Raw genomic sequence first — 115,343 nt, forward strand, 5'->3', positions numbered from 1 at the left:
TTTAAAGCGCACTTCTCGTTGAAACGATAGGCGAATAAAATATTGGAAATTAAAAACACCCGTTCTAGAATAGAGCGGGTGTTTTTTTATGATAGAAAAGTATTTGTGTTTTTAGCCCCGATAGGAGCTGGCTACCGTGTAGCGCGGATAGCGGGAGCAGAAGAGAAAGAAAGCACAATTGATCTGCTCCTAAATCAAGACTTAGTGATGTTTAATTTTTCTTCAATGGCTTTTAATCGGTTTTCAAGGGCTTCTTTTTGTTGTTTTAAAGTATCGTTTTCAGTTTTTAATTCTTGGATGGCTTTGACCATTGGAGCGAGTAAATCGTTGTATCGGATAGATAACATTCCGTCATCGTCTTTGGTGATGATACCGTTGTTAGTAGCGCCAACTTCGGTTAAGGTTTTGTCTAGTTCTTGGGCGATGAAGCCGTATTCAGTTTTTTTGGTTTCGTCGTTTTTTCGAGTGTAGTAAACAGGGTTTAACTTGTTGATGAAGTCTAATCCTAAATTTGAGGTTTTGATATTGTCTTTCCATCGGCTATCGGATGTTACTGACCATGCTACTTGAACTCCGGCATACCCAATATTTACATTTCCCATTCGGATTTGGTTGTTGTTAGCTGCTACTGGTACTGTTGCACCAGTTCCGATACCGATATTGTTTCCGCCTGTGGTGACGTTGGATAAAGCATTCCAACCGACTGCTACGTTTTGATCGGCAGCAGTTAAAGCAGCTAGTGCATTGACACCAATAGCAACGTTATAAACTCCAACTGAAGGTTGTAAAGCCCCAATTCCGAAGGCAAGATTGTATTCACCTAGATAACCGATATTTGTACCGCTTCTTCTAAAACTGACATCAACATTATTGGTCGAACCAATAAAATGAGTTCCGGCGGTGATGCTGTTTCCTGTTAGTGACCACGCTGAGTTGCCTATTATTGTTGCTGGGTTTTGCCAAGATAGATTTCCTGCGCCATCGGTTTGCATGATTTGACCGTTGGTTCCACGTGATGGTGGGAAAGTGTAGGTGTTGGTTGTTGCTGTACCAATTCCCACATTGCCAAGAAAGTAACCAGCAAAATTATTTGCTCCAGGTTTTAATACGGTTGAGTGGATACCATAGTGTGTTCCGTCAGCTGCAGCTTCTATTGTTGTTAATGTACCGTATTTGTTGGCATTGCTTAATCCACGTAAATAGTTACTTGTACCAACCATTATATTGTTAGGATCTGTAACATCTATGCCATTATCGATGTAATTAACAACACCGTATAAAGATCTACTCGTGTTTCCATATAAATTATTAATAGTGCCTGAACCGCCTGAATCTGCAAAAACAAATAAATCATTTAAAGATCCCCACAAATCTGAAACTACGCCTGGACTTGAAATAATTCTAGAATTAACACCAATTAAAATTCCAGGTACGTCAGTTGTAATTTCATTTCGAACACCAATTTTATTTCCTGTTTTTCTTCCTCCAATGAAATTTTGCATTCCAAAAGTTCCTCCTGAACCACCATCGGGTGAGTTTATTTCAGTATAAACCCCTGTTGCTTCAAGAGTACTGTTGTTGGTTATTCTATTTTCAATACCGTGTGTTGTTCCTGTTGAACCTAGCGGATTTGTAATTTGATTGTAGACGCCTAAAGTTAAATCGCTTCCTGTATGCGCCAGAGTGTTGCTTAAACCATATAAAAAACTATTGCCAGATGCTTGAAAGTTGTTTTCAAAACCAATTTTAGAACCTAAAATTCCAAAAGCAGCAATATTTCTAACACCAATTTTAAGTCCGTTTCCAGTTCCTAAAAATGAGTTTCGAATACCATAAGCTAGGTTGTTATTATTTATAGTCATGTTATTATCAAGGTTGGAACTAATTCCAAAACCAGAGTTTTTAATCAAATTATTAGTTATTCCTCTGTTTTCGTCGATGGTTTGAACATTGAGTTTACTAATTGGTGTTTCGGTTCCTATGCCAACATTTCCAGTGGTATGTTTTACACGAAATCGTTCAATATTATCGGTTCCAATTACTACATCATTATTGTCAGTTGTTCCTAAAAAGTTTTCGGTTGCTCCAATAGTTGATGTTCCATAAATTGCAGGAGTTGCAGGCGAAGTTGTAGCTGTATTTCCGTTTAATGTCCAGCCAGCTCTAGCATTAAGTGTTACCCATTGTGAACCATTCCAATAGTAAAAACCAGCCACAACATTGTTCGGAGCGGTTCCTGACGCGGCAATGTTGTATACCAAGGTAGAAGTTTCTAAAGGACCAAGATTGGGATTTACAACGGTTGTAGCATCTAAAATAGAAGTAAGTTGAACACGAGGAATTAACATTCCGTTATTGGTAGATTCTACATCTAAAGCTGCTTTTGGTGCAGTTGTATTTATTCCTACTTGGGCTATGGATGCGAAAGGAAGTAACAATAGTAGTGCTAGATTTTTTTTCATGGCTATTTCTTTTTAAAAGTAGTTTTAACGATTAGTTTATTTTTGTTGATGACTCTCAATTCATAGTCGCCTTTTTCAAGATGGTTTACATTGATGTATATTTTCTTGTCAAGTAACTGATTGATATTTGCTTCGTATTTTATGTTTTCTTTCTTTGACATATAGTCCTCTTTTTTTTGTTAATGTAAAACTAGGACAAGCACAAAAAAATCCCTGTGACTATTGTAACAGGGATTATGATTTATGTAACATGGTTTTACAGGTCAATAAAATAGAGGGTTAAGTGAGAAGATTTAGCTTTTTTCGATGTATTCTGTTGGCGTGCAATGGTACATTTCTTTGAAACATTTTGAAAAATATGATACGTCGTTGAACCCAACTGAGTAAGCAATTTCTGAAATGTTTCCGTTGCCTTTTTTGAGTAACTCGGTGCTGACTTTTAATCGTTCGTTTCTTAAAAATTCGGTTGAAGAAACTCCTAATAGCGACTTTAGTTTTCGATGCAATTGCATTCTGCTCATCCCAACTTCGGCTGCGAAATCTTCGGCAGTAAAGTCGGAGTTGGACAGTTGTTTTTCTAGAATAACTTGAAGCTTTTCGATGAATTTTTCTTCTACTGAATTGATAACAATATCCACCGGACGTAAAACCAATTCTTGGCTGTAGCGTGTATGGAGTTTTTTGCGTTCTTCAATGAGTTGTAGCACTGTTGCTTTTACTATTTCGTTGTTGAAAGGTTTGGTTAAGAAGGCATCGGCTGTACTTTTTAAACCTTCAAGATGTGCTTCGTCTGAGGTTTTGGCAGTTAATAGAATAACCGGAATAAAAGATGTCAACTCATTATTTTTGATTTGTTTTGTAAATTCAAATCCGTCTATTTTTGGCATCATTACATCGGAAATAATACAATCCGGAATTTCTTTTTTGGCTAATTTTAAGGCTGCTTCACCATCTTGCGCTTCAATAATTTGGTAGTTAATTTTGAAAATATCTTTCAATACATTTCTAATTTCAGCATTGTCATCAACGATTAATAAAATAGGCAGTTCTGTTTCAGCAATGCTCGAATTGATGACATTTGCAGTCTGAACTTTCGAAGGAATAACGATGGCGTTATCGTTTGTTTGCAATAAAGGTATATTGACTGCAAAAGACAATTCACCATTGCTGACAGTTGCTTCAATAGTTCCTTTACACAAATCAACTAATTCTTTGACTAGTGCTAGACCAATTCCGACGCCTTGATTGTCTTCATTTTTTTGATAAAATCGTTCAAAAAGTTTGGGTAAATCTTCCTTTTTAATATCGCTTCCGGAATTAGAAACTACCAATTTTAAAGTGGAATTTGTAACCGATGAACCAAAGGCTATCGCTTCATTTGGAGCTTTATATTTAAAAGCATTCGTTACCAAATTGGTTACAATTTTTTCGATTACATCTTTATCGAATAAGCTGTTTTCAGTTGTTTTTTCAATCGAAGAGGAGAAATTGATATGGTTTTCTTTTGCCTGAAAATTGAACGGTTCCATGATTGAAAGCAGAAACGAACTGATATTGCCTTCTTTTAAGATGAGTTTTAAATTGCCACCATCAATTTTTGAAAGTTCAAGTAGTTGATCAACTAATTCTAGCATTCGGGTTGAATTGGTGTCGATTAAATGCAATTTGCTTTTCTGATTTTCATCTGAAATTTCGCTTTGCAAACTTTGCACCGGACTTTTAATCAGTGTTAAAGGCGTTCGAAACTCGTGTGAAATATTGGCAAAAAAACGTGATTTCAATTCGTTTAACTCTTTGAGTTTTTGTGCCGTTTTGATTTTATTTCGGTAACTGTAGAACAAACTTCCTCCAATTAAGGCTAATAAGCCGAGTAAACCAATGTAAATGTATTTTTCTTTTTGGGCTAATTCATTTTGAGTAGAAAGGAGCTTGATTTGTTTTTGCTTATTTTCGGTTTGATACTTGGTTTCTAATTCAAAAATTTCTTGATTTTCATTCAAATGAGAAATGCTATCTTTTATTTCTTCGTTTAAAACATAAAATTTATTTGCTTCGTCATAGTTTTTTGTTTTGCCATAGGTTTTTGCTAGCTTTAAGTATAAGTTGCTTTTAAGGCTATTTAAGTTGTTTTTATTTACCAATTCAAGTGCTCGTAAATAATGGTTCTTTGATTTATCAAATTCCTCTACTATAAAATAAACATCTCCAATATGAATATTACTTCTTGCTTGTCCGTGATAATAATTTCCTTCTTGTTGTATTTCTAAAGATTTGTTAAAGTATTCAAGTGATTTTTTATATTTTTTTTCTTCCATATAAACCCGACCAATTGACAAATTTGCTTCCGAAAAATTTCCAATAAAGCTATTGTTTTCATAAAAATTATAAACCTTTTTGTAATTAGAAAGTGCATTTTTGTAATTTTTTTCTAAAAAATAAACATCACCTAGTTTAAAAACTGCATGCATTTGACCTATTTTATTTTGAGTCTCATCGAACAGAACTTTAGCCGCTTTAAAGTTTTTCTCAGCTTGGTTGAATAATTTTAATTCTTGATGAAGTTGACCTAAATGCATTAAATTTTCACCCAATGTATTTTTGTCTAATTTGTGATTTACTTGTATAGAATCTGTTTTTAAATAACTATTCAATGCTAAAACATAGGCTTTTCTACTCTGATAAAATTCTCCTAAAACCATGTAAGCTCTAGATAATTCTAACAAAGCATTTCTTTTTGTCGTGATTTTTATGGCTTCTTTTAGATGAAATTGAGCATTATCAAAATCATTTAGAGCAATATATACGTTAGCTAATTTTATTGATGATTCACAGATTAGAGAAACATCATCTAATTTTTTAGCATATTGATTGGCTTTTGTTAAGTTTGGTATTGCTCCATTTTTTTTTGAATAAATACTCGAAGTTACTCCGGATAAATAATATGCCTTATAGAATGCAAGTGAGTTGTTGTGTTTTTTTCCTATTTCAAAAAGTTGCTGTTTATGAAAATTGGCGATTTTGATGTTATCCAAAAAGTTTCGGTTAAAGAGTAAATCATGAAGTTTAATTTTCTCTTCAATAGTTTTTGCCTTTTTTAGTTCAAATTCTAAAGAGTCAATTTCGTTTTTGAATTGACCAAACGAGAAATTTGCGACAAACAAGAGAAGGAAAAACACTTTTTGCATAAAAAAAGTTTTGTTAGGTAAATCTATACAATTTTACTTAAAAACATTTAGTATGAGTAGGAGAGATGTAACATTTTTGAGTTACAATAAAAACTATAACTTGTTTTTTTGTACTGTTTTAGACTAATTATATGATAGAAATCGGAAAGTGTTTTTTAGCCCCGATAGGAGTGGAAATCCTTTTTATTGTTTTTTGGGAAAGTCCTTCAACAAGTTAAGGGTGACAAAACAATAAAAAGATTGTAACGATAGCGGGAAGACAAGTGAAGAGAAGCAAAGAAGGTCTGCTCCTAACCCGAGCGAAGCGAACTGACGTAGTAAAATAAAAAACGCCTCAATCAATTGAAGCGTTTTTTTTGTGGAGTCGGGGAGAGTGGCTTAGCCCAACTCTGTTATTCCAAAATTGCAAATGCAATTTTCGGTCTTTTCAAGACCGCCGTATTAAAAATGGAAAAATCAGATCAAGCGAACTTGTCTGATTTTTCCATTTTAATACGCTAAACCGCGCTTGGTGTGGAGTCGGGGAGTGTTGAACCCTATTCTCTATACCTTTATTTTATTGCTGTCTGAGAGGCTTCCTTTTGCTGGGTAACCGATTTTACCACCTCTAAGAACTATTCAAATTTAATCAAATCGTATGATGTAAATTTAATGAATTTGATAATATTAAGCAAACTTTAGCAACTTTAAATCATACTATTTATTGAACTAGTTTCGATAGATTTTGGAGATTTAGCAGTCTTTTTAACTGTTCAATTATTATCCAACTATGCAACGCACTACATGCTCAATTTTAAGTCCTGTATACTCGCAGAATTCCTCAATAGAGATTAACTGATGGGGTTCTTTATTTAGATGCTTTTTTATCTTCAATAAATATAATCTTGCTTGAGCATATTCTTTTCCCATGATGCGCTGCACGTCTTTTGGATATATACATACCCTTGTGCTGCCTGGTATCACTCTTTTACTTGTTTAATACTTTATCTATGTTTTTGACTAGGCTTTGAATAGCCTAGTTCCTATAGCAAAGCTATGCAAATTTTCAAAATTGTAGTATGCGAAAATAGTCGATTATGTATGCTTTTAATTGCTTTAGTAAGTCGGGTGTTTGAAATGTCTTTTTAATGTCTGAATCTTTGATCAAATCATTGAGATTTAGTTGCAACGATTATCGAAATGAAAGTGAATTGTGAAAATGAGTATTAATCAAAAATTGTAAAAAATTATGGCTAGACAGAAAGGCATAATTAAACTAAAAGGTACTATCGGCGGTATTACCTTTTACAAAACCTCGCAAGACGGGCATCTTGCTCGCGAGAAAGGAGGTATCGAAAAAAGTAGGATTGAAAACGATCCTGCGTTTCAAAGGACTCGAGAAAACGGTTCTGAATTTGGAAGGGCTGGGAAGTCCGGAAAATTGCTTAGAACTGCGTTGAGAGCTTTGCTATTGAATTCTGCTGATGGCAGAATGGTAAGTCGACTTACCAAAGAAATGATTAAGGTTATTCAAGCTGACTTGGTTAGTGAAAGAGGACTGCGAAATGTGATTGACGGTGAAGCCGAATTACTGTTGGGCTTTGAGTTCAATATCAGAGGTAAGCTTGGAACTAGTCTTTATGCTCCATACACCAGTGCTATAGACCGCGTTAGTGGTGAAATTACAGTGGATATTCCACCGTTTGTTCCTGTTAACATGATTGCGGCACCAAGTGGGACTACACATTACAAGATCATTTCTGCCGGTGCGGAAATTGACTTTGAGGCAGAAACCTTTATTGAGCAACATTCAGAGACGGCTATTTTACCATGGGATGCTGTTGCAACAGTAGCGATTGCACAAACCAATCAGGTTACCGCTGCGAGTACTAAACCGTTATTCCTTGCTTTAGGAATTGAATTTTACCAAGAAGTTAATGGGCAAATGTATCCACTTAAAAATGGAGCTTTCAACCCATTATCTCTTGTTAAAGTTGACAGCGGTGTGTAATGGACTTCGACAAGCTCAGTCTGACAAAAACGGTAAAAAATGGTTTTAGTCCTTACCAGAACTTATTTCCCTGAAGGAACTAATGGCAAACTCGAATGCGAGGGCAAATTCATCTGCAATACTATTGAATTGCCTTGGAAGAATAACGAAACGAAGGTTTCCTGCATTCCTGAAGGGAAATATTTTATTAGAAAGCGCTACAGTAGAAAGTTTAAATGGCATTTGGAAGTCATTGAAGTAAAAAGCAGAAGTTTTATTCTGTTTCACCCAGCCAATAAAGCCATGAAAGAACTTAATGGATGTATCGCACCGGTCACAAAGATTTCGGGAGCCGGTTTAGGTTTAATGTCCCGAAAAGCTTTTACCAAGCTGAGAACAATTGTTTATAAAGCTTTGGATGAAAAGCAAAGAGTTTTAATCATTATCAAATCTTAAATTTTTATTATCATGAAAACAAATTTTTTAAATATACTGAAACAAGGATTGTTTCTTTTAATTGCCGTTCTAGGAACATTTATTAGCTATGCGCAACCAACTCAGACGACGACAATTGGTGGAAGTAAAACACCAGATGTTGGAGCCTTACAGGATATCGGTGGTAAACAAAGACCTGAACCAATGCCTGTAACAAATTTGAATGTTGAAACCCAATGTATGTTTGCCTATTTTGATGAAATTGGCGGACCAGGAGGAAAAGGCACATCAAACGATATTGGACAGACAGGTTTTCCCGACGATTTGGACAATTCAGATATTGGCGGCAGAAGTACTTCAGGCGATCCTGGACATATAGTGAATTCCGATTTATATGATGGAGATACAGGACTACTATTTGATATTGGCGGTAGAAGTACTGGTGGTGAACCATTCGCATTTGATATTGGAGGTAGAAACTCTGCAGGCGGCGGTTGCATATTTGACGGCTGCTGCTTGATTTATATTCCTGAATAAAACATCGATCATGAAACTTGTTAAAAGAGCGCAAGCTCCCACTCCGAAATTTTTTAAGGTGCTTCGAAATGTTGGTTTGGTTTTGGCGGCTATTGGTGGAACTATATTGGCAGCGCCGATTGCTTTGCCGGTTTTGGTAACTTCCGTTGGTGGCTATTTGGTTATTGCTGGTGGTGTTGCATCGGCAGTGAGTCAATTAACAACAATAGAAAGCAATGCAAACAAATAGCCATACTTTAGTGGGTACAGCCGGAGGAACATTTTTGAGTATTATTCCAAATATTCAATCGGCAGATATTTTGAAAACTATTGTATTAGCTTCTTTAGGAGCGGTTGTTAGTTTCACAATATCACTCGTACTCAAAAGTATTATTAAGAAGCACAAAAAATAGTTTAACCTTGTTGTGGTGACCCTTGGGTTAAACAAAATGAAAGCCAAGTCGTAAGACCTGGCTTTTTTTGTTAACAAGCTGTTTTCATCCTTGCCCTTATTTGGGGAAGATTTTTGCTGACTAGCTTAATAATCTCTTTGTTATACCTAGTTGCCTTATTACCTCTGCCCCGCGATTGAAGAATCTCAAGATTTTCAAGAGAAATTTGAATTGTTTCTGCGTGAACACCATTTACTTTTGCTGAAAGGATTAGTGAATTTTGCTTTTTGTAGTATTCATTTGTGAACACGCAATGATTATGAATACAGCCCTCTTCCAAAAATTCCTTTATGGTTTCAATTACATTTATTGAAATGTTTTTTTCAGTAAACACTAATCCGAAGAATTGCTTTTTAGCTTTGAAGTAATGTCTTTGGTTTTTGCCAATTTGCTTTTTGTTTTCCTCAACAGTATTTTTCCAAATTTCTTTTACCTTTTTAGCCATCAATTTATCGTGTGCCTTTTTTAAATCTAAGGGACAAACATATTTTGGGCTTCTGATGTCTTTCATAAAATGCTGAAGCAAATCGATGTAGTCTATCCAAAATTTTGCATCACTAATATTGTAGCTGTTTCTGATGCAGATTTTTATTGCATTCCAATAGATTCCTGTTGGCTTTAAGCTAGTATTTCTGATATGATAATATAGCATATTGTGTTGTTTGGTTTTTAATAGGGTTTCAGCAATGCTGTCGGATAGAATTGCTTTAAACAGAATTTGAGGTGCTATACCATAGAATTTACCATTAAAGCCATTTCGTTTTACCACTGGCAATACTTTTTTGTTTGGTTGAACGAAACTTGGTCTTAAATAAAATCGGCTATTGTTGTCATTTATTTTAAGAGATAGTTCACTGCTGATAATCCATTGGTCAAAGTATTGGGACAAACCCATTACATTTTTAGACATCGTTCGGGTTTTTCCGGATTCATCTATAAATATCTGCATCACTTCATGAGCAAAATGAAAACATTGACAATTCTTTCTCATTGTTTTGGTGATGCAAATCATTCTAACAATCTGAAATTTATCAGCCGTTGTAATTATCTGGTAGTAATCTGTTTCTTTTAAACCGTTGTTATATTTATCAGTTACTAGCAATCTTTTAGAGCATTTTTCGCAAGTAATTTTTTTTAGTTTCTTGGTGTCAGCAACTTTCCAATTGTGACCACATTCAAGACAAAAGAGGTTTTTTCTTGACTGAACTGCGTAGTTATCAAAGCATTTTGCAAATGCTAGTTCATTTTGTTGCTGAGTAACTTGAGGAAGGTTTTTGCTCAACTCAACAATTTTAATTTCGAGCGCAGTTTTTGGTTTCATAGTGTTAGAGTTTGAATAATGAAGTTTGATTTGCATCACCTTTTTTAGTTGTTGATTTTGGAGTGTCATTAGCTCGAGTTGTTGAAGCAATAGAGCGATTGACTACTACTTTGGCTGATAATGGTTTGCCTATTTCAACGGTTTCTTCATCGTAATAGTGAATTGCCATATTGAAAATTTCTTCATCTGCGAAGCCGTTTCTTTGGCTTTTCTTTACTTCGTTGAGAATGTATGTGGTGCAGTCATCAATATTTTTGTAGGGCTTACTAAATGTTTTGGCAAACAATGCATCGTTGCTTGCTAATTCTTGCAAATGGTTTAAAATTGCTTCTTTGAATGGTTCTGTAGTTTCTTCCATGGCTTATACTATTTGGTTAATGTTCTGAACATTGGTTTAGGGTAACTTCTTCAATTACTACTTTTGAATTGTGTGCATATAGATTGTGGTATTTTGCACAATCCAAAGCTTTTTTTCTGCAATCGAAAACACCAAAAAAGACTCTTGATGATTTCATTTTCCAATTGTCGGTTTGGTAGAGGATAAATAGTGTCATATGGCTTATTTTAAGGGTTGATTATTTGCAATAGCGATGTAGAATAACTCTTCGCAAGTCATTGATAAGGTTGATGTTCTGATGGAATTGTTTTTCCTGCAATTCTAATAGTCGGAGTGCATACACATCTTTTTTGTGCTGCTCGAAATCGTGTAGCATTTCATCTGCTTTTGCCGAGAACTCTTTTATGAAATCTGATATTCTCAAAAATGGGATTACAGAACCGACTAGGTTTCGGTGCCAAAATTTGGATTGCCAAAGACTATAGGTTATCCAAAAGATATTTTCGCAGTCATCGTCATTTTCGAAAATGAGCACATAGCTATTGGTAAACTGCTCTTTTGAGGGCTTTCCGCTGTTGAGTCCTTTGCTCAGAATAAACAGATGTGGTTTGTCATACAATGTGTCTTTTTTGTGGGTCTTAATAAAATAGTTCTTCATGGCTTCGGATTTAAGGTTTAGTGCTCCGCTATGCTTCACACACAAAATTTTTCAAAAGAAAAAAAGAGAAAAAAGAAAGCCGGTCGTTAAAGTGGAGGGTTTCAAAAAAGACAGTTTTTTGAAAAAAATACTACCCGAGTCGTTCTATAGAAACGGTGATTTTATGTTGTAAATTGAAGTTATTGTGAAAAGGCATGGGTGGAGATTTTTTTCAAAACCCGAAGGGCTTGAACTTGCTTTTTTGAATACCCGGAACTTACCTTTGCTCTCTTTTTTTTATTTTTTTATTTTGAATTCCAAGTCTATTTATTGTTAGAATGTCATACCTCAATCGAAAAGCGGTCGTGTCGGAAAGGGTATAAAATACCGGCACGGATTTTATACTCTTTCATAGGTTTGGTTTTATGGGTGCCGGAGATAGTGTTCAGTCCTCAGGTGGCAGTGTTCATTAAGTGTGTTGTAAAGTAATCGGGAAGGCACTTATAAAAGCAATGCAAATACTTCCTATTTTCTGTTAGCGGGAGTTCTGGCAAGGGTATCATTTTTTATTTGCTAAACGGGTGCTTTGTGATTGCTTTTATGGATAGTTGATGCCATGAGAAGAGTGGTCAGTGTTCAGTGTTTAGAAAAATAGTTATTTGAAAACGTGAAGGCATCTGCTATCGTGAAAGTAATTTATTCAGAGGTTATGAGTAAATAAAACAATGATACGCTTGCATGGTTTTGGTTTTATGGGTGCCGAGAGTAGTGTTCAGTATTCAGTGGATAGTGTTCAGTAGTTCAGATGTAAAGAAGATATACGGCACTTATAAAAGCAATGAAAACACTACCGATTTAAACGGTTAGCTGATAAAGACAGTTAACGTAAAAGTTTATAGATATACAAATAACCGCATAACTTCTATTGAAAAGGCTAACGTTGTTTATGGCGGCGGTGAAGTGGTGGTTTTTTTAATAGCTGTCCTTCGACTGCGCTCAGGATGACAAACCCTTCTGGGCTATTAAAAAAGTTGCCGTTGAACCGCCGACGAGCGCGTTGGGTGCGCGGCTTTTTTACATAATGTTGTTATAGCTCATGACCTGACTTGATTAGATGCAGGGTGTTTCTTTATGAACTATAACGCCACATTATGTAAAGAAGCTTGGGAGAAAAAATTACCGGCGCAAGTCACGGAGTGTACGTGTTATTGTATCAATAACTGTGACGGTAATTTTTTTAGGAGCGGGGGGCTCGAAGGGAAGGGTATTTTATTTTGCAGTTAGTTACCCAGATGCTAACTTTCATGATATCGTTACTGGTTGTCGAAATATTTATTTATAATTCTGACTATTGGTAAGCCAACTAAAAGCATGTGCCAACTAATACCCATAGCGGCTACCAACGGTTCAAAGGGCATTGGAGGGACATTCGATAACGGAAGTATTACTATATTCATTATGATCCAAATTAGTAATCCGAATAAAAGCCCTATTATGGTTGAATTTTTTCTTAGTTGGGGTAAGTAAGATGCTGCAAAAAAGTAGGCGATTGTAACTGCATAGGCTATAGTGTAATGAAGTATATTACCAACTAGTGCCATTGCCAGGCCACCATTAAAAGCTTGTTTGCCAAACACACCACTTGCTATCCACTGCAGGACTTGTATGATGTTCATTCTGCCTAGAATGAGCCAATATACTGTTATACCTGCTAAAGCATCTAGCGTACCGCCTAAGAAACCTGCCCATAGTATGGTTTCTACCTTGGTTCGTTTATGATTACTATTATTTGTTTTGTATTTATTATTCATAGTTACACTTTAAAATTTTTTGATTAGAAAAACGCCTGCAACCAATAAAATTATTCCGGCTATTCTTTGCCAATTAATCGTATGTTGCACTACACCAACTAAGCCGTAATGTTCGAAAACTGTTGAAGAGATTAGTTGTGATGCTACGAATAGTACTATCATATTGCCGACTCCAATTTTAGCCGGGGAAACGGTGAAGGTTACAATGTTTAATACTACTATTAGTCCTCCAATCCAATACCACCATTTTGTGCTGCCAATTTGGGCTACTGTTGGTATTGGGGCTTTACCAGCCAGTATTACGATTGTAATACCGGCCAGTGCCACCAAGAAGACACCGAACGTTGCGGTAAAAGGGCTACCGAACGATTTTCCCAAATTACCATTGGTTATTGCCAGCATGGGGAGACAGGTTCCAACCAATATAGGTAACAGGGTGTAAATGATGTCATTCATTTTCATTGTGCTTATTTAAGTTTTGTGATAAACGTATCGATAAGCTTTGCTGCTTCGGTGTGATGCTCCTCTAAAAGGAAATGTCCACCATTTAGTAAATGCACTTCTGCGTTTGGTAAATCTTTTTTGTAGGCTTCGGCCCCTGCTGCAACAAACAACTTGTCATTTTTACCCCAAATAACAAGTGTTGGCGGCTGAAGTTTTTTGAAGTAGGAATGCCAATGGTCGTACAGCGGTAAGTTAGTGCCATAGTCTCTGAATAAAGCCAATTGAATAGCATCATTACCTTTACGGTCAAGGTAAGCTTGGTCGATGGTATAGCTGTCAGGGCTTACTTTTGTAATATCTTCTACACCATCTGTATATTGCCATTTTGTTGCATCAATTGATAAGAAACCTCTGGCTGCTTTTTCAGTTTCCATATTTGGGTTTTGAATGTAAGCTACTAAAGGGCCTAAAGCTTCACCAAGCCCTTCATTATAAGCATTAGCGTTTTGAATGATAAGTGATTGAATCCATTCCGGTTTTCTTGTTGCTATTCTTAATCCTACCGGCCCACCATAGTCCTGCATGTATAAATTAAATTTTTTCAAACCAATGGTTTCGATGAAATGTTCTACTGTTACAGAAAGATTATCGAATGTGTAGGTGTACTGGGTAATTGCCGGAGCACTACTTTGACCAAAACCAGGAAGGTCGGGTGCAATTACGTGGTACTTACCAGACAAGTCATTGATTAAATCACGGTACATGTGCGAGGAGGACGGGAAGCCATGTAATAATACTAATACAGGTTTGTTTTTGTCTCCTGCTTCGCGATAGAAAATATCTAATCCATCGACTTTTACTGTTTTAAAATTCACTGTGTTTGTCATTTTTGTTTTAATTTTTGGGTTTAACGAATTTGATGTTTTGCCTTGGCTAAATCCGGTTACGGCATTTACCATTAAGGCGATTAATACGATTTTTTTCATTCTTTTTTATTTATAATTAATACTCACTCTTGTTGTTTTACTTTTTATATCTCCCCAATTAGATTGGTTAGAAATTTGTCTATTAATTGGGCAGCATACTCATGGTATTCTTCCAAGATAAAATGACCACTATTGATAAAATATATTTTTGCCTCCGGTAGGTGCTTGCGATAAGCTTTTGCTCCTTGCGGGATAAACAATTCGTCATTTTTCCCCCAAAGAATTAAAGTTGGTGGTTGTTTCTTTTGAAAGTACTCTTGCCACTCTTCATATTTTTCAAGGTTAGAACCATAGTCTCTGAAGAGTGCTAATTGAATTTCATCGTTGCCGGGACGAGTTAAATAGTACTGATCGATAACTATGCTGTCGGGACTTACTTTAGTTGTGTCTTTGACGCCGTGGTAGTATTGCCATTTTGTTGCATCATACTCTAAAAATCCTCTTGCACCCTTTTCCGTATCCGGTGTTTGATTTTTAACATAAGCAACTAAGGGACTTAGTGCTTCTCCGATGCCCTCGAGATAGGCATTGGCATTTTGAATTATCAAGGACTGAATTAACTCAGGTCTTTTTTTTGCAATTCTAAGCCCAATAGGCCCTCCGTAAGCGTGCATATACAGACTTAACTTTTTTAGGCCAAGTGCATCTATAAATTGTTCTATATAATTTGAAAGGTTTTCAAAGGTGTAATTGAATTCGTTTGGTGATACTGCAGTACTTTGGCCATAACCTGGATAGTCAGGCGCAATTACTCTGTATTTTTCTGAAAGATCATTTATTAAGTCCCGAAACATAAATGATGTTGATGGAAAACCATGGAGTAAGAGTATTACCGGTTTATCCAAATCTCCCGATTCTCTGTAGAAGATTTCTACGTGATTAATCTTAATTGTTTTAAAATTTACTGTCATTTTTAATTTGTTTAATTCTGATTTCTATTTAGGCAATACTATACTGATTAGTCAAAAATTAAAGAAAAAAACTAGTTCTTTATTCTTTTTGAAAGGAAACTATCAATCAATAGCGCCACTTCTTGATGGTGTTCTTCCAGTAGAAAGTGACCTCCGTTGAGTAAGTGCACTTCGACATCTTTTATATCCTTTTTATAAGCTTCTGCGCCCGGTGCAATAAATATTTGATCATTTTTGCCCCATACCACTAAAACCGGTGGTTGGTATTTTCTGAAATACGTATGCCAACTATCGTATAATGCCACATTGCTACCATAACTTCTGAAAAAGGCTAATTGCACCTCGTCATTTCCTTTTCGGTCTAAAAAGTATTGGTCACTTATATAACTGTCAGGGCTAACTTTTGACAGGTCTTCTGCACCATCCGTATATTGCCATTTTGTTGTAGTTAAGATGTTTCTTGCTTCCTTTTCAGTTTCGGTATTTTGATGTTCAAAATACGATACCAATGGTTGTACCGCCGCCCCTAAACCTTCTTTGTAGGCATTGGCATTTTGGATAATTAAAGATTGGATTAATTGAGGTCTTCTTGCCGCAATTCTAAATCCTACCGGTCCTCCATAGTCTTGTAAATACAGGCTAATTTTTTTTAATTGCAAGGCATCAATAAAGTGGTCAATTGTGTGGGACAGTTTATCGAAAGTGTATTCGTAATCAGCTAGTGATGGAGCACTTGAATATCCGAAGCCCGGATAATCAGGAGCCAGTACGTGGTAGTTTGCTGCTAAGTCATTCATAATGTCTCGATACATGTGTGAGGAAGAAGGAAAGCCATGTAAAAATACGATTGTTGGTTTTTTAGTATCACCAGCTTCTCTATAGAATACCTCTAAACCATCTATTTTTATGGTTTTGTAAAATACTGTCATTGTTTTTTTGTTATTTAGTTCTACTTTCATTTGTGTGGCCTTTTTTGATTGGCCGTGCATTGTTGTTAAGCTTGCCAATGCTACCATTGTTATAATTATTCTTCTCATTTATTATTTATTTAATTCTATACTGATTGGTCAAATATTGGATAAAAAAAGGTTGTTATCCTTTTAAAAAATTCATAAGATCATTAAAGTTAGTTCCGGTACCATCAGGAGTAACGTCTAACTCTTCTAAGGGAACTTGTTGCCTGTTGACCCAGTAGGTGGGATATCCGAATGATTTTGCTCCGGTTGCATCCCATGCACCGAAAGCGGCGAACAAAATTTCTTCTTTTTTTAAATGGAAAGCGTTAATTCCCATTTGATATGCTAAAGGACTTGGTTTAAAGGCGGTTACTGAATCCGTTGAGAGTTGAAATTCAAAATACTCCTGCAACTTATTATTTTGGATGTTAACCTGCATCATCTCTTTAGTAAAATTAGAAAGGAACGCTAACCTATATCCTTGTTGTTTTAATTCTTTGAGCCCTTGAATTGCTTCAGGCCATACATTTAGCTCCAAAAACTTTTGCATTAGTTGTTGCTTATTGTCGGTAGATAGCGAAACGCCTGTTTTTTTTATGGTGTATGTCAAGGCATCTTCAGTAACTTCCCAAAAGTTTTTGTATTTTCCGGAAACTGTACGAAGCCAGGTATACTCGAACTGCTTACTTCTCCAAATTGTTCCAAATTCTGCACCTTTTTCGGCTAACAATTCGGTTAACAGCGTCTGGACCGGTCTTGGGTCGAATATTACAAAACCATCGAAAGCAATGGCTTTAAATTTAGTTTGTTTGTATTGTGCATTCATAAAAAGAGGTGACATTGCTGTTGCGGTCATCGCCAACAAAGAAGTTGAAATAAAGTGCCTTCTTGTGACCTGATTATCGGCTATTATTTTTTTTAGTTCTTTCAACCTTCCTGAAATTAATATAGTACTGCTAACTGCAATTTGATTAATGGTTCCAGTTCGTTTTTATCTTTGTAGATACGTCTTGTTATGTTGATACCGTTCCAGAGATTTAACAGGTATCGCGCCAAAACTTTTGAGTCCTCTTTGGTTGTTAATTGCTTGTTATTTTTAGCCACTTCGATATATTTTAGAAAGACATTTTCCAGTTTTTTTAAATTTCCGGAGGCTTTTGACGTTAGTTCCTGATCTATATTATTAAGTTCAGCAATGGTATTACACATAAAGCAACCCTTATTATGTTCTTCCATACTAGATGAAGCCAAAGACATAAAGAATTTTTTAATGCCTTCTACCGGGTTAACACTGTCGTGAATTAATTGTTCAATAGCTTTAGTGGAATTATTGGCAAAAAGGTCAATTGACTTAGCAAACAATTCCTTTTTGCTTCCAAATGTATGGTATAAGCTTCCTCTGTTAAGTTCCATCCCTGTTACCAGTGATTCTGTACTTGTTGCTTCATATCCGTTATTCCAAAAGATATTAATAGCTTTACCCAGCACTTCTTCTTCATTAAATATTTTAGGTCTACCTGCCATATTAAGTTTCTTTAGTGGGGCAAATATATTAATACTATACTGTTCGGTCAAAAATTAAATTATAAAAAAAAGTTAAATTAAATAATTGGTTAAGAATCTCCTCTTTCTCTGAGCTAGTCAAGGACCATCATTACTGAGTTTACAACATTTTCAAAAGACTTTTTATTTCGTATGTATTTTGAATCAACGTAGATGCCGTTTAACGTATTACACAACAAACTGCTAATTTGCTTTGCATTTTTTTCATTTGTTATTTGGCCATTATTTATACCTGCTGATATGGCCTGTTCAAAAATGGTTTCCACTTTTGCACGATGTTCAGATACTATACGGGCAATTTTTTCGTCGTGAGGTGCTAATTCAATACTGCTATTAACGATAAAGCAGCCCTTTTGACTTTTATCAGCCAATGCCTCTGTGTATACTCCGGTTAGTACTTTTTTAATTTGAGATTTAACGGAATTGGTGTGTGTGAGCTGGTTGGTTAATTGGTTAAGAATTTTATGCTGGTACCTGTTAAGGCAAGCAACAAATAATTCCATTTTATCACCAAAGGCACCGTACATGCTAGACTTGCTTATGTTTAATTCATCAATGATTTCCTGGGTGGATACCCCATTAAATCCTTTGTCCCAGAAAAGAACCATTACTTTGTCTAAAGCTTCGTCGGTGTTAAATTCTCTAATTCTTGCCATATTTTAATAATTACCGCAGTGTTAAGGCACTGCGGTAAAAATACTAAATTGTGGAACAATCAGTCCTGTTAGACCCTATTTAATTTGGAAAAGAAAAATATACTTTACCAATAGTCTTTCTTGATGCCAGTGCAACAAAGGCCTCTTTTGCTTCCTCAAGTTGAAAATTGTGATCGGCAAAGATTTTAATTTTGCCTGTGCTTACTAATTCAAGAAATTCGGGTAAGCTTTCCGTAATTTTTTCAATTGGCAGGGCAGGGTAGGCAAAACCGGCCAAGGTTTGATTTGACCATATTAATTGGCGGACTTGTTCTGTTGTTATAGTGTCGTTATAATTTTTTGAACCAAATAGCACAATTTTGCCATTAGGTGCCACTAGTTTAAAACTTTCTTCACCAATACTGCCCAAGAGCATTTGCAACACTACATCAACCCCTTTTCCGGAGGTTGCTTCTTTGACTTTTTCGACCCAATCTGAAGCGGAATAATTTATTACCACATGGGCACCTAATGATTTTATAAGCTCTAATTTATCGTCGGAGCTGGCGAGGGCAATAATGTTTTTTATGCCGAAGTGTTTTGCCAACTGGACCAAATAAAGCCCGACGCCACCAGCAGCGGCTTGTATAAGAATGCTTTCGGGAGCATTAGGAACTACTAAATACTTTAGCATAGTATAGGCTGTCATGCCTTGTATCGGAATTGTGGTGGCCTGACCAAAGGTTAATCCATTCGGTATTGGAATAAGTGTGTCAGCTTTGGCCGTACTGTATTCGGCAAAGCCTCCGCTTATTGAAAAACCAGTTACTTTGTCTCCAACGGCTAAATGAGTCACTTCTGAACCGATTTCGGCTACTTCACCAGCTACTTCGAAACCCATTACAAATGGTATTTCTTTGCCAAAGGTTAAATAATTGCCATGAATTTGCTCTACTTCGGCATAGTTAATTCCTGCTGCTTGCACTTTAATCAGTACTTCGTCAGTTAATGGTTTTGGCGTTGGGAGGTCTATTTGTAGTAAACTTTCCACTCCGTTGAATCCTGTTAATTGAATTGCTTTCATAAATATATTTGTTTAAATGTTACTTTATTAATAATGGACTAAACAGTCCAAAATAATATCTAAAAAAAAAGACTCCGCTGTAGAATCTTTTTGAGTTATGTTATTTTACGTCTAAAGAATAATGAACTAATCAGTCCACAAATGTATGATATATTTTTATATATGGACTGATTGGTTCAAAATAAATTTACTTTTCATTTATAGTGTAAACTTTCTTACTGGAAGTAATTATAAAATCTAACGATCTTCTACCGGGTCCTTCAAGGAGGAGGAAAAGACAAGTTAAAATTTGAGCATAATCGGAACGTATTTCGTGGAAGATCGCCCAAATCCCCATTTTAGGTGGTGCAGGAGGCATTGGTAACGGGCTTGTACCATAGTAGAGTGCAATTTTAGTGGTTAGTACAGCTACAATCATTTGTACAATGAAGTACAATGAAACAATGCGGGTCAGGAGGCCAAACAAGAGCAGAAGACCACCGATAATTTCACCCACTGCAATTAAATGAGCCAGTGTTTCGGGATTAGGGAAACCTAATTTTGTAAATCGGCCTACTCCTTGGTTTGGATACACAAATTTAAGGATGCCTTCCCATAAGAATACGCTTCCGGCCATAAGGCGCAACAGTATAATATTTGACTGTCCTGTTACCGGTGGATTTAAAAACCAATCCATACTTTTTTTCATTTTTTCGTTTTTTAATTATTAATAATTTTCAAAACTGCTACTTTTTAGTTTGTTTATAAAAACAATTACATTAAAGACTTCTTTTACGGGATTAAGTAGTCGATTATCATGGAATAAGTTCTATTGATGTAATAAAATTTCATAATACAGTGGTTTATTTAACTTTGAAAAAAATAATTTGAATGAAACGGTTCTCCTATAAATACCATTTATTTTTTTGGTTCTTTATCTATGCTTTATGGGTGTTTGCCTTTCATAGTTATGCTGTTTCCATTACAAAGACGCTTACTGTAGAGTTTTGCTATTTGTTATTCATTACAGCCGATTACTATGCTATCAGCTATTTTACCATTCCGCTGTTTTTGCAAAAGAAGCGATATGGTTTGTTTGTTATAGTCACGTTGTTCATCACTGCCTTTTCTGCTTGGCTGCGGTCTATGCTTGCTGTTCAAATGAGCTATTATTTTTTTAATCCTGGTTTGGTTTTGGACTTTACCAGCCTTTATATAAATTCGTTTCTGTACATTTTATTTTGGGTTTTACTTATTACTATTGGTAAGATGCTAATTGATAAGATGCAGCATCAGCAAAAATTGGAATTTCTTGAGACGGAGAAAACAAAGAATGAGTTGGACTTTTTAAAAGCACAAATAAATCCACATGCCCTATTTAATTCCTTAAACACGATTTATGGCCATATTGACCGGAAAAATGAAACAGCCAGAAACATACTTTTGCAATTTTCTGAGCTGCTTCGTTACCAATTGTATGATTGCAGCGCCGATAAGATTGCTTTGGAGAAGGAAGTTGATTATATAAAAAATTATATTGCTTTTCAACAATTGCGCAAGGACAGTAACCTTGAGGTGAATCTTGCTATTTCGGTACCTACGACAGAGTTAAAAATCGCACCACTGTTATTGGTTGTACTGCTTGAAAACGCTTTTAAGTTTGTCAGTACTACTTCGGAAGGAAAAAATTCTATTTTAATAGAATTGCAGTTAACGGACAGTTGTTTACGGTCCACTATTAAGAACACAGTTGATTCGGCGGTTGATTACAGCAATTCTTCGGATTCAAGTGGTATTGGTATTATTAATCTTAAAAGGAGGTTGGAATTATTATATTCTGCGAAATACAAATTTACCAGGGGTATAGAAAACAATGAATATGTAGCTAATTTAATTATTGACTTATCATGAAGCTGAACTGTATTATTATAGATGATGAACCGATTGCCAGAAAGGTTTTGGAGGAGTTTATTGAAGATATTGATTTTCTTGAATTGGTTGGGCAGGCCGAGAACCCGTTGAAAGCGAGAGTACTGCTTGATTCTCATGCTGTTGACGTTATTTTTTTGGATGTTAACATGCCCAAACTTTCGGGTATTGAATTTTTAAAAAGCAGTAAAACAGAAGCAGCAGTTATCATGACCACTGCTTATACAGAATATGCTGTGGAAGCTTATGGTTTGGATGTGCTGGACTATTTGGTTAAGCCCATTGCCTTTGACAGATTCGTGCGGGCCTGTACAAAAGTTAAAGAAGTTGCTTCTATGAAGCGCGTAAGTCCCGGTAAACCTGATTTAGAGGAGAATTATTTTTTTGTGAAGTGTGACAATCAAATTGAAAAGGTATACTATCAGGAATTAATTTATGCTGAAGCTATGCTTAATTATGTAATGTTGCATACAACAACAAAGAAAATGATGGTTTATATCACCATTAAAAGTTTGGAAAATCAACTGCCGGCATCGCTTTTTGTAAAAGTACATAAGTCCTTTATTGTTAACCAGACAAAGGTAGTAAGTATTGAAGGCAATATATTAGATGTCGGTACCACCAAAATTACCATAAGCCAGAATTTAAGAGAGAAAGTGTTGCAGCAGATTATAAAGGATAAAATGATTAGAAGGTAACTATTATTCCCAAAACCTAAATTATGTGCCCGACTTTTTAGTTATTCTGTTGTCGTTTATTATGCTTTTTGTTTCTATAATTTCATTTAGCTGTTTCATAAAATCTATGTCATTTTTAAATGTTCCGTGATTTTGATAAATTCCTGAAAGAGAATTTAGTTCTTCCATTTCTTCGTTGTAACTTTCAATTTTGTCAGCAAAATTCAGTTTGTTTTTTACAATTCGTCCACAAGAAATAGCAGAATTAACTCTTTTGTTGCATCGACAATTATTATACGGATTATAAACTCCACAATTTGAGTTTAAAAATTCTCCAATCCGTTTTCTTGATAGTTCAAGTCGTTTTCTAAAATTTTCAGGTGTTGTATTGGTAATGTTTGAAGCAACATTACTTTTTATTTTAAAAATACTACCAAGTATAAATGCTATTCTTAAATCCCGGTCTAAACATTGCAACATTGCCATAGTACATCCTGTTTTCATTTCTTTTTCTAAGAGATTCTTGTCGGCTAAATCATAACTTGTTGGTTCTTTGATTGCTTTTAAATCGTCTGCAAAAACCTCAAATGAAGTCAATGTTTTTTCAAGATTTGTTTGTTTCAGATTTATTAAATAATTCGTTGCAACCCTATAAACATAAGTATTAAACTTGCTTTGACCATTGAATTTACTTAAATTAGTAATTACTTTGATTAGTATTTCTTGTGTTGCATCTTCAGCGTCCATTCTGTTCCAGAGAAAGCGAAGTGATAAATTAAAAATTAACGGTTGAATTGCGTTAATCAATTTCTCAAAGCTTTGTTTATTTCCTTCAATACACGATTTTATAAGTTCTTTTTCTTCCATTATTTAAAAGTAATAAATTAGGGTTTACCATTAGGCAAACCCTAATAATGTTTTTTAATTGTTACCAAGTAAGAATTGTCCGTGAGGATTGTCTTGTATCATAAGCCAATTACCGTCTGCCTGCTTTCTTAAAATGGCAACTGATAGACCGCTTTGTTCTATTTTAGTGCCATCAGGAAGTTGTCCAACCATTTTCCAAGGTGCAATATGAGTTGCAATATTGCCTGAAATATATATTTCGTGACTGCTAAAAGTATATTGAGGGTTCATACCAACAAATTGAGTAAAGAAGGCTCTTAAAGCTTCTTTTCCTTGAACGGGTTTCAGAGGTTCAAACATTACAATAGCATTATCTTCATAAGTAGCTAAAACTCCGTCAATGTCTTTGTTTTGAAAAGCCGTTACCATTTTTTCAATAGTGTTGAATACTTTTTTCTGTTCATCGTTAAAATTGTTTTCCATTTTTTTGTTTGTTGTTTGAGTTGTTTGATTGTTTTTTACCTTTTGTTTTGTCTGTGCATTCCCATTTGAGATAATTCCAAATGTTAATACAATTAATAAAATACTTGTTTTTTGCATATTTTTTGTTTTAGCATAGTCAATTCATTTTGGCTACATTATTTAGACAGGTAAAAGTGGCAACTGTGAATTTTACAAAGGATTTTTTACGGCAAGCTGAAGCTTAACTATCTTGTTTACACTTTACGTTTTTGTGTTTTGGTTAAAAAAATGCGTTAGTGTAATGTAGCTGACAATTTAGTTTGATATTGAACAGTAATTTTGTTTAAAATTTAAATCTAAATAAAATGAAAAAGACAATTTTACTGATCGCGTTTGTGTTTACCACTTTAGTAGTACAAGCGCAAAGTTCAGAAGTGTTCAGCAACAAAAAAGGAGCTATTAACGGTTACGATGCAGTGGCTTATTTTACTGAAAGTAAAGCTGTAGTTGGCGACACAAAATATTCCACTAAATGGAAAGAAGCTACCTGGTATTTTTCTTCCAAAGAAAATTTAACGGCCTTTAAAGCCAATCCTGAGAAGTATGCTCCCCAATTTGGCGGGTATTGTGCTTACGGGACTTCGCAAGGACACAAAGCACCAACTGATCCGGAAGCGTGGACCATAGTGGATGGTAAACTCTATTTAAATTATAACAAGGATGTTAAAAAGAAGTGGAGTAAAAATCAAAAGGAGTTGATTGAACAAGCCAATGCCGAGTGGCCAAAAATAAAAGATGCTACTGAATAAGCAGCAATTATAAAAATCCTTTTGTCCTTTTGTTGCAAGGGGATTTTTTTAATTTATAACAAATAAAGCTCTGGTAAAAAGGGTATTTGTTTTTATGGTAGTTAGCATTGCTTACTGCCATTTCGTGTTTAAGTTGCATTAAAAAAAATGTTTATGAATCAAGATTTTTCAGCATTAGTAAAATATATTTCCAGACACATACAGTTAACTCCTGAAGAAGAAATTTATTTTTGCTCGTTATTAAAATTAACTCACGTCAAGAAAAAGCAATTTATTGTTCAGCCGGGATTTGTTGCTAATTACAGAAGCTATGTTTTAAAAGGCGCGATGCGCGCTTATCTGGTTGATTCAAAAGGGCAGGAACATACCATTGCCTTTGCCATTGAAGATTGGTGGATATCTGATTACAGCAGCTATATCAATCAGGCTCCTGCTACTTTAATTGTCGAAGCCATTGAAGACACTATTTTGATTCAATTGGATTATAATTCGGAGCAACTTTTGATGGAGGTTGTCCCTAAATTTGAACGTTTTTTCAGAATTATCACCCAACGTTCCTTTTCCTTTTTGCAGCAAAGAATGTTATCTAATCTGAGCAAATCAGCTGAGGAAAGATACGAAGAGTTTGTGCACAAGCATCCTTTGATAGTTCAGCGGGTGCCACAGTATGCGCTGGCTTCCTATTTGGGTTTTAGCACTCAATTTTTGAGTAAAATCAGAAATGGGAAAACAAAGAAAAGTTAATCTAGTTTACCTTTATTTTTTAATCTAGTTGATTTTATTTGACGAGCATTACTTTCACTTTTGTATAGTCAATTTTGACACCTAAATTTTAATACAAAAGTAACATGTCAACACAAACCCACACCGTAACTTTTAAAGTACCTACCCGAGACGAAGTGTCTCCCACCAATCAGGCTATTTTTGATCATATGCAAAGTGCCTTTGGAAAAGTGCCGAACCTTTACGCCACTTTTGCCCTTCATGAAAATGCTTTGGAAGATTATTTGTCTTTACAAAACAGAAAGACAACTCTTGATTCTAAAGAGAAGGAAATTATTAACCTAGTAGTGAGTCAGATTAATGATTGTAAATATTGTACTGCTGCCCATACTGCTGTTGGCAAGATGTATGGCTTTACGGACGACGAAATTCTAGCCATCCGCAGAGTTGATATTAGTTTTAATGACAAGTTTGATGCTTTAGCCAAATTTGTAAAAGAGACTACCATAAGTAGAGGCAGGGCTTCTGAAAAAGCGTTAAACACCCTTTTTGCAAGCGGTTATACTACAGAAAACCTAATTGATATTATTGTTTTAATAGGAGATAAGGTTATTTCGAACTATCTGCACAATACTACCAAGATCCCTGTTGATTGGGATGCGGTGCCTAATATTTAATATTTGGGTCGTTATGAGTATAGAATATGTTCGGTTTAGAGTTGATGAAAAATTGCGGTCGGACTTTATTAAGACAATAAAGCAGGCTTGTATTATCCTTGAAGAATTTGGTGAGACTTTGGATGTAGAATTTTCGCAAAATACAGATGATGCGTCCTTGTTCACTTGGAGGGTAGTTTGGCCGTCTAAAGAAGTTCATTTAGAACAATTCAGAAATGACAGATTGTATCATGATTTTCATCAACTGGTTGAGCCTTATCTTTTTTTGATTCTTGAAATGAATCACTATAATAGAATTTAAAATTTACGAAATGACTATGGTGTTTTGGCACCATAGTTTTTTTAATTGTGCGCAAAGGTTTTTACTCCAGCGCAATGCATAACTAACAGTTCTTATTACAATAATAACATCATGAAAACACTTTGGTTTTTGGAAGACATTAACATGTATAATATCATTTGTCCTCCAAAGTTTAAGGAGTATAAGAAAGCGCATCCTTTGTTGAGTTATAAAAAAAAGGATTATATCTATTTTGAAGAAGACTCTGCAGATAAGCTGTACCTGATTGATAAGGGAAAAGTAAAGATTGGTCATATTGATGAAGAAGGAGAGGAAATCATTTTGGCTATTTTGTCCAATGGCGACATTTTTGGTGAGAAAGTACTCTTAGGAGAACATGTAAGAAAGGAGTTTGCTCAGGTAGTGGAGGAAGGTACCTGTCTTTGCCCGGTGACAGAGCACACTATGGTCAATTTAATGCGCGAAAATGTTGATTTTTCGCTTTTCATTTATAAATTTTTAGGATTCCGTTTTAAGAAGACAGAACGGCGATTGGAAATCTTATTGTTTAAGGATGCCAAAACGCGACTCATTGAGTTTTTGAAAGATCTAGCGGATGAGTTTGGCTATAAAAATGCCGTTACCGGAGATATGATCATCAGGCATCCTTACAGTCAAAAGGAAATGGCTGCTTTAATTGGGACATCGCGTCCCACCCTGAATCTTTTTCTAAATCAATTAAAAGCTGAAGGTGTTTTAGCTGTTGAAAGGAAGGAAATTATTTTAAAACATGCACTTTTGGTTAGCTAGCTAACAATTTTTGTTTTTTCAGCCAGCTACTTTTGTCTCTCAAATTTAAAAATACAGATTACTATGAAAAAAAGTTTATTAACGTTGTTAGGTATTGTCGGCCTAGTAAGCGTTTCATGTTCAAGCGACAGTGATTCAAATTCAACTGCTAATGATATTAACACAGCCCCTAAAGTTAGTGTTGACCGTTTTAGCGCAGCTGCTGGTCATTTAATGGTTAGAAATGGTTCAAATGGTTTGCCGGCAGCTAATGCGCCAATTAATTTTGATAATGGTCCTTTTATAACGTTGGGGCTTGATAAAAATGGAAATCATGTAGCCTACTACAACTTTGATGTACAGCCAACGACTCCACAGCCCATTTATGTTTTCTTCAAAATGGATCAAAGTACCCCAATAGCCGGGCAAAATAACATTATTAATACCATTCCCGGTGATGCTAATTACAATGATTTTTGGTTAGTTAATAAGGTAATTGTACCGGATAACTATGTTCCAAACTCTATCACTAGTGCCACTGAAGTTTTGGCATCCAATTACACTATAGTTCCTACTAATGCTATTGTAAATTGCCCTGTTGTACCTTTTGGCTCAACCGCCAACAGAAGTAAAGTGCCCGCACAAGCCAGCGTATTGACCTTGGGTTGGTATAAGGATAAAGCAGTTGCTTATTTTAGTTTTGAAGAAGCTCCTTTAACGACAACTGGTTCGGGTTTGGTTCCGCTTTCTCCGATATATGTTATGTTCGCCATTAATCCGGATAGCAGTAACCCTGCCTCGGGACCTGCTTCCGGGTTTAGCGTTGAAGGTACAACACAGCAAACACACAATGTTATTGCAACTGTTCCGGGTGATGCCAGTTATTCACCGCTTTGGAGTGTTTTGGTCTTAGATAATGCCAATTTTTCGAATGTTTCGAGCTTGGCTACAGCTGCCAGTTTTACAAGTACTCCGGCAGGAGCTAATGTAAATTGCCCAGTTGTAAGATAATTGATTTATTGGTTGATTGATTATTGTTGTAGAGCTATTTCGATAAAATGGAATAGCTCTATTTTTAAGTCAACTGCTGATGAAACATAAAAATTTATTTAATGCGAGTGTCCTTTGTATTTATGTTGTGTTTTTTTTGGATTCATTCTTTTTCCCAAGAAGCTAACTGTTTTGATGTTGCCCGAAGAGGTAGTTTGGCTGACCTGGTGGTTTTGTATAACTCAGACAAGAATGTAGTTGATGCTATTGATGCCAATGGTTCCAGTATGTTGATTTTGGCTGCCTATTACGGTAATACCGAGGTGGCTGTTTTCTTAGCTGATAAAGTTAAGAACATTAATTATGGTTCAGGCCGGGGGACTGCACTTATGGCGGCAGTTGTTAAAGGAAATATTGTCATTGCAAAGAAATTACTGGAAGCGCATAGTGATGTTAATGCTGTGGATGCTAACCAGTCGAGTGCGTTGCATTTTGCTGTTCTGTTTAAAAATGTTGAAATGCTTAGGCTCTTGCTAAAATTTAATCCAAATCTTAGTTTGAAAGACAGTAGTGGTGCTACTGCTTTTGAACTTGCAGCCAAATCGAATAATGAGGATATCATTGCCTTACTAAAACACTAAATACTATGAATAAACTTTTCATTGCCTTGTTACTACTGCTAAGTTCGTTGGGATTTTCGCAACAAAAGAGCACTGGTTTAGTGACGCTTAACAGTTTGATGTCGGCTACTATTACTTTGAATAATACCACTTCGACTGTGACTTTAACTTTGACGGGTCCTAATGACCGATGGTTTGCCCTTCAATTTGGTTCGTTTGCTTCTGGTGACGGTATGCTGGCGGGAACAGATGTTGTTTATTGGAATAATTCTACGTTGGTTGATGCCAGGCAAAATGGAGTTGGTGTTACACCTAGTGTTGACGCTGTGAATAATTGGACATTAGTTTCTAATACCAATAATAGTCCATCAACTGGTTTACGCACGGTGGTGTTTACCAGGCCTTTTACTACCGGTGATGCTAACGATTATGTTTTTACTTATGCCAATTCTTCGATTGACTTAGCCTGGTCGAGAGGAAATACTACGGGATACACTTTGGCCTATCACGGTGGCAACAGAGGTTATTCGATTGATACTCCTTTTACCACTTTGGGAGTTGATGATTTCTCTTTACGCTCTACGGTTGTTTATCCGAACCCATCGTCAGGAAATTTTACTTTGATTAGTAAAGTTCCTCTTGTTTCTATTGCCGTTTATACTCAAACGGGAGGTTTTATTACCCGTTTTGATGCGAGTAATTATGACAATACTATTGATTTGAGTGATGTGGGAGCAGGTGTTTACTTGCTGGAATTGTCTGATGGCCAGTCTGTTTTTTGGAAAAAAGTCTTGATTGACTAATTTAATTTTAAAAACTAATTGATGAATAAAGTAACTAAAAGGATACTTCTAAGTGTTGTGATTCTGGCTCTCGTGGGTTTCCTAGGATATCAATATGCACTAACTGCGGGGAGTAGAAACCTTGAAAGTGAAGCCGCAGCTTTTGAATTAATGAGTAAAACCTGGAAGCAAGAATTTATTACAAACCCCGATGCAGCTACCAAGAAATATATCAACAAAGCTGTTGAAGTAACTGGCGTTGTAGCTGCTATAGACCAGAACGTATTGACACTAGAGGATGGTGTTTCATGTCAGTTTACTGCTGTAGGTTCGATAAAAAAGGGAGACAAAATAAAAATAAAAGGCAGGGTCACTGGTTATGATGATTTGTTGGAGGAAGTAAAAATGGACCAGTGTCTTGTGCCTACTAATAACTAAATTAATGAAAAATATTAAAATACTATATTGTTTACTGTTGCTCTTTTCGTTTACTCCTTTGTTTGCTCAGGATGATTTGCTAAATGAATTGAATGACAATAAAAATTCTAAAAAAGAGGTTGCTGATGCGGCTTTTAAGGGGCTACAAATTACAACAATGCAATCGACGAAGCTGGCTGCTAAAGGTGAATGGTACTTTTTGGTATCGCACCGTTTTGGTGATCTTACCAATGGTTTGGATAATTTTTTCGGACTGGATAATGCGCTGACCAAAATTGGTGGATTGTATGGTGTACGCAATTGGTTGACCGTGGGGTTTTCGAGGCATACATACAACAAAACCTATGAGTTGTCGGGAAAAATCAGGTTTTTGCAGCAAGAGGTTGATGGTTTTCCGGTTACCATTGTTGGCTATACTACCATGGATATTAATACTAAATTAAAAACTGATGTTTATCCGGACTTGAAAGGATCTGATCGCTTGGCTTATTCTTTTCAATTGCCCATTTCCAGAAAATTTTCTAAATCGTTTTCCTTAGAGGTCAACCCTATCTACATTCACAAAAATCTCATTGATCCCAATTTCGAAAAAGAAAATCAGTTTTTAGTTGCCGGTGGTGGAAGGTATAAACTTTCGAAAAGATTAAGTCTTAATCTTGAGTACGCTGGCAGGATTAATGAGGTAGAGCATGATTACTATCACAATCCCTTAACTGTGGGTTTGGATATTGAGACCGGAGGACATGTTTTTCAGCTTGTTTTTTCAAATAGTCAGGCCTTGAATGATGTTTCTTATTTTACGAATGCTCTTGGTAAGTGGGATGATAAAGGTATTTTCTTTGGTTTTAACATTTACAGAGTTTTTTAAATTATAACTTATGAATAAATTACTAGTGTTTTTAGTACTAGCCTTTTCTTTTGCTTCTTGTGAAACGAGAACTTATGATGAAATTTCGGGTATAGCGATATCCAATCCAACTTATGTTGCCAATATTAAGCCTATAGTTACTGTTAATTGCCTTGAATGTCATTCGAGCGGTATCCAGTATCCTAATCTTGAAACTTATGATGAAGTGAAGGAACAAATCATTAATGGCAATTTACTGTGCAGAATTAGTGGTCAGAGTTGTGGCGATAGAATGCCGCTTGGAGGGCAGTTACCCCAAAATCAAATTGAGGCCATTACTTTATGGAGTCAGAACGGATTTATTAATCAATAATTATTTGAATGAAAAATTTATGTTTTTTACTATTGTGCTTAGTATTATCAGGCACTTTGCAAGCTCAAAAAATGATTACCCGATCGGGAGAATTAAAGTTTGAAGCTTCTATGCCCGCTTTTGAAGAAGTGGCTGCAACAAATACTACTGCCTCCTGTATTTTTGACAAAGCTAGTGGTGACTTTGTTGTTTTGGCTTTGGTTAAGGCTTTTCGGTTTAAAGTTCCGTTGATGGAAGAGCATTTTAATGAAAATTATATAGAGTCGTCTTCTTTCCCTAAGGCTACTTTTAAAGGTAAGGTTTTAAATTTTGATGCTTCAAAAGGGGCTATGACGAAAGGGACTTATGATGTTGAAGGCGATTTAACTTTACATGGCGTGACCAAGAAAATTAAAGCTAAAATTACGTTCACACCCGCTAATGGTAAATTAGTTGCAAACAGTTCTTTTAACTTAAAACCTCAGGATTTTGGCATCAAGATTCCTAACGTTGTTAAAAGTAAAGTTTCTGATAATGTTAAGGTTTACTTGAATTTTGCTCTTGAAGATAAATAATTTTCATTGTTTGTTTAGACTTAATTGTTCTAAACCGGAGTAACGGAGCGTAATGCACTCCGTTATTTTTTCTTTTTTACTAACTTTATTATTTTATTATGAAAATTATAAATTCCAAAATTCATGGTTTTTTAGATTATGTGGTGGTTGCTTTTTTATTAGTCTCGCCGCATTTATTTAACCTGCCTGCGACTACTTCGCTTTTTACTTATATTTTAGCCGGTATCCATTTTGTATTAACTGTTTTAACTAATTTTGAGTTGGGACTCTTTAAAGTAGTTCCTTTTGAAGTTCATGGTACAATTGAGGTTGTAGTTTCAATTTTACTTGTTATCGCGGCCTTTGTTCTAGGTGTAGTTGACAATAGTTTAGCCAGAAACTTTTATTTAGGGATTGCTTTAGTGGTTTTTTTGACGTGGTTGTTTACAGATTACGGTAGTTTTAAAAGATATTGGTAGCTATGAATACAAAGATTCGTATTGGGATATTAGGAATAGGAGGTGTTGGTGGTTATTTTGGTGGTAAGTTAGCGCAAAAGTATGCTACTTCTAAGAGTGTTGAAATAGTCTTTATTACTAAAACGGCAAATGCTATTATTATTAAGGAGCATGGCCTTACTTTATTAACCCCTACCTCGGAATATTTTGCTTACCCTGGTCTTGTTGCCAGTACTTCGAATGAGGTTGGTACGCTTGATTATTTGATTTGTGCCGTCAAGAGTTATGACCTTGAAGAAAGTTTATTGTCTTTAAAAAGCTGTATCACGGAAAAAACGATTATCCTTCCTTTGTTAAATGGCGTTGATGCTAGGGAACGAACTCTAAAAATCTATCCAGCTAATCAAGTTTTGGATGGGTGCGTTTATATTGTTGCCCAGCTAGTTGCACCCGCTACAGTACAAGTTAAGGGAGATTTGCATAGTTTGTATTTTGGTTCTGCTACTGTTTCGATGGAAAAACAAAGTGAATTTGCTGCCATACTTAGTGTAGATGGTATTGACTGTTACCTTTCGCGCAATATTGAGCAATTGCTTTGGGAGAAATTTGTATTTGTTTCTTCTTTGGCCACTTTGACCAGTTATTTGAATTTGCCCATAGGTTCTATATTAGAAAATGAAGAGTATGCTACTTTGTTGCGAGAATTGGTTTCAGATGTGGCTAGTATTGCTGAATCCAATGGCATTTTACTTCCTAATATTGTTAAAATTACAATGAAGAAAATTTTTGCTTTGCCCTATAGTGCTACTTCCTCGATGCATAATGATTTTCTAAAAGGGGGAAAGACTGAATTTCAGACTTTGACTGAATATGTGATCATTTCGGGACTTAGATTAGGTGTGCCAACACCGGGATATGATTTTATTATGTCGACTTACTCTCAATGGAAATTGGGTTATCAGTTGAAATAATAATTTAATTGTGATATTGCTAAATGATGAAAAAAGTATTGGTACTTCTTGTTTTTTCTCAATTTGTTTGTGCCTCCATTTGGTTTGCCAGTAATGCTGTTATGGCAGACATTGTTCAAAGCTTTCAGCTTACTTCCGGTTCTTTAGCTTATTTAACCAGTTCAGTTCAGTTTGGATTTGTTGGTGGTACTTTTGTGTTTGCTTTTTTTAGTTTGGCAGATCGGTATTCTCCTTCGCTTGTTTTTTTTCTAAGTGCCTTGGTGGGTAGTTGCTTTAATCTCTGTATTTTGTTTGAAGGAAATGGGATTTCGGAGTTGTTATTGTTTCGTTTTGGAACCGGTTTTTTTCTGGCGGGCATTTACCCTGTGGGTATGAAAATTGCGGCTGATTATTATCAGCAGAGTCTAGGTAAATCATTGGGTTTTTTAGTTGGAGCTCTGGTACTTGGTACTGCTTTTCCTCATTTTTTAAAAAGCGTTACCTTTACTTTCGATTGGAAATACGTTATCATTATTACCTCGGGGTTGGCTATTTTTGGAGGATTATTGGTTTATTTTTTTGTTTCTGTTGGGCCTTATCGCAAACCTTTTCAAAAAGTAGTGGGTTCAACATTATTAAGTGGTTTTAAAGACAGGGAGTTTCGTGTTGTTGCTTTTGGTTATTTTGGACATATGTGGGAGTTGTATACCTTTTGGGCTTTTGTACCAGTGATGCTAACGGCTTATAATTCTTATTACACAAATGCTTCGTTGAATGTTCCTTTTTTCTCCTTCCTGGTTATTGCCGTTGGTGGGATTGGGTGCGTGCTGAGCGGTTTGTTTTCACACTATTTTGGTGTGAAAAGAGTTGCCATGGTTTCGCTCTTATTTTCCTGCCTTTGTTGTTTGTTTTCGCCCCTGTTCCTGCTCCATCCTTCGGCTGTTGTTTTTATTCTATTTATGCTATTTTGGGGATTTTTTGTCATCGCTGATTCTCCTTTATTTTCAACTTTAGTTGCTCAATTAGCCCCGGAAGCAACGAAAGGCACTTCACTGACTTTTGTTACCAGTTTGGGTTTTGCTATTACTATTGTGAGTATTCAAATCCTCAATGAATTAACTGCTATAGTAGACAGCCGTTTTGTTTACATGGTATTGGGCATTGGGCCAATATTAGGTCTTGTGGCGATGCTGAAGAAAAACCCGTTATCTGCTTAATGGAGCGGAAATGCTTATCTGTATTAAGTATATTAGCTTTTTATTAAACTGTAAATTAATTGAAGTTTGAGACCACAGTCACTAAGCGTTCGTAAACTAAGCAATCAGGCCGTTATGCCTTTTGACTTATTATTGTTGGCCGATGAAACGGTGGAGGCTATTGAAAAGTACCTCGATAAGTGCGACTTATATGTAGTTCAAACGTCTGCAGCGAGTACCGCCATAGCTGTTTTTGCTTTATTAAGACATACAGATGATGAGGTAGAAATTAAAAATATGGCCGTTGCACCTGAGTTTCAAAATTCGGATGTTGGAAGCTTTATCCTTGGAGAAATTAAAACTATCGCCCTGCAACAAAATTACAAGCAAATTATTTTGGGTACGACTGACGTTGATTATGGTCAGCTTCGATTTTATTTAAAAAACGGTTTTGTTACCTATGCCATTAAAAAAGACTTTTTTATAGACAACTACCCAAAACCAATATTCGAAAATGGGACGATGTTAAGAGATATGGTTATGCTAAAAAAGGAACTCTACTAAAATTTGAACTTCAGTTTGCTGCTCTGGCAAAACCAACTGTTTCTCTGTACATTTTGAGGAGAAACATCGGCATTGTTCTTAAAGAAGCGGCTAAAATAATGTTCATCGTCATAACACCTAACTCGTAGGCAATTTCCTTTACTGTTTTAGGTTGTAAATTGGGAGTTCATTAATCATTTTAAGTATACTTTCGGGATTCATATACCTTTCTTTTTTGGGATTGATAGTGATGTTATTGGCGCCTCTCCAATTATCCCGTCCGAGATTTTGTCTGACCCATTTACTCCAATCGAGCAACTGATAGCCAAGACCATGATTGATACAAACTCTATCGGTATTGTATTCGAACTTATCGACTTGTTTTTTAGAAAAAATTTCAATTCCAATAATATTGAACATTTTTCCAAAACCTTTTTGCCTGTAGTTGGCTATATGTGCTAATTCGTGGCCCAGTACTCCGATTTGAGCATTAAAGCTTAGATTTTTGAACAAAATAGGTTCTAAGTAAGTATTTGATTGTTCACTGATAGTGACACAATACTTTCTTTTTTTTGCCGAAAGGAGAAAGCTTAAGATGTTTGGTTTGGAGGTTAGCGGCGTTTTAGTTTTTTTTACCCGAAATTCAATCTGCGTATCTTTTAATTCCGGGTAATAGGATAGCGCTATCAAAATTTGAGCTTCGTATTTTTCGGGTATGACTTTGTTTGTTCCAAAATCTTGCTTCCAATTTTGCAATGTTTCTTTTGGGAAGGTTTCAATAGAAAAATTTTGAGTAATAGTTTGTGCAGAGGAATTCAACATAAAGAAGGCTACGATACCTAAATATAAAAGCTTTATTTTCGTTGTTATCATGATTTGATATGCTGAAGTCAAAAGTTAAATCCGATATAGCATTTGCCAATTTGAAACTCTATTTACTGTTGGATGTATCAAAAGGGTTAAACAACTATTTGTTCTAGTTTATTTTCTGAAGTAACTAATTTGTTGCTGTTTCTGATATAGAATATTATGTCGTTAGCAATTTCTTTTTTCAACTTTAATGGAAAACTATGAAGCGACAGTTCGCTGTCAATAATAGTTATTTTATTAGTATCGAAACCAAAACCTTCATTTTTATTAGGAGAATTTAGAACAATTAAATCAAAATTTTTCTTTTTTAATTTACCAATGGCATTTTCGTGAATATTGTTAGTTTCTAAAGCAAATCCAACAGCTATTTGGTTGTTGCGCTTTATTTTTCCAAACTCATAAGCGATATCTCTATTTTTCTGAAGTTCAAGAGAAGTATTGTTTTCGATTTTCTTTATTTTAATTTTCGAAGTTACTATGGGCGTATAATCGGCTACTGCTGCACAGAAAATAGCTATATCGATAGTCTTAAAATATTTTTCGCATTCTGTAAACATATCGTTACCGCTGATTACTTGTATTATTTTATTTTTTGGAAATGAAGAATTTATGGACACCGGTCCGCTAACCAAAATGACATCGGCACCCATTTGATGCAGTGCTTCGGCAATGGCATATCCCATTTTTCCGGTACTTTCGTTAGAAATGAATCGGACAGGATCAATATATTCTCTTGTAGGTCCAGCAGTAATTAGTATCTTTTTTTTGAAGAGCGTATTTTTCATGTTATTACTTGTATTTTAACTGTATTAGTTTTGTATTGTTGCCTGAGTAGCAGCGGTTGTTACTCCGTTTAAAGATGACTGCGAATAGGCAACCACAGTAAAATCTGATGGTAACCATTCTTTCGGAAAATCAAATTCAACAGCATCCATCTTCTTTTTTTGTAAAGGCACTGTTTTAAAACCTACAACTATATTATAACTGGTTTGTTTAAGCCCGCTGTTTTCGCCTCTTTTAATTGCCGTGAATTCTTTTTTCTTAACCAATGCTACATTCACAACACCACTTTGGGAAATACTTTTTACATTATAGTTTATTCTTAGTTTTCCGTCAGTTACTACAGCCTCACTAATTGCTATGTTTTCTTTAGAAGGATTTGCTAGTTCGCGGGTTACTTTATTTTGTATTTCGGATTCTTTGCTGCCTATCAATTCGTATTTACCATTGATAATGACTTGAGGGGTATACGTTCCTTTCGTATTCATTTTTTTTGCATAATCTCTTTGTCTATTTGAAAATTCGGCTTTACTGAAAGGATCTTTCCAACCGATGTAATTCCAATAATCTACATGAAACGCCAATGGAATAATATTGGGATTGTTTTGTAAGGCATATTTACCCAGTACGGCATCGGCAGGAGGGCAGCTGCTGCATCCTTGTGACGTAAAAAGTTCGAGAACGGCGAAGCCCTTGTTTTCTGATTTTTCTTCTTTTTTCTGAATTAGCTTTTGGAGTGTAAAGCTAGATAATGTAAGGCTGATGATTACTATTCCTGAGTATAGTATCGTTTTGGTGATTGATTCTTTCATTTTAATTTTTTCTCAAAGTTACACTTGTGAAAAAAGGCAAAATGTCGCATATATTACAAATAGGCTTATTTTAAGCCTAAATTAACTTGTTCAGTGCAATGAGTTTTTGTACTATAAAAAAAGCATTGCCTGCAAAAAAAGGCAATGCTTACTAATTAATTGAAGATGCTGAAAACAGTAATTAAGCGCTTAGTGTTTTTAAGGCATCCAGTATTTCTTTTGGTTCTATCCTTAAGCTGTAGTCTCCTCCCTCTGATTTTGCAAAAGTAATTATACCCTCTTTGTTAATTATAAACACCGCAGGTATTGGAATGTCTCTTGACTGATCATCGTAATGAGCATAAAAATCGACACCCAGTTTGCTTGCGGAATCGATTGCTTCTATTGAATTCTTGATAATGGTTGTATAGTGTTTTGCTGCCTCATTTCCTTTATCGCTTAAGACTTCAAATTGCAGTTCCTGTTTTTCTTTCATCGATAATGAACTGTCAGGATTCTGAGGAGAAATTGCTATTAAGTTAGCTCCCAACTCTTTAATTTGGGGTAGTATTCTCTGATAGGCATTTAAAATTAAATTGCAATACGGGCACCAGTTTCCTCTGTAAAATGTGATTACTACAGGACCATTCTTTAAGAGCTCTTCCAGCGAAACTGTTTTATTTATTGCATTTGTTAAGCTGAACAATGATGCTTTGTCGCCAACCGCTACTTTTAACGGATTACTGTAAGTTACCCCCAATTGCGCTGCGTCACTGGTAAAGACATTTAATAATTCTGCCGGAATCATTGTAGCCAGATTTGATTTTAAAACTGTATTTTCATCTTTGTAAACAGGAATTTGATTTGTTTTTGACATCGTATTTTGTTTTTCTAATTGGTCACTATTGACAATGCAAAGTAGGGATATGTCTATCAGATATAAAATAAACTACATTAGGAAATCTAGTTAAACTAGTTTACTATTTTTATTTTAAAATGGCTTCAATGATGGTATGATTATGGGTGTTATTGCTATTGTAGTTTTACTTTATTAGCGATGTAACGATACTCTGGTGTAAATCCGTTATAGCTGTGTGCATCAGCTTTAACTTCTTCGATATAATGTAGCTTTCTGGGTGTAAGTTGATTTAGCCATTAAGTTATATATTTCGTTTGCAGGCATTTACTCGTTGTTCCATCTTTTGTATAATGTAGAGGCTATGTGCCCCCCAAAACCAAAAGTATTGTTTAATCCAATTTTAATGTCTTTTATTTCGGCTGTATGTAAGACAAAATTAAATTTGGTTCCGTAATCTTCATCAATACTTGTAGTATTAATTGTAGGTGGAATAATGCCATTTTTGATACTTAATATCGTAATAATGCTTTCCACAGCACCGGCTGCCCCTAAAAGGTGACCTGTCATAGATTTAGTGCCGCTTATTGCTAATGAGTCTCTGTTACCGAATACTCTTCCCATAGCTTTTAGTTCACTTAAATCGCCCATGTGTGTGGAAGTAGCGTGAGCATTTATGTAGTCAACTTGACTAGGGGCAATGTTGGCTTCCTCTAAAGCATCCAGCATTCCTAAGTAGGCACCTTCTCCTTCCGGATGAGTACTCGTTAGGTGGTAAGCATCTGCCGCTATTCCTGAGCCAATTATTTCGGCTACGATTGTGGCTTTGCGACTTAAAGCGCTGTCTAAGCTTTCTAAAACTAGTGCTCCGGCACCCTCTCCTAACACAAAACCATCACGGGTTGGGTCGAACGGTCTAGAAGCAGATTGATAGTCCTCATTTCTTGTAGAAAGGGCTCTTGATGCGTTAAAACCACCAATAGATGCCTCATTAACGGCGGCTTCCGAACCGCCAGTAATTATTATGTTGGCTTTGCCTAATCGAATATAGTTAAATGCGTCTATGATGGCGTTGTTGGATGAGGCGCAAGCACTCATTGTACTAAAGTTTAAACCATGTAAACCATAACGTATAGAAATAATCCCCGATGGTATGTCAGCAATCATTTTTGGAATAAAAAATGGATTAAATCGTGGTATGCCGTTGCCTAAGACATATTCTGCTATCTGCTCTTGGAAAGTGTTGATACCACCAACACCTGATCCCCAAATTACACCAATTTTGTTTCTGTTTAGCGTATTGAAATCGAGGTTAGCATCGAAAATGGCTTCTTCAGTGGCGGCAACTGCGTATTGTGTAAACGCATCGTATTTGCGAACTTCAGATTTTTCGAAATATTTCAAGGGATTAAAGTCTTTTACCTCGGCAGCAAACTTAGTTTTGAAATTGGTTGTATCAAAACTTGTGATTGGTGACACACCACTTTTACCGGCCACTATATTTTTCCAAAATGTTTCGATATCATTTCCCAACGGGCTTACTACACCTAAACCAGTAATTACCACTCTTTTTAATTCTACTTGCATTGTTATTATTTTTTAGAAAGCTTTTCTTTAAGCTCTTCGATTTGTAGTTCTAAATCTGCTATATATTTTTTTTGCGGTGCGAATGCTGTTTCTATTTCTGCCGCGGTGAAGCGTGGCGTAATATGTTGAGGACAGTTCCAGTCAAACGCTTTGATATTGAATACCATCATTCGCTCGGGTCTAAATTTATAGTCTTGTGGTTTTAATTTCTCGTATAGGTCGGGAAAGTCTTTAAGTTCCTTGATTTCTATTTCTGCATAAATCTTTAATCTAGCTCTTTGTGGATAGGACATTAGCATTAATGCCACCTTGTTGTGTTGTGACACATTCCCTAATGATATGTATTGCTTATTCCCGGCAAAATCTACTATACCAATGGTTTTTTCGTCGATAATCTTTATAAAACCTACCGGGCCACCGCGATGCTGAATGTAAGGAAACTCGTTAGCTCCAAATGAAGCCATGTAAAAGCTGTCTCGCTCACTGATAAAAGAAATTTCATCGTATGATAAACCTTCTACAGAAGACCGGCCTTCCATGTGGTCATAGCCACCACGACTGCCGTGTTCTTCCTGTAGTTTTTTAATCGCATCTGTAAAAGCTAACTTGTGATAGTTCATAATTATTAGGTTTAATGGTTGCTAAGTTGTTATTCACCTAATTTTTCTTTGACGGCTGTACCCGAAATTTTTATTTTCACTCCAAAAGGCAATTTCTGTACTTCCTAAACTGTTCTTGCTTGTCCATGCATGTAACTAAGCACTTTGCCACCAACTTTTGTAATAGAGACTACCAAAGTAACTATACCTGTCGTACAGCATTTAATAATTATTTTATAGTAGCGTTCCGGCTTTTGATTACTTAAATTTTCGGTCGCTTTCTTTAATTTCTTTGTCATTAATGCTGGCATATCTTTTTTGCATTAGGCCATTTTTATCGAACTCCCAATTTTCATTTCCGTAAGCTCTAAACCATTGGCTGTTGTTATTTTGGTATTCGTACTCGAATCGCACCGCTATCCGGTTATCAGTATGTGCCCAATATTCCTTTTTTAGTTTGTAGTGTTGTTCGTTTTGCCATTTTTTGGTTAAGAAAGCGATAATTTCTTCACGACCGTAAACAAAAGTGTCTCTATTACGCCATTCACTATTTATAGTATATGCTTTCGAAACTCGTTCCGGGTCTTTACTGTTCCACGCATCTTCTGCTAATTGAATTTTTTGTATTGCCGTTCCTAATGTAAAAGGCGGTAAAGGGTGTCTTTGTTCCATGATGTTCTTCCTTATGTTTGTACTTATTTAAATAAAAATGGTAAATCCGTTGTGGATTTACCATTTTTAGTATCTCAGGAATTAGGCTTGTTGCACTAATTCAACTTGAGGAAAATCAACTACTGTTTTAGCCACATTGTTGAAGTAATTTGTGAAGATATTTAAAGCTACTGCTCCTACTATCTCTGCAATTTGAGCATCATTGAAACCAGCTGCTTTTACATTTTCAATTGCTGCGCTTTCTACATGACCTTTGGTCGCAATTACTGTTTTTGCAAACTGAAGTGCAGCGTTAGTTTTTTCATCATGTGAAGTTCCGAAACGAGCATCTTCAATAGTATGAGAATCAATTTTTAATAGTTGACCTCCGATGAACGTGTGTGCTGCGTTACAATATTCACAACCGTTTGCGTTGGCTACTGTAAGAGCAAGTAATTCATTTAATTTTCCACCAATAGAGCTTTCGTTTAGCGCTCCGCTGAGAGAAAGGTAACCATTTAAAACTGCAGGTGAATTTCCCATTGTTCTCATCATGTTAGGAACCATTCCTAATTTGCCTTGTACCGCGTTAAACAATTCTTTTGATTTCCCGGTTGTAGATTCAGGATCTAAAGCAATTAATCGTGCCATAATTTTTTAATTTTTAATGTTATAATAATTTTTTTGTTTGTCATTATCGACGGTACAAAGGTGCAGTGGTTTCCCGGGGTGGTTATAGACCTATTTTCCCGATGCGTTAGCAATTTTTCCCTTTCTAATTAAATTGCCTTTTTTTACTGCTTTTAACACTTTTTTGTGGCTCCTTATATACTGTTTTTGAGGAGCCGTTGTAAAATGATAACCTAGTTATTCTGCTTTGTATGTGCTATTGGTTAGTTATTTGCAGTCACTTTTTTTTAATTCCGGAGCTTGAGGAAAATCAACCGCTATTTGTGTGATGTTATGAATGTAATTTGTGATCATTTTATCTGCTATGCAAATTACAATGTCTATTACTTTACCCATAGTGTAGCCTGCCTTTAGAAAATTTTCTATAGCCTCGGGATTTATCTTTCCTTTGGTTTCAGCGATCTCCTTCGTAAGCTTTATCAGTATGTCTAATTTGGGATCAAATGAGTTATGCCCGTTACGGATTTCAAGAATTTCCTTTTTAGTAAAGCCGTTTCGGTTGCTAAAGTGGCTATGTGCTGCAATACAATATTTAGAATTGTTTACTTGACTTACTATTAAGTTAATGGATTCTCTCTCTTTGTATGATAGGGAAGTTTCGGCCTTGGATAAGCGCATATAATTTTCTAAGGCCGTATCTGAATACGCCAGTGTTGCATGAATGTTAGGTACAAATCCAATGCTATCCTGGAACTCATCAAATATTAACTGATTCTTAGGAGAAACCTCTTTTCTTGAAGGAACTTTTATCTTTTTCATTTTCTTGGAATTGTTAAATTTGTCCAATACGCCGCCACAAAGTTCCAATAAAAAAAGGTGTCCGTTTAGACACCTTTTCCCGATAATTTGACAATATTACCTTTTAACTTTTTATTTTGAGTTTTTCTCGATGTTCGATGGGAGAAATCCCTTCTTTATTTTTAAAGAATCGACTAAAGGTTTGTATGTCTTCATATCCCAGGTCGTAAGCTATTTCTTTTATAGATTTATCGGAATATTGTATTTGTCTTTTGGCATGCAACATAATTCTATCGTGAATTATTTGTAGCGGCGTTTTGTTGGATACAATAGAAAATAAGTTCGAAAGTGTTTTAGGGGATTTGTTTAGTTTGTCAGCGTAAAATGCCACATCATGGTGTTCAATAAAGTTGCACTCTACCAAATAATAAAATTCTCTGACTACATCTGATTGACTGGTTTCGAGCAATTCATAATTAGTTGATTTTTTAAGTATCCTAGCGCATTCAATTAAAACTCTTTTTAACATGGTTTGTAACATGTCAATTTGCAGGGTGTCTTTTGTTGCTATTTCCAAGCGGAACATTTTCCAAAGCATGTCAAACTTTTCAAATTCTTCCTCGGCTATAGAGATTCTCGGAATTGTGGCTGCACCAAAAAACAATACTCCTTTACAACTAACATCGTTATCATGCTCTACAACGCAATAGAATGTTCTATTGAATCGTAGTAATCTTGCACTAGTAAGGGCAATATCATCAATTTTATGCAGTTGTGTTAAAAAGATAATTTGATCTTTTTCAAGTATGTGTGTTTCGTTGTCTATTTCAATCCGTAGGTAGTCGTCTGTATTCCACAAGAGTGAGAGACTACTTTCAAAATTGTCGAAAAGGATATTCTTGTTGTCCTCCGTAAGTTCTGTCAAAGCGAGATATTCGCCTCCATTACCTGAGTATTTCATTTGAAAAAGATTTAAAGAAGGCGTCAAAAGTAAACAATTATTTTATTTTCCTTTTACAAGTTTGGCGCTTATTTCGGTGTCGGGAAGAATTGCCAACTACTAAGGTAGAATAGAAAATTAACTATCGACTTATTTACCGGAATTTTGCGGGCATCAAATTACAGGTTACTTATTCCTTTTAGTTTTTTTAATAGTGTTTGTGAGTACGATGAGTTAGTGTAATACTAATTGGTAATTCAATAAGCTTCTCAACACTTTATAATGATAGTTATGAAACAATTGTCGGATAAAAGAACAGTTTTGTATGGATGGGTTCGTTTTAAGCTGGTTTTTTCTTCTAAGGAAAAATAGTTAACTCAACGGGAAATGTTGTCTATAGCCATACTCTGTTAGTATTACATCTTTGCCTTGATTTATTAATGTTTTGATTTACTATTTGCGATGAGTTCTTTAAAAAAATATCCCTTGCCTCCCTTTACTATGGAAACTGCACTTGAAAAAGCAGTGAGCCTGGATGTAGTTTGGAATGGTTATTTGCCTGAAACTTTAGGTGGTATTTGCTCTACTGGTGTAGAGTGGCAAGACAATCTTAGTCATGTTCATGGGTTGGAAGCTGTGCATAAATTATTGCATAATTCGTGTGAAGGTGTTCAGTCATTTAAATCTCAGCGAACGCTGTGGGGGTTTAGGGTTAACCGTATGGCTGTTCGTTTTGTTTTTGAATGGCAGGATCATGAAGGATTTTGGTTTCGTGCAGCCGGAAATGAATTGTTAGAATTCAACGAAGAAGGATTGTTGCTAAAACGGTTTGCCAGTAGCAGTAATTGGATTGTCACAGTTGATGATTTAAGTGTATAACAGTATGCGTACAGATTTGATTTTGGGGATTTCGGGTAGTTTGAGCGAAGGTTCATCCAATAGTGCTGTTATAAGTGCTTTGGCGGATCAAGTTTCAGGCAGGGTAAATTTTGTTAGTTTTATTGGTTTAGAATTGTTACAGCCTTTTAATCCCCAAGTTAAGTCTATTCCGCCTGAAGTTGCCAATTTCAGGGCCCTATTAAGTAGTGCTTCTGCCGTGGTTATTTCGACACCTGAATATGCTTATGGAATGCCCGGTATACTTAAAAATGCTTTAGATTGGGTGGTTTTTTCAGGTGAATTATACCAAAAGCCTGTTGCAGCAGTTAGTGTTTCAACTATGGAGACAGGAGGAGAACGAGCTTTACTCTCCTTGCTTTCTACTTTAAGTGCTTTAGGGACAAAAACACCTAAATATCTTACTCTTAGTATCGGTAATAGTCGTAGCAAAATTTCTGAAACAGGTAAGATACTGGATGGAAATACAGTGCTACTATTGCAACTACTTACAGATCAGTTGTTAGAACTACTAGAAGTCAAAATTTAGATTCATTTTCTCATTTAGACCCACATTAATTTGACACTTATGAAATGTACTACTATGCCAATGGCCACTATTGTTGATAAGCAAAGCGGTCAACTGAAGTTTAAGCTTTTCCCAATTAAAAATGTGGCTAGCTTTGACCATAAGCGACACGTAAACTATTATACCATTTTGGTTATTGCAAAAGGAAAAGGAACTGGTGCTGTAGATTTTTCGGAGTTTATTTTTCTTGGAAAAACATTGTTGTTTTTTTATCCATTTCAGCAGTTTGTGCTTCGTAACTGCGATGACATTGAAGGGTATGCAATTCAGTTTCATCATTCATTATTAGCAGTTCCTGAAAAAGATTTTATTTCTTCTTTTGGGTCTTTAGACTTTGGTGATTGGTATACTCATTTAAACTTGTCCAGAGTGGAGTTGTCTGTCTTTTATAACATTATAGACAAGATGTATGATGATTTACAACAGTGTGATGAAGTAGTAAGTAACACTCTTATGAGTTTGCTTAGTGGGTTTTTGGATAAAGCTTTTCAAGTCAAATTTTATAAAAACATGAATTCTGATCAAACAACAAACTTACCATCTCAATTGCTGTTTGGGGTATACATCAGGGAGCTTATTGAAGCCAATTTTACGACTGCATACCGGCCTGAGTTATACGCTCAACTTTGTAAAACTACTGTAAAGAAAATAGAATCTGATTGTCTTTTATATTTTGATAAAACTTTGATTCAATTACTTGCGGAGCGACTTATTTTAGAGGCTAACCGGCTACTTTATTTAACCAATGATTCTATGGGGCAGATAGCCGATATTCTTGGCTTTAAGAATGAAAGGGTATTTGCTGAGTTCTTTTTTGAAAGTAGCCAGATTAGCCCAGAGTTGTTTCGATCTCTTGTCAGAGGCAGTAGTATAGATTTACCAACCTAGTAGCGACTTATCATTTTTTTACATATTCATTAATTTTACAAACACACTAAACATGAAAAAATCTTTATTTTATTTTGCCTTGCTGTTCTTTTCTTTCACAAGCTCTAATGCTCAAGAGTGGATTGCTATTACTTCACCAACGACAGCTGATTTTAAGTCCTGCTCATTTGTTACGGCTACCCTAGGTTGGATAATAACCGATACCGCTGTTTACAAAACTACGGATGGCGGTATTACTTGGGTGGCACAAATAGTACCAGCGATTCCTAGCAATGACGTTAGGGTGTTTTCCAGTATTCACTTTATTTCTGATACCGTTGGTATCATTGGCTGTGCCAATACTTTGTCGCCAGGGTTTAATCCGGCTAGTTTGAGTAATGTCTTATGGACCAATAATGGTGGTGCTACATGGGAGTACAAGGATTTGGGAGCTGCTGGAGACTCTGTTAATGACGCTAAACTAGTTGATACCTTGATTGCGTATGCCATTGGTAGAGCCGGGATGTGTAAAAAAACGGTAGATGGCGGTTTAACATGGACACCTTGCGATTTTAGTGTTTCTCCGCAATCTAATTCTTTCAAACTGGCTGCTATTAGTCCTGATACCGTATATTTTGGAGGGTTAGATTTTGGATTTTTTACCAACGGTTCCTTTGGCAGTACACTTGACGGTGGTGTTAATTGGGATGTCGTTACCGTTTCTAACTATACTATGCGAGCCATTGCGTTTACTTCTTCTCAAATAGGTTTTCTTGGCGGTGGTTTTGGTACTATTCTAGGCACCAATGATGGTGGTGCCAGTTGGACGACTGAAACGACTGATGTCTCAGACGGCAGTATTTTAGATATTTCCTTTGCAACTGCTACTTTAGGTTGGGCTGTTACTGATAGTGGAAGGATTTTACATACAGCGGATGCGGGTGCTACTTGGAATACAGAATTCACTACTTCCAGTTCTTTGCGCTCAGTTAGCTTTAGTGCCGATAGCAGCATTGGCTATGCTGTTGGGGATTCCGGTACTTTACTTAAATATGGCACTTCATTAGGTATAGAACAACAGCCATTAGCCGTTGGTTTTACGGTTTATCCTAATCCATCCCAAGGTGCAATGAATATTAATTTAGCAAATACCGGTAGTGGAGAAAAAAGTGTTAGTGTTTATACTATGCTTGGACAACTAATAAAAACAAACACATTTCCTTCAGATACAGAAATAAGTATTTCCAGAGATAAGTTGCCAGCGGGTATCTATTTAATTACCCTAACTCAGGGTAGTAAATTTTTGGGGTCGACTAAAATTATTTTTAAAGATTAGTTTATTTCACAATCTAAATTACTGTTGCATTGTCTTTACTTTTGATAAGTAAGTTAAGGCGTTGTAAATGAATTTATAATTTAATTGATTAGGTTGAAAGAAATGGCTACAGCAGTTGATGTTGTAGTCTTTTTGATTTAAATAGTATCTCTATTTTCTTTAGGTTAGATGCATTACATTTCGTTTAGCTCATTATTAATATTCGTTCTCGCTTGTACCTCATGCTTTTCTGCAAAATACTCTGTCTTGTATATGTTATCCATTTGTAGAAAATGGTTTAATGCTTTTTTTCTCCCTGAAGTGTACATGAAATCAGGATAGATAGAATACTCTTCTCTAATTTGTTCGGTGTATTTTTGATAGTCTTCTGGGCTTTTGCCTAAAATGGCTAGGTCAGCATCAATTAGGAAATTTGTATCACTATCCTCTGTAATTTCATGCTGTTTGGTTGCCATTATCATATTAGCACATTTTGCTATTTTGTCGGCGGCATAGCCAATAGTCGCTAACCTTTGCATCGCTAATTTGGCACTATCACCCTCATTGGTATTACTTGATGCTTTGTAGAATATGTCGTGGTAAAATACAGCCAAAAGGGTAGTGTCCCAGTCTATGATTTTTTCTTTTACCTCTTTTAAATCTTTTATCATTGCTTCTAAATGATCAATAGTGTGGTACTGTCTTTTTGGTTCAGAGTATTTAGTGAATATTTCCAACCAAAGGTTATTGGCCAACTCGTGGTCTTTGGAATATTTTTTAACGAGTTGTAAAAATGTATCAGTTAGCATAAATGTGGTAGAATGGGTAAATTTAACTATTAAAATCTTTTTATAATAGATTATAATATCATTTTGTACCGAAGCAAGCCAATTTTATGTTTTAACGGATATGAAGCATAAAGGTTTATTACTTTATTTTTTTTTAGTAGACTTTAAGGTTTTTTTTGGATATTCTAATTCTAATTCGTGTTCTAATTGAATTATAGTATTGTTTGTGAATGTTAAAATTGCGTAAATAGTAAAAGTCCCCCATCCTGAAGTCTCCAATTTGAATTTGGATTCTCTATCTTTAATAACTCTAACAGGATTTATGAAAGTATGGTGTAAATTATAGGTAACAAATTCTATTTTTTCCAGATCTTCTTTTTTTGCCTCAATCCAAACTGCCCAATCCCAATAATCATCTCCAATATATTCATAAGATTGAGAAATATTGTAATTTTCAAAACCTTTGTTTATTTTAAATCTAGTAGCTTTCATAATTAACTGTCTTTTTGTAGGTGTACATTCATTAATCCAACAGAAACAAATCCAGAACTCCAGCTTAACCTATTAGGACCTGTGACCGTAATTTCTATTAAAGCTTCATCATTGGGTATTTTCTTGATTATTATACCATATCCACCTTGAAATCTCTCCAATTTAGCTTCTTCCGTGTCATAGTACTTCATTTTGTTTAAAAACCTGTAACTGCATTTGATATCGTTAATTTGTGGCTTTATTTCCTTCACAAATTCATCCGGTAATAACATAAAAATTTTATGTGTCAACTTTGCCTTTTCCTTCATTATGAATTTAGCTATTTCCATCAATAGATAGGATCTGTCTTCGAATTCATATTTTTGAAGTTTACCAGTTATTCCTTTTTGTGGGTCAACATTTTTTTCTCTCAATTCAAAAATGGGTTTCTTTTGTCCAAACGCTAAGGATAATTCTTCAATTACCCATTTATGTGTTGCATAAATACCTTCTGAATTAGGATTCCCTCTCTGTGTTAAAAAACCTATGCAAGCATCACTATCAGTAATTCTTGTAATTACCCCTTCTGCCAAATCTTCTCCTTGCATTTCTTCACCAGTTTCAATCTCACAACCTAAAGTTTGAATAAACGGAATAATAAGTTCTTTAATCCATTTATCATTTTCATTATAGCCAAAGCCTACAAATACTTTCATAAAATATCTTTAATATTATTTTCTGCATACTTTTCCCCAATTTCTAAAAGAAGATCAATATTTTCGGAATAATCCATTTGCTTGATTGATTCAATTTGGTCATCATTTAGTATGATTCCAATTTTTTTTAATGAGTCATTAGTTAAAATTACATTATGTCTGATAAAAGTAAATAATTTATCTTGTTGCTTTATATATTCCAACTTATCTAAATCATCAAATTGACTATCAACGATTACTTTTTCGCCTTTATTGTACCCGAAAGCATCCATTATTATTTGGTTCATCTCTAAAGCATCAACCATGAATAAGTCAGATAATTTAGGAGCCCAACTAAGTGATCTTAAACTTTCCAATTCTGATGGGTCTTCTTTTTTTAGTCCGTTACCGGTTCCCAGACTTGTAATATGAATATCATTTATGCCGGATTTCCATTTATAACCAAATGAAGGAACTGTAGCTACAAGAAAGGTCTGCCAAGCCGGATTATTAGCTAAACTTACTCCGCCATCAATGAAAGTTGCTTCAAAGCTTTCACCAGCTCGGGTTTTTAAGGTCAACTTTTTAGGTTTAAAATAATATGGAGCAGCCCCTGATGCTCTACACAATTCCCATAGTTTGAGATGTGAATTTGCCTCATAGTATTTTCCATCAGGATGATTTGTAACTGTCCAAAGGCTATATGTATCAGCTCTTTTGCAATTAATTGCCAAACCGCATTTAATTTTGTCAGAATCACCTATTTCGATTTCTTTGAATGTATCCTTTAAATATTTTTCAAGCTTATCAGAATCGTAGTTTTCATTAAAAATTGCTCTTAAACCAGTCCAATTCCTTTTAAAAAACTTATGTTTTCTTCCTGCATCAAAAATTTCTTCCCCTAAACTTTTATACAATTTTATAATCTCATCGACACTTTTTCCAATGGCTAAGGCCGAAGCAATTATAGCTCCGGTACTTGTTCCGCTTATTAAGTCGTAATAATTGCCTAAAACTAAATTAGGATCCTTTTCTTGAAGACGGACTAAGTTTTCTATTTTTTTAAGCATTCCTAAAGTTAGAATACCTCTTATGCCACCACCGTCGAGTGTTAGTATTTTCTTAGGTCTTTGACTATTTCTCAATTTACTTGTTAATGCGCCCATACTGTTTATATTACCAGTTAATATTCATCTCGTCTCTTAGAAAGTTAGCGATTTGCTCCATATTAGTATGTTTTTCTATATTTTCATCCGGTATAGAAATATTATATTCGGTTTCAAATTCAGTAAATATTGACAGATGGTTCATGCTATCCCATCCACCGGAAATACCATAGCCAGAATCATTGGTGATATATTCTACAGGGACATTTAAAACTGAAGCTACAATTTCGAAGGGATTTTTGTTTTGGTTAGTCATTTTTTATAAAATTTAATAATTCATTATAGTCAATTTTTGCATTCGGGCTTCTTGGAAATTTATCGATTTTTATAAATGCTCGTGGAATTTTGTAAGGTTCTATTTTTTTTATCAGAGAGTCTTTTAATTGGCTTTCGTCAAAATCTTCATCAGTTTCAATTAATGAATACAAAAAGTTTTGATGTAGTATTGTTACGCTTGGTTTATTTAAAAACTCAGTTATTTTTAGATCAATCTCATCCGGTTCAATTCTGTATCCATTAACCTTTATTTGCCTGTCAATCCTGCTGGAATAATAGAGGTGATTATCTTTTTTGAGAACTATATCACCTGTTTGAAAGGCACTGGTTTCAGTTCCGTCAATTTTTTCAATAACAAATTTTGAATCCTTTACATGACCTAAATAACCTTTACCAATATAATCCCCATAAATTATAATTTCAAAGGCTTCAGAATCATCATCAAGTGGTTTGAGTTTAAAATTCCATCCATTTATTGGAGTACCAATGCTTAGAGTTGGATTGCAGAAGTTTTCATAATTATCTTTTTCAAATTTTTGCCAACTACAAAATAAAGTTCCTTCGGTAGGTCCATAAGTGTTATAAATTGACATTGTGGGTTTTTTATCGAATAGAAAGTCCAGGTGACGTTTATGAAGCGGTTCGCCACAAAAAGTCATTAGTCTGATAGATGAAATGTCTATTGGTTTTGTCTTGCTTCTTTCAATCATAAAATCTACAGCACTTGGGACTGAGTGCCAAATGGTAATTTTATATTTTTGAATTGCACTTGTTGGAATCAGTTTTGATGTCATATCTGGCATTGCTATAAGTGTAGCTCCTGAACAAAGACAAGTGAAAATGTCAACAATACTCAGATCAAAGCTCAAATATGAAAACTGCCCCCAAACATCATTTCCATTAGCACCATATGTTGGGATAGACCATTCTAAAAATTTATTGAGTGCTTTTCTACACACTTTAACTCCTTTTGGCATTCCAGTTGAACCGGATGTGTATATAACATAGATTATATCTTCAGGATTATGAGAAACAGCAATCTCAGAATTATTAAAAGGTTCATTTAATAATTCTGATACAAATAACGTCTTTTCAGGATTTAATTCACTTTTATTTTGGTCATCATCTCTAACAATTATAAAATCAGGCACAAATTCACTTATAATTTGCTTTTTTCTATCAATTGGAGCATCGGGATTAAGAGGGCAGTAGATTCCCGCAACATTTAGGGTAGCAACTATTAAGGCATATGACTCTATTCCTTGTTTTAAATCAATAACTACTCTTGGGTTAGAACAATTCTTAGTCAGACTATGAGAAAATTGATTAACCAGTGAAAGAAAGTCAGCATAGCTTATTTTTCTTTCGCCTTCAATCACTGCAATTGTATCAGGATAGTTTATTGCATTGTTTTTTATCAGCTCAATAAAATCTTTCATGATTTTTTTGTTAAAGGTAAAATATTATCAATATCAATATCTGGGCAAACAACACTTTGTTGTAGTACATCAACAGGAAAGAAGCATTCAAAAGAAGCATGTTTAATATCGTCAAGATTTAATTTTTTCATTACTTTCCTAATATTACCCTGAGCCGATGGGAGGTCAGAAAATGCTTTTGCGGCTCCTAGTACACCAAAGGTATGAATGCCATGAACTAAAACCACCGATGTAGTAGGATTAAAAGGATTTGGGAACCTAGCAAAATAGCCATAATCTTTAACTACTTTACCTCCTCTATATACAGCAGAAAATTTTTGATCCTTATAGGTCATAGTTTCATCTTCATCATCTTCTTCTGAAAACGAGTAACCAATTTTTACATTCATCTTATCCATTATCAAGGCACATATACTGTTACCATCTCCATCTGAATCACCTGGGCCACCAATAACAACCAGATTATCTTCAATCTGGTTCTTAAATTCTTCGGATGAATGAATATGGATTTTTACACCTCTATAATTTCTATTTAAGAAATTCATAATTTCTAATATAGTATCAATATCTCCCACATTATTCAGAAAGATATAATTTTTTGACTCTGGTGAAGCAAACTCACTTTTTTCCGGCTCAGGAGGAGCAATAACATTAATGTTACCAGCGTTATTTGGAAACCAAATCTTGTTCAAGTAAATATTTGCTAATGAATCGTTATTGAGAATTTTTTTAAATTCATCAGCAAGATTAATTACAACACTATCCAAAAGATTGTCAAATGTATCATATAGAATAGGTAATCTGTCTTTAATGTCAGCAGGAACTGGAAAAGTTCCAATCGACTCTTTTGTTTTGATTAATAGAACCGGAATATTAAGCCCATAAAGTAATCCATATTCAAAAAAGATGTTTGGTTTACTTTCTGTGATGTCAACAATACCTATATGACTTCCTCTAATATTTCTTTCAATTTGTTGAGGCAAGCCAGTAAATGAATCGCTAAAGACAAAAGTTGTTTCAATATCGAAATCATTATCTTCATCTTCCTTTCGGACAATATTCTCTGCCTGAGATATTAATAATTTTATATTTGTTCTAAATTTTTCAAGATCATAGTCAGGATTTTTTGGCTCAAATGGGTGAGAGACAAAAATATTTATGGAACGATAACTTTTACTCATGGCATCTTGTTTTAATGAAACCTCTCCATGATTTTACAGTTTTTTGCTCTCCATTAATTAAAGCCATTCCTTCATTTACATCAGTTCTTACAATTTCTTCGGCACCTATATAAGCGCAAGGACCAATCTTTCTGGGGCCAATAATTAAAGCATTTACTCCTATAAAACTTCCTTTGAGGATAACTGGTGATGGCTCTTCGGTTTCATCCCAATCTAAACTTGCATCTCTATGTGTATGAGCAATCTCACCGAGATAGGTTACATTATCTTCAATGATAGTTCTATCTGCTACATTGCCAGCTATAATACAATTGGCGCCAATTTTTGCCTTGTAAGTGACTTCTTTGCCAGAGAGGACTTTTGTTCTCTGGCCTATTTCTGCTTCAGGTCCAACAACACATTTATGATCAATATATGCTGAATCTCTTATAATAGTTCCAAAGTGAATGACACAAAACGCTCCTATATTAACGTTATCCTCAATTATTATTTCACCATCTTCAGGGTCGCCATAACCTATACATGTTCCATGACCAATTATGACATTATTACCAATTTTAACATTTTCGTGAACATATATACCGGTTCCAATTTCTTGATAGTGTTTCATAGCGAATTTTCAATTATTGACAATGCTTTCCTGTATATACTTCTATGTATTTCCTTAGTTTCCGGGAAATCTAAATCCTCATCATCTTCAACTCCAAATCCATGACCTACATTAGGTATTATTTCCAGTTGTGTTGCATTTGATTTATATTTATTTGAAGAGGCTAAGGGAACATCTTCATCCTCATTACCGTGGAATATTACTACCTTCTCACCAAGATTCAATAGTGCCTTAATTCCATTTATATATTTCAATTCATTTATAAGTCCTCTTCCAAAATGTATATCAGAAGAATTTACAAATCCTTTTTTTGCCAATTGTTTTTGTGCTTTCTCTGATAGTAAACCATTTTCAATAAGATCGTTTCTTTCAAGCACATCGTTTTCATAACTTATTACAGGGGCATTGAGAATTACTTTTTTGATTTCAGTTTTATTGGCTGAATCAACCCAGTATGCAGATAGTCCTCCACCAAAGCTTGTTCCTATTATAAAAAAAGATTTGACTTGTGGCCCTGAATTTTTTCTAAGAGCATTAAATGCTGCATCTATATCATTGACAATACCACACAAAGAAAGATTTTCCAAGTTTGTATCTCCATCATTTTTACCACCATGATAACGATAGTCAAAACGAAGAGTAGTTATCCCTTTTCCCGATAGGAATTCAGCATAATCTGAATGAAATCCTAATTCGTCTCTTGATGATGTGATTCCATGAACAAAAAGCACAGCCGCTTTTTCATTATCAGCTTTTACCAGTGTACCATTAAGTTCATAGCCATCATAGCTATGAAAGACAATATTTTCTTGTTTCATGATTTTAATTTTAAGTATAAAGTTTCGAAAAAATCGGGTTTATAGATGTTATAATTTGTGTTTAAATATTTTACTATCTCTGTAAATTTATGCAATTTGCTTTTTGACGTTAATGTTTCAATTAAATTGATATTACTTTTGCGTTCATCAATAATCATGTTCCAAAAGTGTTGATCAGATGTTTCAATAGTTAATTCTTTTTTAAACAAACCGGAAACAAATATTTCACCATATTCCTGGAAAAGTATTTTTTGCTTATAGTTTTTAAATGGATCAAATTCGGCATGGTAAACCTTTTTTTCAGACAAAACAATCTTCTTGTCACTTTCAATCATTTGTAATATCCAGTCTTCGTTATATATGTTTAAAAACTTATGTTTAATTTTCTGAGGCTCTAAATATAAAAAGCCACCGGACAGAAACTTATCATCATCTAAAATGTTTAACGAAGACTGTATATGGCCAATAATAGAATCATCTTTCATGCCTTCAATATTATATGACACAAAATTGTCTGTTAAGATTTCAAAACCATAATCATAATCCTGTTGTTTATCAACTGTAATATCATCATCACAAAATAGTACTTTATTGTAATTATTTGTTTTTGCATAATCCAGAGCAAAGTTTCGACAGTTGCCTAAATTCCAACTTTGACTTCCAAAACCAGTACTGTTTTTATTATTGTAAAATTCTCCATACTCGCTTTTTCCTAAATAAGCGGTATTAGATATTGAATTTGCAATTAATTTATTTTGATTGATTGAATCAAATGAATATGAGTCATCAATTATATGTATTTTATATTTTGTCGGATCTATTTTTTCTAAACTCTTTTTAAGAGATAGTGGTCTTTCTTTAGTAAAAATGAATATTACATTCTGCATATTTTTTACATAATTAATTCAATGTTTCTCACTAAAGTGATATTTTATAGTACACTTTTTTATCTGTTTTAGTGAAAGTATTTACTTTAATCTGCCAAGTATTTTTAATAATAAATTGGCTTGTTTATAATTTAGTTTTCTAATTCTTGTAGTTCATTAACGAGATTAGTTCTTGCTGTCTTTTCATATTTTTCGAAAAAGTATTCTGTTTTGTAAATTTTTTCCATTCTCAATAAGTGTTGAATAACCTTTTTTCTTCCAGAGTTATAAATGAAATCAGGATAGACATTATATTCTTCTCTGATTTGCTCAGTATATTTCCGATATTCTTCCTCATTTTTTCCAAGTATTGCTAAATCGACATCAATTAAAAAGTTGGTGTCATTATCCTCAGATAGATTATGAAGCTTAGTCGCTAGGATCATTCTTGTACATTTTTCTGTTTTTTCAATAGGATATCCAGCTTCGGTTAGTCTTTGTTTTGCTATTTTGGCACTATCTTCTTCATTTGTACTGCTTACCGCTTTATAAATGATATCGTGAAAAAAAACAGCTAAAAGTAATGTATCCCAATCATTAACTTTGTCTTTGACATTTTTTAAATCAGAAATCATTGCTTCAAGATGATCTATCGTATGATAATGTCTTTTTGAATCTGAATATTTTGTAAATATCTCAAGCCATAGGTTATTTGCTAGTTCATGATCTTTTGAGTTCTTTGCAAAGAGTTGTGAAAAATTATCTGTTAGCATCCGATGTGTTAATTTTAGTTTTATTTTAAAAGTAAATATAACACTTTAAATGAGCTTTTTTTCGCAGATTAATTCTTATCAGAAACAAGATTTATTTTTTACTTAAGACATTTTTCGGTTTCACAAATGGCAAATTTTTATTTATTATTCGTTTTAAATTATAATCAGATATTACCCAATTCATAGGGTAGGGAATTATAGTGTCACTTGGAATCATTGGTAAATTCAGCGTATCATATGGTTTTTGTTGTAATCTGAATTTACTTTTCCTGATATAATTTTCTAATTTTTCATTGCTCATGTTGGTTTGTTTTCCATAGGTGCCCAAAACAGTTAACAAAGGTGCAGCTAAGTCATTTACTAAAGGGTGCAATTCTTTTTTTTCTTCTTTTGAAGGGAGTCCGTTGGAAATATAAATTACCTTGAACCTCAATTTCTTCAAAAGTTTATTGTTGGCACTAGTGCTGTCTTTTTCCATACGATTTTCGATGTGTTGGAGCAATTCGAGCGTTATGCCGCCTCCACTGTTATCAAAATACCCACCATCTACAAAGTACTTATTATTTATTTCACCAGCTGGTGAAACATAAGGGAATCGCGCACCTAAAATAACGGCAGTACTTAGTTTTATGTTCTTTTGCGTTTTTCCATTGTTGCAAGCATCTATCTGTTTCAATACATCCATTCGATTAGTAAAGGGAGGCTCCATTTTAATATTGCTTATAACCCCGGGAGTACCTGTTTCTAAATTAGTAGTGTTAATAAATACTAGAGGCAATTTTCCCTTGTAATCAAAAATTGTATCTAAAGTTCCTTTAAAGTAATTACTGATTAAAGGACTATAATTTGAGTTTTCCATAGCATCCTCTAAGGCAGCAGCTCTATCATCCATTGGAACAAATGGGACTAAATGGCGAAGTAAGTCGGGACCTAAAAAACGTGCTAATGTATAAGTCAGGAAATCCGTCCGCATAAAAAGCCCGGCTTGTGATTCCTCATTTTTTTTAAAGTATTCGCTTGTATTGTTTTTATTTTGTTCTACCAATAATGAATAATAGGCAAGATTACCAACTGAACCTCCAGAAGCACCAGCTAAACTTAAAAGATGCGTTGAAAATCTATTTTTTCGATCTTCACTCTCTAATTTGGAGAGTACTGAAGCCACCCAATAGCCTGACTTAGATGCTCCACCATCAGCAATTACCAAATAAACAGGGTATGGATTTTCGTCATTTGATTTAAGAATAGAGTCGTAACGAACAGGATTATTTAGCCAATCGTTTAAATAAGTGTCGATATCAGATCGTTTGTTGTATAAGTTTGTTGTTTGGGCTATTTCTAAATCTACATCATAAGGATCACTCAAATAGCCTATTAAAATTGCAAATATCAAAATAGGAAGTGTCAGCCGAACGTTATACAACAGTGCCTTATGCTTTATATAACAAACCAGACCTACCCACAATCCCATAGCCAGTAATAAGCAGCCAAGTGAACCATATAAATCTGCGAACGATGGAGAAAAAACGACAAAGAGATAGATAGCAAATGCTGTTAAAGCCAGTATATTATAGAATGCTTTCCATTTTGAATTTTCAAATTTCTTTTGTTGTAATTTTTGTCTTCTCCATATTACCAATTTTACAAATCCAATCTGTAATATAAAATACACTAGCGACATTATGAGCCATACCCAAATGTGTTGCCTATATTCATCAAATACAAAAAATTTAACTTTTGAAGTTCCGTAGACAAATGCATAAATCAGGAATGAAGCGTAAATAATGCAACAAAAAATACTAATTATTGTATATTTTTTTTGCTTAGAATTGAATGCATAATCCAATAAAAAATAAAAGAGATTATGAAATATAAATAATCCCCATAAGAGCCAAACACCCTTGCCGGGAAAATCTATTGTAGGTAAATTTAAAGCAGCTATCTGTAAACCAACTGCCACATTGTAACCTAAAATTCTCGGAAAGTGTCTAGTTATTTTTGATGTAATCCCTCTTTTTGACTTGATGGTGTCGGATACCAATCGCGAGCTAAACCATGCAAACATCATCCAGAAAAGTAAACTTATATTCGTGAAGACAAAAGGGCCTAAATATTCTGCAGCCTGCATGACCATATCCTGACCCTGAGATAATGAAACTATTATAAAATAATAGACAGTTAGAAAGAATATTCCTGGTAAGAACAAGTATATAGGACGAAATATTTCGCTAAGAAGTTTAAAAAGTGTCGCTGCCCAATTTTTAAAATATTGAAGTTTCATAAATTTAAATTTCAATTATTTTAAAGAAACATCGTTTCTAGTAGGACCGCCAAATCCAAAATTCAATGACAATAAAGAAATCAATGATCCATTTGTTGTAAAAATGGGTTTGAAAGCACTTCCTATTTGATAGGATAAAGCAATTTGTTCAGTTAACCGATAACTAAAAGTACCAATATATTGAAAGTCATTTGAATTGTCTTTTAAATACAAGGTGTTTCCATTACTATCTGTTCCGGATGCTATTAATGAGCTACTTTTTCTTCCAGTTGCTTCAAAATCGACAGTAAATTTTTTAAAATTCCCAGTAACAGATAGCCCATAGTCTAAGTTGTTATCATAAACTTTTGAATCGGGAAAATATTTTTCGAAATATTCTTTGTAATACCGCTCATACCTAAGAGATGCATTTACCTTAAGAAATTCAAGCTTTTTTGAGAAGCTATAAGAGGGCGTTAACCAAACTGAGTATCTTGGAACTTCAGAAAAGGAAAAATTATTATCGGGAAAACTTAGAAATATGGCATAAGCAAAATCAATTGATGTTCCTTGGCGCGCTTTAATATAACCTTTAAACTCCTCATAAGCCAATGCCCGGTCAGTATACTCAGTTTTAATTTCCTTTTCTACCAGCTCACTAAATGAAATAAAGAAACTGTCTTTCTCATCTATTTTAAAGGCAATATCTTCCGCTTCGATATAAATTCTGTTTACCATTTCAACAGCTTCTTTTTTTGTTTTAGTTTTTAGAACTGAGTGAATCCGATTGGTAAGATTTGTTCGGATAGCATTTAAATAATCATCCTTTGTTTTATGGGTTTCGGAGTCAAGTGACTCCAAATCAACCATAATTTTAGCACCAATTTGTTGATTTACGATAAGTAAATCACTTGACTCTTTTATTATTTTCTTGTCTTCATTATTGCCAAAAAATAAAGAGGTTCTATAACCTATTGCAATTGCTTTTGTTGCTGTCTCGTCCTGAAGGAGGAAGTTTTGAGTAGAAGCTAAAGAAAACGATGAGTTTCTAACGATTTGTTTAAATGCATCTTTTGGAAATAGATATTCTTCTAAACTCAGGCCATGATCTTTTGCCCAATAGGGTGTAAATTCAAGGCCAAAATCGTCAGGATTGGTTATTCCACCTTCCTCGTTACTGAAATTAGAATACAAGGCAGCTTCCAGCGCTCTAAATGATTTCGGTTTCATAACAACACTTGGCTGCATTCCTAATATAGACGATGCAGGTGAATTAGGAGTTGTGAGTGTATTTATCAGTTTCTGACTGGACATTTCAACTGACATGATAATTAAGAGAAGTAGAATTAATCGTTTCATGATAGATGAAATTTAATTTTTAAAATTACATAAGGTCTGTCAGTTTCACTTTTTGGATTTTCGTGTCTTACCAAAAGAATATCGTTTAAATAATATTCAATAATTATATCCTCTTCCTCGGGAATAGGATTGGCAATATCTGATACACTTATTGTCTTCTCTTTTTTTAAGTCGTCAATTTTACCTAAATTACTTTTACCTGAATTTGCAATTTCTTTATCATCATCTCCTGGTATATTAATGACCGTATGCCCAATGTTTCCATCAGAAATGAATTTTATCTTAAAAATGATTTCTTCTTCTTTATTACCAGTGTATGACAGATTTTCGTAGCGATAAATTTTTCTCATAAGATATTTTTTAGTTAATAGAATAAATTGTTAAATCCTTTCAGGTTAAATTGAAATAATCAACTTTATACGGAAGCAGATATTTCATTGGAAAAATATGTATGGTGAGATTAAACAATATTTAAATTTTTTTTGCGATTTGAGGATAATCACCCTATTATTTATATGTTAACCAAATGTAGGTTTTGCTAATTACATATCATATACTTGAAAATACGTAATTAGCAGTACATTATATACGTGTTATTACTAAAAAATCGCATTCTGTACTATAATTGATAAATTGAGAATTGTGAACTCTTGTTAAAATTATAACAGTTTGTTCGTTGTGAGTATTCATAAATGGATATTTTTACATCATTTATAAGTATAAATATGTATTCAAATGAGTAATTATACTTATTTCAAACTGTGTTATTAACCTATACATTCGTTATATTACTATGAATGGAAGTAGTTTATTTTAAATTTTACTTAAAGCAAATATGATTTTGTCCTTTTGGAATATATTTCTAGCCATCTTGTTTTTGATGTTATTTTTTTTATTATTGATTGTTTTATATAAAAACAGTTCACTCAATATCAAATTAAAAAAGACAAAACAGCTTATATTGCTCTCCCATGAGATTGAAAAAAAAAATACGAGTAAAATTGGAGAAATGATTCATGACAAAATCCAGGGTGACTTGATAGCCATTAAAAATTTTATTTTTATTTATTCCCAACTTAAGGACGAAGAAACCAAAAATGAAATATTTTCGAGCTTGCAAATGACATTGGAAGAATCCATTTTGAATGCAAAAAAAATATCACATAAGTTAAGTCCACCTTTTTTAGATAGTGGAGATTTTATAAAAGCTATTGAGTATTATTTTGATTCTGCCAGTAAATCAACAGATAAACATTTTTTGATTAGAACAAATAATTTATTACTTGATATTTCTGAAGATAGAGCATACGTATTATTCAGAATAATTGAAATGTTTTGTGATAATGTTATTAGGGACGAGAAAGCAACAAAATTTTTATTAAACTTTAAAAGTAGCAATGAAATTGAATTAATTGATGACGGAAATTCTTTCGTTCCTAATTTTAATGGTCAATCTTCCTCTGAAAATTTATTTTTGGGTTTAGTATTGTGTCTTAAAGTTTTGAATGGAGAAATACAACAACAAATCACTGAGAAGGGAAATCATTTTGTTTTAAAATTTATTAATAACTAATTATGGTAACAGTTGCTCTTGTAGATGATCATCAACTTTTTAGAAAAAGTCTTTCTTTACTGCTGAATTCGTTTGATGGTATATCAACTGTTTTTGATACAGATGATGGTAAAAGCTTGTTTGTGTTTCTTGAAGATGCATCATTGGATGTTGCTCTGCTTGATTTGCAAATGCCCTTAATGGATGGTTATGAACTTTGTAAGTTGTTGAGAAGTAGTCATCCACAAGTTAAGATAATCATTGTTTCACAGTTAACAACAAAGGAAGCAGTTCATAAAGTAATGGAGCTTGGGGCTAACGGATTTTTCACAAAAAATTCTCCTCCAGAGCAATTAGAAATTGCTATTAGAAGCGTTATGGAGAAAGATTATTATTTTGATCTAGAGCTTTCAGCAGTAATCAGAGAAGCAATATTGTGGGAGAAAAAGTTTCCTGGTAATTCTAATGGTATTAATGGTAGCAATTTTAGCAGACGTGAGATAGAGATTATATTGCTTTCCTGTCGAGAATGCAGTAGTAAAGAAATAGCTTCTAAGTTGTTTATAAGTGTGAGAACAGTGGAGAAGCACAGAAACCATATTATGGAGAAAGCCAATTCTAAGAATTTTATTGGAGCTATATTGTATGCCTTAAAAAATAATTATATATCACTAGATGATGTTTAATTACGTGTTTGCACGTATTGTCTGATGATATTATTCATTATAATTTTCGAAATAAAATGATGAAAATCAAAGCAAATCAAAGACAGGCAGTTGTTATCATCCATGGAATAGGAAACCAAATGCCTATGGAGACTGCGAGAGAATTTGTAGAAAATATTAAAGATGATAGTGATATTCTTTATAGTAGTCCGGATAGAGAAGCCAATTTTTTTGAAACCAGAAGATTAAGTTTAAGTGGGAAGAAAACCGACTTTTATGAGTTTTATTGGGCTAATCTGGTTAATGAACCAACCAGTTCTGATTTAAGAGAATGGATTAGCGTTTTGTTATTCAGAAAGAAACCTTCAGAAAGGGCTAAAAAGTTAGTTTTTTGTGCTCGAATAATAATTGTTCTGTTCCTGTTTTTGTTCGGATATTTTATCACTAAAGATATTTTAAAAAGCTATTCAGAGAATGGTTTTTCAGCATGGAATTCGGGTGCTTTTACCGTTTCAGCGTTTTTAATTATACGTTTTTTGCTTCCCAGGATAAATTTAAAAGTATCTGAGACTGTTGGTGATGCGGTTAAATATCTTACGCCATCTCCAGAGAATATTGACTCAAGATATAAGATTAGGCAAAAGGGGGTAAGCCTACTAAAGAAGCTACATGAGAAAAAGGACAGAGACGGAAAGTTAATTTATTCAAGAATAGTAATTATTGGTCACAGCTTAGGGAGTGTAGTAGGGTATGACATAATCACTAATTTATGGCATGATTACATCTATAGTTATGCGCCAGAAAAGGCACTAGTTTTGCAACCTGTTTTAGAGGAGATGAGTGCGCTTATAACAAATTATCATAAAAGCAAAGAGGCAAAAACATCTCCCATAGAGGAATATAATCGATTGCAAAGCATGTTGTATGATGAAATAAAATCATTAAAGAACCCTTGGCTAATAACTGATTTTATAACTATTGGTAGTCCGCTATGTCATGGCGCTTATATTATGGCAAAGGATTATGCTGAATTTGACAGAAGAACCAACTATAGGGAATTGCCTTTGAATCCTCCAAAAATTGAAGTGAAGCGTGTGGGTAATGATATTGTAAAGGATTATAAGAATGCTATTTCTTATCCGGAGAAAGTTAAAGATAGTGAAGGCAATGACATCCCACTTAAGATTATAAATCATTCTTCACAATTTGCTTTTATTCGTTGGAATAATATCTATTTCAGTAATGATTATATAGGAGGTGATTTGAATTACTATTTTGGAGAAGGTATACAAAATCATAGATTTATCCCTAAAGGGGGGTATGTTAAGAGAAAATTCCCATGTGTTTCCCATACTAATTATTGGGATCAAGGGCAAGGAGAGACTTTAGTCTTGCTAAGAAAGCTATTGTTTTAAGATTATCTTTTATCGTTATTACAGATTACGTGTTTATACTTATTGTTTTGTATTTGTATTAGGATTAGTTTTATTTAAAAATTTGTGAACTAATACCCAATAGATTATGGCTTTTGATTTTTCAATCACAAGTAGTGTTCTCTCCAATGGAAAGACAGCTTATAATGGACAATTACTTAATAGTACGGAGTCTAAATTTACATTTGCATTCAGGACCACTTACCTTGATAATTTCGGGTTGTATAATATAAGTGTAAACAATAATTTAGTTTATAAACCTGAAGATTATGTGCAAAAAAATAAGTTTTGGGCATACTTTATCTACCCAACAGTCATGGCAGAAAGTAAAGGCTCATTTCTTTGTTTAAATACTTATGACAGAGCAAAATTTACTTTTACTTTTATGCAATATGCAGCTCATGTTCCTAACGGAGACTTTGTGAAATTTTTCAAGAAACTTTTAGCTTTGCCTAAAGCAAAGGACTATTTTCCAAAGTTGGTGTTGCAAAATAATCAAATTTTTTATCGCAATTCAACTGGTATTTTAAGTCCTTTGGAATCTAATACAAGTAGTCAGGCTTTAATGGATTATCTTAATCCTACTTTGACCGAGGTTGATCAACAAGAGTTGATTTGTGCAGCCAGATTTGTTCATTGGGCCAGTAATGATCCTGAGCATCGTAAGATTCAAGTTGAAACTGCGATAGTAATGTATAAAGAGAATATGAAAGAATATCATGAGAGATTTGGATTGCATGGCGCGCCGGCCAAAGTTTGTCAAATGATTTGTGATATCCGTCACCAAGGAAGAGGAAAAAATGATAGAATTGCCTTAGCCTTAAATACTAACGGTAATTATGAGAAAGCTTTTTCCAATTTATGTACTATAGGAAGCGCAAATTACCAAACCAGAATAACAACTGTTCGTAATACTATCAATAAATTAGTTACTGAAGGTAAGTTCAGTAAAGTTTATGATGCGCAATCAGGTGAGTTTGTGTAGACAAAGTTGCCATTACCATATTTCTCAAGTATCTAATCTAAATGATTAAGCTGTCTTTTGTGTGAAAGGCAGCTTTTTGTTTTTAAATAACTGATATTAAATATTTAATAGCTTTTTGTGTCAGATAGGAATTGTAGGAATAAGAATTTTGTTAAAGAAAAATACGTGTTTATACCCATTGTTTTCTGTAAGACTATATTCTAAGTTTATGGAATAATTTTTGACATGATTTAGTTTGAATTGTTTTGAAAATTTAATGATATGAAAAAGGTTTTATTTGTTTTTAGCTTGGTTTGGTTTTCTGCGTTTAGTCAGAAGGATGTACATGCATTGACAGTCTATCTGAGTGATGCAGAAACAGGCAAAAATGTAAAAGGTGCCAAGGTAACCTTGGAAGGATTTGAAATTCCGGCCATAGAAGGAAAATATGATAAGAAGAATAAGTCGTATTATTTTGATAATATACCTAATGGATATAATACTGTAATGACATATCATGAAAAGTATAATGAAAAAGGGTTCCAGAATACAGCTGGTCTGCCAAAAGAGTTAAAAATAAAATTGTATGTGCCTATCGCTGTTTCATATGGTTTTGAAAAACCAGTATTGTCGAAAGAAATTGGCCATAGCGGAGGTAAAAAAATAAACTATGCTAGGATGCCTAAAAATTTAGACATGGTTTTGAAAACAGGGAAAACAGTTAGCAACCCAAACTTTAGATATATTTATGTTGAGGACCAATATCATATTGCAATAATTTCAAAGTATGATAGCAAGCAATTTTTTGAAAATGATACTATTAAAAAAATATTGGATGAATTATCGTTAGAGGAATTTGAACAAAATGATGGTTCCTACCAGAAGTATGCAATTGATATTGCGACCGGAAATCTAGCTTCTTGCAAAAAAGGAGGATGTTTAATTATGAACGGGGTTGATTATGTTTATGTACTGCGTAAAAAGGAAGGGGCTAAGTTTAAAAGATTTAACTCTCCTGAAATTAAAAAATTAAGGGAAAAGAATTTCAAGGTTGCAGCGTTGACAAACAGAAAGCTGGAATATTATGGTGAAGCTCCTTTTAATGCTGAACGATATTATGGAGGGTTTTATAAAAATTTAATGAATGCAATGCAATACCATGATTTTCGACCGGGTAAAATTGGACAGGCATATTGGGATACACAACAAAAAGAGTATAAAATGTATTATGGGAGTTTTGACCCTAATTCGGTAAGCGATAACATGCCATCATCTGATGATGACATAGGATATAGTATATTTTTTGTAATTCCAAAACATAATAATTCAGGTATTGGACTGGGAGTATTAGATAATATAGAAGCAGATGATTCAACTAAGGATCAGTATTTTTTTAATAATAAATATAATAACTAATGAGAAATTGGCATCATAGCTTAATAAAATTAGATCAAGCATTACTTTTAATTGCCCCAATTCCGCAGACCTCATTAGCGCAAGTAGTCATTGGTATTGCTGATGGGGGGATGATTCAATTTGAATCGTTGACCAATCCTTTAGAAGGATTGAGTTATAAAGCTTCAAATGCAGGTCTCTTTAAGGTTGTGACTTCCCAGACGGGACCAAGACAAAAATCATCATTGATTAATTTTCAGGGATTGAATGTTACTCCTGAACTTAATACTTCTACAAATTTTAAAAATACAACTGACACACATGCAATAAGAGTAGCCGGTATCGTACTTGGAAATAAGGTGGATCAATTGAATAATTCATTTCCAATTCAAGGAATTATTGAAGATGCAGAGCTTATCTCTTTTGGTAACAGATCAAGTTATTATGTGATAAGTTCTGTAAACAATTGGGATTATTATGAAAAGAACGGAGCAATTCTTTATCCCGCTTCAAATCAAACTTTTAAAGGAGTACTTTTCAATAGCAATGATTATATTCCTGATAGAAAGCAAGCCAATGTAATAAATTCAAGTATTACTTTTGGATTGGATACTGCTTCTCAAGATACTTTAAAGGCCATTGTTGATGCTCTTAAATCATACGGTAATAGCGGTAGGGGAACAGTCATGATTGCTTCAGCAGGCAATGATGGTGCCACTAGTAATCCCCTTACGCAAGCAATACAAGGTTTTTCACTAAATAGTTACCCGATTATTGTTTCCGCATCAACTATTAATGCTGCGAATGTTGAAATAAGTGCACCGTATAGCTCGTATGGTGACCGTGTCGATTTGTGTGCTCCATCAAACAATGAATCTATAAGGATTGGTATTTACACTACGACCAAATTATACTGTGGCGAGATAGGAACCGATGACGAGGTTGTTATTAAAATAATAAGCAATCAATCGTCTGTGAATAGCCTGATTTTAACAGAAGTTGATTTTCTTTTTCCGGGCAATTGCGTTGAATTAGGAGATCCCACAACCAATTTGCACGAAGTTTTAGTTATTAAGGAGGTTAACAGGACTACAAGAAAAATTACATTTTCTCAAAACAGAATAAAAACAGCGCCACCTTCGACTATACCAACTAGTGTGAGAGTACCTATTATCAGAACGTCGGCATCTATTGAAACAGCCAATAGGAATAGACTTAGGGTTGTGAACGTTATAGGATTCGGTTACCAAGGACAAGAGGTATGTATCTATGATCCAAGTGTGGTCATTCCCAATCCTAATCCTACTGGTCTATCCAATTATTTTTACACTGATATTTCTGCGGTTTTAGGCACAAACCTATTTGAATTAACTAATGGTTTACCGATTCACATGTCACTTTCCGGATTAGTAGCCGTTCCAGGTCAAATGAGAATGCAGGCAAGCAGTTATAGTTTTGACAGCACAAATAATAAAACCACATTTTATTTCAGTACTGCTCAAAACCCTTTTTTTGACGCCTTTTTTGTTGGATGCAAAGTGGAAGTATTTGATGCCAGTACGAATGATGTTTTAAATATTCGGGAAATAGGTGAGATTAACAAAGTTACCAAATCAATCGTTTTGGATAAGTATAATACATCAAATGCCTTAGCAGCGGGTGCAACACTAGGATTACGAAGTATTGGTTATGGCAGCTATACATCCAGTTTTGGAGGAACTTCAGCAGCAGGGCCTGTAGTAGCAGGCGTTGCCGGTTTATTATTAAAAGTAAACAATAAACTAAATGCTTTAGAAGTGAAGCACATATTAAAGAGTACAACTGATAAAATTACAGGCGCCAGTAATTATACATTAGAATCTAATTCCAGTAAATATAATTATGGATATAATGTTAATAATTTTTTTGGATCTGGAAGAGTTAATGCTGAAGCAGCAGTGCAGTTAGCCATAGACTGGCATACAAATAGTGCGGTGTTAAAACCTGTTTTAAGATTTTTTGACAATACTGCCGGTACCATTGTACCAAATAATCAGGTTTTAGATAGTCCGGATGTTTGGATAAAACCAATAACAGAAAGTTCTTTACCATTACCCGCAACGGGCCAACCTTTTAATACAATCGATACAACTATTGATCAAAAAATTTTTGTCAGGGTAAGAAATACAGGAACTAGAGAAAATTTTAAAGATGGATATGTGCGATTTTTTGTAGCGTTTACTGATGAGGCCAATCCTCCATTTCCTTTTCCAAGTAAGTGGTATCACAAAATTGACGTAGCAAATTCGGACCCAACGATTAACCAAACGCTTCATAATAATGTAAAGTTAATAGGAATTAAAGAGATACCATTAATTGCAGCTAATTCTGATGTAATATTAGATTTTGAATGGAAATCATTGCAGGAAAAATGGAATGAGTGGAATCCATTGAACAAAAAGGCATATATTTTAGTTCATATTGCTCCTTTTGATGGTGAAGATGCAGATATTAGTTTAACTAATATACGAGGAAATAAAAACCTGACTTGCCGTCCTGTAAACGTAACTCATTTTAACGCTTATAAAATAGCTGCTGATGGGACTAAAATTTCTCTGCCCAAGGATATATATAATCTTGCGGTAAACCCATTAGTAGAATCAAGTAATTTCAAATTTGAGATTTCAAATATTCTAGATTCAAGATTAGACGCTCTAAAATTCATTTTTGTTAGAAAGGATGTATTAACCAATGTAATTGAACAAACAGTTATTTACAGAAAATCAGCGGGTTCTTGGGCATTTGATGTTTCACCTACTGATGATTGGGTTAAAGTTGAACCAACTATAGCTATAACAGATTCAACAATAAGCACACCTAATTACAAAAATGCAGTGCTTACGATTCTATTGGCTAATGATGCCAATAAGCAAATCACTTTCGACATTACCAATTAAACCATAAGACCATGTCAGATAATTTATTTAATTATACTTTTAATATTAATTCACAATCTACACAAGACGGGGTTTTGGAAGCGATCAACAGGGGTAGATTTGCAACATCGGTTCCCAAGTCTTATTTCTTTGCAGACCTTTCTGTTTTTCCTAATCAGGTTACAGGAGATGCATTTGGTCCTGTTCCGACCGATCAAACCAATCAATTCCGAATTACTTCAAAATTTAATATAACTGCTCCGACTAAAGCATATGCAACTACAGACGGGCACCTCTTTTTTGCGCCGCACGGAAATGACACCACAAAGGTCAATATTTTTTTAAGACCTTCAAAACCAGTAGATGTAGGTGTGAAAATTAAATATTTTGTTTACAGAGGAATATTAAAAGCTAATATTTTTACGGATGCAGGTGGAAGTGGTAACCTAAAATTGATAAATCATGATCCAACAACCAATTTGGCATTTGTGAACAGGGTATGGAATGAATATAAAGAGTTCAATAATTTAACTAATTCAACAGATCCAATAGAGTTTAAAGCAAAAGAGCTTGGATATGATGCTACAAATCCAAATGACTTAAAAATCATTAAAACATTTTTCAAGAACAATGCAGGGGATCCAACAACATCATACAATTTGGCCCGCGTTAATATGGGAGATCAAATAGGCTTTTTTGGTCCGACTACTATGGGTTTTGAAATCGTTGTTGATTTTGGTGATTACGAACAAGAAACCGCTGAAACAGGTTTTGACCTTGATTTTGCTTATGCATCTGCAACAGAATGTGTTCTGAATATCTCAGGTTCTAATCCTGCTTTTGTCGCCGGAAATATCCCAGCTATTCCCAGTATTTATGCTGGCATTAATCCTAAAATATTTAGAGAAAATATTTATCATTTTATTGATCCGGCGGCATTCTATGGTGCTCACATAACACACAACAAAGAAAAGAAAGAAGGAAAAATTCTCACGAACACTGTTTTTGCGACTGATAAGGACAATACTTTTCAAGAATCGGTTTACAGCAGAATTTTGCAAAGTAAGTTTTTCACTGCAAATACAATCTATTTATATATTTTTGGAAAAAGAGGAAGATCTTATAATTTCTATAACGAAACTCCATTAACATCAAACACGGGTCCCATTCAACCGGCGCCGGATGTAACTTTCCCTTCACCAACACCTCCGGTTTATCCACCCCCACAAAATTTTGAAACTTTTGGCTGGCCAATATTAATTATTGATAATTTAAACAATACCAATTATCTAAATGATATTATCAGACATAATGCTGATAATACTACAAATCCTGACGCATCAAAAAAGGCGGTTAATTTTTTTCTCGATTATTTTCAGGCCAGCACTAATGGTGATTTAAGCACCTTTTATTTAAGAAATGCACTTAATGTCTGCCGTTTTATAAAATTTGATGGAACTGACCCAAACCCAAATCATCTGAGAATACATCTGGAGAGTCCTTTCTCTTTCAGCAATAATAATCTACCGATTTCAAATTTCCTTTATGCCTCTTACAACAGAACAATTGATTATCTGCACTATTATAATAATTTATTAGGGCCTATCGATGTTTCGGGAATTTATGAGCCAGAAGATTTTGAGACTGCGCAAGGCAGTGCGATACAGTGGCTCATTTACAACAAACCTAAAATGTACCATATTGCTAACAGTAACATTTTAGGTGAAATGAAAGTAGTTTTCGAGGGTAGTGGTACAAATGCTACGCGGCTGTATATGATTTATCCAACTGATTCCGATGATCCTAATTTTATAAAAAGATACCCTTTTGTCTCCGGATGTGATATAGTGGACGATGCAAACACCTTTGCCAAGGTTGTATACGATAACAAACTAAATCAATTAAAAAATAATGATATTAGAATTTGGAAAGGAAATGTGCTAGACAATGGTACTTCAGTTGATGTATTGGCAGTTAGGAATTTAATTTATGATGGTGACAATGTCAGTAACTTTATTCAGTTGGGATTGACGCAAGCTGAATTTGATACTTTGAGTGCAGGTGCGCCGGACGTTTTAAGATTTAACAGTTTTTTCCACCTTAATGAGATAGCTGTTGTCAGTATTGATAACTACAAAAAGTATCAATTGGGTATTACATACGAGAACATAAGCGGAACTTTAGTTACCTATGTTAACGCTACGACTCCGGTTTTTGTTTACTCTATCGATGGTAAATTTTTCTCAACCAGTACCTATGCACAGCAATTTGCCCATTCGGAAACATTTGCAAATGTGGCAGTTGAATTTTTGCCTTTTTCTACTACAAATGCCAATAACATCTGGGATGGAGATTATGGATTTGACTGGATGCGAAAAACAACAGGGGGTGTGGTAGGGCTTAATTATCGGTTCCCGCCGTTTTCCACAATCATGGGAACTATTCCGACACAAACAGACGGGAATGACCCGGCTACAGGTACATTTGTTCCTGATACTGTAATGTATAATAATCTTAAAGTTGGAGAATATAATGCGATTCCTCTTAACTGGAGAAATGGAATAACAGACAACGATATCGAGTATTTTACAGCATGGTTAAGTATTTCCAAAGGCCAAGACCATACTGTGGCATTATCAATGAAAATTGGTAATACTGTGCCTACTTCATTAACTCTAAAATTTTACAGTAATATTTTTCAATTGTCTTCTCCAAATGCAGTTGTTCAAAGTGTGCCAGGAGCAGTTGATTTTGAAAAGACTTTGTCGTTTAATGTAGGGTCATTACCTCCAAATTCCGTATTTACCAGTATATTGAGGATAGAATATTTGGATGTACCGAGTACCGTTAATAGCCAGGAACAGTTTGTTGTTATGGCAACAAATGCAGGGAGTCCAACCGGGAGAATAGCCGGCATATTAAATTTATTTACCAAAACCAGACAAAACAAACTTGAAAGAAAGCCATTGAAAATCAATTTTGTTCCAGTTTCGGTTAATTTACCGGGGATTCCTGTCCAATATTCTGAGGGTGCGTTGACAGGTATTATACCTACTTTAAAATCGGATTTAGAACGGTTTTTAGATCATGCACAAATTAAGGCAGAAGTTATATGGACAAGTCAGTTGGTGATAACCGATAACTTAGCGAACTGTTTGGACCCACAGGGAGTTCTTTTAGGGAATCCGGGAATACCAATCGGAAATTCACTTACTAATGAATTGCATATTTATCTGAAGGAAAAATTAAAAACCAGAGATGGTGATATTTACGGAAGCTTTATGACGATTTTTTTCATAAATACTCCCGGAGGTATAAGAAACCCAAATAACACAACAACTGTTCTTGGCGGGTATTCAAGCGGCATAGGATCAGATATCGTTGTTTTTAGGTTAAATGCAAATAACAGAACAACTGTTTCACATGAGGTTTTGCATAGTCTAGGCGTGCCTCATACTTTCGATAAAACGAGCGATGAATCCCTCTTTGTTTACAAAGGATATGGCACAGAAAACATAATGGACTATACCGACCCAGCGCCACCCGCGCCATCGACTCCAATACAAACTCCGGTAATAAGTCCAAAACATTCTACCTTCCATTGGCAATGGTTGTTAGCGAGAAAAAATATAGGAAGAAAATGAAAAATGGACTGAAACTATTTATGTTATTACTGTACACTTTGGCATGTCAAAGCCAAAGCGTAATCAATTATCGTAATATAGATGATATTGAGGGATTGAGTTCAGTGCGTTTTAATAAAGAGTTTCTAAAAGCATGTACTTTAAAATCTAAAGTTCAGCAGTATGAGAGTTTTCAGAAGGAGTCGAAAAGCAGTATAAAAGTAATTGATAAAAAAAGGGACAATTACATTGAAATGAGGTCTAATCCCGATATGGGTTATTTTGAATTTGACGAAAGAATCAGTAATAGCGAAGAAGTAAACTATCTTTTTAACGATTCAGTATTATCGTCAATTACCATAAGGAATGAGTTGTATTTCAGATACATAGACTTAGATATTCCGTTGAGTATAAACAGTTTTTACCATTATCATAAAAATGGGAATTTAATGTTTGCGGGTTTTAGTCTGCAGTCAAGTATAACGAAAAATATTCGAATCAATATGTCCCGAATTTACAATGCAAAGGGCAAATTGATTAAGAAAATAAATCACGAAAAGCATTTTAAGTTAAAATTTAGCGATGTCATTAAGATAGGATACAACAACTTGAGACTTGATGAAAAAGAGGAAATGTATATATCCAGAAGTTTTAATGAAAAGGAAGCCTATTGGATTATAGAATTTCAATTGCCTGATGACAATTTTGCAAATAAGTATATTGTAATTAATGACAAGACCAAGGAGATGAATACCGCAGTTTACGACAGAGATGTTGAAAAGTTCAGATTCAAAGAATACCAAGAAGATTTGAATAATATTAAAAAGTATCTGAATATAGATGCGGAACCTTAATTAAAAAGTCTGATAGAATAGATGTTTTTAAACAATAAATAATTCCAGGATTATACAAACATTAAAAAAGTTATTATGCCGACTCCTCCAGTTCAAAAATATTACCCGTCAATAAGCAATCTAATTACTTTGGATTCACTACCTGAGAGTGTAGATTTTCTAAAAACGATTTTGGTTGATACATTTCGTAAAATCCATTATAAAGATTTTCAATCGTCTGTCAGCAATGATGGTTCAGTAGCGTTTTATAGTCTGAAGATAGTTACTAAAGACAGAATAGATGCCAATTTGTTTTTTGGGTTAAAATTTATTCTGAACAGGGATTTTGATGATCAAGGCATATCATCATTTCCCGTAACCTTAAATTACAGTTGGCCGATTATAGCTTATTTAAAAGCTTTTGATCTGGAGAATTTTTCATTCACTCCAAAGGAGTTTTTTGAAATAGGACTTATTGTTCTCAATATTTCTGAAGAACAGATACTGGCTCATGCTATTAATACCTTGGTCAATCCCCTAAGTCCGTCAATAGACCCCATCCAGCAGTTTGTAAATGATATAAATACTGAATTGGCAGAAGATTTAACTTCTCCTATTGCTTACCCTACGTCAGATAACAAACTTCAGGAATTGAGCCTTGCCTTAAAAGAGCAGTTTGGAGATTTTGGTTCGATTGCGATTTTTATGACCTATATTCTAGTTCATGCTGATTTGCAGGCAACTAAAGATAAACTTAAAAATTTCTTTGATGCTTTTATTCCGGACGATATAGAAGAATATTTACTTAATATCATAAAGCCGGAAGCAAGAGTAACATTGGAACTTTCAGCCTCCATAGAATTTCCAAGAAATATATTAGTGCCATGGCAAATGGATCCTGTCAGCGGTGCTTTAACAAGGGTTGAAGACGAGAATATAAAGGCTTATTTTGATTTCGCCAAAGCATTGCTTTATGCAGATACCAAAGCAGGTTTAGGATATCAACTAGAGCTTGCAGGAACGTTACAGCCCTCTTATTGTGAAATCGGCAGAACCGGAATTTTACTTCAAATTGATACTTTAAAACTTGATCTCAGTAAGAATACAAATATACCCGAAGCTGATGCTGACGGAAGGCCAGAAGATTTCACGGGTGTTTATGCCAGAGCTATATCTGTAACCTTACCAGCCAGATGGTTTCATGATGATGCTGTACAGGGAACCCCTTCGACAGGACTCAGAATAGGTGGTTATGATTTATTAATTGGAACCGGGGGATTGTCTGGTTATTTTCTTTTAGAAACCGTGCCTATTGTTGTTGCAAGCAGCGATCCTTATTATTTTGAAAATAAATTTGAGTTTATCTATCCTGTTACTCTTTTTCAAACAAATACAGTTACTAATGTTGTTGAAAAAGTTGTAGTAAATGACCTCATTCAATTAAAGCAATTGTTGTTTCCGGACAGCTCTACAGCCATTCCTCCATATTCATTTGAGTTTCCTTTAAAAGTGAATGAATTGCCACTGACTTCAGGAATTGTAAAAACGTTTGCGAATGTAACAGAGTATCAGGAATATTTGAACAGCTTTCCTGACGATAATGAGTTAGATAAAATACCTACATTGTGGAAGAGATTAGGCGGCGAGAGTGGGTTTAGAGTTGGTTTTAGAAAATTTGATATCACTTTCAAACAGAATAAAGTTATTTCTTCAAATATAAAAGGAGCTTTAGAAATTGATAAGTTTGTTTATCCAACGGGAGCTCAATATCCTAACGGCGAAATAATTCCAGATAATACAAAAGTTAAAATTGAGATAGAAGGCCATTTAAATGATGATGGAGACTTTAACCTTACTGCTTCTGCCCAACCACCTTATCCTATTGTCCTCCCAGATATTTTTACCTATGATATTAAGAGTTTAGAGCTTGGTAAAGAAGAGGATGACTTTTACATAGGAACAGCCGGTACCTTACAGTTCGAAGGATTTTTAAAAGACGTAATGGGGCTCGGACCTATTGAGATTGAGCGTTTACGTATTTATAGTGATGGTTCCTTTGACTTTATAGGTGGTGGTTCAATTAATTTAGTTGATCCTCTAACTCTTAAACTAGGTCCTGTTGATATTACTGTTACTGCATTACATTTTGGTTCCCATCAAAGAGAAATTGATGGTGTAACGCGTAAGTTTAATTATTTTGGGTTTGATGGTGGAGTAAAAGTTGATCCATTAGGGGTAGAAATAAGAGGAGACGGAGTTAAATTTTATTACTGTACAGATGATTTAGACGATAAACCGCATCCTTATCTGCACATACAAACCTTATATTTAGATTTGACCATTCCGGCCAAGTCACCAGCAGCTATTATTAATGGTTGGATTTCAATACCAGAACCTGGAGTGTCTAAAGAGTATTCAGGAAGTATTAAGTTACAGGTGCCAAGTGCTAATCTTTCAGGTAAGGCTGATATTTCGCTTACGCCGCGATATCCTGCTTTTATGATTGATGCGGAGATTGACCTTCCGGTCCCAATACCGCTCGGTGCATTTGCAATTTATCAATTCAGAGGTTTGATGGGCTATCGTTATGTTGCAGAAAAAGAGGCCATAGGTATGGTATCAGGTGTTAACAGTTGGTATGAGTATTATAAAGCTCCCCAACGGGGCATTAATATCAAAAAATTCAGTGGTCCGGAAAAAACTACCCAATATGATAAACCATTCTCTATAGGAGCAGGAGCATCGTTTGGTACCTCAGCTGATAACGGAACTGTATTAAATATAAAGGCGATGGCACTTTTGTCTATTCCATCAATGTTTATGATTGACGGAAGGGCTTCTGTATTGTCGGCCAGATTAGGTTTAGAAGAAACCAAAGATCCTCCGTTTTTTGCTTTTGTTATCATCGGTGATGATTCTTTGGAATTTGGTTTTGGAGCTGATTTTAAAATGCCAACAAGTACAGGCTCTCTTCTGACTGTTTATGCTGATATTCAGGCAGGTTTCTTCTTTAAAAACCAACACCCATGGTATGTTAATATTGGTACTGATACCAATCCTATAACATCGAGAATAATATCCTTATTGGATATTAAGAGTTATGTAATGCTTTCTGCCAGTGGAATAAAAGCAGGCGCAAGGGGTGAATTTAACTTTAAACGAAGTTATTTTGGTGTCATAAAAGTGAAAGCGCATGCTTTTATTGAAATAGGAGGACGTATCAGTTTTGAAAGACCTCAAATAGGTGCTTATCTAATGGCGGGTGTAGAAGCTAATATAAAAGTTCTATTTGTAAGATTGGAGCTGGAAGTAGGAATCCTTTTTGCAGTAGAAGCTCCAAGACCATTCAAAATCTTTGGTAAGTTTTATTTCAAAATCAGAATCAGAGTATGGGGTGTTACTTTATACAGGTTCAGAGGACAGTTGGAAGTAGTATGGAACTTTAATAAAAATATTGACAGATCAGCAATAAATCCATTCATTAATGCTTCCCATGCGTTTGCTATACCTGAACTAGTACGAGGAGTGAACATGTTATCAAACGAGACTTTTTTACTAGCTCCCTTAGATGGTGAACCTATCGATTTAGATCCTAAAGTTTTAGATTATATAATCCCACTCGATACCTATATTGATATCAAAACTGAAAAAGGCCTTCTACCTGGGAATGTTCTAGATCCGTTGAATTCAGTCAGAAGGCTGATAGGAAGTGTAAATACACCACCGAAACAGTATACTGATTTAATTCCCCCGGTGAGTTCTGTTAAAGGAAAACCTATAAGACAGGTAAAACACAAATATATCATTGACCACATAGCCATTAAGTTTTGGAATGATATAGAATGGAAAGATTATCATCCATATGAAGCATTGTATCCAAATGATCCAAGTGTCAGTAATTTAAAAATAGGGCAGTTTCAAAAAACAGACGGGCAGTATAATACTGTTCGATTACTAGCGACAACTCCTTTTTCATATACCGAGCAAGCCGAGCCAGGATGGTATATACCTGAACAATATGGTATTAATGCGTCCACTATATTCTGTGAAGGAGAAGCTATTGGACCTAGATGTACTAATTTTTTAACTAATCCATTACACGCCCATTATTATTGTGGTGATCCAAATACTATACTCATGTCTAATGATGTAGCTTTTGAAATCATATCGTTAAATTTTAATGATTTTGCCACTATTACTGATGAAAGTAACCCATTTGATTTTGAACAGTCTTTAGCTTTTGATAACTGGAACACTATGCAGATTGTGTTGCCGGAACCATCAGTGCAAATCGGTTTGAAATTGAGTAATTATGCCAGCGGTGTAAAAATAAGGTATTATTCAATTATAAACAGTCTGGAGAATGATGCTCAGTTTGAAATAGTTTATGGAAATCCAAATCCGAATGCCACTAACATAAATGAACCTTATGAAATTGTTCTTTCAGGTGCCGATTTAAATGAAAGAGTGGAGTATAACCATGTAGATTGGAATGCTGTTATAAAAATTGAAATCGAGCCAATTTTTGACAGTGCTGTAAGTCAGCAAATTGCATTTTTGAATGAGCAAATTGCCGATATTGAAGAAGAGAACACAATGATTTCTTTGGGCTTATCAGACGGTGAAATATTATCGACTGCATTGCTTGAAGAAGAACTTCAAAATTTGATTTGCGGAAGCGGAACTGTTATAAGTTCTAGTTCTTCGTTTGTTAACAGGTATGAAAAAGAAGAGAAGTTTAATTGTTATTTTTCGAAAGAATTTAAAGAGAATGGCTTAAATTATATTTATTCAGTTGGAACAAACCATGGAAAAGGATTAATCAGTAAAATCAATTCGGATGGCTCGTTAGTTTGGGAAAGAGAATACACTATTGAGGCAAATATTCCAAACCTTGTCTTTAAAGAAATAATACAAATTCATAAGTATTCAGAGACATCAGAAGTGATTGATTTTAAGTACATTGTATATGCAACTACGGGAGACTATCAGTTCTTACTTAATATTGATCCTGAAAACGGAGAAGTAGTTTGGGTGAAGCATATTCAAATAGAACAAAAGGATGTATTGATTTGTATTGCACCTTCTAAAAAGGAGTTTGATTTTTATTTGACAATTTCAAAAGAAGATCAAGAGACAGAAGATGTCCATCCTATAATTGCGAGAATCGATTCATCAGGTAATTTAATGAAAGCAATTCGTTGTAAAACGGGTGAAAAACTCGTAATAAATGCGATTTGTGAGGATTTTGACGGATTAGCTGCTGTAGGACGGATATTAAAAGGTGGGGTTGATCCAATAGGAATCATTGTTAAACTGAATAGTGATTTGGAAATTACTAAGGAGTTGTGCATAGGAAAACCATATACAACTTTACATGATATAAAGATTGATGATCAAGGTAAATACCTCATATGTGGATACGATTATGAAAAGAAAGGAGTCTTTACAGCATTCGTTAACGAAGTGGAGTCCGATTCATTTATTTTTCCTAATACCCTGAATCATAAATCTTGCCTACAGCTAGGAGAAGATGGCTTTTACCTTTTGCAGTTTGATGATGAAAATGGTGAGTTGCATTTATTGGATTTTGCATTTAATATTCTTTGGAGTAAAGAGATTCATTTAAATAGCGGATTTAATGGTATTAAGAATTTTACATTTAACAGGGATACTGAAAAAATAACCTTAAATTGTTATAATGATTGGGAGTCTTCATTGGTAGTTTATACAGATAAAAATTTGTTAACCTGTCTGACGAAAAATTTGGACATACCTGTTTTATTAGAATCAGGGATTGCTATAATACCTTATAATATTGATCCGGTAAATAGTGAACTCCCATTAAAACTTTTGTCATCTCGATCAGCGATGATTATTTCACTAATCAAAAAGTTGTGTGCTTCTAATGAATGTGAGGATGAGGATGCTGTTGTATGTGAATTGTATAATGCAATCTTAGGGATTTATCAAACTTGTTTGACAGATCCGAACACTACTCAGGATATCAATTTTGAAACTGTTTCCGAATGCTATCGTGAAATTTTGCATTTAATAGCAATTTTTAATGCAAATTATAATTTACCGGAGCATCTTTCTCTTCAAATAGCACAGATAAATGACTTTTTGATTAAAAAAGATTATAATTACTATACCATCGCCTGGAATGGTGTTCAAACAATGCTTGACTATTTGAATGAAATAGGAAATTGCATATGCGAGTGTAACCCATTTGGTTTTACTATGATACATGAAGTTTGCTGGATGTCTTTGGAAGATTATGAGTATAACATAAACATTCCTAGTCAGCAGGCTATAGCTGAAGATGCTCAGGCGACTATAGATGGGATTACTAAATTTATCCAACCTATCTGGAGACCTGATACCAGTTATTATGTTCATTTCGTTTTAAAGGATATTGTAGATAACGGAACAAGTCCTCATCCTGGATTTGCTTATACCTATGGATTTACAACTGCAGGACCGGTTGGATATTTTCATACTCATGATAAAGCTACCTATGGAGATTTAGTTTTGAAGGTAGGAGACAAATTACTTAAAGACGACAATACCTATTTCACGGTTACTTCCGACGGACTTATCAAAGATGATAATACTTTATATGTTGCTAATACTAACGGATTTATCTATGAAGATACAACAGGTATTTTAAGAAATGCTGTAAACGGAGAGATTATCTTTAATCCTGACAACCCTTCGTTCCCTCTTAAAGTAATAGCTCATCCGGATAAGTATAGATTGACATCTTTAAGACAGTATATTGATTATGACCGTTCTTATCCTAATGCCGATGGAAATCTGTTGAGTGCCAAACCATTATTCTACGACGATCAAATTGGTCTTACTACCCAGATAAATGTGTTCTACAGCAAAGCTTATGCAACTCATTTTTTCAAAGTTTGGGAACCTTATAAGGATTCACAACAACGGGCAGGAAGGTTAAAAATTGTGATTAAAGACCCTGTTGAAGGAATCGAAATTGTAAATCCGCCATATTTGGATTATAATCCAGCTGATACTTTGCATACCCATATTCCACAAGCCATAGAAGAATGGAATATTGAAGAGCATCCACAGGTGCCATTTGCTATCAGTATGTACCAAAACCTGTTTAATTCACCAAACTGTATTGGCCAGATTACTACCATTAAGCCGGCATCGGAGTATTTAACTGTTTATCCAAAACATTTAAAACCAAGTAAATTGTATACAGCAATTGTAAACAACTTATTTGATGTTAATCACAATGGGATTTTTGATATTAGTGATAATGAGATTTTGGAAAATGTACCACCCGAAATTAGAGAGGTTCATAAGTTTGTTTTTCAAACATCAAGATACAAAGACTTTTCAGAACAGGTTAGCAGTTTTTATTTAGAAAAGGAAATAGATGGCGTTGTTGCACAACAAAGTGCTTTGTTCAAAATAGAGAAGGCATTCACTCCTGATGAAATTAATGCTACTTATAACACTATTATAAATCAATCGATAACAGGTTTTTCTGCGGAAGTTTTAGCAACACTTACCAATGATTATCAGCATCCTTATGACAGGGTATTTGAAGGTATATTAGGATTTAAGCCATGGGACGATCCAATATCAACTGAGGTAAACGTAATAAGGGATATAACAACAGATACTATCATTGCTCTGATTGTAAGAAATCCGGAACCGTTTAACAATCCTAAATTTTCGAAGGAAGTTTTAGAAGATACTATAAGAGTAACTACCAAGTATGGTGTTGTTATCCCAGGGTATTCAGTACTTTATTCTAAGGATAATTCACAAGCAATTATCATGAATGACATTAAAAATATCAGCAGTTCAAGTTTAAGGCTGAAATTTTCACATAAGGTTTACAAAGACGTAGCGCCTGGTAGCGATTTAAATGTTATTTACCCGGTAGTAGCTAGTGAAATGATAAGTTTAGGTTCATTAAATAATTAATTGAGAAATTATGCCATTTTTAAACAGATATAATAAAGAGGAAAACTACAGATATTTTAGTTCATTAAAGATTGGGACATCCATTTATAATGTTGGATACGGAACCAATAATGGTAAAAGCATTATCACTAGATTGGATACTGATGGTAATGTCATTTGGGATAAGACTTATCATTTTGATGAAAAAATAGTATTCCGAAAAATAGTTGCCTGTAGTAACAATAGTGACTTTTTAGTTTTAGGAACTATTCAGAGTACCAAGTTGTCAATAATCAGGTTTAACAGCGAGGGCACCATTTTATGGAAAAAGCAATTTGGTACCGCTTATGATTCCTACTCACTTGCCTCAAAGGATCAGGATGTTTTAATTAGTATAGGTAATGATAATTATATTTTAGCCTTTTCCCATGGTGTTCACGAGCCTGAAACTATGATTACCATTGTCATAAAACTTAATGGCAGTGGCGAGATAACTGCTCAGAAAATTGTGAAATCACCCGATTTTACATTTAGACTTAAAGGAGTAACAAAAGGCAATAATAAAATAGGATTATATGGATCCATTGTAGATGGAGGCACAATTAATAATGGAGGGATTATTGAGCTTGATTTTAATTTGAATTTGGTGCTGAATGTGATTCAAGCACCAAACAGAGGTTCTGTCAATCATTTAATTTACAACGGTCAAAACTATTATGTTCATTGTTTTAATGATGAACCTGATGAAACGCTTCCTGATGAGGTATTCTTTGTGAAATTTACCGTTTCGGGAACCACTGTTGATATACTTAACTCACAATTTTATACAGGTATATTAATAGATAATTTAAAGTATAACAGTAACTATTTGTATACAGAATCTTATGACAGGCTGTATTCTATTATTTCAAAAATAGATTATAATCTGGACGTTTTATGGACCAAGAGATTCGATTATCCGAATATTCAGAGTGCACAAGGTATTCTGTGCGATGTCAAAGAGAATGAAATCATTTTAAATAATGGTTATGAAACGGGCGGAACAATTGGAAACCCTGTTTTGGGATCTCTGGACCTGCAGCTTAACAGTTGCAGAACAACAGATGTTGACTTGGCCTCTTTAGGAGATAAAATGTGCCTTTTTGAGATATCTGATGCCAATGTTTTACTTAATGATTTTGATGCCACACTTGAGGCTGTTTCAATTCCGGTTTTAAATTCAGTAATTCCAACTATAGAAGTTATTTGCGAAGATTTAATAGATCCTCCATGCATTAAGGATGCCGATTTCTGTAAACGGTATGACACCATATTGTTGAATTTTATAAAGTGTATTGATAAAACAAAAGAGAATAATACTGATTATCCTGAAAACCCAATAGTTTTTAAAGATTGCTATAAGAATTTCCTAGACCAACTTAATGACATAGACGAAGATTTTCCTACCTTTTCATTGATTGAAAACCTGCATTCTCAGATTACTGCAATACAACAATTTCTTGGTTCTAAGGGAGAGAACGACGTTTTTTTAAATGCACAAAGCGCTGTTCAATTTATTCTTGATTATTTATCACAATTGGGTAACTGCAGTTGTGAAAACAGCTTTAATGTGAAGGATTATTCTATGATACAATCAGGGCATTTGTATCTGGATGCCGCAGGTTCGACTGGTGATGACAGTACCAAAGGAGTACATTTGAGATGGTTGTTAAGAGGAGCTTTGTCAAAACATCTTCCCAAAGCCAATTATGCCACGACCACACACCATTTTAACAAACCTAATGATTTTGTAAAAATTTACAGAGCCAAATATGACGCGTTTCAAGTTGTTTTAGATTTCAATTTACCGCCATTACAAATCAATGAAACCGGAAGTGTCAGAAATTGGATTTATGAGGTTCAGGGTAAAGTATTCTATGTCCATTTCCGGGATGCGAACAAATATAACACGGTGAGAGCATCTGTTAATCCTCAAACAGATACTTTGGTATTTATTAAAAATTATGGTGATTCATTGTTAGAAATAGAAACAAGAACGGAATTAAGCTTTAAAATATCGCCGACATTTGTGATTCTTAATCCGGACAACTTTGTTAATTTAGAGGTATTGTCGGTTTTAGAGAATAAAATAACAGCTCCGAAGACCACCACAATCAGAAAAAAATATAATGCTCAAGAGTTAAACGAAACAAAGTTAACCTCTGAAAATATCAGAAGCATCCGTTTCAGAGGCACAAGTGCCCATGTTGAGCGACTTACATTTGAGTTTTATTCGGATTTCATTTTAAAAACTAAAGAAGCCAACAGGTGGCAATATTTAGGCAAATATGCTTTGACTAAAGAGGATAATGTAGCTCATCAAAGACTAGAACCACAACCAAATTGTATAGATAATTGGCTGCGATATAATGAAGATGCTTATGTAAATGTTGAAAATTACCAACATAAATGGAATGGCGACAGTCTTCTCGAATTAGAAAAAATTGTTACCGGCGTAGAAAAATATATAACGTTAAGTGAGGATTTTGACAATGTAAGAGCATTAGAAACCCTGCCTTTGGAAAATACAAGTGATGTAGCAGCCTGCAACCTTCAGGATCCTGATTATGATCCCGAGGACCCTGATTCAGTTCCTGAGTACGATCCTTATAACACTGACCCTTCTACTACTCCCGGAGCAACAGGTATAGAAATATCCTATCTTGAGTTATTACAGATTGGGTCTTTAGATTATCATGTGGCCCGAATGATTGGTTTAGGAACATTGGATTTGAATCCTGTTGTATACGACAGTCAATATATCTATTTGTCTGAATATGTGACTTACGGAGATTTAAATGATGGATTGGGAGCGAGACAAGTACAGCATTTGTATTGCTCATTGCCTACATCTATTGTCGACCAACGTTTTTGTATACCAATTGACCTAAAAGAACCAGTTCCGGGTATTTTTTATTCAACCGGATATGAAGGAACAGAAGTGGACGAAGGAGAGGAAGAAGATGATGAGCCAATCAATGATCCATCGGGCGATGGTTTTGAAGGTTTAGAGTTGACAGCAGACGGTTATTCCCCAGATGGAAAAACTCGATATTATTCTTTCTTTACAGAGCAACTTTTTGAAGAACAATTTGATGCTCCCTTTTACTATGTAGACAGAGAATTTATTTCATCTGAACACACTCAACCTGTTTTTGCAGGCTTGGAATATAGAAAAACAGGAGAACAAAACTGGATAAAACCTGAGTTGTCCCATACTGATGAGTATTTCAACACGGATACAAGCGGCGTAGACCCAACGCTAACCAATGAAACAGTAGAACTGATAATCCCAGAGAGTGGACAATCTCTGTATACGCATGCGGTAAAAAACAGTGGTGAACTCGACTTTTCTACTTATGGAATTAATTGGTTCAGTCGTGCACGTTATAGTGACATAATCCACAAGGTTAAAACTATTTTACGTCCCGCCAATGAGTTATTGCCTCCAACCAATATCTCAGCTACACTTATACAAAAAGAATATCCATTACTTTTAACAACATCTCAAGAGCAAATACTGCTTGACAAAAATATTCATACAGACAAAACACTTGTTCGTTTGACATTTGATTATAATATTGCTCAGGAGTTGATTGATTATCATCAGAAAATTGATGGAGAAATGATTCTTAATTATGCTGAAGCCGATAAAGAACTGTTTGCAGATCGAATTCAAATTTTCTTCAGAAATCAAGTTCCAAACAGTATAGCGGGGCAGATTAGTGTTTGTACTGACAGCAGCAACCCACTGTTGTGTCAAGTAGAAACTTCACCTTATGTATACGCCAGCATAAATGAAACGGTAGTCCCTGTGATTCCAAATGGGATGGGAGATAACTTCATTGGAAGTATTATGATTGTTGACGGAGTACAGTATGTTATTCATCAGGTTGATACATCATCCACCTACCCAAAATTCACTATTTTCAAAAGTCATTCCAGTGGCGGCATGGCAGATTTTGAAACAGTAATAGATACAGATGAACCATTATTGGTTCCTGAGGTAGGGAGCTTGTTTATGATTGTAGAGAACATGCAAAACACCTATGCCTGGGGTGCTCAAAATCCGTCTGTTTTCGAGGTGGAAATTGATCATACTGAAGTTTATAGAGAAGATGAAATCATTATTAAAAATATTGATTGCAGTACCGAAACCCATGTGCAAAAGTTCAGAGGTATATATCAAAATGCCATTATAACGAAGGAATTTGAAATGGTTGATGAAAATGAAGACGGATCTTATGATATTATTTTTCCTGATAACGACGGTGACCCAACAACTATCAATTACCAATTAAGACATTTAGGTCTTTACAAGGTGGTTTTTCCGGGATTTCAATTGGATCAACATTCTCAGTTTACTTTAAATTATGATTTAATAAATCCAGATATCAATTCTGTTGAATTTTATAACGGTATTGTAAGGTTGCATACCTTAAGTGACATCGGAAAAGAGCCTCGAAAAGTTTTTAAAGTAGTAAGGACTGAAAACATTGGGGGTTTAAATGATTTAGTTCTTTACATAGAAGATTTGACATTTCCAACTGACCCAGATGACTTAGCAGATTACAAAGGAAAGTTAATGTCGGAAGACGTTAATGTTACTACTATTGAGCAAATGACCAACTATTATCCGGGATATAAAGTTTATTTGTATGAAGATCCAATACTTGGGTTAACTGCGGATAATGTACTTCCTCAGGGTGATGACGAAGTGAGGTATACTATTTTTGGATTGAGAAGTAAAGATTTTGCCAATGAGTATGAGTATGACAATACAGAGGATTTTTATTCTAAGCTCTCAGTTCCTACCTTAATGTTTGCCCAGGCCATAATGGAGCCGGTCAGACCACAATTGCCTACCGGTGGGATGTATGCAACCCGACCAGACTTTTTTGGGAAGGCGTCATATACCTTTAATACTAAATACGGTACGCCTGTGGCAATTCACAAGCCGTATTCTGTTCAATTTAACAGAGCGAGCGATATACAGTTTTTATCTGCTATCTATGATAATACTGCTTATGGATATGAACCCGGGACCAGAATTCCTATTTTGAACACTGTACAGGAAGTGATGGCAGACATTTTTATGAATGGTGAAGAGGCCTTCTATGTTGATCGCTGGATAAATTTCTTAAGTTTTGATTATCCCGGAGGTGTTTTTGAAACCTTTGAAGAAAGGACTTTGCCAATACCGAATAATCCTAATTTTATAACCAGTATAAATGATTTTATAGATGCACACAATGAGTTTTATCATTTAACAGGGAATGATGCAGTGGGTCATTTACAACCAGGTTTTAATTTAATCACAACCGTTATCCCCGTAAGTCCTTATAATAATACGGAACTTCAAGTGCAACATTTTTTTAGGGAAGTAATTTTAAATTGTTTTGTGCCTTTGACTGAAATACCGGTTATTTATAAGTATGTGAAAAATCAGGCCACTTATTTCCCTAATTACAAACCAATTCCAAAAAAACAGGTTACGCGTGACAGAAATGGTTACCTGCTAAAACCAGATGAACCGAATGAATTTGATATGGCTCCTATGATGAAGAGATTGGATCCTATATCAGCTAATGAGCAATATGAGTCTCAGTTTACAGATTTTGGTTTGGATGGTGCTTCAAACGCAAAATATTTTTATGCTGTCAGAGAGTTTAATAATCAGATGAAAGTTAGTGATTATAGTCCAATACTTGGGCCGATAAGCTTGGTTAACACTGCCCCTCCTATTGCGCCGGAAATCATTAAGATTATCCCAGTTTTAGAAAATAGAACATTAGGTGTAAATCCCGCTATTCAATTGCAGATTAATGCTTATCCGGTAGCACATAAAATAGCTAAGGTCACTATTTATAGAACAGCTAATGTCAATGATGCACTATCAGTCAGAACGATGAAGGAGGTTAGGGTCTTTGATTTAGAAGTTGAAAATCTTTTGGAAGAGCGCCAATGGATATTTAATGATGATTTTTCTGATTTGCCGGAAGTGCCTTTTGGAGACCCACTTTATTACAGAATTACAGTATCGAGAAGAATAAGATACAATGATAAAGACTTAGTTAATGTAGTTGAGTATGCTCCTTCAGAGGCCTCAAAATTGATTGTAACCAATATTATTGAAAATTACAGTCCAGAATCTCCGGTATTGGAGTACACGGCGAATGATTATAATCCCGCTACTGATACAGCCTTAACTCACATTACATTGTCATGGAATAAGACAGTTTACAAAGGTAATTATCATGTTTATAAAATGAACTCTAATGGCAATTGGGTTGAAATAATGAGATTAGTGGCTGATAGAGTTACAAATGGGGATTATCATTTTTACAATCAGGATGCTCAAGGTAATTGGGTTAATACTATTCATCCTGAAATATTGACTGTTTTCAATGATAGTATTTATCTTCCACTAGAGTTAACAAATTTAGGGGTAAGTTCATTAGACATTAAGAATTCGAACAATGAATCAGTATATCATCATTTTAAAGTGTTGGCAATGAATACAGCCGGAATGATGAGTAAAAAGGAAAACATTCTTACTATGTATGATGTGAATTCGTATCATAGTGATCAAGGAATTTCTTCGGATGAGAATCCAAACGGTATGATCATAGAAGGTAATTTTACAATAAGAGATTAACAACTAATTAATTAAATTAAAAAAAATTATGTCAAATAAGAGCGAATTAAAATTGTATTTTGAACCAGGAGATAGACCTAGAGCTATTGAATTTGCAGACTTAATAGACAGTTCATTGAACTGGGAGGATGATAAAGCCACTGATGCCGATGCTGAGAATTCGAGTATTGATAATAGGTTTATTACTCCTAAAACGGCGCGAAAATCAGTAGAAAAGTATGCACCGGTTAAAAAAGTAAACACAAAAAGTCCAAATGCCAGTGGTGAAGTATCCCTCGTTATAGCTGATATTCCAGGTTTAACTGCAGGGATTGATTCAAAGCAAGCCACCTTGGTCAGCGGCAATAACATTAAGAGCATAAATGGAGCGACCATATTGGCTTCAGGAGATTTGTTATTGGCTACGCCTGCGGCGCTAGATTTGAAAATGAATCTTCCAGCGATTGTAAAACTATCCAGTAATATAAGCTCAGCCACAGATGCCAGAGCGACAGTTGCGGCTTTTAGTTTCGCTGCCCTTGCCAACAAAAAGTATAGAATTGAACTTATCGGTTCATATCAGAATGACACAGTTACGGCAGGCGGCAGTTTAGGATTTAACTTATCTGCTGGGACCGGTTTTATTAGAGGAAGTGCGGAAATGCAAACTACGGCTAATGGGTTACAAAAAGAATTGATTTCGGTTATATCGACAGCGAATACCGACGTTAACAGCTTTATTACTTCCAGTCAGGTGTCGGCTATTAATACTGCAGGGTTTATAAATGCAAGTTTATACTTTGAGTGCATCACTGCAGGAAACTTTCAGGTTCAATGGGGGTCGGGAGTTGCAGGAACCAATGCTACGTTGAATAGTGGTACTGTGCTTATTGTAACACTGCTTAATTAAAACCTACTATTCTTTTAAAAACTTTTTATAAAACTTTTTACCTTCTGATGTAATTTCAAGAACATATAACCCTTTTGATAAATGGCCAACATTAAGTTGGTCATTTTCGTTTTGTACCGGTATTTGTTCTCCGATGAGGTTAAAAACCTTAGCGGATTCTATATAATGATTATCGCTTACCATATTCAAAACTGAAGTAGCCGGATTTGGGTAAAGCATAAAATCATTAGCAATAAATTGCTCATTAGAAAGAGGAGTACAAATTATTTGTACCGGAGTAGTTCTATCTATTGATGTACCATCGCCTAATTGTACCTGAGCATTCAGCCCCCATGCGTATAAATCCAAATTAGTTGTGCTAAATGAAGCTGAACGAAAACCATTAGCAAAAATATCCTGCCAATCTGTTGCTGTTCCAATCTGTATAGGAGCATTTTTGCTCACTAATGTACCATCTCCTAATTGACCATGATTGTTATAACCCCATGACCATAGAGTTCCGTTAGTTTTCATTCCTAAAGTATGTCCTCCACCCGCAAAAATCTTTTGCCAGTCTGTTGCTGTACCCACTTGAGTTGGTATTGATTTATTAATATTATTACCAAGACCTAATTGTCCATAGTTATTGTATCCCCATTGCCAAATAGTTTGGTTATTTTTTATAGCAGCGGTATAATAACTACCGCCAACCACATTCGTCCAATCTGTTGCCGTACCAATTTGTACAGGATTTAGTCTATCGGATGTTGAGCTATCTCCAATCTGACCGAAGGTATTATCTCCCCAACCCCAGAGTGAACCATTCGTTTTTATCGCATGTGTAAAAAATCCACCTGTAGAAACCATTGACCAATCAGTTGCAATACCCACTTGTGTAGGAACATTTTTGTTCACTAAAGTCCCATCTCCTAACTGACCTTGATCATTAAACCCCCAACACCATAATGTTCCATTGGATTTTATAGCTGCAAAGTGGTAACCTCCTTGGGTATTTGTGATATTAGTCCAATTAGTTTCCGATCCAACCTGAATGGGTGAATTATGATTGATGAATGTGCCATCACCTAATTGCCCATAATTATTTCTACCCCATGACCAAAGAGTTCCATTATTTTTTAATGCCATTGAAATACCGCTTCCTGCAGAAATTTGCCACCAATCATTATCTGTGCCAATTTGGATTGGAGTTGAAGAACTGAATGAAGTCCCATTACCTAATTGACCATACCCATTATCACCCCAGGCCCATAATGTTCCATCAGCTTTGATTGCTAAACAATGGGTGGCAGAAATTGAAATTTTTTGCCAGCATTGAGCATTGGCAAAAAAAGAAACTAAAAGGAATAATAAAATATATTTTTTCATAACGCTTGAGTGCAAAATTTGTTTTACAAAAGTATCAATTTTTAAAATGCTTAGTGTTAAAATGTGATTGGTGTTTTTACTTATTAATTGATTTATAATTAAGTGTTTATGCGTATTGATTAGATTCCCAGAAACCCTTACATTAGTTGATATCAAAGTAATTTTAATTTAACGAAATATTCGACATGTCTAAAATAGGAATTTATCTGACAGGGTTAGGGCAATCTTTTCAACAAGAATCAGTAGAAAAATATGCTGCAAGATTTAAAAATGAAATGAATCTTAATTCAGATTCTAATTATCACTTAAAAGTTGAAAAAGTGAATTATACAGATGAACAGACGAGCACTGTTGTCAGCATAATTAATGAGGTTAACGATGAAGTCGTTTATAAATTTTATGAATTTAAGTACAAGGAGTTGTTAACGGAAAGATTTAATAAATATAACATTTTGATAAAAAACTTTTTTTTGTTTTTTCTAGTTGTTAGAAAATCCCCTATAGTTTTATTAAGGCTTTTTAAATCTGACAGTTACAGACGAACCGGTCAGACCTTTTATGTATTTGCTATTTTTTTCCTTGTTTCTGTGGCCATTATATTTTTACTGCCCTCGGTAATACTATTTGTTAGTGAACTAAAGGGAATAGATAAAACGGTTAAACCTTTTTTGTCGTCGTTGACCAATATAAGTGCGGTTTTTATACCTTTTGTGACATTTTTATTATTGGTAACACCACAATCTAAAACATTGATTACTACCCTCGCTACAGAGTTTGCCTGTGCAGACAGTTATATACAGTATGGAGCGCAAAGTCAAGTCGTATTGGGCAATTTGGATTTACTAATTGAATACATTCAGGAAAAAGAAGAGGATTCTAAAATACATATGCACAGTTACAGTTTTGGAACGTTAATAGCAATTGACTTATTGTTTCCAATAGGGAATGTACCCGCAAGGAACTCTAAAGACTTGGTTGAGCTTTTAATTACCATTGGGACACCATATGAATTCATTAACGCTTATTACCCAAATTTTTATTCTAAAAGAAGCAAGGAGATGGATGATAAAATTAAATGGGTAAACGTTTTTTCTATTTCAGATGCTTTGGCTACTAATTTCAGAAAAGATGCAACAGACGGAGCAGCAGAGTCGGGTATAAAAGATTCAGTGCTAAGACCCATTAATGTTAATTATGAAATTGCATCATTTCAAAGCAATGGATTTTTTAATTTTTTCACGCTGCATCATATAAAAGCACATAAACTTTATTGGGATGAATCGGTACAAGGACAAAGCTGCATGAGAAAAACTTATAACGAAATGGTTAAGCTAAACATGGTTTAGCGTTTATCACCAGCAGTGTTTTCAAAAGCGATTAAATTGAACAGTTCTCGCATTCTGCTTCTAACACGATTACCATATTGCATTTCAATTTCTGAAGCAGAAAGGTTCGTCGTGATATGAGTTTGAATTCTTCTTCTGATGAATAAGTCATAACGGCTTAATAATATTTCAGCCATTACGTTGCATTCATTACCATAGTATTTTAAATTGTTTTCCAGTCCTAAATCATCAAAACAGTAAATCTTTGGTTCTGATCTATACAATTGACCTTTACTGTACTTATGGATTACTTCATAACCGTCCTGAATAAATTCGAAACTAATGTCACGACAAGGTTTTATAGTAAATTTGTATTCTGCTGGTGTTAAGAACTTCATTAGGCTCATTAGCGAAGTTTTTCCTGAACCTATAGGGCCCGAAAATAAAATTCCTTTGCTAAGGTTTATATCGAATTGAAAGCAAGCTTGTTCATCCTTGAGAAAGTAGGCAATTAATTTATAGACTATAGGATAGTCTTCTTCAAATATTTTAAAGTGGCCACCATAAAGCTCCCGGCCTTTATTTTCCAGCCAGTTGGTTATTTCGGAATAGGAGAGATGTTTTTTCATATTTTATGGTTGCTGAGGTTATAATTTATTGTGATTTCACCGCCCATTTCAAAGAAGAGACACTTCGACAGGCTCAGTGTGACAAGTTGCTTTAGAGTGGCTCTGCATAATTTTTAGATGTTATAGTACTTAAATTTTGATTGTTAGATTGATTATGAGTTGTGTTAAATTTATCAGCATTTAGCATCCAGTTTTTGGCGGCGGCCTGCCAATCTATCATTGGGGATTTGCCACCAACTAACCAGCCGATGCTTGAAAAGTAGTTGTAGAATTTTTGTGCTTCGATTTCCGGGAAATTATGTTGTTGAAAATATTGTTGTACTTCTTCAAGTTCCGGCGCCTGGTGTACCTGACTGACACTGGCAGTCCTCCTCTTAATATCAAATGCAAATTTTTTTTCTTTCGAACTAATGTCTTCATCATCTAAAGAATTATCATTCTCATTTTTTAAATTTTGCTTGAGTTTACCCAAGTTTAAATCGTTTGAACTATTTAAATGGTTTGTATTGTTTATATAAGGTACTAGCGCTTGTTTAGTACTTGTTCCTTGGTTGTTTAAAACTTGTTCTGTTACCGGTTCAAAAGAAGGTTCATTTTTTGAACTTGTTTTGGGTTGGGGTTTAAGGTCTTCCGAAAAGTTAAACATGATTACATGGCTTCCTTTAAATGGATTGTATGAAGGTTCATATTTGATATAACCCAAGGAATGTAATCCCTTTAGGCATTTATGATAAGTAGCCTTTGAACTTATTTTGCTTATACGCATTACTTCATCCCGGGAAATGCTTATTGGGTTTCGGAACCGATTGCAGTTCCAGAATTGGAAGAGGGACATATATAAGCTTACATGGGTTGGATTGAGCTCTTTGTCCTTGGTTACCCTTTCGAAAAAGCCGGTTAAGTGTTTTATGTAATTCATTTTTTTAATGTTGCTTAAGTTCTGAGGTTTTGGTTATTATAAAAGTCTAAAGACTTTTAGTGCCTGACTGTCACTGGCAGCCTGTGTCTTAATATCAAATGCGGGAATAACAACCTATTTAAATAGGGTTGTTGTTGGCGGAGATTTTGTTTGCTGTTAGAAGCTTTTCTATGTCGGTGCTGTCATAGTAAAGTATACCTCCGATTTTTGTATAGGAGAGGGTTTTGTTAATGCGAAGGGTTTGTAAAGTTCCGGGCGAGATGTTTAATAGTTTACGGACTTCTTTGGATTTAAGCCACTTTTTTTGCTCTTGAGATTTTGAACTGAAGATTTCTTTTAAATCATTTAGAAGTAGTAAACGGAATTCGTTTAAGTCTTCTCTTGTAATTACTTCGATAGCCATAACGTTTGTTTTAGATTGTTATGGGACAAAATTGTGATGTTTGATTTGTTTTACATCACAAGTGCATCACAAGTTGTGATGGATTTTATTGAAAAGGTGCTAAGTTCTTGATTGTTTCAATGCTTTGTTATAGAGGTAAAGCATTTTTTAATTGTTGTATGAAAAATGTTGGTGGCATTTCCAATCTAGTGTTGAAAGCTTTTGTAAAGTTTTGTGTTGAGCCGAAACCGACTTCTTCAGCAAGCGCTTTGTTGGTGTAATTTCGATATTTGTTTTCGGTTTTCAGTTTTTCAACTATATAGTCGATTTTTAAGTCGCTTATGTATTCGATTATTTTTTTGCCACGGTATTTTAGAATGATTTTGGATGCGTATTTTGGATTGGTTTTGAGATAACCTGATAGTTTTATTAAGGTCATGTCCTTTTCCAGGTACTTTTTGTTCTTTTCAAATTTTTCCAAGTTTTGTAAAATGGTTTTTACCAGTTCCGGATTAATATCGAATGTAATTTCAGAATTAGTGTCTTGAATTGGTTTTTCCGGTTTTACTTTTTCATTCATTAATTCTTCGAATTTTTGCTTATAGCGTTTTTTGTTTCGGGTATGTCTCCATCCCAAAAATATTATTGCGCCTGAAAGGGACGTGATAACGAAATAATGAACCCTATTGTTTACAATCATGGCACTTTCAATTTCTTGCTTGGCCATTATTAATTTCTTAGTATCATACTCTTTGAAGATTTTTTTTGAGAGATACTTGTAATTATTATTAAGGATACTATCGACTTTGAGAAGGCGATTTATATATTTTAATTGTAGTTGTGGATTATTGTGTTTCTTGTAGTAATCGATTAGCAATTCATAGTTCTCCCTGAGATCGGGTCTTATATAATTGTATTTCAGAAACGCATCATCAACCTTAATAAAAAAGGAAATAGCTTTTTCTTCATGATGTAATGCTAAATGACTTTTTCCAATATAAAAATAAGCAACCGTTTCGTTTGCAAAGTCTTGTTTTTGTTTTATGGCGGGTAGTACTCCTTTTAACTGTACTATAGCTTTCCCGAAGTCATTTTTGTAGTAGTTGTTTATGCCCTCTGAGTGTTTAAAGTATGGTGTGATTTCTAAGTTTTCATATTCTATCCCTATACTCAATCCTAGCTGATTGTAAAGGGATGATTTTTCATAATTGCCAATCCTGTTATAGCAAAGACCTAAAGAATGAAGCGTACTCAAATGAGCAATGTCATTTTCTTCTTCGAAATATGGTAGGCACTCTTTTAAAAGGGAAATAGCTTCGTGGTAGAATCCCAAGTAATATTTTATTTGCGCGATTGTATACTTAGTCTTAAAAATTAAATACCGATTGTTAGTTTTTGATATAAAATTGTCAGCCATAATAAAATTATCTAATGCTTTTGAATAACGTTTTTTATCATACTCCAATGTTCCTTTAGTAAGGTATGCAGCCCCGATTATTTCATCATCCTTGGTTTGCCTGGCAGAGCCCAACATACTGTCGGCATACTTTTCAGTATATTTTTTATCAGATATATAAATTAAAGCTCTATAAGCTGTCGTCATTTTGGCAAAATCATTTGTTGATTTGGCTTCTTTGAGTTGTTTAATTGCTTCGATTTTTTTATCGGTTTTTGTATTGGTTTGTGCTATGCTGATCTGCACTAAAAGGATTAGTATGGTAACCCCAATTATGTTGTCAGGCCTGTTGTTTTTAAAGCACATTTTGAGGATTGTTTTTTGATAAATAAACGTAGCTAAATTATTAAAAAACTTGTGCAAACACTTGTCAAAACAGGATAAACTGCAATAAAATTAATGATTTAATGCAATGTTTTGAGTATGGGCAAATTAGTGGAATTAGTTAAGTGTTTAATTCGGGAATGAAACAGTTTTAATTCAGGAATCGGATACCTGAGGGTTTGTTAGCGCTTGTATTCAGAGGTAATTTTGCTTCGAATTCAAAAGGATTTGCTTTGAAAATCCAACCCACTGTTCAGATTACCCCGGGCGAAATGAACTGAAAATTCAGTTCCATTTTTAAACATTAAATTATTATGAAATTTTTTTATTTATGCATTTTTGTATTTCCTTTTTTTATTTCATGTAGCGACAATATTGATATGCAATCTCAATCAGATGCAGCTTATCACAAAGTTGATACTGTCATTGATCCAATTCCTGTAAATAAAGACAACCCCTATGATACAGCAGGACAGACTCACCATCAACTGTTGACTTCTTATTATGATAATATAAGCCTACCGTTGACCTTAACTGGGATTATTAGCTCAGCAGAATCAATTGCTAACGAGAATCCTTCATTTGTTTCAATGACCAATGGAGTTACATTCAAATTCATTTACTCTGACAGGGTTGCAGCTATTGTTTCTGATTCCGGGTACTTGCTGGACGATACAATCAATAATTCACTTGAAACGATTGAGGCCAAGAACAGCCTGAAATCATTTATCAATTCACTTTTGGCAAAATGTGAATATGAGGACGACTATGCTGTATTGCATAATTATATCGTTGCTTATGAATATAGTGTAGTGAATCAAGCCAATTTTACGCAGAAGGATAAGCAAGTGATCCTTACTACTTCTTCTATTGCAAGGCATTCGGTTTATGCCAGAAAGAAGAAACCTAAAAGAAATACAGATCCAGATTGGCCTTTACTAATTGGTAATATCAGTGGTGCCATTGACGGAGCCGATGACCGTATGGAGGATGCTGTTATGATGGCACTGATTACGGGGATAGTTGATAATAAATAGTTTTCGTTGCCATTCCTGTTTCCGTCTTTGCAGGAATGACAAAGCAGGAATAATAAACGGAACATTTAAAATAGAATACATGGCTGCTTATTACATAAGTGGCCATTTATTTTTCATCTGCGTTTTCAATTCGTTTGACTAAGTTTTCCCTTAATGTGTTCAGAAAATGAGTTTTTTCTATGGTTTTACGGTTTCTTATTTCTAAGTAGATTCTATTGAATTGGCCTAACTCAATATTAAAAAAAGATTGTATTGCAGTTGCAGTTTCGTTTAGGCTTGACTTACCTTCATTGAATACACCGACGGTGTCTAAAGCATATAATAATTCTACTAGGGCCGCTTTTGATGCTGACCATTTTAGTCTTTTATCAATTGATGTTGGTTGTTTTAGTGATTTTAGATTTGCGTTTAAGAATGATTGTATTTCATCATGGGCTATAATTTTGGCTACTTTGTAATCGTGTGATGTAGCAAAGCTGTGATCTGATTGAAAATAGAAGCTGTCTAAAGTAAGTTTGATGTCATGTTTGCCTCTTAGGAAGTATTTTTTATCCAGACTGTCATTTCCTGCCCTGTAATATTTGTAGAATTCAATATTCTCTTTGTGAAATAGCTTTAATTTTTGCAGGTGATTTCCATAGTGTTTTTTAATTGCTTTTTTTGACCCGGAAGGTTTGGCAATTTCTATATTATAAATTTCGTTGAAGTAAATCAATTTGGCTGCAAAAACAGGCTTTATCATCTTGAAAAATTCGATTTCTTCTGATTTGTTTTCAAAGTGGTATTTATTGAAAAATGCCTTTAGTTTTTCGATTGTTTTAATTGTTGCTTTTATGGATTGTTCAGTTTGTTTTATTGCATTTGTTGTTTCGGAATTAATTGTTTGGAGTTGTTGTGTTAGTTCAGCCATCAGCGATTCGGAGTATGACCTCATAGTTGGTTATTTTTGGTTTTGGGTTTAAGCAAAACTATAAGTGGGTATTATCACAACCAAATGGGACTTTGTTTGATTCTCGAATTGAATAGCTGTATTCCTGAATAGTATATAGTAGTTGCTATTTGATCAGCACCTTAGCTTAGTATTATTAATCCACACTCTTTGTTTCAAAAATGAAGGTTGTTTAAATTTTAAACTATGCTTGCTTTATGTCCTGTAGTTTTGATTTTTGTCTTATTTGTTTTTCTATTTTGCAGGGAGATAAGGATAGATTATGAGCGCCATCTTGAAGAAGATAGGTTAGGAGACGAACATATACTGAAGGAAGTTGAAAGGTTCTTAGAAAATAATAATAATTAATTGGTCAATTATATATTACCATTATTCTTCTATAACCGGTACTTTTACAGTTGTTACAATAGGTTCTTTGAAAACTTGCTTCTCAATTTTGGGAGTTTCAATTTTTTCCTCGTATTTGACATCCTGCCAGGTTTTTTGAATTTGTATTACTACCATCTTTAGGTTTACATCGATTCCGTCCCTAAAATTATCATTAAATAACTGAACTGAGAATGAACCTTGTTTTATATTTTCATTTCTACCCGATGCTGAAATCACATTTCCATAATCAATGATAATTTCTTTTCCATTTTGAATGCCATAAAATTTAAAATTTACATTATCTCCAATATTGGTATTATTGAACATTGAAATTCCTGTAATTGCTAATGACGCAAGTGCCCCATAACCTGTTAATGCACCTAAAGCACTAATGCCGGTAGTAAATTTTTTATTAGACATTTCATATTCCTCTTTTGATTTTTGCCCAACACCAAGCCAATATGACCAAGAAATGACTTCAGTTGCTTTATATGGATTTATTTGATTTGGGATGTAAGTATTTGTTGGAAGTTCTACTGTTGCATATGTATACTGATTTTTTCCAATTGCAGTTTCTGAGTGCACTCTCAACTCTTTATCAAATAATTGTGTCACTATAGTGTCTACTTTTACTAATTCTTTTTTAACCCTTGATTCATATTTTATATCGTAACCAATTGTAACGTCTTTTGTAAATGTATTATAAGTAGTTTCTTGTTTTTCGACCCAATTTACTGTGGTATTGAAATTTTTTGTTTTCTCATTTATAGGGATTCTTTGGATTTTAATTTTGCAAATTCTACCTCCCAAGGATGAATTGGCTATTCTGAATTTATAAACTCCTTTTTTAATTACCTGAATTTGTTTGTTTTCAATTTTCTTTGTTTTGTAATCTGAGAATTTAGAATTCGAGGGATATTCAATAATTTCAATTTCCTTTACTTCTTTACCATTAATTTCTTCTAAACTAAATATCAGTTTATCACCTTCTGCAAAACCATAATAGAATACTTCCTCACTTAGTGCCGGAACTTTAATAGTTTTTTCTGAGACATCAATTGTCTCTTGACTGAAAGAGGAAAGCGTCATCAAAAACAATACTATTGTGCATGTAATTTTCTTCATGTTTTTCTTTGGTAATTTTACTTTTTTATTATAATTAGTAATTAGGCCTGGAGCAATGGTGATTTGTTCACAAATGAAACTTATTGATGATTAACTGCCAATACGCATAAATACGTAATTTTCTTTTCAAATTCGGGTTAAGAACGTTTTTGCTATTTAATTTTTCTTTTTTTTGACTTGTTATTATAATACCTATTGTTTTTATAGGGATAAAATAAATCACGTGCATATGCACTTATAATTATCGCGGCTATTACAGTCAGTATTTCTTTCCAAGGCATTTTGTTGCTTTTTAAATTATTTCAAACTTATCATCATAAATTGTTCCCTGCAAATAGTTTAGTTGTCAATTCGGGAATTGAATAAAGATGCTTTATTTAATATATTTTGATAAGAGTTGATGTTATTGTTTTTCATTTTTAAATTTTGTTATTAATTTACTAATTTCCTGATAAGCATGATACCAAGCATCATCTCTACTTGTCCAACTACGATTGTTTTTCCAAGCAGATATGTTGCCGCCTTTTCTTGGAATCCCATTGATTTTTTTTAAAATAGGAATATCTTTCCAACCACAAGCTTTTATTACAATAGGGACTACAATACATTCTTTTTTTTCATGCCTCTCTATTGCATTACTAAGTTCGACATTAACAATATACGGTGTATCCAAAAAATGGCTGCTCACTAATAAAAAGATTATATCACATGAATTGAGTTGATTTTTGATTTCATCATCCCATTGATCACCAGCTATAAGGCATGTGTCATCCCATGTTTCTATCAAGTTATTGAATCTATTGCTTAGAGGTGCAAGGGTTGTTTTAAACTCTTTTAAATAATTAATATTGTCTTCACAGCTTTCACCATCATATTTTGAATATGATATAAATGCTTTTAAAGGTTTTGTTTTAGGTTCTTCTATTGATTGTATACTATCCATGTTTTTTTTCGCTTCAAAAACTTTACCGGTTATTGATTCAAATATATTTGGGTAATCATCTTTGATACCGAGGTAATCAAAGAACTTTAATCTCTGTTGAATGATTCCTTTTCCAGAATCTAGCTTTCTTGCCTGTTTATAGGCTGTAATTGCTTTTATTTTATTTTGTTCATAGTCAATATTTAATTTAAATAATCCAGCAAAAGCAAACCCTTTGGATGTGAAAGCTCCTGCATTTTTATCACATCTATCGATGTAAATATTGGCTTCATTTAATGCTTTTTCAAAATACTTTTTTGATTCGGATTTATTATTTAATAAAAGCCAAATTAAACCTGCTAAGTTATATCTGCCATAAGAAGCACTTTTATTTGTTGAAATTGAATCATTAATGTATTCCAGTGATTTTTCCAATTGTCTTTCAGATAACAATATTTCAGATAAAATCATATAATAACCACTTAGATTTAAACCAAGTTCTTTTGCCTGAGATAAAGCTGTTTGACAGAGGATTAATGCTTCATTAATTTTCCCCTGATGTAATAAATATGATGCTAAACTTACTGAATCATTAGCTTCTCCTCCTAAATCGACAATTTCCTTTCTTATTAGTAAAGCCATTTTAATATAATCAATGGCTTCTTCTGTTTTACCGTCATCAAAATAACAGCCAGATAAAGCAGCCAGGTGATTTGCTTTCCAAAGAGGGTTTCCAGATTGCTCAGATAAATCCAATGCTTTTTGAAAATACTCGACAGCAAGCTTTCTATCGACAGCCTTAACCTTTGATCCATAATTATGGTTTTGCGCTTCAATTGAATCTAAATCCTCGTGTTTTAAACTCAATTCCAAAGCTTCTTTTGAGTGCGAAATGGCTTTATCATAGTATCCTAAGCGTTTATAATTCATGGCTAAGTTGTCATGTATGACTGCGATGTTTTGGTAATACCAAGGATATTTAGTTTCTAATTCATTTAATAATTGTGAAAAAGAATCTAAATTTTCTTGAGGCGTTTTTAGCTCATTTTCCATGATTAATAAATTACCTTTGAGACGTAATTTTTCATGGTCATTATCATTCTCTTCAATAAACTTAAGTATCTTCTTTTGGCGCTTTACTGCTTCATCCAGATCACCTTTTCGCCAATATGCATTGGCTTGAAGTTCAATTGCTGCTCGCTTTGTATCAGAGTCTAAAGCAATTTGCTCAAGTTTTTCGGCCATTTCCAGGTTTAAGCCAAAACCACCCTTTCTTTCAATGAAATTACTCAAATCTTTCAGGACGTATTTTGCATCGAAGCTATTTTCAGATTCTGCGAGTAAATAAAATTGTCTAATTTGAGGTGTAATATCACTTAATGTTTTCCATTCGTCTCTGGGAAGAGCAATTTCTTCCATGTATTCTGCAGCTATAGTAAATAATTGTTTTTTAAAATAATCTGAATTTTCTCCTGAGGTATACATTGAAGGAATTCTAGATAGAGCATATTCCCTGTCAAGTGGGTGTAAATAGAATTCTCTCCCATCCATTCTAACAAAATGCATATTTACTAATCTCTTTAGAGCAACTGAGCTATCAATATTTGGTATAAAAGATCTCAGCAAATAATCGATTCCTGAGGGTAGTATCGGAAACCCATAAATAGCAAGTGCCTGCATAATTTTTTGGTCGGTTTCTGAAAGACGATTATAGGCTTCACCAACAAGTGTTTGGGTAAGAGTGTCAGTCGGCAATAAAGTATTTAGTAAATCATTTATAGAAGTGCTTCTGTCAGCACATAGTATAGCGTAAAATGCTTCTAAAGCCCTTGGAAAGCCTCTTGTAATTTCTTTAATTTTATTTAATAATCCCTCATCGGCATTTTTTAGTCCAAGATGTCCGTCACCATCTAATTCTCTTAGTACATTTTCTGCATAAGGACTTTCCAGACCTTCGTTTAAATCAATAATACGTTGACGTCCGGGCTCAATAAAATTAAAATCTATTGGAAGTATTCTGGTGGTAATAATGAATTTTATTGCATGATTAGTCATCTTTAATAGATGTACTATAGCCTCTTTTAATTCGGTATCTTTTATGTTACGGGTTTCAGAATCAATTTTATCCTCAAAATTGTCCAAAAGAATTACTATTGGTTTTGAAGGTATAAGTTCTAACAGTGTATTTAGCTTTGAAATAACAGTTGATTGACTATTTTCCTGTAATTGCATTAATGATTCTCTTTTGTTTTCTTCAACTAACAATGATAGATCAGCAAAGAGATTAGGAAAACTAATAGGCCTGCTTCCAATTTCAGTCATATAAATGATACCGGAAAGGTCTATGCCTTTTGAGTCATCAGGTAATATTCCTCTTTCTAAAGATTTAAGGAGCCTACACACCATAGCTGTTTTGCCAACACCTCCTCGGCCAATAATACTGATAATTTTTATGGATTCACTTTGTAAAAAATTAACTGCCAAATCAGTTTCTATGATTCTATCCTGAAAGTATGAAGGGGCTATAGTTGGAGGATTGTTAATCACTTTATAGGTTGGTGCAGAAGTAGCATTAGTTCTTTCAGGTCGTCTTTCTCTTTCGATACTTAACATTATTCTTTCTTCTGTGAGTTTTGCCGTTTCATCTTTATTATTTAAGTATTGTTGAAGAGATTTAATCTGTTCATTCAATACTGTAATTTCACTTTCCACTCTTGGTTTATTTTCGCCATTAGTGTATAACAAATCATTTTCGGCATCCTTTAAGTATTCTTTTAGCGTATTGAGTTTTTGTTCAAAAGAATCAATTTGATTTAAATGCTGTTTAATCTCATCACTTTTATCGCTTCCAAAAGAAAGAAAACACTTCCTGTTTAATAGGCGTGGGAGTAGGTTTATATTGGAAATGTATTGGACAGCTATTATAGGTTTCTTATATTCAATTGCTTTTTTTAGCTCTTGCTTGCATCTTGAGTTAGTTGAAGTGCTATTATTTGATATTATTAAAATAAAACATTTGCAAGTTTGCATTGCTTCATTTGCTTCTGAAAATGAGTCTTCGCTTTCGGTTAAATGAATATCTAACAACCAAGTTGAGAATTTAGGTAATCCCGATTCTAAACTTTCATGTAATTTTTTTGCATATTGATATCCATCAGCCTGGTCATATGAAATATAAAGATGGCTCATACCTATTTTATTTTTGAGGTTGTGTTCTCTTACAGGGTTTATTATTAAGGGTTTATGCCTGCTGTTGTATTTGCTTATTGAAGTTGGGCTTATTCTATAAAGGAATTATAGCATCTGCAGGTATAACAAATGAATGATTTAAATTGCTTATTTGCAATACGTATAAATACGTATTCTATGGATTAAAGGAGTACTGAGTTAATTGTTGTAAAAGCAAAAGGCGATTTAGAAATTTCTAAATCGCCTTTATTTATCTATCGTTATGGATATATCTTAAATAGGAAGAGACTTTAATTCGCTAAGAGTCTTCTTTGCTAATTCAATTTTATCGGTAAACAATTCTTTACCTTTTAAATTATTAGCAACAGCATTAATTCTTTCTTTAGTCTTTGGAGACATAGAAATTACCATTGAAGGTTTCAAAGTTGTTTTATTTGTTTTCATCGGGAATGTGTTATAAGTATTAATTAATAATAATATACTTAATCTGTTGCAAATTTATATCATTTTTTCTTATAAACCAAAATATCATCGTAATGATTATCAGGTATATACTGTACAAAAGTGTTTGCTTTTGCTATATTGCGTCCAAAGAATATATATTCTTCACTTAATTGTTCGAAATTTTTGTTTACATAATAACGATATGTCTTGATTCGTCTTTGATAATTTTTGCATTCATTGATACATTTCTTTTTGCAAGTTGGTAAACAATTATTAATAAATTCATTATGACTATCACTACCACTTACAATAATAACTGAATCTTCATTTTTTTCGAAAAACATTGGCACTGTGCTCAAAACAGTATTAAAGACAATATACATATCACCATTATTACTATTTACATCATCAATAATTGTACCTAATGCTTCATCATAATCTCCAAAGCCAAGATTGTAAACTGTTCTGCCACCCATTACTGTTACAGGAGTGTATTCGATAGCCTTAATAATATTTTTTGTTCCAACACTTTCAAAGAGGTATTGTATCTTTATTTCTTCGGCAGTTTTTTCTGCTTTATAGGACGGTAAATTGTTCAATCGATAGAAGTTTTATATTGTAAACTTAACTATTTTTCCTAATAAAAAAAACATTTTAATTATTTTAGCTTATGAATTTTCATGAGCAAACAACATGTTTGTTGATGTGTTTGTGTATTAAATCTTTATGATTATGCATCTATTTCCGATTGGAAAAATTAATTAGACAAATGATGCCACTAAAAACCTTTCGGGAAGGTATATCCTTTAGTTTCATTATTAAATAGATTATCAAACTTAATCACTTTTACTAATTCTTGTTTGTTTTTGCCGCCAAATTTCACGAATCCATAGAACTTCAAGAAAATATATTTATCATTCATATAGGCTATTTCAAATGACATGTTTGGATTTTCTTTTTCAATTTTTTCTTTTAAAATTTCGGAATTTACCAGGTCTTTAGGCATTAAAAACATATTATGAAATTGTGAAGCAAACATTAGGCAAGAAATAAATACTACCATTGGGATTCCCCACAAAGTATTCCTGAAAATTATACTCCAAATTTTTTGGTGACGACAATAGAGATTTCCGTAGATATAAAATGCAATTGCTAAATATATTATTGTCATACCAACCGGAAAAAGTATTATTAGTGTAAACAACGAATCTAGTTTTTCTAAAAAGTGTTTTATTGAAAAAAGGTAGCAGGCAAGTGATAATATATAGCAAACCAATAGTATTGAAGCAATTATAAGGTTTTCCTTGTCTGAAGTTCTATTAGTTATTTCTTCTTCTTTATTTTGTTCAGATTGATATATATTAATAGTATAATAGTATACCATATATAGAAATCCTGAAGATAAAATAAATAATATTAGGATAAATAAAATCAGTAAGCCGTCAGGAATGACCTGCGAAACAGAAAAGAATCGCATAAAAGAAAATGAAATTGAAGATAATTCTATCAATTGCCACAAACCGCCTAAGATTGCAGGTAGTATTAATACAATGCTCAAGTTATTTTTTAACTTGTCAAAACCCTTTTTTGCCAGTTTGACTAGAAAGTCAATTTCGTTCATAATTTTCTTTTAAATAAAAATGATTAGGTATTGTTATCAAGTTTACCTTCCACTTGTCTTTCATAAATTTCCTGTAAACTCCTGCTAATAATTTCTTTCTTTCCAGGGTCAAGATCTTTTTCAATCATTGCTTTTACCGAACTTGTAATTGTATTCCATGCAATTTTAGGGTTGCCAAAATCACTTATCGGTTTTGCCTGATAGGGTAGTGACGAAAATCGGCGAAGATCATATTTGCCTTTTCTCCCCCAATCGTAGAAGTCTAAAATGACCGGTATAATTTTTATTTCATCACCCTCATCATATCGATTAATAGCAATTGTAATTTCATTATCAACGATATATTTTGTACTGTAAAAATATTCACTAATCATAAAGAAAACAATGTCAGCTTCTTCAAACTTACTTTTTATTTTTGTATCCCATTCATCGGCCGGATTAAATATTGTACAATACCAAGGTTGTTCTATGAGGTCATTATCAATAAGTGGTTGTAAAAACCTTATAAGAGTATGTACCTGAGCCAAATCTTTCTTCGAATAAGAAATAACAACTTTCTTTTTCTTTATTGGCTGGTCAATAAATGATTCGTAATCTTTAAGTTTAAAATATTTTTCTTCTTTTTTAGTATTGTTGAAATCGGATAATTTCTTTTCGGAGAAAGTATATTTACCAACAGCTGCATTTTTCTCTAAAACCTTTTTAGAGATGAAATCAATACCATTTAATGTAACCATTTCTTCAATATCAAATCCCAGATTGACTTCCCTAATATACTTAATAACTTCCTCAGTGAAGAGGTGTTTCTTGGTGTTTGACAATTCATATATATCTATGCATGCATTGCCTTCTTCATTGCCAAGGTGAAATTTAATCATTACAATTTCTTCAGTTCCAGAATCCTTTATTACTAATCCATCTTTCCAATAATAGAATATTTCATTGTTATTGTCTATCGGAATTTGTGAGCTAAATTTTTGAAAAATGCTGAGAATAACACTTTTATGAATAAAACCATTGTATTCAAATCTCCTGTAAGGTATTAGTTTGTCATTGAGAAACAATTTTATTTTGCCGTCCGGTAGTTTGGGCAAATAAAGTGGTGCTATAAACAAATCTGAATAAGGATGTTTAAAAATCATTTTAAATTCCTGCATCATGAGCAGTAGATCATCAACAGTATTATTATCGACTTTCAAGATGCTTATCACATAATTTCTATCAAATTCTCCTTTACTGTCTTTTAAGTTCTTTAGAATATTATGAATACTTTTAATTATCCATTCCTTATCGATATATACTTTTTCCTCTTTATTTTTATCAGAATATAAAAGGACTCCAATTTGAACCAAGTACTTTACCAATCGCCTGCATTGGTCTTCAGTAATTGGGGCTCTAAGTATCTTGTTGCAATAGCTGAGAAATTCCTGAATAGTTATGATTGGTTTTCCAACGTAGGAGGGAATGTTGTTTTTAATTGGCTCATAAAATTTTGGGAGATTTGCACCAATGATATTCATACTATTAAGTATTTCCGAGAACAAATTATCAAAATGATCCGTATTCCTTTTTGGTTGTTTGATAGAAATATTTATAATATCATATATGAATGGATAATTGTCCGTTAAGGTCTTATTGTATACAGGAAAAATGGCCGAAGCATTTGAAACTTTATTTTGAATCAAAAGCAGGGAACTGTTGTAGGTGTTTTCACGTTTGATTCCTGGTTCAATATTATCCGTTTCAATATCTTTTGTGTAAAATTTTACGGAGTCGAGCCAATATTTTATTGGATAGTCCTGTGTTTCAATTTCAATTTCTATTCCTTCCTCTGTTTGTTGAAGTGATTTTCTCAGGTTTAAAGAATTTGTTTCTTTATCCCAAAGTAATAAGTAAATTGTATTTGTACTAAAAAAGAGGTGGTGCGTGTCATGAAAATAATCATGGCCCCCGAAATCAAAAATATGTAGTAGACATTCATCTCCAATTGTTGCAATTCGATATTTGCTCTTAATTGTTTTTTCGACCATCCAAAGCGTAGGTAAATGAGGTTTTTCAATATCTTTTTCATTGTCAAGATACTTTACTAAGGTTGTTTTACCTACTTCGCTATTACCAACAAGGATAATCTTTATATCTTTATTAATATATTTTCCTCTATCCTCAATGTCTTTAAATAAGGCAAGTACGGCCTCTTTTCCTATGTTAACAATTTCCATTGGAGGTTGCTCCAAAGGATTCCGTGCAATACTGAGCGTGTTTATTCGCCATTTATCATTTACTATACCAATATTTGTAATAACATTGATAAGGGGCTTCAGAATTTTAATTTGATTGCTATGAAGGTCAATTGTTTTGATTTTAGGTAATCGACTTAAGAAAGTAACAGTCTTTATTTTATTATTGCTTAGGTATAATTCTTCTAAGCCCTTTAAGTTGTCTAAAACTTCCACTTTGGAAATTTCATTATTATTAAGATGTACAATTTTTAGATTGCTTAACTTATTTAATCCCTTCAAGTTTAACAGCTTATTATTACTGAGGTTTAGATGTTCTAATTTTTTAAGCTTGGTAATAGGAGTGAAGCTATTTATTTTCCATTCATTTTCGAACTTGTCACCAAGACTTCTCCAGTCTCCACCACAGATTAAGACTTTAAGTTCTGTCAATTTGCTAATATCTTCCGGAAATGATTGAATATTATTTCTTCTTCCGTTGTTTTTACTTGAAATTTTTCGCCATTTACCATCAATATACTCTGACCATTCATTGCTTAAAGTTAATTCTTCCAGATGAACACATTCAAAAAGCTCAGGGACTATTGTTAAATTAGTCAATCCGCAATTGCCTAAGTCTAATTTTTTATACTTGTTTTTAAGACATTCTTCAATCAATGTACTTGCTAATGTGAGATCAGTATCAGTTAAGTTCTGTTCTAGTGTTGTCTTGATTTTAATATCATCATTCCAGATAGGTTTAATAAAGGGTAAATAAAGAATACGACTGTATAATGCTCCTGTATTTATTTCATTTAAAGGTCTTACTTCAAGGCTTTTAAAAAAACTAAACAATTGGTTCAATGATTCCTCGCCTTGGTATTTTGATGAAAAAAGTTCTTCAAAAACTTTTATTCTATGGTTGTCAGAAAGCATTGTTAGGCTTGTAGCAGGAGAAAGTAAAAATATAAAGGCATTTTTAATGCTTGAACTTAACGAGTTGATGTTTTTAGTTTGTTTGTACTTAATTAAGTTCAAAAACCAATTATTTTGACGAACAGCTGAACGAGCTAAAATACGTTTGTCAGGGTACTTATTCCAAATGTTTTTGCGATATGCATGGTAGTCAATATATGAAATTAATTCACCACAGAGTTCTGTAAAACTTTGTTGTTCTGTAGAAGTGATATTGTTATAGAATTCTTTAAAAGTTAAACTAGACTTATTGAACTCTTCTGCTAAGTTTGTGTAAAAATTTGGATGTGTAGTGTTAAATTCAAGATATTCATTGAATTTTATTGCAGCTAATCCAAAATAAAAGTCTTTCTCAAATCGTATTTTTTTAATAATTTCATTTTCTTTTATATGGCTAGCTTCCGCCATTATAACTTGTTGCGCACTAGGAATGTCTGTGTGCAGATCATTCCTTTCAAAAATATATGGTGCCTTTCTATCAAGAGAGCAAAAGGTTAAGCTAATTGCTTCTGTACCGGCAGTTTCATAAAATGCACTTCTCATTATATTAAGGCTAAAAGCTGGATGCAGTTTACCTGCTCCTGTACCAAGTAAAGGAGTGGCAATTTCTCTAATGTTTCCTATTTGGAAAATTTTGTCTGCAAGTCTTTTACCTATAAGTCTGATAGCATAATATGCGCCTTGATTTCTATCAACTGTACAAACTAAAGCTATGTGTTTAATTTTTTTTCCCTGACTGAAAGAATATATCTCTACATCGCCTAATGAATATTTTTTCTTTTCCCATTCAATATTGGAATTGCTTAATTTTTCAATCCCAACGTGGAATGAATGAGAAATGGTACCTTCAGTAGATACCGGAACAACCCACAAGTCACAATTAACATCAAAGATGTCTTTATTTAAAAAATCAAGCATTTGTATGTGTTTTTAATTTAAAGAGCTGATATGTTTTTATTGTAACCTTAAAGTGTCATGAACAACAGATTCGTATATCATTTTCATCACATCCCAGCTAATTATCTGCTTACTTCCAAGATCAAATAGTTTACCTTTTAGCAACTGTGCCCAGCTCTTTTTATTTAGCACAGTAAAATATTCCTTAAGTTCTTCTAATTCTTCAAAGATTATATTTTGACCGTACCCTAATTTTTCTAACTCAATTTTTAAATCGTCAATTTTTGAGCTAAGTTCAATGTAGTCATCGGCAATTGAATTATAATTGGGGCTGGCTATTTTTCTTTTTTCTTCCACATACCGTTTACCGTTTAGTGTTAGTTGGGCATCGGCCTCACGGCTTATATTATTACTTGCGATAAAATCATTACTTTCCAGAATGGAAACGTATTCAAACTCTTCGCGCGTTTTTTTTAATGTTATTCCATTTCCTTCGAGTATCTGCTTAACAGGGTATATGCCGTCACCATATAAATCGTAAAGTTTACTCAACAACAATTCTAAAATTTCTTCAGATGTGTAGTTCTGCCTAATGGAAAGATTTATTTCTTGTGGTTTGGTATATATGTCTGAAATACTAACCATTTGAAGAATGAATTTTAAATACCGCAAGTCGGAGGTTATATCTTCTTTTTTTTCTTTTATTTTTTGCTCTATGGGTTTGGGTGGACCACCAAAATTATATCTATTAGAATTCCCCATTTTAAATTGTAAAACATAATAATTGTTGCTGTCAAACCTATCTGTTAGAAAGGTGATCACTTCATTTCGCCAAACTTTGTAATTATCGGTGAAAATTTGAAATTCATCACTGTCTTTAGAACTAAATTCTAAAAATGATTTTCCTTTTTCTGAAAGTTCTTCAATTTCAGTAACAAAAGAAGTCCATTCAAATGTATTTGTATTCATATTATTTTGGAGATTAAAAGTTTTATTTAAAAGTTTTAAATATTTTGAGCATCGAAAGGTGATGCTCACTTTAATGCTTACCTGTTATCTCTTTCTGACAAGTAATTCGAGACTGTTTATTCTACTTTTTTTAAAATATTTTTCTTGCTCTTTTTGAATTTGCTTGTTGTCATAAATTCCTCTTAAAAGTTCATTTATCCAATGCTTGAGAAATTCTGTTTCATAAGCATCCGGAAGTTTTTCTTTTTCTGCATAGTACAAGTATTCGTATTCTGATTTTGGGAACATATTATGCAAATCACTTTTTGTATAGAAGGATTTGAAATAGCTTTTCGAAGTAATTTCATTTTTGCTTGTCAGATGCTCTTCTGAATGTACTATTATAGAGATTAAAGTTCCGGTTTTACAATGTTGCTTTATTTGAGATATAAAATCACTTGCATTCGGTTTTGTGAAAAAGTGTAACAAGTTTGAAATAATTATTGCATCAAAGAAGGTGTCTTTAAAATTTTCTGAAGAGAATTCATTTGAAGAGTAGTTTAATCTATTAGCTTCATAACCTGATTCTTTAACCCTATCACTTAAATAATTCAATTGCATTTCATCTGTATCTATTGCAAATAGTTCGAAGTTTGAATCCAAAAAATCTAATAAATAAGAGCTTTGCCCACAACCTATATCAATAATCTTCCCAGTACTTTCTGTACTATAATCTTTTACGGGATTGTTAAACCCTGATAAAAGTTGTTCGTTTGAAAACCACTCAGCATAGAGTTTCCAATATAATTTCATTACATCAATCATAATTATTGTAATTTAAGTTTGGCAGCAAGTGATAATCGCTACAAACCGCTAATGATTTTGCTTTAAAATAGTTGAGCTTTTATTTGATAAGTGCGGGGCAAGTTGTCTAAACAAATGAATGATAAAAATGATAAAACATCAATACGTGTAAATACGTAATTTATTGTAAGATACTTAGGAATGGTCGACTATAAACTCTTTAAAATTATTTTCAGAGCGAGAATATTTTATGGAAATTGTATCTATGTTTTTAAAATCAATATCACAGTATGGATTTTTGCCTTTTTCAGTATACATTTTCATCATTGTAAATTCTAATGTTTCGTCGTTCATTTTAGAAATATAACCTAAAAACTCTTCTTTGTTATTTATATATTTAATATTGATTTGACCAATTTCTGCAAGATTATTTGCTAATTCTAATTGTAAATTTGGAATAGTAATTTTCATGTTTGTAAATTATTTATGCTAGATTTATTTAAGGTTATTCAAAATCAAATATACTTAATTTCTTTCATTTATTTTTCTTCTCCCAGCGTCTATATGTATAATAAATCATATTATCTTAATCTTTTTGATTTAAAAAAAATATTTTACAAAATAAGGATTTTAAATCACTATTATGTTTATATTTGTAGTGACTTAAAATCACATTTGTAAATGTTGCATATTTCTGATAACTTAAAATTTCTTCGCAGCAAACGGAATTTATCGCAACAGGCGGCTTCCGAAGGAATGAAATTTGGGCTTGATCAATATAAGAAATATGAGTATGGAAAAAATACGCCGCCGGCTGAATCGCTGTTGGTTATTTCGAGGTTCTATCATATAAGCATTGATTTGTTGCTGACTGTTGACCTTAGAAAAGTGTCTATAGATGATTTAGTCAAATTAGAAGATAATCGGATTGTATTGCCCATTACTGTTGACGATAATGGGGATAATATGATTGAGGTGGTTACGCATAAGGCGAAAGCCGGTTATGCTGCTGGCGGTTACGCCGATTTTAGCTTTATATCTGAACTCGATCATATCTACCTACCCTGGCTGAATAAAAATGAGAAGCATCGTGTGTTTCCTGTAGACGGCGATTCAATGCCTCCACATAACAATAAGTCCTCAATAATTGGAAGGTATGTTGAAAAGCTTGGGGATGTATTAGACGGCAGAACCTATATTATCATTACCAAAAACAATGAAATGGTATATAAACGCCTGAACAACAATGGTAAAAATATGTTTGTTTTAAATTCAGACAATTCACTTTATAATTCCTATGAAATCAAATTTTCTGATATTGCCGAAATATGGGAATATGCTGGTAGCCTTGAACGTGAACATTTCAAGCCTGAGACTTATGATATGAACAATTTAGCTATGGTAATAAAGAAAATTGAACGGGATATGGGGGAAATCAAAGCAAAAATTGCTTGAAAATAATTCAATAATTTTCTTAATAAGTTGTTAATCAATCAATTTACGAAATGTGTAAAAGTAGACTTAAAATTGTAGTTTTGTTTAATATAATTGACGGTAAAAATTAGTATGGCAACGACGTTATTTGAAGAAAAAATTCGTGACCTTAACTTCTCTTTTTTAGATAAAAAAGATGAAGGCGGCGTTCTGTTGACGCAAAATTATGAGAAGCTTGAAAAAAGACTTGCTTCACCTGATATTTTATTTGCTTTAGAAACTGCCAAAAGCAAATTTAATGCCGATGCGGTTCATTTTCGCTTTTTCAAGGATGGGCGTGCGGCTGTTCCACAATTATACCTATTTGACTACACTAATAAAGTTTTAACCACTGAGAAAAAAAATCAGATTCACATTGAAATGTGGAATGGTTATCAGGTTCCTATTTATATCATAGTAGAAAAAATGAATGTTGGAGTTTTCGATTCAAGGGAAAAACCCGACGAAGACAATGATAACTATGCTAGCGAAATTATCATGCTGACGGGCGAGGCTATCAAAAGTTTTAATGCACAAAGTTTTAATGACGGATTATTCTGGGAAGAACAAAACGAGAAAAAGCACTTCAAGTTTGAACATTCTGCTGCAAGGGATTTAATCAGGGAATTAAAAGAAGTTTATAGAAGTTTTCAGGTAAAATCGGGATTAAATCGTCATGTAGCCTTGAAGTTACTTGTACAGAGTTTATTGATTAAATATTTGGAAGAAAGGGATGTAGATAGCCACAGCGGATATTTCGCTGGGACATATTTTCAAACCCATTTTAAATGCCAGGATTTTTGTGATGTAATCCGAAAAGGAAAATTACTTGATTTACTAGACCAGTTGGCCAAAGATTTCAATGGAAAAATATTTGAGTGGGATCAATCAGAGGAATTAGAGGAAAGAGAAGCCATCAGGAAGACAGGTGTTGAGGAACTTGCCAATTATCTTGACGGGAATGTCCTGGACAATCAATTTGTATTTTGGAGACTATATTCATTTTCTCATTTACCGGTAGAAATATTAAGTTCTGTCTATGAGGAATTATTGACAGATAGTAAAGATATTGTATATACTCCTGAAATGATTGTTGGTACATTGGTAGATGAATGTATGCCACTGAAATCACCAAAAGAGGATTTTAAACTTATCGACGTAAGTTGTGGGTCTGGAATCTTTTTAGTAAAAACCTACAAACGTATTGTTCAGTGGTGGCGTTATGAGCAATGGCAACAAACAGGAAAATTAATTAAGCCGCCGCTATCTGTATTAAAGGATTTACTCTTAAAAAGTATTTATGGTATTGATATTCAGCAGGATGCTATAAGATTGTCTATTTTCAGCCTTGCGTTAGCTATTCTTGATGAAGTTGACTTAGACCCAAAAACATGGGGTAAACTGAGATTTCCGGATTTAAGTAATAATATTGTTACGAAGGACTTTTTTGAGTATATTGTAGACATTGATAAAAACGACTTCGACCTGGTAATAGGGAATCCGCCATTTAACCTTGCCCCTGAAGAAGGGAAAGAACCAAGCCGTAAAAATTACTTCAAAGCGTTAAAGGCAAGAATAGGTTATAAAAGCAACATCAATATACCTGATGAAAACCCTGCTCTACACTTTTTGGTACAATCAATGAAGTTACTTAAAAAAGACGCCATTCTTTGTATGATTCAGCCTACGGTACCGATAATGTATCAGAAGGATAAAACATTTAGGAGGGAACTATTCTCAGTATATAATTTATTGCAGGTTATAGACTTTACAAAATTGTCTGATAAATTATGGGGAAGCCGTACGATTGCTACTGCTGCTATTTTTATGCAAAATTCTGTACCAGATAGTGAACCTGTTCTGCATTTAGTAGCTAGCCGCTCTTTTGCAAACAGAAGTAGATTATTTTTAGAATTTGACCATTACGATTTTCACTTCATAAGCAAAGATGATATTTTAAATAATCTGTATATCTGGAAAGCAAATTTATTGGGAGGCGGAAGAATTGCCCAATTATTGGAACGATTTTCAAATGCCAGAACTGTGGGCCAATATATTGAATCCAAAAAAACTGATGGTTGGGTTAAAGGCGAAGGATTTATAGAAAATGCCAATGGCAAACCTGCAGATTATGTGACCGGAAAAAAATATCTTCCTGCCAGTGCATTAACCGAGGAGGGAATTGATAAATCGCAAATAGTTACCTGCGAGGTCTCACATTTCTTAAGAGCAAGAAATGAATTGATTTATACACCACCTCATATTCTGTTAAGGGCAAATATTGGCACAAGAGGATTAATAGCAAACCTTTCAGACGAATATTTGGTATTCAGAAATAAAATTATTGGCATACACGCTCCCGATAATGACCGGGAAGAGTTAACCAATCTGGTAAATTATTTAAATCATTATGGTAAATTATTAAGGTTTGCAATTTTAACCACAAGTAGCCAGATAAAAGTAAGCAGGCATTCTGTACCTATGACAGAGGATTTTATGGATCTACCTTACCCGGAAAATCTAAAAGATATGAATACTTCTGCCGCAGAAGATATTTTAATTGAAGATGTGCTTAAGTATCAATTATCAAACGGTAATTTATCGGTAATATCGGAACAGAAAAACATTAATCTATATTCTAACATATTTTGCCAGACATTGAATAGTGTTTATGGAATTGAAGGTAAATCGTTTCAACTTTTCAAACAAATCGATGCCGGTAAATATTACGCGATGCATTTTGTATATGGTGGTGATAAAGTAAGTGCTGCTTATGAATCTACCGATAATCTGGAACGATATATTTCAGTTATAATTCCAACACAAAATGATAATAAGTCTGTCCAGGTACAAAGAATCATGAAGGTGTATGGGCAGAATTGCATTATAATAGTGAAACCGAAACAACTTCGTTATTGGATTCCATCGATAGCATTGTGGGATGCAGATGAAACATTTACAGACTATGTAAAAGCCCGATACGAAAATGCTTAAGGATAGTCCGCAATCATATCAAGCCCCGAAGCCTTCAGATCTCGATGTAAATTATACAGTCGAAGTTGATACCATACTTGAATTTATAGATAAGAATATTCATAGTTTTAAACCGTACTATGACACTATAAGGGATTCTGAAAAAGAAAACAGAGTAAGTGATTTTTTAGTACATCATTTTCAACTTTGTAAGGCTGAACAGAATGGATTCCTACCTTATGATTTTCGAAAAAATCCAACACAGGAATCATCAGATAAAGAAACAGATATTGGCGTATTTGTTTTAGCCAGAGGAATAAAACCAGTTCCTATAATTGAATTTGAGGCAAAACGATTTTCCACCTCATCCAAGTATAAGGAATATGTTAGTGGCTTGCGTGGCGGAATTGAGCGCTTTAAAAGAGGGCATCATTCTTCACACTTAGTGGTATGCGGTATGTTTGGATATGTTCAAAGCCATACCTGCAGTCATTGGATTGTCAAAGTGAATGATTTTATTACTGAACTTTCCACTACAAATAAAGACACGACAATTGACTGGAGTAACCCGTCAGAAAATTTAATCGCTGTAAGTGCTTTGACCAATGTTGAGAAATTAGGTTCCGTAACTG

General features: G+C 34.0%; 102 protein-coding genes (1 of these 102 running past the window's edge). 44 read left to right on the forward strand and 58 right to left on the reverse strand.

Annotated features, from left to right (window positions below; genetic code table 11):
• Positions 1 to 194: 194 nt before the first annotated feature.
• The 3 genes from B3C16_RS10915 to B3C16_RS10925 form a co-directional block, all read right to left on the reverse strand.
• A complete protein-coding gene (locus tag B3C16_RS10915; protein ID WP_121313843.1) occupies positions 195 to 2,462 on the reverse strand; it encodes a tail fiber domain-containing protein in 2,268 nt (755 codons plus the stop codon).
• Between the two features lie 2 nt (positions 2,463 to 2,464).
• On the reverse strand, positions 2,465 to 2,623 hold the full coding sequence (locus tag B3C16_RS10920; protein WP_199717154.1) for a hypothetical protein: 159 nt from the start codon (positions 2,621 to 2,623) through the stop codon (positions 2,465 to 2,467).
• A 132-nt stretch (positions 2,624 to 2,755) separates the two neighbouring features.
• Complete coding sequence (locus B3C16_RS10925; protein ID WP_291131582.1) at positions 2,756 to 5,647, reverse strand: hybrid sensor histidine kinase/response regulator transcription factor; 2,892 nt, start codon at positions 5,645 to 5,647, stop codon at positions 2,756 to 2,758.
• 1,228 nt (positions 5,648 to 6,875) lie between these two features.
• Here B3C16_RS10925 and B3C16_RS10935 point away from each other — a divergent pair.
• The 5 genes from B3C16_RS10935 to B3C16_RS10955 are packed head-to-tail and all read left to right on the forward strand — an operon-like array spanning position 6,876 to position 8,980.
• Positions 6,876 to 7,637: a hypothetical protein gene (locus B3C16_RS10935; protein ID WP_291131586.1), complete on the forward strand. Its 762-nt coding sequence runs from the start codon at positions 6,876 to 6,878 to the stop codon at positions 7,635 to 7,637.
• A gap of 39 nt (positions 7,638 to 7,676) precedes the next feature.
• On the forward strand, positions 7,677 to 8,072 hold the full coding sequence (locus tag B3C16_RS10940; protein ID WP_291131588.1) for a DUF5675 family protein: 396 nt from the start codon (positions 7,677 to 7,679) through the stop codon (positions 8,070 to 8,072).
• A gap of 12 nt (positions 8,073 to 8,084) precedes the next feature.
• Positions 8,085 to 8,588: a hypothetical protein gene (locus B3C16_RS10945; protein WP_291131590.1), complete on the forward strand. Its 504-nt coding sequence runs from the start codon at positions 8,085 to 8,087 to the stop codon at positions 8,586 to 8,588.
• Between the two features lie 10 nt (positions 8,589 to 8,598).
• Complete coding sequence (locus tag B3C16_RS10950) at positions 8,599 to 8,817, forward strand: hypothetical protein (RefSeq protein ID WP_291131592.1); 219 nt, start codon at positions 8,599 to 8,601, stop codon at positions 8,815 to 8,817.
• The gene (locus B3C16_RS10955; RefSeq protein WP_291131593.1) at positions 8,804 to 8,980 is read left to right on the forward strand and encodes a hypothetical protein; all 177 of its coding nucleotides are present in this window, start codon (positions 8,804 to 8,806) and stop codon (positions 8,978 to 8,980) included. Before B3C16_RS10950 ends, B3C16_RS10955 begins: the two co-directional genes overlap by 14 nt.
• A 70-nt stretch (positions 8,981 to 9,050) precedes the next feature.
• Here B3C16_RS10955 and B3C16_RS10960 read toward each other — a convergent pair whose 3' ends face one another.
• From B3C16_RS10960 to B3C16_RS10975, 4 genes are read right to left on the reverse strand one after another with little or no spacing between them, the layout of a single operon-like run.
• On the reverse strand, positions 9,051 to 10,340 hold the full coding sequence (locus B3C16_RS10960; protein WP_291131595.1) for a PcfJ domain-containing protein: 1,290 nt from the start codon (positions 10,338 to 10,340) through the stop codon (positions 9,051 to 9,053).
• Between the two features lie 4 nt (positions 10,341 to 10,344).
• Complete coding sequence (locus B3C16_RS10965; protein ID WP_291131597.1) at positions 10,345 to 10,698, reverse strand: PcfK-like family protein; 354 nt, start codon at positions 10,696 to 10,698, stop codon at positions 10,345 to 10,347.
• 16 nt (positions 10,699 to 10,714) lie between these two features.
• On the reverse strand, positions 10,715 to 10,894 hold the full coding sequence (locus tag B3C16_RS10970; RefSeq protein ID WP_291131599.1) for a hypothetical protein: 180 nt from the start codon (positions 10,892 to 10,894) through the stop codon (positions 10,715 to 10,717).
• Between the two features lie 21 nt (positions 10,895 to 10,915).
• Positions 10,916 to 11,335 (reverse strand): DUF6943 family protein, encoded by a 420-nt coding sequence (locus tag B3C16_RS10975; protein ID WP_291131601.1) that lies wholly within the window; start codon positions 11,333 to 11,335, stop codon positions 10,916 to 10,918.
• A 717-nt stretch (positions 11,336 to 12,052) separates the two neighbouring features.
• On the opposite strand from B3C16_RS10975, the gene B3C16_RS10980 reads away from it, so the two are divergent.
• Complete coding sequence (locus B3C16_RS10980) at positions 12,053 to 12,181, forward strand: hypothetical protein (RefSeq protein WP_291131603.1); 129 nt, start codon at positions 12,053 to 12,055, stop codon at positions 12,179 to 12,181.
• Between the two features lie 446 nt (positions 12,182 to 12,627).
• On the opposite strand, the gene B3C16_RS10985 is transcribed toward B3C16_RS10980, so the two are convergent.
• The 10 genes from B3C16_RS10985 to B3C16_RS11030 form a co-directional block, all read right to left on the reverse strand.
• On the reverse strand, positions 12,628 to 13,125 hold the full coding sequence (locus tag B3C16_RS10985) for a DUF1440 domain-containing protein (protein ID WP_291131605.1): 498 nt from the start codon (positions 13,123 to 13,125) through the stop codon (positions 12,628 to 12,630).
• 9 nt (positions 13,126 to 13,134) lie between these two features.
• Positions 13,135 to 13,587: a DMT family transporter gene (locus tag B3C16_RS10990; RefSeq protein WP_291131607.1), complete on the reverse strand. Its 453-nt coding sequence runs from the start codon at positions 13,585 to 13,587 to the stop codon at positions 13,135 to 13,137.
• Positions 13,588 to 13,592: 5 nt separating this feature from the next.
• Positions 13,593 to 14,555: an alpha/beta fold hydrolase gene (locus B3C16_RS10995; protein ID WP_291131609.1), complete on the reverse strand. Its 963-nt coding sequence runs from the start codon at positions 14,553 to 14,555 to the stop codon at positions 13,593 to 13,595.
• Positions 14,556 to 14,599: 44 nt separating this feature from the next.
• Positions 14,600 to 15,466 (reverse strand): alpha/beta fold hydrolase, encoded by an 867-nt coding sequence (locus B3C16_RS11000; RefSeq protein ID WP_291131611.1) that lies wholly within the window; start codon positions 15,464 to 15,466, stop codon positions 14,600 to 14,602.
• A 71-nt stretch (positions 15,467 to 15,537) separates the two neighbouring features.
• Positions 15,538 to 16,503 carry an alpha/beta fold hydrolase gene (locus B3C16_RS11005; RefSeq protein WP_291131613.1) on the reverse strand — a complete coding sequence of 322 codons (966 nt, stop codon included), beginning with the start codon at positions 16,501 to 16,503 and terminating at the stop codon, positions 15,538 to 15,540.
• Between the two features lie 55 nt (positions 16,504 to 16,558).
• Positions 16,559 to 17,353: a haloacid dehalogenase type II gene (locus B3C16_RS11010; protein WP_291131615.1), complete on the reverse strand. Its 795-nt coding sequence runs from the start codon at positions 17,351 to 17,353 to the stop codon at positions 16,559 to 16,561.
• An 11-nt stretch (positions 17,354 to 17,364) separates the two neighbouring features.
• Positions 17,365 to 17,946, reverse strand: coding sequence for a TetR/AcrR family transcriptional regulator (locus B3C16_RS11015; protein ID WP_291131617.1), 582 nt, complete (start codon positions 17,944 to 17,946; stop codon positions 17,365 to 17,367).
• Between the two features lie 113 nt (positions 17,947 to 18,059).
• The gene (locus B3C16_RS11020; RefSeq protein WP_291131619.1) at positions 18,060 to 18,641 is read right to left on the reverse strand and encodes a TetR/AcrR family transcriptional regulator; all 582 of its coding nucleotides are present in this window, start codon (positions 18,639 to 18,641) and stop codon (positions 18,060 to 18,062) included.
• A 79-nt stretch (positions 18,642 to 18,720) separates the two neighbouring features.
• Positions 18,721 to 19,704, reverse strand: a complete 984-nt coding sequence (locus tag B3C16_RS11025; protein WP_291131621.1) for a quinone oxidoreductase family protein — start codon at positions 19,702 to 19,704, stop codon at positions 18,721 to 18,723.
• 187 nt (positions 19,705 to 19,891) lie between these two features.
• A complete protein-coding gene (locus B3C16_RS11030) occupies positions 19,892 to 20,392 on the reverse strand; it encodes a DoxX family protein (RefSeq protein ID WP_291131623.1) in 501 nt (166 codons plus the stop codon).
• A gap of 362 nt (positions 20,393 to 20,754) precedes the next feature.
• On the opposite strand from B3C16_RS11030, the gene B3C16_RS11035 reads away from it, so the two are divergent.
• Together B3C16_RS11035 and B3C16_RS11040 are read left to right on the forward strand one after the other, a co-directional pair.
• On the forward strand, positions 20,755 to 21,594 hold the full coding sequence (locus tag B3C16_RS11035) for a sensor histidine kinase (RefSeq protein WP_291131625.1): 840 nt from the start codon (positions 20,755 to 20,757) through the stop codon (positions 21,592 to 21,594).
• The gene (locus tag B3C16_RS11040) at positions 21,591 to 22,310 is read left to right on the forward strand and encodes a LytR/AlgR family response regulator transcription factor (protein ID WP_291131627.1); all 720 of its coding nucleotides are present in this window, start codon (positions 21,591 to 21,593) and stop codon (positions 22,308 to 22,310) included. The genes B3C16_RS11035 and B3C16_RS11040 overlap by 4 nt, the downstream gene beginning before the upstream one ends.
• A gap of 21 nt (positions 22,311 to 22,331) precedes the next feature.
• On the opposite strand, the gene B3C16_RS11045 is transcribed toward B3C16_RS11040, so the two are convergent.
• Positions 22,332 to 23,156, reverse strand: a complete 825-nt coding sequence (locus tag B3C16_RS11045; protein WP_291131629.1) for an RNA polymerase sigma factor — start codon at positions 23,154 to 23,156, stop codon at positions 22,332 to 22,334.
• Between the two features lie 54 nt (positions 23,157 to 23,210).
• Positions 23,211 to 23,735: a YybH family protein gene (locus tag B3C16_RS11050; protein ID WP_291131631.1), complete on the reverse strand. Its 525-nt coding sequence runs from the start codon at positions 23,733 to 23,735 to the stop codon at positions 23,211 to 23,213.
• Between the two features lie 227 nt (positions 23,736 to 23,962).
• Here B3C16_RS11050 and B3C16_RS11055 point away from each other — a divergent pair, with 227 nt between their 5' ends.
• The 16 genes from B3C16_RS11055 to B3C16_RS11130 all read left to right on the forward strand — a co-directional run bounded on the left by B3C16_RS11055 (position 23,963) and on the right by B3C16_RS11130 (position 34,626).
• Complete coding sequence (locus B3C16_RS11055) at positions 23,963 to 24,406, forward strand: YHS domain-containing (seleno)protein (protein ID WP_291131633.1); 444 nt, start codon at positions 23,963 to 23,965, stop codon at positions 24,404 to 24,406.
• Between the two features lie 153 nt (positions 24,407 to 24,559).
• Positions 24,560 to 25,150 carry a Crp/Fnr family transcriptional regulator gene (locus B3C16_RS11060; RefSeq protein ID WP_291131635.1) on the forward strand — a complete coding sequence of 197 codons (591 nt, stop codon included), beginning with the start codon at positions 24,560 to 24,562 and terminating at the stop codon, positions 25,148 to 25,150.
• A 104-nt stretch (positions 25,151 to 25,254) separates the two neighbouring features.
• Positions 25,255 to 25,806, forward strand: coding sequence for a carboxymuconolactone decarboxylase family protein (locus B3C16_RS11065; protein ID WP_291131636.1), 552 nt, complete (start codon positions 25,255 to 25,257; stop codon positions 25,804 to 25,806).
• A gap of 13 nt (positions 25,807 to 25,819) precedes the next feature.
• A complete protein-coding gene (locus B3C16_RS11070; protein ID WP_291131638.1) occupies positions 25,820 to 26,107 on the forward strand; it encodes a hypothetical protein in 288 nt (95 codons plus the stop codon).
• Positions 26,108 to 26,218: 111 nt separating this feature from the next.
• Entirely contained in the window at positions 26,219 to 26,896 is a 678-nt protein-coding gene (locus tag B3C16_RS11075; RefSeq protein ID WP_291131640.1) for a Crp/Fnr family transcriptional regulator, read from the forward strand.
• A gap of 63 nt (positions 26,897 to 26,959) precedes the next feature.
• The gene (locus B3C16_RS11080; protein ID WP_291131642.1) at positions 26,960 to 27,886 is read left to right on the forward strand and encodes a hypothetical protein; all 927 of its coding nucleotides are present in this window, start codon (positions 26,960 to 26,962) and stop codon (positions 27,884 to 27,886) included.
• 101 nt (positions 27,887 to 27,987) lie between these two features.
• Entirely contained in the window at positions 27,988 to 28,506 is a 519-nt protein-coding gene (locus B3C16_RS11085; protein WP_291131644.1) for an ankyrin repeat domain-containing protein, read from the forward strand.
• A gap of 5 nt (positions 28,507 to 28,511) precedes the next feature.
• A complete protein-coding gene (locus tag B3C16_RS11090; protein ID WP_291131646.1) occupies positions 28,512 to 29,288 on the forward strand; it encodes a T9SS type A sorting domain-containing protein in 777 nt (258 codons plus the stop codon).
• A 21-nt stretch (positions 29,289 to 29,309) separates the two neighbouring features.
• On the forward strand, positions 29,310 to 29,705 hold the full coding sequence (locus B3C16_RS11095; protein ID WP_291131649.1) for an OB-fold protein: 396 nt from the start codon (positions 29,310 to 29,312) through the stop codon (positions 29,703 to 29,705).
• A 4-nt stretch (positions 29,706 to 29,709) separates the two neighbouring features.
• Positions 29,710 to 30,573 (forward strand): DUF5777 family beta-barrel protein, encoded by an 864-nt coding sequence (locus B3C16_RS11100; protein WP_291131651.1) that lies wholly within the window; start codon positions 29,710 to 29,712, stop codon positions 30,571 to 30,573.
• A gap of 10 nt (positions 30,574 to 30,583) precedes the next feature.
• Positions 30,584 to 30,925, forward strand: a complete 342-nt coding sequence (locus B3C16_RS11105; protein WP_291131653.1) for a hypothetical protein — start codon at positions 30,584 to 30,586, stop codon at positions 30,923 to 30,925.
• 8 nt (positions 30,926 to 30,933) lie between these two features.
• A complete protein-coding gene (locus tag B3C16_RS11110) occupies positions 30,934 to 31,479 on the forward strand; it encodes a YceI family protein (protein ID WP_291131655.1) in 546 nt (181 codons plus the stop codon).
• A 98-nt stretch (positions 31,480 to 31,577) separates the two neighbouring features.
• Entirely contained in the window at positions 31,578 to 31,937 is a 360-nt protein-coding gene (locus tag B3C16_RS11115) for a hypothetical protein (protein WP_291131657.1), read from the forward strand.
• 2 nt (positions 31,938 to 31,939) lie between these two features.
• On the forward strand, positions 31,940 to 32,887 hold the full coding sequence (locus B3C16_RS11120) for a ketopantoate reductase family protein (protein WP_291131659.1): 948 nt from the start codon (positions 31,940 to 31,942) through the stop codon (positions 32,885 to 32,887).
• A 26-nt stretch (positions 32,888 to 32,913) separates the two neighbouring features.
• Complete coding sequence (locus B3C16_RS11125) at positions 32,914 to 34,083, forward strand: MFS transporter (protein WP_291131798.1); 1,170 nt, start codon at positions 32,914 to 32,916, stop codon at positions 34,081 to 34,083.
• Positions 34,084 to 34,197: 114 nt separating this feature from the next.
• Complete coding sequence (locus B3C16_RS11130) at positions 34,198 to 34,626, forward strand: GNAT family N-acetyltransferase (protein ID WP_291131661.1); 429 nt, start codon at positions 34,198 to 34,200, stop codon at positions 34,624 to 34,626.
• 138 nt (positions 34,627 to 34,764) lie between these two features.
• Here the strand turns inward: B3C16_RS11130 and B3C16_RS11135 are convergent, their stop codons facing one another.
• The 10 genes from B3C16_RS11135 to B3C16_RS11180 form a co-directional block, all read right to left on the reverse strand.
• On the reverse strand, positions 34,765 to 35,478 hold the full coding sequence (locus B3C16_RS11135) for a hypothetical protein (protein ID WP_291131663.1): 714 nt from the start codon (positions 35,476 to 35,478) through the stop codon (positions 34,765 to 34,767).
• An 86-nt stretch (positions 35,479 to 35,564) separates the two neighbouring features.
• Positions 35,565 to 36,260, reverse strand: a complete 696-nt coding sequence (locus B3C16_RS11140) for a phosphopantothenoylcysteine decarboxylase (protein ID WP_291131665.1) — start codon at positions 36,258 to 36,260, stop codon at positions 35,565 to 35,567.
• Positions 36,261 to 36,284: 24 nt separating this feature from the next.
• Positions 36,285 to 37,067, reverse strand: a complete 783-nt coding sequence (locus B3C16_RS11145; protein ID WP_291131667.1) for a DUF1223 domain-containing protein — start codon at positions 37,065 to 37,067, stop codon at positions 36,285 to 36,287.
• Between the two features lie 181 nt (positions 37,068 to 37,248).
• Positions 37,249 to 37,923 carry a peroxiredoxin-like family protein gene (locus tag B3C16_RS11150; RefSeq protein ID WP_291131669.1) on the reverse strand — a complete coding sequence of 225 codons (675 nt, stop codon included), beginning with the start codon at positions 37,921 to 37,923 and terminating at the stop codon, positions 37,249 to 37,251.
• Positions 37,924 to 38,229: 306 nt separating this feature from the next.
• Positions 38,230 to 39,489, reverse strand: a complete 1,260-nt coding sequence (fabF, locus tag B3C16_RS11155; protein ID WP_291131671.1) for a beta-ketoacyl-ACP synthase II — start codon at positions 39,487 to 39,489, stop codon at positions 38,230 to 38,232.
• A gap of 5 nt (positions 39,490 to 39,494) precedes the next feature.
• On the reverse strand, positions 39,495 to 40,109 hold the full coding sequence (locus tag B3C16_RS11160) for a pyridoxamine 5'-phosphate oxidase family protein (RefSeq protein WP_291131673.1): 615 nt from the start codon (positions 40,107 to 40,109) through the stop codon (positions 39,495 to 39,497).
• A 237-nt stretch (positions 40,110 to 40,346) separates the two neighbouring features.
• On the reverse strand, positions 40,347 to 40,760 hold the full coding sequence (locus tag B3C16_RS11165; protein ID WP_291131675.1) for a nuclear transport factor 2 family protein: 414 nt from the start codon (positions 40,758 to 40,760) through the stop codon (positions 40,347 to 40,349).
• 81 nt (positions 40,761 to 40,841) lie between these two features.
• Positions 40,842 to 41,390 (reverse strand): carboxymuconolactone decarboxylase family protein, encoded by a 549-nt coding sequence (locus tag B3C16_RS11170; protein ID WP_291131677.1) that lies wholly within the window; start codon positions 41,388 to 41,390, stop codon positions 40,842 to 40,844.
• Between the two features lie 246 nt (positions 41,391 to 41,636).
• Positions 41,637 to 42,188, reverse strand: coding sequence for a carboxymuconolactone decarboxylase family protein (locus B3C16_RS11175; protein ID WP_291131679.1), 552 nt, complete (start codon positions 42,186 to 42,188; stop codon positions 41,637 to 41,639).
• 103 nt (positions 42,189 to 42,291) lie between these two features.
• Complete coding sequence (locus tag B3C16_RS11180; RefSeq protein WP_291131681.1) at positions 42,292 to 43,128, reverse strand: AraC family transcriptional regulator; 837 nt, start codon at positions 43,126 to 43,128, stop codon at positions 42,292 to 42,294.
• 441 nt (positions 43,129 to 43,569) lie between these two features.
• Here B3C16_RS11180 and B3C16_RS11185 point away from each other — a divergent pair, with 441 nt between their 5' ends.
• The 4 genes from B3C16_RS11185 to B3C16_RS11200 are packed head-to-tail and all read left to right on the forward strand — an operon-like array spanning position 43,570 to position 46,775.
• Positions 43,570 to 43,986, forward strand: coding sequence for a DUF1348 family protein (locus tag B3C16_RS11185; protein ID WP_291131683.1), 417 nt, complete (start codon positions 43,570 to 43,572; stop codon positions 43,984 to 43,986).
• 4 nt (positions 43,987 to 43,990) lie between these two features.
• Positions 43,991 to 44,533, forward strand: coding sequence for an NADPH-dependent FMN reductase (locus B3C16_RS11190; RefSeq protein ID WP_291131685.1), 543 nt, complete (start codon positions 43,991 to 43,993; stop codon positions 44,531 to 44,533).
• 54 nt (positions 44,534 to 44,587) lie between these two features.
• Positions 44,588 to 45,460 (forward strand): hypothetical protein, encoded by an 873-nt coding sequence (locus B3C16_RS11195; RefSeq protein WP_291131687.1) that lies wholly within the window; start codon positions 44,588 to 44,590, stop codon positions 45,458 to 45,460.
• Positions 45,461 to 45,512: 52 nt separating this feature from the next.
• On the forward strand, positions 45,513 to 46,775 hold the full coding sequence (locus B3C16_RS11200) for a YCF48-related protein (RefSeq protein ID WP_291131689.1): 1,263 nt from the start codon (positions 45,513 to 45,515) through the stop codon (positions 46,773 to 46,775).
• 173 nt (positions 46,776 to 46,948) lie between these two features.
• Here B3C16_RS11200 and B3C16_RS11205 read toward each other — a convergent pair whose 3' ends face one another.
• From B3C16_RS11205 to B3C16_RS11270, 14 genes are all read right to left on the reverse strand, one after another.
• Positions 46,949 to 47,563 carry a hypothetical protein gene (locus B3C16_RS11205; RefSeq protein ID WP_291131691.1) on the reverse strand — a complete coding sequence of 205 codons (615 nt, stop codon included), beginning with the start codon at positions 47,561 to 47,563 and terminating at the stop codon, positions 46,949 to 46,951.
• A 123-nt stretch (positions 47,564 to 47,686) separates the two neighbouring features.
• Positions 47,687 to 48,034 (reverse strand): pYEATS domain-containing protein, encoded by a 348-nt coding sequence (locus tag B3C16_RS11210; RefSeq protein WP_291131693.1) that lies wholly within the window; start codon positions 48,032 to 48,034, stop codon positions 47,687 to 47,689.
• A 2-nt stretch (positions 48,035 to 48,036) separates the two neighbouring features.
• Positions 48,037 to 48,729: a hypothetical protein gene (locus B3C16_RS11215; RefSeq protein ID WP_291131695.1), complete on the reverse strand. Its 693-nt coding sequence runs from the start codon at positions 48,727 to 48,729 to the stop codon at positions 48,037 to 48,039.
• Positions 48,726 to 49,874, reverse strand: a complete 1,149-nt coding sequence (locus tag B3C16_RS11220) for a patatin-like phospholipase family protein (protein WP_291131697.1) — start codon at positions 49,872 to 49,874, stop codon at positions 48,726 to 48,728. The genes B3C16_RS11215 and B3C16_RS11220 overlap by 4 nt, the downstream gene beginning before the upstream one ends.
• A gap of 10 nt (positions 49,875 to 49,884) precedes the next feature.
• Positions 49,885 to 50,130: an acyl carrier protein gene (locus B3C16_RS11225; RefSeq protein ID WP_291131699.1), complete on the reverse strand. Its 246-nt coding sequence runs from the start codon at positions 50,128 to 50,130 to the stop codon at positions 49,885 to 49,887.
• Entirely contained in the window at positions 50,123 to 51,589 is a 1,467-nt protein-coding gene (locus B3C16_RS11230; protein WP_291131701.1) for an AMP-binding protein, read from the reverse strand. Before B3C16_RS11230 ends, B3C16_RS11225 begins: the two co-directional genes overlap by 8 nt.
• Positions 51,586 to 52,770: a hypothetical protein gene (locus tag B3C16_RS11235; protein ID WP_291131703.1), complete on the reverse strand. Its 1,185-nt coding sequence runs from the start codon at positions 52,768 to 52,770 to the stop codon at positions 51,586 to 51,588. Before B3C16_RS11235 ends, B3C16_RS11230 begins: the two co-directional genes overlap by 4 nt.
• Complete coding sequence (locus B3C16_RS11240; protein WP_291131705.1) at positions 52,763 to 53,380, reverse strand: hypothetical protein; 618 nt, start codon at positions 53,378 to 53,380, stop codon at positions 52,763 to 52,765. Before B3C16_RS11240 ends, B3C16_RS11235 begins: the two co-directional genes overlap by 8 nt.
• Entirely contained in the window at positions 53,377 to 54,198 is an 822-nt protein-coding gene (locus B3C16_RS11245; RefSeq protein ID WP_291131707.1) for an alpha/beta hydrolase family protein, read from the reverse strand. Before B3C16_RS11245 ends, B3C16_RS11240 begins: the two co-directional genes overlap by 4 nt.
• Complete coding sequence (locus B3C16_RS11250) at positions 54,195 to 55,085, reverse strand: hypothetical protein (RefSeq protein WP_291131709.1); 891 nt, start codon at positions 55,083 to 55,085, stop codon at positions 54,195 to 54,197. The genes B3C16_RS11245 and B3C16_RS11250 overlap by 4 nt, the downstream gene beginning before the upstream one ends.
• Positions 55,086 to 55,216: 131 nt before the next feature.
• Positions 55,217 to 55,837, reverse strand: coding sequence for a hypothetical protein (locus B3C16_RS11255; protein ID WP_291131710.1), 621 nt, complete (start codon positions 55,835 to 55,837; stop codon positions 55,217 to 55,219).
• A gap of 91 nt (positions 55,838 to 55,928) precedes the next feature.
• Positions 55,929 to 58,118 (reverse strand): patatin-like phospholipase family protein, encoded by a 2,190-nt coding sequence (locus tag B3C16_RS11260; protein WP_291131711.1) that lies wholly within the window; start codon positions 58,116 to 58,118, stop codon positions 55,929 to 55,931.
• A gap of 15 nt (positions 58,119 to 58,133) precedes the next feature.
• Complete coding sequence (locus B3C16_RS11265) at positions 58,134 to 59,456, reverse strand: hypothetical protein (RefSeq protein ID WP_291131713.1); 1,323 nt, start codon at positions 59,454 to 59,456, stop codon at positions 58,134 to 58,136.
• On the reverse strand, positions 59,453 to 59,806 hold the full coding sequence (locus B3C16_RS11270; RefSeq protein ID WP_291131715.1) for a hypothetical protein: 354 nt from the start codon (positions 59,804 to 59,806) through the stop codon (positions 59,453 to 59,455). The genes B3C16_RS11265 and B3C16_RS11270 overlap by 4 nt, the downstream gene beginning before the upstream one ends.
• A gap of 485 nt (positions 59,807 to 60,291) precedes the next feature.
• On the opposite strand from B3C16_RS11270, the gene B3C16_RS11275 reads away from it, so the two are divergent.
• The 11 genes from B3C16_RS11275 (at position 60,292) to B3C16_RS11325 (ending at position 88,369) form a co-directional block, all read left to right on the forward strand.
• Complete coding sequence (locus tag B3C16_RS11275) at positions 60,292 to 61,029, forward strand: hypothetical protein (RefSeq protein ID WP_291131717.1); 738 nt, start codon at positions 60,292 to 60,294, stop codon at positions 61,027 to 61,029.
• 2 nt (positions 61,030 to 61,031) lie between these two features.
• Complete coding sequence (locus B3C16_RS11280; RefSeq protein WP_291131719.1) at positions 61,032 to 61,694, forward strand: response regulator transcription factor; 663 nt, start codon at positions 61,032 to 61,034, stop codon at positions 61,692 to 61,694.
• Positions 61,695 to 61,753: 59 nt separating this feature from the next.
• Entirely contained in the window at positions 61,754 to 63,088 is a 1,335-nt protein-coding gene (locus B3C16_RS11285; protein ID WP_291131733.1) for a hypothetical protein, read from the forward strand.
• Between the two features lie 106 nt (positions 63,089 to 63,194).
• Positions 63,195 to 64,091, forward strand: a complete 897-nt coding sequence (locus B3C16_RS11290; protein ID WP_291131735.1) for a hypothetical protein — start codon at positions 63,195 to 63,197, stop codon at positions 64,089 to 64,091.
• Positions 64,092 to 64,352: 261 nt separating this feature from the next.
• The gene (locus tag B3C16_RS11295; protein ID WP_291131736.1) at positions 64,353 to 65,486 is read left to right on the forward strand and encodes a hypothetical protein; all 1,134 of its coding nucleotides are present in this window, start codon (positions 64,353 to 64,355) and stop codon (positions 65,484 to 65,486) included.
• Complete coding sequence (locus B3C16_RS11300; protein ID WP_291131738.1) at positions 65,486 to 68,401, forward strand: S8 family serine peptidase; 2,916 nt, start codon at positions 65,486 to 65,488, stop codon at positions 68,399 to 68,401. Before B3C16_RS11295 ends, B3C16_RS11300 begins: the two co-directional genes overlap by 1 nt.
• A gap of 11 nt (positions 68,402 to 68,412) precedes the next feature.
• Positions 68,413 to 72,024, forward strand: a complete 3,612-nt coding sequence (locus tag B3C16_RS11305; protein ID WP_291131740.1) for a hypothetical protein — start codon at positions 68,413 to 68,415, stop codon at positions 72,022 to 72,024.
• Complete coding sequence (locus B3C16_RS11310; protein ID WP_291131742.1) at positions 72,021 to 72,857, forward strand: hypothetical protein; 837 nt, start codon at positions 72,021 to 72,023, stop codon at positions 72,855 to 72,857. The genes B3C16_RS11305 and B3C16_RS11310 overlap by 4 nt, the downstream gene beginning before the upstream one ends.
• A 75-nt stretch (positions 72,858 to 72,932) precedes the next feature.
• A complete protein-coding gene (locus B3C16_RS11315; protein WP_291131744.1) occupies positions 72,933 to 80,804 on the forward strand; it encodes a hypothetical protein in 7,872 nt (2,623 codons plus the stop codon).
• A 10-nt stretch (positions 80,805 to 80,814) separates the two neighbouring features.
• A complete protein-coding gene (locus B3C16_RS11320) occupies positions 80,815 to 87,480 on the forward strand; it encodes a hypothetical protein (protein WP_291131746.1) in 6,666 nt (2,221 codons plus the stop codon).
• 28 nt (positions 87,481 to 87,508) lie between these two features.
• Positions 87,509 to 88,369 (forward strand): hypothetical protein, encoded by an 861-nt coding sequence (locus B3C16_RS11325; RefSeq protein ID WP_291131748.1) that lies wholly within the window; start codon positions 87,509 to 87,511, stop codon positions 88,367 to 88,369.
• A 6-nt stretch (positions 88,370 to 88,375) separates the two neighbouring features.
• Here B3C16_RS11325 and B3C16_RS11330 read toward each other — a convergent pair whose 3' ends face one another.
• A complete protein-coding gene (locus tag B3C16_RS11330) occupies positions 88,376 to 89,890 on the reverse strand; it encodes a T9SS type A sorting domain-containing protein (protein WP_291131750.1) in 1,515 nt (504 codons plus the stop codon).
• A 29-nt stretch (positions 89,891 to 89,919) separates the two neighbouring features.
• Between B3C16_RS11330 and B3C16_RS11335 the strand changes: the two genes are divergently transcribed.
• Positions 89,920 to 91,080 carry a hypothetical protein gene (locus tag B3C16_RS11335; RefSeq protein ID WP_291131752.1) on the forward strand — a complete coding sequence of 387 codons (1,161 nt, stop codon included), beginning with the start codon at positions 89,920 to 89,922 and terminating at the stop codon, positions 91,078 to 91,080.
• Here the strand turns inward: B3C16_RS11335 and B3C16_RS11340 are convergent.
• From B3C16_RS11340 to B3C16_RS11355, 4 genes are all read right to left on the reverse strand, one after another.
• Complete coding sequence (locus B3C16_RS11340; protein WP_291131754.1) at positions 91,077 to 91,688, reverse strand: ATPase; 612 nt, start codon at positions 91,686 to 91,688, stop codon at positions 91,077 to 91,079. The two genes, B3C16_RS11335 and B3C16_RS11340, sit on opposite strands and share 4 nt — an antisense overlap.
• Before the next feature lie 91 nt (positions 91,689 to 91,779).
• Positions 91,780 to 92,607 carry a transcriptional regulator gene (locus tag B3C16_RS11345; protein WP_291131756.1) on the reverse strand — a complete coding sequence of 276 codons (828 nt, stop codon included), beginning with the start codon at positions 92,605 to 92,607 and terminating at the stop codon, positions 91,780 to 91,782.
• Positions 92,608 to 92,725: 118 nt separating this feature from the next.
• Positions 92,726 to 93,010, reverse strand: coding sequence for a helix-turn-helix domain-containing protein (locus B3C16_RS11350; RefSeq protein WP_291131758.1), 285 nt, complete (start codon positions 93,008 to 93,010; stop codon positions 92,726 to 92,728).
• A 127-nt stretch (positions 93,011 to 93,137) separates the two neighbouring features.
• Positions 93,138 to 94,751, reverse strand: a complete 1,614-nt coding sequence (locus B3C16_RS11355) for a tetratricopeptide repeat protein (protein WP_291131760.1) — start codon at positions 94,749 to 94,751, stop codon at positions 93,138 to 93,140.
• 332 nt (positions 94,752 to 95,083) lie between these two features.
• Here B3C16_RS11355 and B3C16_RS11360 point away from each other — a divergent pair, with 332 nt between their 5' ends.
• A complete protein-coding gene (locus B3C16_RS11360) occupies positions 95,084 to 95,806 on the forward strand; it encodes a hypothetical protein (protein ID WP_291131762.1) in 723 nt (240 codons plus the stop codon).
• A gap of 106 nt (positions 95,807 to 95,912) precedes the next feature.
• Here the strand turns inward: B3C16_RS11360 and B3C16_RS11365 are convergent, their stop codons facing one another.
• The 10 genes from B3C16_RS11365 to B3C16_RS11410 form a co-directional block, all read right to left on the reverse strand.
• Positions 95,913 to 96,740, reverse strand: a complete 828-nt coding sequence (locus B3C16_RS11365) for an RteC domain-containing protein (protein ID WP_291131764.1) — start codon at positions 96,738 to 96,740, stop codon at positions 95,913 to 95,915.
• Between the two features lie 384 nt (positions 96,741 to 97,124).
• The gene (locus B3C16_RS11370) at positions 97,125 to 98,249 is read right to left on the reverse strand and encodes a hypothetical protein (protein ID WP_291131766.1); all 1,125 of its coding nucleotides are present in this window, start codon (positions 98,247 to 98,249) and stop codon (positions 97,125 to 97,127) included.
• 403 nt (positions 98,250 to 98,652) lie between these two features.
• On the reverse strand, positions 98,653 to 102,360 hold the full coding sequence (locus tag B3C16_RS11375) for a TIR domain-containing protein (protein WP_291131768.1): 3,708 nt from the start codon (positions 102,358 to 102,360) through the stop codon (positions 98,653 to 98,655).
• 273 nt (positions 102,361 to 102,633) lie between these two features.
• Positions 102,634 to 102,804 (reverse strand): hypothetical protein, encoded by a 171-nt coding sequence (locus B3C16_RS11380; RefSeq protein WP_291131770.1) that lies wholly within the window; start codon positions 102,802 to 102,804, stop codon positions 102,634 to 102,636.
• A gap of 59 nt (positions 102,805 to 102,863) precedes the next feature.
• Positions 102,864 to 103,403: a DUF6934 family protein gene (locus B3C16_RS11385; RefSeq protein ID WP_291131772.1), complete on the reverse strand. Its 540-nt coding sequence runs from the start codon at positions 103,401 to 103,403 to the stop codon at positions 102,864 to 102,866.
• Positions 103,404 to 103,582: 179 nt separating this feature from the next.
• Positions 103,583 to 104,425, reverse strand: a complete 843-nt coding sequence (locus B3C16_RS11390; protein ID WP_291131774.1) for a hypothetical protein — start codon at positions 104,423 to 104,425, stop codon at positions 103,583 to 103,585.
• 23 nt (positions 104,426 to 104,448) lie between these two features.
• Complete coding sequence (locus B3C16_RS11395) at positions 104,449 to 108,534, reverse strand: leucine-rich repeat domain-containing protein (protein ID WP_291131776.1); 4,086 nt, start codon at positions 108,532 to 108,534, stop codon at positions 104,449 to 104,451.
• 36 nt (positions 108,535 to 108,570) lie between these two features.
• The gene (locus B3C16_RS11400; RefSeq protein ID WP_291131778.1) at positions 108,571 to 109,482 is read right to left on the reverse strand and encodes a hypothetical protein; all 912 of its coding nucleotides are present in this window, start codon (positions 109,480 to 109,482) and stop codon (positions 108,571 to 108,573) included.
• An 84-nt stretch (positions 109,483 to 109,566) separates the two neighbouring features.
• Positions 109,567 to 110,286 (reverse strand): class I SAM-dependent methyltransferase, encoded by a 720-nt coding sequence (locus B3C16_RS11405; protein ID WP_291131780.1) that lies wholly within the window; start codon positions 110,284 to 110,286, stop codon positions 109,567 to 109,569.
• 174 nt (positions 110,287 to 110,460) lie between these two features.
• On the reverse strand, positions 110,461 to 110,736 hold the full coding sequence (locus B3C16_RS11410; protein ID WP_291131782.1) for a hypothetical protein: 276 nt from the start codon (positions 110,734 to 110,736) through the stop codon (positions 110,461 to 110,463).
• 210 nt (positions 110,737 to 110,946) lie between these two features.
• Here B3C16_RS11410 and B3C16_RS11415 point away from each other — a divergent pair, with 210 nt between their 5' ends.
• From B3C16_RS11415 to B3C16_RS11425, 3 genes are all read left to right on the forward strand, one after another.
• Positions 110,947 to 111,720: an XRE family transcriptional regulator gene (locus B3C16_RS11415; protein ID WP_291131784.1), complete on the forward strand. Its 774-nt coding sequence runs from the start codon at positions 110,947 to 110,949 to the stop codon at positions 111,718 to 111,720.
• 111 nt (positions 111,721 to 111,831) lie between these two features.
• Complete coding sequence (locus B3C16_RS11420; RefSeq protein ID WP_291131786.1) at positions 111,832 to 114,732, forward strand: HsdM family class I SAM-dependent methyltransferase; 2,901 nt, start codon at positions 111,832 to 111,834, stop codon at positions 114,730 to 114,732.
• Positions 114,725 to 115,343, forward strand: partial view of a hypothetical protein gene (locus B3C16_RS11425; RefSeq protein WP_291131788.1) — the 5' portion only. Its footprint extends 59 nt past the window's final position; only the first 619 of its 678 coding nucleotides appear in the window; it begins with the start codon at positions 114,725 to 114,727; its stop codon lies off the right edge, out of view. Before B3C16_RS11420 ends, B3C16_RS11425 begins: the two co-directional genes overlap by 8 nt.

This window comes from Flavobacterium sp. UBA7682 (genome assembly GCF_002482945.1).
In the GTDB taxonomy this organism is placed as follows: domain Bacteria; phylum Bacteroidota; class Bacteroidia; order Flavobacteriales; family Flavobacteriaceae; genus Flavobacterium.

Excerpts from the sequence above, each read along its gene's own strand:
- B3C16_RS10995 (WP_291131609.1), bottom strand. The coding sequence starts at position 14,555 with ATGAAAAAAATCGTATTAATCGCCTTAATGGTAAATGCCGTAACCGGA.
- B3C16_RS11275 (WP_291131717.1), top strand. The coding sequence starts at position 60,292 with ATGATTTTGTCCTTTTGGAATATATTTCTAGCCATCTTGTTTTTGATG.
- B3C16_RS11110 (WP_291131655.1), top strand. The coding sequence starts at position 30,934 with ATGAAAAATTTATGTTTTTTACTATTGTGCTTAGTATTATCAGGCACT.
- B3C16_RS11235 (WP_291131703.1), bottom strand. The coding sequence starts at position 52,770 with ATGAGTAAAAGTTATCGTTCCATAAATATTTTTGTCTCTCACCCATTT.
- B3C16_RS10980 (WP_291131603.1), top strand. The coding sequence starts at position 12,053 with ATGGTTTTGGTTTTATGGGTGCCGAGAGTAGTGTTCAGTATTCAGTGG.
- B3C16_RS11220 (WP_291131697.1), bottom strand. The coding sequence starts at position 49,874 with ATGGGCGCATTAACAAGTAAATTGAGAAATAGTCAAAGACCTAAGAAA.
- B3C16_RS10960 (WP_291131595.1), bottom strand. The coding sequence starts at position 10,340 with ATGAAACCAAAAACTGCGCTCGAAATTAAAATTGTTGAGTTGAGCAAA.
- B3C16_RS11160 (WP_291131673.1), bottom strand. The coding sequence starts at position 40,109 with ATGAACTATCACAAGTTAGCTTTTACAGATGCGATTAAAAAACTACAG.
- B3C16_RS11260 (WP_291131711.1), bottom strand. The coding sequence starts at position 58,118 with ATGAAACTTCAATATTTTAAAAATTGGGCAGCGACACTTTTTAAACTT.
- B3C16_RS11175 (WP_291131679.1), bottom strand. The coding sequence starts at position 42,188 with ATGAAAAAGATAAAAGTTCCTTCAAGAAAAGAGGTTTCTCCTAAGAAT.
- B3C16_RS11405 (WP_291131780.1), bottom strand. The coding sequence starts at position 110,286 with ATGATTGATGTAATGAAATTATATTGGAAACTCTATGCTGAGTGGTTT.
- B3C16_RS11295 (WP_291131736.1), top strand. The coding sequence starts at position 64,353 with ATGAAAAAGGTTTTATTTGTTTTTAGCTTGGTTTGGTTTTCTGCGTTT.
- B3C16_RS11210 (WP_291131693.1), bottom strand. The coding sequence starts at position 48,034 with ATGAAAGCTACTAGATTTAAAATAAACAAAGGTTTTGAAAATTACAAT.
- B3C16_RS11315 (WP_291131744.1), top strand. The coding sequence starts at position 72,933 with ATGCCGACTCCTCCAGTTCAAAAATATTACCCGTCAATAAGCAATCTA.
- B3C16_RS11060 (WP_291131635.1), top strand. The coding sequence starts at position 24,560 with ATGAATCAAGATTTTTCAGCATTAGTAAAATATATTTCCAGACACATA.
- B3C16_RS11285 (WP_291131733.1), top strand. The coding sequence starts at position 61,754 with ATGAAAATCAAAGCAAATCAAAGACAGGCAGTTGTTATCATCCATGGA.
- B3C16_RS11240 (WP_291131705.1), bottom strand. The coding sequence starts at position 53,380 with ATGAAACACTATCAAGAAATTGGAACCGGTATATATGTTCACGAAAAT.
- B3C16_RS11165 (WP_291131675.1), bottom strand. The coding sequence starts at position 40,760 with ATGGAACAAAGACACCCTTTACCGCCTTTTACATTAGGAACGGCAATA.
- B3C16_RS11025 (WP_291131621.1), bottom strand. The coding sequence starts at position 19,704 with ATGAAAGCAATTCAATTAACAGGATTCAACGGAGTGGAAAGTTTACTA.
- B3C16_RS11230 (WP_291131701.1), bottom strand. The coding sequence starts at position 51,589 with ATGAAAGATTTTATTGAGCTGATAAAAAACAATGCAATAAACTATCCT.
- B3C16_RS11270 (WP_291131715.1), bottom strand. The coding sequence starts at position 59,806 with ATGAGAAAAATTTATCGCTACGAAAATCTGTCATACACTGGTAATAAA.
- B3C16_RS10945 (WP_291131590.1), top strand. The coding sequence starts at position 8,085 with ATGAAAACAAATTTTTTAAATATACTGAAACAAGGATTGTTTCTTTTA.
- B3C16_RS11075 (WP_291131640.1), top strand. The coding sequence starts at position 26,219 with ATGAAAACACTTTGGTTTTTGGAAGACATTAACATGTATAATATCATT.
- B3C16_RS11360 (WP_291131762.1), top strand. The coding sequence starts at position 95,084 with ATGAAATTTTTTTATTTATGCATTTTTGTATTTCCTTTTTTTATTTCA.
- B3C16_RS10965 (WP_291131597.1), bottom strand. The coding sequence starts at position 10,698 with ATGGAAGAAACTACAGAACCATTCAAAGAAGCAATTTTAAACCATTTG.
- B3C16_RS11040 (WP_291131627.1), top strand. The coding sequence starts at position 21,591 with ATGAAGCTGAACTGTATTATTATAGATGATGAACCGATTGCCAGAAAG.
- B3C16_RS11310 (WP_291131742.1), top strand. The coding sequence starts at position 72,021 with ATGAAAAATGGACTGAAACTATTTATGTTATTACTGTACACTTTGGCA.
- B3C16_RS11410 (WP_291131782.1), bottom strand. The coding sequence starts at position 110,736 with ATGAAAATTACTATTCCAAATTTACAATTAGAATTAGCAAATAATCTT.
- B3C16_RS11415 (WP_291131784.1), top strand. The coding sequence starts at position 110,947 with ATGTTGCATATTTCTGATAACTTAAAATTTCTTCGCAGCAAACGGAAT.
- B3C16_RS11150 (WP_291131669.1), bottom strand. The coding sequence starts at position 37,923 with ATGTCAAAAACAAATCAAATTCCTGTTTACAAAGATGAAAATACAGTT.
- B3C16_RS11090 (WP_291131646.1), top strand. The coding sequence starts at position 28,512 with ATGAATAAACTTTTCATTGCCTTGTTACTACTGCTAAGTTCGTTGGGA.
- B3C16_RS11370 (WP_291131766.1), bottom strand. The coding sequence starts at position 98,249 with ATGAAGAAAATTACATGCACAATAGTATTGTTTTTGATGACGCTTTCC.
- B3C16_RS11055 (WP_291131633.1), top strand. The coding sequence starts at position 23,963 with ATGAAAAAGACAATTTTACTGATCGCGTTTGTGTTTACCACTTTAGTA.
- B3C16_RS11120 (WP_291131659.1), top strand. The coding sequence starts at position 31,940 with ATGAATACAAAGATTCGTATTGGGATATTAGGAATAGGAGGTGTTGGT.
- B3C16_RS11140 (WP_291131665.1), bottom strand. The coding sequence starts at position 36,260 with ATGAAAAATACGCTCTTCAAAAAAAAGATACTAATTACTGCTGGACCT.
- B3C16_RS11085 (WP_291131644.1), top strand. The coding sequence starts at position 27,988 with ATGCGAGTGTCCTTTGTATTTATGTTGTGTTTTTTTTGGATTCATTCT.
- B3C16_RS11015 (WP_291131617.1), bottom strand. The coding sequence starts at position 17,946 with ATGGCAGGTAGACCTAAAATATTTAATGAAGAAGAAGTGCTGGGTAAA.
- B3C16_RS11005 (WP_291131613.1), bottom strand. The coding sequence starts at position 16,503 with ATGAGAAGAATAATTATAACAATGGTAGCATTGGCAAGCTTAACAACA.
- B3C16_RS11190 (WP_291131685.1), top strand. The coding sequence starts at position 43,991 with ATGCGTACAGATTTGATTTTGGGGATTTCGGGTAGTTTGAGCGAAGGT.
- B3C16_RS10915 (WP_121313843.1), bottom strand. The coding sequence starts at position 2,462 with ATGAAAAAAAATCTAGCACTACTATTGTTACTTCCTTTCGCATCCATA.
- B3C16_RS11205 (WP_291131691.1), bottom strand. The coding sequence starts at position 47,563 with ATGCTAACTGATACATTTTTACAACTCGTTAAAAAATATTCCAAAGAC.
- B3C16_RS11080 (WP_291131642.1), top strand. The coding sequence starts at position 26,960 with ATGAAAAAAAGTTTATTAACGTTGTTAGGTATTGTCGGCCTAGTAAGC.
- B3C16_RS11030 (WP_291131623.1), bottom strand. The coding sequence starts at position 20,392 with ATGAAAAAAAGTATGGATTGGTTTTTAAATCCACCGGTAACAGGACAG.
- B3C16_RS11305 (WP_291131740.1), top strand. The coding sequence starts at position 68,413 with ATGTCAGATAATTTATTTAATTATACTTTTAATATTAATTCACAATCT.
- B3C16_RS11325 (WP_291131748.1), top strand. The coding sequence starts at position 87,509 with ATGTCAAATAAGAGCGAATTAAAATTGTATTTTGAACCAGGAGATAGA.
- B3C16_RS11280 (WP_291131719.1), top strand. The coding sequence starts at position 61,032 with ATGGTAACAGTTGCTCTTGTAGATGATCATCAACTTTTTAGAAAAAGT.
- B3C16_RS11130 (WP_291131661.1), top strand. The coding sequence starts at position 34,198 with ATGCCTTTTGACTTATTATTGTTGGCCGATGAAACGGTGGAGGCTATT.
- B3C16_RS11345 (WP_291131756.1), bottom strand. The coding sequence starts at position 92,607 with ATGAATTACATAAAACACTTAACCGGCTTTTTCGAAAGGGTAACCAAG.
- B3C16_RS10950 (WP_291131592.1), top strand. The coding sequence starts at position 8,599 with ATGAAACTTGTTAAAAGAGCGCAAGCTCCCACTCCGAAATTTTTTAAG.
- B3C16_RS11340 (WP_291131754.1), bottom strand. The coding sequence starts at position 91,688 with ATGAAAAAACATCTCTCCTATTCCGAAATAACCAACTGGCTGGAAAAT.
- B3C16_RS11145 (WP_291131667.1), bottom strand. The coding sequence starts at position 37,067 with ATGAAAGAATCAATCACCAAAACGATACTATACTCAGGAATAGTAATC.
- B3C16_RS10975 (WP_291131601.1), bottom strand. The coding sequence starts at position 11,335 with ATGAAGAACTATTTTATTAAGACCCACAAAAAAGACACATTGTATGAC.
- B3C16_RS11125 (WP_291131798.1), top strand. The coding sequence starts at position 32,914 with ATGAAAAAAGTATTGGTACTTCTTGTTTTTTCTCAATTTGTTTGTGCC.
- B3C16_RS11420 (WP_291131786.1), top strand. The coding sequence starts at position 111,832 with ATGGCAACGACGTTATTTGAAGAAAAAATTCGTGACCTTAACTTCTCT.
- B3C16_RS11335 (WP_291131752.1), top strand. The coding sequence starts at position 89,920 with ATGTCTAAAATAGGAATTTATCTGACAGGGTTAGGGCAATCTTTTCAA.
- B3C16_RS11045 (WP_291131629.1), bottom strand. The coding sequence starts at position 23,156 with ATGGAAGAAAAAGAACTTATAAAATCGTGTATTGAAGGAAATAAACAA.
- B3C16_RS10955 (WP_291131593.1), top strand. The coding sequence starts at position 8,804 with ATGCAAACAAATAGCCATACTTTAGTGGGTACAGCCGGAGGAACATTT.
- B3C16_RS11070 (WP_291131638.1), top strand. The coding sequence starts at position 25,820 with ATGAGTATAGAATATGTTCGGTTTAGAGTTGATGAAAAATTGCGGTCG.
- B3C16_RS11105 (WP_291131653.1), top strand. The coding sequence starts at position 30,584 with ATGAATAAATTACTAGTGTTTTTAGTACTAGCCTTTTCTTTTGCTTCT.
- B3C16_RS11265 (WP_291131713.1), bottom strand. The coding sequence starts at position 59,456 with ATGAAACGATTAATTCTACTTCTCTTAATTATCATGTCAGTTGAAATG.
- B3C16_RS11300 (WP_291131738.1), top strand. The coding sequence starts at position 65,486 with ATGAGAAATTGGCATCATAGCTTAATAAAATTAGATCAAGCATTACTT.
- B3C16_RS11215 (WP_291131695.1), bottom strand. The coding sequence starts at position 48,729 with ATGAAAGTATTTGTAGGCTTTGGCTATAATGAAAATGATAAATGGATT.
- B3C16_RS11395 (WP_291131776.1), bottom strand. The coding sequence starts at position 108,534 with ATGCTTGATTTTTTAAATAAAGACATCTTTGATGTTAATTGTGACTTG.
- B3C16_RS11050 (WP_291131631.1), bottom strand. The coding sequence starts at position 23,735 with ATGCAAAAAACAAGTATTTTATTAATTGTATTAACATTTGGAATTATC.
- B3C16_RS10940 (WP_291131588.1), top strand. The coding sequence starts at position 7,677 with ATGGTTTTAGTCCTTACCAGAACTTATTTCCCTGAAGGAACTAATGGC.
- B3C16_RS11380 (WP_291131770.1), bottom strand. The coding sequence starts at position 102,804 with ATGAAAACAAATAAAACAACTTTGAAACCTTCAATGGTAATTTCTATG.
- B3C16_RS10985 (WP_291131605.1), bottom strand. The coding sequence starts at position 13,125 with ATGAATAATAAATACAAAACAAATAATAGTAATCATAAACGAACCAAG.
- B3C16_RS11320 (WP_291131746.1), top strand. The coding sequence starts at position 80,815 with ATGCCATTTTTAAACAGATATAATAAAGAGGAAAACTACAGATATTTT.
- B3C16_RS11100 (WP_291131651.1), top strand. The coding sequence starts at position 29,710 with ATGAAAAATATTAAAATACTATATTGTTTACTGTTGCTCTTTTCGTTT.
- B3C16_RS11185 (WP_291131683.1), top strand. The coding sequence starts at position 43,570 with ATGAGTTCTTTAAAAAAATATCCCTTGCCTCCCTTTACTATGGAAACT.
- B3C16_RS11365 (WP_291131764.1), bottom strand. The coding sequence starts at position 96,740 with ATGAGGTCATACTCCGAATCGCTGATGGCTGAACTAACACAACAACTC.
- B3C16_RS11095 (WP_291131649.1), top strand. The coding sequence starts at position 29,310 with ATGAATAAAGTAACTAAAAGGATACTTCTAAGTGTTGTGATTCTGGCT.
- B3C16_RS11000 (WP_291131611.1), bottom strand. The coding sequence starts at position 15,466 with ATGACAGTAAATTTTAAAACAATTAAGATTAATCACGTAGAAATCTTC.
- B3C16_RS10920 (WP_199717154.1), bottom strand. The coding sequence starts at position 2,623 with ATGTCAAAGAAAGAAAACATAAAATACGAAGCAAATATCAATCAGTTA.
- B3C16_RS11170 (WP_291131677.1), bottom strand. The coding sequence starts at position 41,390 with ATGGCACGATTAATTGCTTTAGATCCTGAATCTACAACCGGGAAATCA.
- B3C16_RS11400 (WP_291131778.1), bottom strand. The coding sequence starts at position 109,482 with ATGAATACAAATACATTTGAATGGACTTCTTTTGTTACTGAAATTGAA.
- B3C16_RS11020 (WP_291131619.1), bottom strand. The coding sequence starts at position 18,641 with ATGGCAAGAATTAGAGAATTTAACACCGACGAAGCTTTAGACAAAGTA.
- B3C16_RS11375 (WP_291131768.1), bottom strand. The coding sequence starts at position 102,360 with ATGAGCCATCTTTATATTTCATATGACCAGGCTGATGGATATCAATAT.
- B3C16_RS11065 (WP_291131636.1), top strand. The coding sequence starts at position 25,255 with ATGTCAACACAAACCCACACCGTAACTTTTAAAGTACCTACCCGAGAC.
- B3C16_RS11250 (WP_291131709.1), bottom strand. The coding sequence starts at position 55,085 with ATGCAGAATGTAATATTCATTTTTACTAAAGAAAGACCACTATCTCTT.
- B3C16_RS11115 (WP_291131657.1), top strand. The coding sequence starts at position 31,578 with ATGAAAATTATAAATTCCAAAATTCATGGTTTTTTAGATTATGTGGTG.
- B3C16_RS11350 (WP_291131758.1), bottom strand. The coding sequence starts at position 93,010 with ATGGCTATCGAAGTAATTACAAGAGAAGACTTAAACGAATTCCGTTTA.
- B3C16_RS11135 (WP_291131663.1), bottom strand. The coding sequence starts at position 35,478 with ATGATAACAACGAAAATAAAGCTTTTATATTTAGGTATCGTAGCCTTC.
- B3C16_RS11255 (WP_291131710.1), bottom strand. The coding sequence starts at position 55,837 with ATGCTAACAGATAATTTTTCACAACTCTTTGCAAAGAACTCAAAAGAT.
- B3C16_RS11290 (WP_291131735.1), top strand. The coding sequence starts at position 63,195 with ATGGCTTTTGATTTTTCAATCACAAGTAGTGTTCTCTCCAATGGAAAG.
- B3C16_RS11195 (WP_291131687.1), top strand. The coding sequence starts at position 44,588 with ATGCCAATGGCCACTATTGTTGATAAGCAAAGCGGTCAACTGAAGTTT.
- B3C16_RS11355 (WP_291131760.1), bottom strand. The coding sequence starts at position 94,751 with ATGTGCTTTAAAAACAACAGGCCTGACAACATAATTGGGGTTACCATA.
- B3C16_RS11390 (WP_291131774.1), bottom strand. The coding sequence starts at position 104,425 with ATGAACGAAATTGACTTTCTAGTCAAACTGGCAAAAAAGGGTTTTGAC.
- B3C16_RS11180 (WP_291131681.1), bottom strand. The coding sequence starts at position 43,128 with ATGAAATACTCAGGTAATGGAGGCGAATATCTCGCTTTGACAGAACTT.
- B3C16_RS11200 (WP_291131689.1), top strand. The coding sequence starts at position 45,513 with ATGAAAAAATCTTTATTTTATTTTGCCTTGCTGTTCTTTTCTTTCACA.
- B3C16_RS10925 (WP_291131582.1), bottom strand. The coding sequence starts at position 5,647 with ATGCAAAAAGTGTTTTTCCTTCTCTTGTTTGTCGCAAATTTCTCGTTT.
- fabF (WP_291131671.1), bottom strand. The coding sequence starts at position 39,489 with ATGCAAGTAGAATTAAAAAGAGTGGTAATTACTGGTTTAGGTGTAGTA.
- B3C16_RS10970 (WP_291131599.1), bottom strand. The coding sequence starts at position 10,894 with ATGACACTATTTATCCTCTACCAAACCGACAATTGGAAAATGAAATCA.
- B3C16_RS10935 (WP_291131586.1), top strand. The coding sequence starts at position 6,876 with ATGGCTAGACAGAAAGGCATAATTAAACTAAAAGGTACTATCGGCGGT.
- B3C16_RS10990 (WP_291131607.1), bottom strand. The coding sequence starts at position 13,587 with ATGAAAATGAATGACATCATTTACACCCTGTTACCTATATTGGTTGGA.
- B3C16_RS11225 (WP_291131699.1), bottom strand. The coding sequence starts at position 50,130 with ATGACTAACCAAAACAAAAATCCCTTCGAAATTGTAGCTTCAGTTTTA.
- B3C16_RS11245 (WP_291131707.1), bottom strand. The coding sequence starts at position 54,198 with ATGAAACAAGAAAATATTGTCTTTCATAGCTATGATGGCTATGAACTT.